The sequence below is a fragment of the Streptomyces sp. NPDC091387 genome, from assembly GCF_044756945.1.
Lineage (GTDB): Bacteria > Actinomycetota > Actinomycetes > Streptomycetales > Streptomycetaceae > Streptomyces.
On record NZ_JBIVTZ010000024.1, the window covers coordinates 1 to 95,320 of the forward strand.

At 70.8% G+C, this 95,320-nt stretch carries 86 protein-coding genes, 4 tRNA genes and 4 pseudogenes; 34 read left to right on the top strand and 60 right to left on the bottom strand.

Annotation, left to right across the window (positions count from 1 at the left end):
• Positions 1–132: 132 nt before the first annotated feature.
• The 4 genes and pseudogenes from ACIQM0_RS34575 to ACIQM0_RS34590 form a co-directional block, all read right to left on the bottom strand.
• Positions 133–947 (bottom strand): annotated as a pseudogene (locus ACIQM0_RS34575) (IS5 family transposase); the annotation flags it as partial.
• A 281-nt stretch (positions 948–1,228) separates the two neighbouring features.
• Complete coding sequence (locus ACIQM0_RS34580) at positions 1,229–2,104, bottom strand: CPBP family intramembrane glutamic endopeptidase (RefSeq protein ID WP_401294466.1); 876 nt, start codon at positions 2,102–2,104, stop codon at positions 1,229–1,231.
• A gap of 148 nt (positions 2,105–2,252) precedes the next feature.
• A complete protein-coding gene (locus ACIQM0_RS34585) occupies positions 2,253–2,912 on the bottom strand; it encodes a DNA-binding response regulator (protein WP_401294468.1) in 660 nt (219 codons plus the stop codon).
• A 65-nt stretch (positions 2,913–2,977) separates the two neighbouring features.
• Positions 2,978–4,267 (bottom strand): sensor histidine kinase, encoded by a 1,290-nt coding sequence (locus ACIQM0_RS34590; RefSeq protein WP_401294470.1) that lies wholly within the window; start codon positions 4,265–4,267, stop codon positions 2,978–2,980.
• 189 nt (positions 4,268–4,456) lie between these two features.
• Between ACIQM0_RS34590 and ACIQM0_RS34595 the strand changes: the two genes are divergently transcribed.
• From ACIQM0_RS34595 to ACIQM0_RS34605, 3 genes are all read left to right on the top strand, one after another.
• Positions 4,457–4,702, top strand: a complete 246-nt coding sequence (locus tag ACIQM0_RS34595; protein ID WP_401294472.1) for a hypothetical protein — start codon at positions 4,457–4,459, stop codon at positions 4,700–4,702.
• Entirely contained in the window at positions 4,699–5,454 is a 756-nt protein-coding gene (locus tag ACIQM0_RS34600; protein WP_401294474.1) for an ABC transporter ATP-binding protein, read from the top strand. The genes ACIQM0_RS34595 and ACIQM0_RS34600 overlap by 4 nt, the downstream gene beginning before the upstream one ends.
• 104 nt (positions 5,455–5,558) lie before the next feature.
• Complete coding sequence (locus tag ACIQM0_RS34605; protein WP_401294476.1) at positions 5,559–8,060, top strand: FtsX-like permease family protein; 2,502 nt, start codon at positions 5,559–5,561, stop codon at positions 8,058–8,060.
• 87 nt (positions 8,061–8,147) lie between these two features.
• On the opposite strand, the pseudogene ACIQM0_RS34610 reads toward ACIQM0_RS34605, so the two are convergent.
• The 3 genes and pseudogenes from ACIQM0_RS34610 to ACIQM0_RS34620 form a co-directional block, all read right to left on the bottom strand.
• Positions 8,148–8,360 (bottom strand): annotated as a pseudogene (locus ACIQM0_RS34610) (IS5/IS1182 family transposase); the annotation flags it as partial.
• A gap of 130 nt (positions 8,361–8,490) precedes the next feature.
• Positions 8,491–8,565 (bottom strand) — tRNA-Trp (locus ACIQM0_RS34615).
• 187 nt (positions 8,566–8,752) lie between these two features.
• On the bottom strand, positions 8,753–9,619 hold the full coding sequence (locus ACIQM0_RS34620) for a bifunctional DNA primase/polymerase (RefSeq protein WP_401294478.1): 867 nt from the start codon (positions 9,617–9,619) through the stop codon (positions 8,753–8,755).
• Between the two features lie 312 nt (positions 9,620–9,931).
• Between ACIQM0_RS34620 and ACIQM0_RS34625 the strand changes: the two genes are divergently transcribed.
• From ACIQM0_RS34625 to ACIQM0_RS34660, 8 genes are all read left to right on the top strand, one after another.
• Positions 9,932–10,243, top strand: coding sequence for a hypothetical protein (locus ACIQM0_RS34625; RefSeq protein WP_401294480.1), 312 nt, complete (start codon positions 9,932–9,934; stop codon positions 10,241–10,243).
• A 269-nt stretch (positions 10,244–10,512) separates the two neighbouring features.
• The gene (locus ACIQM0_RS34630) at positions 10,513–11,688 is read left to right on the top strand and encodes an acyl-CoA dehydrogenase family protein (RefSeq protein ID WP_401294482.1); all 1,176 of its coding nucleotides are present in this window, start codon (positions 10,513–10,515) and stop codon (positions 11,686–11,688) included.
• Positions 11,685–12,665 carry a bifunctional MaoC family dehydratase N-terminal/OB-fold nucleic acid binding domain-containing protein gene (locus ACIQM0_RS34635; RefSeq protein ID WP_401294484.1) on the top strand — a complete coding sequence of 327 codons (981 nt, stop codon included), beginning with the start codon at positions 11,685–11,687 and terminating at the stop codon, positions 12,663–12,665. The genes ACIQM0_RS34630 and ACIQM0_RS34635 overlap by 4 nt, the downstream gene beginning before the upstream one ends.
• A gap of 1 nt (position 12,666) precedes the next feature.
• Positions 12,667–13,701: an acyl-CoA dehydrogenase family protein gene (locus ACIQM0_RS34640; RefSeq protein WP_401294486.1), complete on the top strand. Its 1,035-nt coding sequence runs from the start codon at positions 12,667–12,669 to the stop codon at positions 13,699–13,701.
• Entirely contained in the window at positions 13,698–14,093 is a 396-nt protein-coding gene (locus ACIQM0_RS34645; protein ID WP_401294488.1) for a MaoC family dehydratase, read from the top strand. The genes ACIQM0_RS34640 and ACIQM0_RS34645 overlap by 4 nt, the downstream gene beginning before the upstream one ends.
• The gene (locus tag ACIQM0_RS34650) at positions 14,090–15,256 is read left to right on the top strand and encodes a lipid-transfer protein (protein ID WP_401294490.1); all 1,167 of its coding nucleotides are present in this window, start codon (positions 14,090–14,092) and stop codon (positions 15,254–15,256) included. The genes ACIQM0_RS34645 and ACIQM0_RS34650 overlap by 4 nt, the downstream gene beginning before the upstream one ends.
• Positions 15,257–15,412: 156 nt before the next feature.
• On the top strand, positions 15,413–16,087 hold the full coding sequence (locus ACIQM0_RS34655) for a SigE family RNA polymerase sigma factor (RefSeq protein ID WP_401294492.1): 675 nt from the start codon (positions 15,413–15,415) through the stop codon (positions 16,085–16,087).
• Between the two features lie 216 nt (positions 16,088–16,303).
• Complete coding sequence (locus ACIQM0_RS34660; protein ID WP_401294494.1) at positions 16,304–17,953, top strand: long-chain fatty acid--CoA ligase; 1,650 nt, start codon at positions 16,304–16,306, stop codon at positions 17,951–17,953.
• A 93-nt stretch (positions 17,954–18,046) separates the two neighbouring features.
• Here ACIQM0_RS34660 and ACIQM0_RS34665 read toward each other — a convergent pair whose 3' ends face one another.
• The gene (locus ACIQM0_RS34665; protein ID WP_401294496.1) at positions 18,047–22,570 is read right to left on the bottom strand and encodes a PAS domain-containing protein; all 4,524 of its coding nucleotides are present in this window, start codon (positions 22,568–22,570) and stop codon (positions 18,047–18,049) included.
• Between the two features lie 212 nt (positions 22,571–22,782).
• Positions 22,783–23,250, bottom strand: coding sequence for an SSI family serine proteinase inhibitor (locus ACIQM0_RS34670; RefSeq protein WP_401294498.1), 468 nt, complete (start codon positions 23,248–23,250; stop codon positions 22,783–22,785).
• Between the two features lie 225 nt (positions 23,251–23,475).
• Here ACIQM0_RS34670 and ACIQM0_RS34675 point away from each other — a divergent pair.
• Positions 23,476–23,566: transfer RNA gene (locus ACIQM0_RS34675), tRNA-Ser, on the top strand.
• 237 nt (positions 23,567–23,803) lie between these two features.
• Positions 23,804–23,876: transfer RNA gene (locus ACIQM0_RS34680), tRNA-Arg, on the top strand.
• 94 nt (positions 23,877–23,970) lie between these two features.
• Here the strand turns inward: ACIQM0_RS34680 and ACIQM0_RS34685 are convergent.
• Both ACIQM0_RS34685 and ACIQM0_RS34690 read right to left on the bottom strand, forming a co-directional pair.
• On the bottom strand, positions 23,971–24,822 hold the full coding sequence (locus tag ACIQM0_RS34685; protein ID WP_401294500.1) for a helix-turn-helix domain-containing protein: 852 nt from the start codon (positions 24,820–24,822) through the stop codon (positions 23,971–23,973).
• Positions 24,823–24,837: 15 nt separating this feature from the next.
• The gene (locus ACIQM0_RS34690; RefSeq protein ID WP_363023002.1) at positions 24,838–25,596 is read right to left on the bottom strand and encodes a DUF6879 family protein; all 759 of its coding nucleotides are present in this window, start codon (positions 25,594–25,596) and stop codon (positions 24,838–24,840) included.
• A gap of 589 nt (positions 25,597–26,185) precedes the next feature.
• Here ACIQM0_RS34690 and ACIQM0_RS34695 point away from each other — a divergent pair.
• From ACIQM0_RS34695 to ACIQM0_RS34705, 3 genes are all read left to right on the top strand, one after another.
• Positions 26,186–26,416, top strand: coding sequence for a hypothetical protein (locus ACIQM0_RS34695; RefSeq protein WP_401294502.1), 231 nt, complete (start codon positions 26,186–26,188; stop codon positions 26,414–26,416).
• A gap of 71 nt (positions 26,417–26,487) precedes the next feature.
• Complete coding sequence (locus ACIQM0_RS34700) at positions 26,488–26,988, top strand: hypothetical protein (protein WP_401294504.1); 501 nt, start codon at positions 26,488–26,490, stop codon at positions 26,986–26,988.
• A gap of 71 nt (positions 26,989–27,059) precedes the next feature.
• On the top strand, positions 27,060–27,716 hold the full coding sequence (locus ACIQM0_RS34705; RefSeq protein WP_401294506.1) for a class I SAM-dependent methyltransferase: 657 nt from the start codon (positions 27,060–27,062) through the stop codon (positions 27,714–27,716).
• Between the two features lie 506 nt (positions 27,717–28,222).
• Here ACIQM0_RS34705 and ACIQM0_RS34710 read toward each other — a convergent pair.
• A complete protein-coding gene (locus ACIQM0_RS34710) occupies positions 28,223–28,552 on the bottom strand; it encodes a hypothetical protein (RefSeq protein WP_401294508.1) in 330 nt (109 codons plus the stop codon).
• Positions 28,553–28,868: 316 nt separating this feature from the next.
• On the opposite strand from ACIQM0_RS34710, the pseudogene ACIQM0_RS34715 reads away from it, so the two are divergent.
• Positions 28,869–30,215 (top strand): annotated as a pseudogene (locus ACIQM0_RS34715) (hypothetical protein).
• Here ACIQM0_RS34715 and ACIQM0_RS34720 read toward each other — a convergent pair.
• Positions 30,193–30,726 carry an NUDIX hydrolase gene (locus tag ACIQM0_RS34720; protein WP_401294510.1) on the bottom strand — a complete coding sequence of 178 codons (534 nt, stop codon included), beginning with the start codon at positions 30,724–30,726 and terminating at the stop codon, positions 30,193–30,195. The pseudogene ACIQM0_RS34715 and the gene ACIQM0_RS34720 sit on opposite strands and share 23 nt — an antisense overlap.
• Before the next feature lie 424 nt (positions 30,727–31,150).
• Here ACIQM0_RS34720 and ACIQM0_RS34725 point away from each other — a divergent pair, with 424 nt between their 5' ends.
• Together ACIQM0_RS34725 and ACIQM0_RS34730 are read left to right on the top strand one after the other, a co-directional pair.
• A complete protein-coding gene (locus ACIQM0_RS34725; protein ID WP_363067929.1) occupies positions 31,151–31,471 on the top strand; it encodes a hypothetical protein in 321 nt (106 codons plus the stop codon).
• A 296-nt stretch (positions 31,472–31,767) separates the two neighbouring features.
• Positions 31,768–32,955: a cell wall protein gene (locus ACIQM0_RS34730; RefSeq protein ID WP_401294512.1), complete on the top strand. Its 1,188-nt coding sequence runs from the start codon at positions 31,768–31,770 to the stop codon at positions 32,953–32,955.
• Between the two features lie 96 nt (positions 32,956–33,051).
• On the opposite strand, the gene ACIQM0_RS34735 is transcribed toward ACIQM0_RS34730, so the two are convergent.
• Together ACIQM0_RS34735 and sigJ are read right to left on the bottom strand one after the other, a co-directional pair.
• Positions 33,052–34,257, bottom strand: coding sequence for an NAD(P)/FAD-dependent oxidoreductase (locus ACIQM0_RS34735; protein ID WP_401294514.1), 1,206 nt, complete (start codon positions 34,255–34,257; stop codon positions 33,052–33,054).
• A gap of 92 nt (positions 34,258–34,349) precedes the next feature.
• On the bottom strand, positions 34,350–35,297 hold the full coding sequence (gene sigJ / locus ACIQM0_RS34740; protein WP_401294516.1) for an RNA polymerase sigma factor SigJ: 948 nt from the start codon (positions 35,295–35,297) through the stop codon (positions 34,350–34,352).
• A gap of 54 nt (positions 35,298–35,351) precedes the next feature.
• Here sigJ and ACIQM0_RS34745 point away from each other — a divergent pair, with 54 nt between their 5' ends.
• From ACIQM0_RS34745 to ACIQM0_RS34770, 6 genes are all read left to right on the top strand, one after another.
• Positions 35,352–36,254 (top strand): DUF2797 domain-containing protein, encoded by a 903-nt coding sequence (locus ACIQM0_RS34745; RefSeq protein WP_401294518.1) that lies wholly within the window; start codon positions 35,352–35,354, stop codon positions 36,252–36,254.
• A gap of 145 nt (positions 36,255–36,399) precedes the next feature.
• Complete coding sequence (locus tag ACIQM0_RS34750) at positions 36,400–37,284, top strand: amidohydrolase family protein (protein ID WP_401294520.1); 885 nt, start codon at positions 36,400–36,402, stop codon at positions 37,282–37,284.
• A 123-nt stretch (positions 37,285–37,407) separates the two neighbouring features.
• A complete protein-coding gene (locus ACIQM0_RS34755; protein WP_363023030.1) occupies positions 37,408–38,148 on the top strand; it encodes a response regulator transcription factor in 741 nt (246 codons plus the stop codon).
• Positions 38,141–39,730, top strand: a complete 1,590-nt coding sequence (locus ACIQM0_RS34760; RefSeq protein ID WP_401294522.1) for an ATP-binding protein — start codon at positions 38,141–38,143, stop codon at positions 39,728–39,730. The genes ACIQM0_RS34755 and ACIQM0_RS34760 overlap by 8 nt, the downstream gene beginning before the upstream one ends.
• Before the next feature lie 26 nt (positions 39,731–39,756).
• Complete coding sequence (locus tag ACIQM0_RS34765; RefSeq protein ID WP_401294524.1) at positions 39,757–41,103, top strand: glycosyltransferase; 1,347 nt, start codon at positions 39,757–39,759, stop codon at positions 41,101–41,103.
• Positions 41,100–43,295: a glycosyltransferase family 39 protein gene (locus ACIQM0_RS34770; RefSeq protein ID WP_401294526.1), complete on the top strand. Its 2,196-nt coding sequence runs from the start codon at positions 41,100–41,102 to the stop codon at positions 43,293–43,295. The genes ACIQM0_RS34765 and ACIQM0_RS34770 overlap by 4 nt, the downstream gene beginning before the upstream one ends.
• A 3-nt stretch (positions 43,296–43,298) precedes the next feature.
• On the opposite strand, the gene ACIQM0_RS34775 is transcribed toward ACIQM0_RS34770, so the two are convergent.
• Positions 43,299–44,174, bottom strand: a complete 876-nt coding sequence (locus tag ACIQM0_RS34775) for an endonuclease/exonuclease/phosphatase family protein (protein ID WP_401294528.1) — start codon at positions 44,172–44,174, stop codon at positions 43,299–43,301.
• 141 nt (positions 44,175–44,315) lie between these two features.
• Here ACIQM0_RS34775 and ACIQM0_RS34780 point away from each other — a divergent pair, with 141 nt between their 5' ends.
• A complete protein-coding gene (locus ACIQM0_RS34780; protein ID WP_401294604.1) occupies positions 44,316–45,839 on the top strand; it encodes an MFS transporter in 1,524 nt (507 codons plus the stop codon).
• Between the two features lie 93 nt (positions 45,840–45,932).
• Entirely contained in the window at positions 45,933–46,694 is a 762-nt protein-coding gene (locus ACIQM0_RS34785) for a TetR/AcrR family transcriptional regulator (protein ID WP_401294530.1), read from the top strand.
• Positions 46,695–46,746: 52 nt separating this feature from the next.
• Here the strand turns inward: ACIQM0_RS34785 and ACIQM0_RS34790 are convergent, their stop codons facing one another.
• From ACIQM0_RS34790 to ACIQM0_RS34810, 5 genes are all read right to left on the bottom strand, one after another.
• Positions 46,747–47,688 carry an NAD(P)-dependent oxidoreductase gene (locus ACIQM0_RS34790; protein ID WP_401294606.1) on the bottom strand — a complete coding sequence of 314 codons (942 nt, stop codon included), beginning with the start codon at positions 47,686–47,688 and terminating at the stop codon, positions 46,747–46,749.
• A 52-nt stretch (positions 47,689–47,740) separates the two neighbouring features.
• Positions 47,741–48,211 (bottom strand): PPOX class F420-dependent oxidoreductase, encoded by a 471-nt coding sequence (locus ACIQM0_RS34795; protein WP_363023038.1) that lies wholly within the window; start codon positions 48,209–48,211, stop codon positions 47,741–47,743.
• Between the two features lie 26 nt (positions 48,212–48,237).
• Complete coding sequence (locus ACIQM0_RS34800; RefSeq protein WP_401294532.1) at positions 48,238–49,056, bottom strand: YceI family protein; 819 nt, start codon at positions 49,054–49,056, stop codon at positions 48,238–48,240.
• Between the two features lie 177 nt (positions 49,057–49,233).
• Positions 49,234–51,729, bottom strand: a complete 2,496-nt coding sequence (locus ACIQM0_RS34805; protein ID WP_401294534.1) for an MFS transporter — start codon at positions 51,727–51,729, stop codon at positions 49,234–49,236.
• Positions 51,730–51,752: 23 nt separating this feature from the next.
• Entirely contained in the window at positions 51,753–52,274 is a 522-nt protein-coding gene (locus ACIQM0_RS34810; protein WP_401294536.1) for a MarR family winged helix-turn-helix transcriptional regulator, read from the bottom strand.
• 563 nt (positions 52,275–52,837) lie between these two features.
• On the opposite strand from ACIQM0_RS34810, the gene ACIQM0_RS34815 reads away from it, so the two are divergent.
• Positions 52,838–53,050, top strand: coding sequence for a hypothetical protein (locus tag ACIQM0_RS34815; protein WP_362961489.1), 213 nt, complete (start codon positions 52,838–52,840; stop codon positions 53,048–53,050).
• A gap of 30 nt (positions 53,051–53,080) precedes the next feature.
• On the opposite strand, the gene ACIQM0_RS34820 is transcribed toward ACIQM0_RS34815, so the two are convergent.
• From ACIQM0_RS34820 to ACIQM0_RS34860, 9 genes are all read right to left on the bottom strand, one after another.
• Entirely contained in the window at positions 53,081–53,941 is an 861-nt protein-coding gene (locus ACIQM0_RS34820; protein WP_401294538.1) for a hypothetical protein, read from the bottom strand.
• Positions 53,942–53,998: 57 nt separating this feature from the next.
• The gene (locus ACIQM0_RS34825; protein WP_363023046.1) at positions 53,999–54,865 is read right to left on the bottom strand and encodes an RNA polymerase sigma factor SigF; all 867 of its coding nucleotides are present in this window, start codon (positions 54,863–54,865) and stop codon (positions 53,999–54,001) included.
• A 234-nt stretch (positions 54,866–55,099) separates the two neighbouring features.
• Positions 55,100–56,092, bottom strand: a complete 993-nt coding sequence (locus ACIQM0_RS34830) for an RNA polymerase sigma factor SigF (protein ID WP_401294540.1) — start codon at positions 56,090–56,092, stop codon at positions 55,100–55,102.
• Positions 56,093–56,271: 179 nt separating this feature from the next.
• Positions 56,272–56,565 carry a Dabb family protein gene (locus tag ACIQM0_RS34835; RefSeq protein ID WP_362961493.1) on the bottom strand — a complete coding sequence of 98 codons (294 nt, stop codon included), beginning with the start codon at positions 56,563–56,565 and terminating at the stop codon, positions 56,272–56,274.
• Between the two features lie 11 nt (positions 56,566–56,576).
• Positions 56,577–56,741 (bottom strand): hypothetical protein, encoded by a 165-nt coding sequence (locus ACIQM0_RS34840; protein WP_185092260.1) that lies wholly within the window; start codon positions 56,739–56,741, stop codon positions 56,577–56,579.
• A 489-nt stretch (positions 56,742–57,230) separates the two neighbouring features.
• A tRNA-Ser gene (locus ACIQM0_RS34845) sits at positions 57,231–57,315 on the bottom strand.
• 78 nt (positions 57,316–57,393) lie between these two features.
• Positions 57,394–57,894, bottom strand: a complete 501-nt coding sequence (gene tadA / locus ACIQM0_RS34850; protein WP_401294543.1) for a tRNA adenosine(34) deaminase TadA — start codon at positions 57,892–57,894, stop codon at positions 57,394–57,396.
• Between the two features lie 9 nt (positions 57,895–57,903).
• Positions 57,904–58,479 (bottom strand): hypothetical protein, encoded by a 576-nt coding sequence (locus ACIQM0_RS34855; protein ID WP_401294545.1) that lies wholly within the window; start codon positions 58,477–58,479, stop codon positions 57,904–57,906.
• Positions 58,480–58,761: 282 nt separating this feature from the next.
• Entirely contained in the window at positions 58,762–59,001 is a 240-nt protein-coding gene (locus tag ACIQM0_RS34860; protein WP_401294547.1) for a hypothetical protein, read from the bottom strand.
• 103 nt (positions 59,002–59,104) lie between these two features.
• Between ACIQM0_RS34860 and upp the strand changes: the two genes are divergently transcribed.
• Complete coding sequence (gene upp / locus ACIQM0_RS34865) at positions 59,105–59,740, top strand: uracil phosphoribosyltransferase (protein WP_219573448.1); 636 nt, start codon at positions 59,105–59,107, stop codon at positions 59,738–59,740.
• A 52-nt stretch (positions 59,741–59,792) separates the two neighbouring features.
• Here upp and ACIQM0_RS34870 read toward each other — a convergent pair whose 3' ends face one another.
• From ACIQM0_RS34870 to ACIQM0_RS34890, 5 genes are all read right to left on the bottom strand, one after another.
• The gene (locus ACIQM0_RS34870; protein ID WP_401294608.1) at positions 59,793–60,389 is read right to left on the bottom strand and encodes a LytR C-terminal domain-containing protein; all 597 of its coding nucleotides are present in this window, start codon (positions 60,387–60,389) and stop codon (positions 59,793–59,795) included.
• A 144-nt stretch (positions 60,390–60,533) separates the two neighbouring features.
• On the bottom strand, positions 60,534–60,830 hold the full coding sequence (locus ACIQM0_RS34875; RefSeq protein ID WP_073736427.1) for a type II toxin-antitoxin system VapB family antitoxin: 297 nt from the start codon (positions 60,828–60,830) through the stop codon (positions 60,534–60,536).
• Between the two features lie 149 nt (positions 60,831–60,979).
• A complete protein-coding gene (locus tag ACIQM0_RS34880) occupies positions 60,980–61,612 on the bottom strand; it encodes an HhH-GPD-type base excision DNA repair protein (RefSeq protein WP_401294550.1) in 633 nt (210 codons plus the stop codon).
• A gap of 119 nt (positions 61,613–61,731) precedes the next feature.
• The gene (locus ACIQM0_RS34885; RefSeq protein WP_401294552.1) at positions 61,732–62,031 is read right to left on the bottom strand and encodes a hypothetical protein; all 300 of its coding nucleotides are present in this window, start codon (positions 62,029–62,031) and stop codon (positions 61,732–61,734) included.
• Between the two features lie 185 nt (positions 62,032–62,216).
• Positions 62,217–62,627, bottom strand: a complete 411-nt coding sequence (locus tag ACIQM0_RS34890; RefSeq protein WP_401294554.1) for a MerR family transcriptional regulator — start codon at positions 62,625–62,627, stop codon at positions 62,217–62,219.
• A gap of 472 nt (positions 62,628–63,099) precedes the next feature.
• Here ACIQM0_RS34890 and ACIQM0_RS34895 point away from each other — a divergent pair, with 472 nt between their 5' ends.
• A complete protein-coding gene (locus ACIQM0_RS34895) occupies positions 63,100–64,605 on the top strand; it encodes a SulP family inorganic anion transporter (RefSeq protein ID WP_401294556.1) in 1,506 nt (501 codons plus the stop codon).
• Between the two features lie 139 nt (positions 64,606–64,744).
• Here ACIQM0_RS34895 and ACIQM0_RS34900 read toward each other — a convergent pair whose 3' ends face one another.
• The 10 genes from ACIQM0_RS34900 to ACIQM0_RS34945 all read right to left on the bottom strand — a co-directional run bounded on the left by ACIQM0_RS34900 (position 64,745) and on the right by ACIQM0_RS34945 (position 75,865).
• Complete coding sequence (locus ACIQM0_RS34900) at positions 64,745–65,650, bottom strand: phosphorothioated DNA-binding restriction endonuclease (protein WP_401294558.1); 906 nt, start codon at positions 65,648–65,650, stop codon at positions 64,745–64,747.
• A gap of 94 nt (positions 65,651–65,744) precedes the next feature.
• On the bottom strand, positions 65,745–68,159 hold the full coding sequence (locus tag ACIQM0_RS34905; protein WP_401294610.1) for a helicase-associated domain-containing protein: 2,415 nt from the start codon (positions 68,157–68,159) through the stop codon (positions 65,745–65,747).
• A gap of 552 nt (positions 68,160–68,711) precedes the next feature.
• The gene (locus tag ACIQM0_RS34910; RefSeq protein WP_401294560.1) at positions 68,712–69,305 is read right to left on the bottom strand and encodes a histidine phosphatase family protein; all 594 of its coding nucleotides are present in this window, start codon (positions 69,303–69,305) and stop codon (positions 68,712–68,714) included.
• The gene (locus tag ACIQM0_RS34915; RefSeq protein WP_401294562.1) at positions 69,298–70,059 is read right to left on the bottom strand and encodes an SDR family NAD(P)-dependent oxidoreductase; all 762 of its coding nucleotides are present in this window, start codon (positions 70,057–70,059) and stop codon (positions 69,298–69,300) included. The genes ACIQM0_RS34910 and ACIQM0_RS34915 overlap by 8 nt, the downstream gene beginning before the upstream one ends.
• Complete coding sequence (locus tag ACIQM0_RS34920; RefSeq protein ID WP_401294564.1) at positions 70,044–71,180, bottom strand: hypothetical protein; 1,137 nt, start codon at positions 71,178–71,180, stop codon at positions 70,044–70,046. The genes ACIQM0_RS34915 and ACIQM0_RS34920 overlap by 16 nt, the downstream gene beginning before the upstream one ends.
• Complete coding sequence (locus ACIQM0_RS34925; protein WP_401294566.1) at positions 71,177–72,334, bottom strand: glycosyltransferase family 9 protein; 1,158 nt, start codon at positions 72,332–72,334, stop codon at positions 71,177–71,179. Before ACIQM0_RS34925 ends, ACIQM0_RS34920 begins: the two co-directional genes overlap by 4 nt.
• Complete coding sequence (locus ACIQM0_RS34930) at positions 72,331–72,906, bottom strand: phosphoribosyltransferase (RefSeq protein ID WP_401294568.1); 576 nt, start codon at positions 72,904–72,906, stop codon at positions 72,331–72,333. The genes ACIQM0_RS34925 and ACIQM0_RS34930 overlap by 4 nt, the downstream gene beginning before the upstream one ends.
• Before the next feature lie 44 nt (positions 72,907–72,950).
• Positions 72,951–74,750, bottom strand: coding sequence for a DUF4254 domain-containing protein (locus tag ACIQM0_RS34935; protein ID WP_401294570.1), 1,800 nt, complete (start codon positions 74,748–74,750; stop codon positions 72,951–72,953).
• Positions 74,747–75,394 carry a hypothetical protein gene (locus ACIQM0_RS34940; protein WP_401294572.1) on the bottom strand — a complete coding sequence of 216 codons (648 nt, stop codon included), beginning with the start codon at positions 75,392–75,394 and terminating at the stop codon, positions 74,747–74,749. The genes ACIQM0_RS34935 and ACIQM0_RS34940 overlap by 4 nt, the downstream gene beginning before the upstream one ends.
• A 3-nt stretch (positions 75,395–75,397) precedes the next feature.
• Positions 75,398–75,865 carry an NUDIX domain-containing protein gene (locus ACIQM0_RS34945; protein ID WP_401294574.1) on the bottom strand — a complete coding sequence of 156 codons (468 nt, stop codon included), beginning with the start codon at positions 75,863–75,865 and terminating at the stop codon, positions 75,398–75,400.
• A gap of 274 nt (positions 75,866–76,139) precedes the next feature.
• Between ACIQM0_RS34945 and ACIQM0_RS34950 the strand changes: the two genes are divergently transcribed.
• From ACIQM0_RS34950 to ACIQM0_RS34960, 3 genes are read left to right on the top strand one after another with little or no spacing between them, the layout of a single operon-like run.
• Positions 76,140–77,213 carry a helix-turn-helix domain-containing protein gene (locus ACIQM0_RS34950; RefSeq protein WP_401294612.1) on the top strand — a complete coding sequence of 358 codons (1,074 nt, stop codon included), beginning with the start codon at positions 76,140–76,142 and terminating at the stop codon, positions 77,211–77,213.
• A gap of 26 nt (positions 77,214–77,239) precedes the next feature.
• A complete protein-coding gene (locus ACIQM0_RS34955; RefSeq protein ID WP_401294576.1) occupies positions 77,240–77,809 on the top strand; it encodes an isochorismatase family cysteine hydrolase in 570 nt (189 codons plus the stop codon).
• A gap of 4 nt (positions 77,810–77,813) precedes the next feature.
• Positions 77,814–78,752 carry an FAD-dependent oxidoreductase gene (locus ACIQM0_RS34960; protein WP_401294578.1) on the top strand — a complete coding sequence of 313 codons (939 nt, stop codon included), beginning with the start codon at positions 77,814–77,816 and terminating at the stop codon, positions 78,750–78,752.
• Positions 78,753–79,447: 695 nt separating this feature from the next.
• On the opposite strand, the gene ACIQM0_RS34965 is transcribed toward ACIQM0_RS34960, so the two are convergent.
• The 14 genes from ACIQM0_RS34965 to ACIQM0_RS35030 all read right to left on the bottom strand — a co-directional run bounded on the left by ACIQM0_RS34965 (position 79,448) and on the right by ACIQM0_RS35030 (position 94,083).
• Entirely contained in the window at positions 79,448–80,359 is a 912-nt protein-coding gene (locus ACIQM0_RS34965) for an SDR family NAD(P)-dependent oxidoreductase (RefSeq protein ID WP_401294580.1), read from the bottom strand.
• 675 nt (positions 80,360–81,034) lie between these two features.
• The gene (locus ACIQM0_RS34970; protein ID WP_401294582.1) at positions 81,035–82,240 is read right to left on the bottom strand and encodes an ABC transporter permease; all 1,206 of its coding nucleotides are present in this window, start codon (positions 82,238–82,240) and stop codon (positions 81,035–81,037) included.
• Between the two features lie 65 nt (positions 82,241–82,305).
• The gene (locus ACIQM0_RS34975) at positions 82,306–83,007 is read right to left on the bottom strand and encodes an ABC transporter ATP-binding protein (protein WP_371777164.1); all 702 of its coding nucleotides are present in this window, start codon (positions 83,005–83,007) and stop codon (positions 82,306–82,308) included.
• Positions 83,004–84,491: a peptidoglycan-binding protein gene (locus ACIQM0_RS34980; RefSeq protein ID WP_401294584.1), complete on the bottom strand. Its 1,488-nt coding sequence runs from the start codon at positions 84,489–84,491 to the stop codon at positions 83,004–83,006. The genes ACIQM0_RS34975 and ACIQM0_RS34980 overlap by 4 nt, the downstream gene beginning before the upstream one ends.
• Complete coding sequence (locus ACIQM0_RS34985) at positions 84,488–85,447, bottom strand: hypothetical protein (protein ID WP_401294586.1); 960 nt, start codon at positions 85,445–85,447, stop codon at positions 84,488–84,490. The genes ACIQM0_RS34980 and ACIQM0_RS34985 overlap by 4 nt, the downstream gene beginning before the upstream one ends.
• Positions 85,448–85,522: 75 nt before the next feature.
• Positions 85,523–86,314, bottom strand: a complete 792-nt coding sequence (locus tag ACIQM0_RS34990; protein WP_401294588.1) for a hypothetical protein — start codon at positions 86,312–86,314, stop codon at positions 85,523–85,525.
• 2 nt (positions 86,315–86,316) lie between these two features.
• On the bottom strand, positions 86,317–86,916 hold the full coding sequence (locus tag ACIQM0_RS34995) for a SigE family RNA polymerase sigma factor (RefSeq protein ID WP_401294614.1): 600 nt from the start codon (positions 86,914–86,916) through the stop codon (positions 86,317–86,319).
• A gap of 419 nt (positions 86,917–87,335) precedes the next feature.
• The gene (locus ACIQM0_RS35000; protein ID WP_401294590.1) at positions 87,336–88,241 is read right to left on the bottom strand and encodes a hypothetical protein; all 906 of its coding nucleotides are present in this window, start codon (positions 88,239–88,241) and stop codon (positions 87,336–87,338) included.
• Between the two features lie 117 nt (positions 88,242–88,358).
• On the bottom strand, positions 88,359–88,865 hold the full coding sequence (locus ACIQM0_RS35005) for a SigE family RNA polymerase sigma factor (RefSeq protein ID WP_401294592.1): 507 nt from the start codon (positions 88,863–88,865) through the stop codon (positions 88,359–88,361).
• Between the two features lie 98 nt (positions 88,866–88,963).
• Positions 88,964–90,211: an ABC transporter permease gene (locus tag ACIQM0_RS35010; protein WP_401294594.1), complete on the bottom strand. Its 1,248-nt coding sequence runs from the start codon at positions 90,209–90,211 to the stop codon at positions 88,964–88,966.
• Entirely contained in the window at positions 90,208–90,939 is a 732-nt protein-coding gene (locus tag ACIQM0_RS35015; protein ID WP_401294596.1) for an ABC transporter ATP-binding protein, read from the bottom strand. The genes ACIQM0_RS35010 and ACIQM0_RS35015 overlap by 4 nt, the downstream gene beginning before the upstream one ends.
• Positions 90,936–92,540: a peptidoglycan-binding protein gene (locus ACIQM0_RS35020; RefSeq protein WP_401294598.1), complete on the bottom strand. Its 1,605-nt coding sequence runs from the start codon at positions 92,538–92,540 to the stop codon at positions 90,936–90,938. The genes ACIQM0_RS35015 and ACIQM0_RS35020 overlap by 4 nt, the downstream gene beginning before the upstream one ends.
• Before the next feature lies 1 nt (position 92,541).
• On the bottom strand, positions 92,542–93,501 hold the full coding sequence (locus ACIQM0_RS35025) for a hypothetical protein (protein ID WP_401294600.1): 960 nt from the start codon (positions 93,499–93,501) through the stop codon (positions 92,542–92,544).
• A 171-nt stretch (positions 93,502–93,672) separates the two neighbouring features.
• Positions 93,673–94,083 carry a hypothetical protein gene (locus tag ACIQM0_RS35030; RefSeq protein WP_401294602.1) on the bottom strand — a complete coding sequence of 137 codons (411 nt, stop codon included), beginning with the start codon at positions 94,081–94,083 and terminating at the stop codon, positions 93,673–93,675.
• Positions 94,084–94,286: 203 nt separating this feature from the next.
• Between ACIQM0_RS35030 and ACIQM0_RS35035 the strand changes: the two are divergent.
• A pseudogene (locus ACIQM0_RS35035) lies at positions 94,287–94,628 on the top strand (helix-turn-helix domain-containing protein); the annotation flags it as partial.
• 24 nt (positions 94,629–94,652) lie between these two features.
• Here ACIQM0_RS35035 and ACIQM0_RS35040 read toward each other — a convergent pair.
• Positions 94,653–94,928, bottom strand: a complete 276-nt coding sequence (locus tag ACIQM0_RS35040) for a hypothetical protein (RefSeq protein WP_401294616.1) — start codon at positions 94,926–94,928, stop codon at positions 94,653–94,655.
• Between the last annotated feature and the right edge of the window lie 392 nt (positions 94,929–95,320).

A 95,320-nucleotide genomic window follows, 5' to 3' on the forward strand; every position in this document is an offset into this window, starting at 1 on the left:
CGACACACCGTCCACGGTCTCGATCAGGTGACCAGTCGTCGTACTCATCAGGCTCACTCCTTCGGGGAGATCCACACCTGATTCATGACACTCCCACACCGCACTCAAGAGCGATAGGACAACGGCTTCTGATGCCAGTTCGAGTGGTCCCTGGCGAAGGTCGGCTCTGCGTTCGTCGCGGGTGCGGAGTCGTTTGAACTGGTGGAGCCAGGTGAAGGCGCGTTCGACGACCCGGCGTGCCTTGCCCGGTCCGGAGCCGTGGGCGACGCCGCGTCGGGCGATCAGTGGTTTGACACCGCGTTGCACAGCAGGTGGCGGTACTTGTCGAAGTGGTAGTTCCGTTCGGTGTGCCGGCGCTGGGGTGTGCTCCGTGGGTGTCCACGCATGTCCCTGACCGGCGTGATGGTGTCGAGCAGTGGCGGGAGTTGGGTGGTGTCGTGGCGGTTGCCGCTGGTGAGGGCGGCGGCGAGGGGTGTGCTGTGCTGGTCGACGATCCGGTGGTGCTTGGAGCCGGGACGGGCGTGGTCGGCAGGCGAGGGGCCGACGTGGTCCCCCTCCCTGTGAGGGCACGGACGTGGGGGCGTCCGCAGCGCGGTCGTCCGGGTCCGGTGAGTCCGGGCGGCGCGGTTCGGCCAGCGGGGCGGCGTGCTGGCGTGGCCGGGCGCCGGCCTCGGTTCTGTCTCGTAGTCGGGGCCAGGCCGTGACTCCGGAGCAGTCCATGGTCTTGGCCGGGACGTCGGGCCAGGCGATGCCGGTCCGTAGGGCGTGCAGGTGTCGGTGGGAGCTGCCCGGTCCGGAACGCGAGGCCGGCCAGTGCGCCGGTGGCGTTGTTCGGGAGCGGGGGGCGGCAGCGGGGCCACCCGCTCCCGCAGGCCGTCAGGGGCAAGACCATCACGCGCCCGTACATCCTGCCGGCCAAGATCGGCACGTGCCGGACCCCCGCTCAACTCATCTTGAACTGATCAGTAAGGGTGGTGGAAGGCCGCTGTGTCGATGTGGTCGGTGCCCAACTCGAGCGCCTGCTTGAGGGGCGTGGGGCGAGTGGTGCCGGTCGCTCGGTGCGCCGAGGTCGAAGGCGGCATCGCCGGTGAGGCGCGGTGCGCGGAGTCCGACGCGGTTGACGGCCGGATCGCCGAAGCGCCGTGTGGATGGAGGTGAGGGCGAGGGCATGGGAGAAGCCTCCTCGTGGTGAGGAGGCTTCAGGGGCTTCGGGCGGCGCGGTATCAGGTCAGCGCAGGCCCAGCCGTCCCCGGGTCTTCAGCAGGATCACCGCCGCCGCTAGCGTCGAGGCGATCAGGAAGGCATAGGTCGTGCTCTCGATCTCCGCCGACGGGAACATGTCCGACCACGCCACGGAGAAGAAGTTGTTCACGCTGGTGTGCAGCAGCATGACCAGCGGCATGCTCTCGCGGGAGCGGTTGAACACCCAGGTCATCACGAAGCTGAACGCGAGCGTCGTCCCCATGAAGGCGAGCGGGCGGGAGAGGTCGACGTCCGGGCCGCCGCCCCACTCGGTGAGGAACAGCGGCAGGTGCCAGGAGCCCCACAGCACACCAACGACCAGGGTGGCGACCAACGGACCGAAGCGGCGCTGCATGTGCGGCATGGCGAACTCGCGCCACCCCGGCTCCTCGGCCAGACCGGTGGTGATCATCTGCATGATCAGGCCGGGGATGTACGCGGCGAGCACGACGGCCGGCGGCATCACCGGGGTCTGGCCGGTCAGGCCGACGGTGGTGATCGTCAGCGCGGTCGGCACCGAGAGCGCCACGACCAGGAACCAGCGCCAGCTCACCCTCAGCTTCGTCATCCGGCCCCGCCACGCCCGCAGTCCGGCGCGTCCCTCCGTGATGGCGATGACCAGCAGCGCCGAACCGATCGGGCCGAGGTAGGCACCAGGCAGGACGCCGAGCAGCTGGCCGCCGACCGCCCCTCCCGGGAAGGTCCAATGCCACAGGCCGACACCGTTCTCGGAGAGGATGTACGGCGTCCAGGCCAGCCAGCTCAGCCCCAGGGCCAGTGCGAAGAACCAGGTGAGCGGCCGGCGGCGGATGGCGGACTGGCGTGGCGCCGAGCCTTGCTGGGGGTGGCTGGTGATCGTCACCGGGAGTGTCCCTTCGGGGTGGCCGAGCGGCGGCTCGGCAGCTGCTGAGCGGCCTTCAAGCGCCGCCCTTGCGATGCCTCAAGCACACCAGCGCCGAGCTCCTCGATCACTGCCGCGCACACCCCGAACCCGGGTACAGCAGGCTGTACTACCCCCGTCGCCTCGCGTCCTCCAGGTAGTGCAGGACCGCCGCCACCCGGCGGTCCACCCGGTCGGCCGGGGCCAGGTCGAGCTTGGCGAAGATGCTGCGGATGTGCTTGTGGACCGCGCCGTCCGTGACCACCATGCGCTCCGCGATCGCGCTGTTGCCGAGACCTTCGGCCATCAGGGCGAGGACGTCCCGTTCGCGCGGGCTGAGCCGTTCGAGCCGGGTGTCCTGGCGGGAGCGGGTGAACAGCTGGGCGACTACCTCGGGGTCGATGGCGGTACCGCCGGACGCCACCCGGTGCAGCGCGTCGAGGAACTCCTCGACCCTGCCGACGCGTTCCTTGAGCAGATAGCCGAGCCCGCCGACCCCGCCGGTGAGCAGCTCGGTGGCGAAGCTCTGCTCGACGTACGCGGAGAGGACGAGCATGGCGAGGTCGGGGCGGCGGCGCCGGGCTTCCACCGCGGCGCGGATGCCCTCGTCGGTGTGCGTGGGCGGCATCCGCACGTCGAGGATCGCGACGTCGGGTGTGTGCTCCTCGATGGCCTCCAGGGCCTCCTCGGCCGTCCCGGTCTTCGCCACCACGTCGAGGCCCTCGGCACCCAGCAGCAGCGCGAGCCCCTCGCGCAGCAACGGGTCGTCCTCAGCCATCACTATGCGCATATCGTCAACCAACTCATCTGTCGTGCTAGGTAGTTCGGTGGACCAGGCCCGCGACTCCTGGAGCGTCACGTGCCGCAGGGCAGGTCTACGTCGAGCACCGTGGGCCCGCCCGCCGGGCTGGTCACTCGGAGCGTACCGTCGTAGGCCGCCACCCTCCGCCGAATGCCGGTCAGCCCGGAGCCCCCCTCCTCGTCGGCCCCGCCCCGCCCGTCGTCCTCGATCCGCAGATGCAGCCGCCCGCCCCGCGCCCGCACGGTGACCGCCGCCCCGCTCGCCCCGCTGTGCTTGGCGATGTTCGTCAGCGCCTCCGCGACCACGAAGTACGCCGTGGCCTCAACGGACGCCGCACACCGCTCCGGTGCCTCCACGTCCGTCCGGCACGGCACCGCGCACTCGGTGGCGAGACCCGACAGCGCCCCCGCCAGCCCCCGCTCGGACAGCACCGGTGGGAGGATCGAGCGGGAGACCGCGCGCAGTTCGGCCAGTGCCTGCTCGGCGGCGCTCTGCGCGCGTTCGAGGACTTCGTCGGCGCGCTCCGGGTCCCGGGCGGCCATCCGCCGGGCGACGCCGAGCAGCACCGTCACCGTGACGATCCGGTTCTGCGTCCCGTCATGCAACGACCGCTCGATGCGCCGCAGTTCGGTGGCATGGGCGTCGAGCGCGGCGGCTCGGGTCGCGGTCAGCTCGGCCACCCGCAAGGACAGGTCAGTGTCCGGGCCGGCCGCCAGCAGCGTCCGTCCGGGACGGCCCTGGAGGCGGGCCATGCCCGGCGTCAGGCCCAGGATGACGGCGATCCAGCCGACGCCGACCAGGCTCACCGACAGCGCCCCCGTCCAGGTGTGCGCCACCCCGAAGCCGAAGGACGTGCTGCTGGTGTCCGGCGGCATGAATGGCCACACCAGCGGGAAGAGGGTGTCCCGGAACGCGGCCAGCGGCAGCCACACCCCGAGCAGCCCCAGCAGCAACCCGAGGCTGCCGTGGCGCAGCGCCCAGCGCAGCTCGCGCCGGGTGGTGTGGTCGGCGAGGGCCGCCCGCAGCGCGGCCGGGGGCGGGTCCGGGGCGACGATCTCAGGTCCCCAGCGGGCCAGCCGCTCCCGCTCCCGGTCGGCCAGCGCGTGCAGGGCCCGGACGACGGCCGGCGCAAGCACCAGGCCCACGCCGACCGGCGCGGTCACCGCGGCGAGGGCCGCCGGCATCAGCACACCCAGCGCCATCGCCGCCGTGCCGAGCCCGCCGACCAGCTGCCCGAGGGCGGCGCCGGAGGCCCGCAGGGTCTGGACGGCGATCTCCCACGGACGCTCGGCGGTTCCGGTGAGGTCTGCTTCGGTGGGGTGGGTGGGGTCGGTGGCCGTCATCTTCACTCCGCTCCTGATGTGCGCCAACGACTTTAGGGGAAGGCCCACTTCACCGTGAAGTACAGCAGGCTGTACTACCGATCCGGCGGTTGGCGGGATCGGCCGAGGAGGGCTCGGTCCGTAGCGTCGCAGACATCAGCCGGGACGCCGGCCGAGACATCAGCCGAGTCCCCGCCGAAGGAGCCCGCGATGGCGACCACCGACCCCTACCGACTGAACCTCCACGACGCCCACCACGACACCCCCGCCCCGGCCGTCACCCGCGGCGAGGTCACCCGCGTCCTGCTCTGGCTGGTCCTGGTGATCAGCGCGGTCGCCAACATGGTCGCCTCCTGGGCCGGAGCCGGTGTCACCGTGAACCTCGTCTGCGGCGCGGTCACCGGACTCGCGGCCACCGCCCTCGTCGTACGCCGCCTGAAGGACGGCCGCCGGTGAACCTCGCGTCGACCGCCGAACGGGCCACCGCCACCGCCCCCGCCATCGCGCTGGAGCACCTCACCAAGACCTACCCGGGCGGAGTGACCGCCCTCGACGAGGTGTCGCTGTCCGTCGAACCCGGCACCTTCCTCGCCGTGATGGGCCCGTCGGGCTCCGGCAAGAGCACGCTGATGCACTGTGCGGCAGGACTCGACTCCCCGACCTCGGGCAGCGTCCGCATCGACGGCCACGAGATCGCCGGCCTGAGCGAGACCCGCCGTACCGAACTGCGGCGCGAACGCGTCGGGTTCGTGTTCCAGGCCTACAACCTGATCCCGTCCCTCACTGTCGAGGACAACATCACGCTGCCGCTGCGGCTCGCCGGCCGGGCACCTGACCGGGAGTGGATCACGGCGCTGGTCGAGCGCGTCGGCCTGGCCGGCCAACTCGGCCGACGCCCCGCCGAGCTCTCCGGCGGCCAGCAGCAACGCGCCGCCCTGGTGCGGGCGTTGGCCGCCCGGCCAACCGTCGTCTTCGCCGACGAGCCGACCGGAGCACTGGATCTGCGCAGCGCGCACGAGGTGCTGGAACTGCTGCGCGCCCTGGTCGACGAACTGGGCCAGACGGTGGTGATGGTGACCCACGACCCCGCCGCCGCGGCCCGCGCCCACAAGGCGCTGGTGATGGCTGACGGCCGGGTCGTCGCGGCCCTCGACCACCCCACCGCGCCCCAACTGGCCGAGCGCCTCGTTGCGTTGGGGGACCGCTGACCATGCCCGAGCGCCTCCGCACTCCTGCCTCCCGCACCACTTCCCCTCGGACCCCGTCCTTCCGTACCCCTTCCCGCCTTCCCCTTCTCCCGATCGCCCTGCGTATGGCCGCCCACCGGATCACCGCGCTGCTCGCCGTGGTGTGCGCGGTACTCGGCGGGGCCGCCCTGATCACCGGCACCGGTGTGCTGGCCGAGTCCGGGCTGCGCTCGCAGTTGCCGCCGGGCCGGCTCGGCGGTGCGGACATCGTCGTCGCGGCCGACCAGGAGTACCACCCGGACGGCACCCTGCCGCTCGCCCTCCCCGAGCGCGCCCGGGTCCCGTCGTCACTGGTCGACCGGCTCTCGGGCCTGCCCGGGGTGACGGCCGTGGTCGGCGACCTCGGCTTCCCGGCCGCGCTGGTCGACGCCCGGGCACGGGTCCTACCGACCGCCGACGACCCCGCGACGGCCGGACACGGCTGGTCCTCCACCAAGCTGCTGGCCCACCCGCGCGTCATCGGCCGCGCGCCGGCCGGGGCGGGCGAGATCGCCGTCCCCGCCGCCACCGGTCTGCGCACCGGGGACCGGGTCCGGGCCGTGCTGAGTGGCCGCCCCGCCGTGCGCTATCGCGTCGCCGCGGTGGTCGACGCACCGGGCGCGGGGGTCTACTTCGCCGACGCCACGGCCGTACGGCTCGCGGGCCGCGACGGCGCGCGCCGATACGACCTGATCGGCCTGCGCACCACGCCCGGAAGCGGCGAGCGGGTCGCCGACGCGGTCCGCGGCCGGGTGGCCGGCACCGGGCTGATTGTCCGCACCGGCGCGGACATCGGCGAGGCCGTGGCGCCGGGCATCGGCACGGCCCGCTCGCTGTTGATCCTGCTGGCCGGTTCGCTCGGCGGGATCGTGCTGCTGATCACCGGGTTCGTCACGGCGGGCGCGCTGGGTGTGTCGATCGCCGGGCAGCGCCGCGACCTGGCGCTGATGCGGGCGGTCGGGGCGACCCCGCGGCAGATCCGCCGGCTGGTCGCCGCGCAGTCTTCCGTGGTAGCCGCCGTGGCCCTGGCCCCCGGAGTGGCCCTGGGCTACCTCCTCGCGGGCCGCTTCCACGACATGCTCGCCGACCGCGGCGTCCTGCCCCACGAACTCCCTCTGACTGTCGGCCCCTTGCCCGGCGTCGCCTCCCTCCTCCTGCTCGCGCTGACCGTTCAGATCTCCGCCCGGGGCGCGGCCTGGCGCACCTCCCGGATGCCCGCGACGGAGGCCGTCGCCGAGTCCCGCAGCGAACCGCGCAAGCCGTCGAAGAGCCGCACCCTCACCGGGGTTCTGCTGATCGCCGCCGCGTGCGCGCTGTCCGTCGCCCCGCTGCTGACCCGCACGGTGATCGGCGCGTCGGCCACCTCCATCGCCGGGATCGGCGCCGCGATCGGCCTGGCCCTGTGCGGCCCGGCCCTGGTCCGCACGGCCGGGGCGGCCGTCGTCCGTCGGCTACGGCCCGAGACACCCGCGCCGACCTGGCTCGCCCTCGCCAACGTACGGGCGTACCCGCTGCGAGTCGCCGCAGTGGTCAGCCCGCTGGCGATGGCAGTCGTGTTCGTGCTGACCTACACCCTCGCGCAGACCACCGTCCTCGCGGCGACCGCGCAGGACACCCGCACCGGCACACTCGCGCAGTACCGGCTGAGCGCACCGGCCCTCGGCGGCCTGCCGGCCGGCACGTGGGACGCCGTACAGAAGCTGCCCGGAGTGCGGTCCGCCGCACCTGTCGGCTCGACCACCGTCGTCTGGCCGTACGAGATGTTCGGCGAACCCGATGTGGAGTCGCTGCCGGCGCTGATCGCCACGCCGGACGCGGCCGGGCTCCTCAACCCCGGGGTGCGGGCGGGCGGGCTGGCCGGCCTGACCGGCGCCACGGTCGCCGTGAGCAGCGAGGTCGCCGGTTCACGGGACGCCGGACTCGGCCGGCGGATCCGGCTGGTCCTCGGCGACGGCACACGGACCGAGGCGCGGGTGGCGGCCGTGTACGACCGGGGCCTCGGCTTCGGCTCGCTGATCGTCTCCGGGGACCTCGCGGCGGGTCATACCACCTCCGGCCTCACCCAGAGCCTCCTCGTCCGCACGGACGGCACGGCGACGGCGACGCGCGCGCTGGCCGATCTGACGGCGTCACACCCGGGCCTGGCGCTGGAGAACACATCCGGAACGGCCTTCGGCGGCACGCAGGACACTCCACCGGAGGTGTGGATCAACCTGGCGACGATCGCCGTACTCCTCGGCTACCTTCTTCTCAGCATCGCCAACAAGCTGGTCGCGGCCACGGCCCAGCGCCGTACGGAGATCGCCGCGCTGCGGCTGGTCGGCACGACGCCGCAGCAGATCAGGGCGATGATGCGCCGCGAGGCGGCCGTGATCGCAGCGGCGGCGCTCGCCTCCGGCCTGCTCCTCTCCGCCCTCCCCCTTGCCCTCCTCGGCCAGGGCTTCCTCGGCCGCCCCTGGCCGGCAGGCCCGGCCTGGCTGCTGCCCGCCATCGCGGCGACGATCGTGACGACGGCCTTCCTCACGATCGAACTCCCCACCCGCCAGGCCCTGCGCACAGCCCCGGCGGACGCGATCCGGGCGGCGTGAGGATCCACCCGGCACCGCCACCCCCGATGAATTCTGCAGGCATCTCCGGTCAGCCCTCCCGGAATGCCGTCGTCGGTGAACCTCTTTTCATCCTGAATAGTCGCAGGTCAGCAGCGTGTGGAAGGCTCGGACGATGGTGCCGAAGCGGCGGATGGAACATCTGGCGTGCCGGAGCATCCGCCAGGACTCCAGCTGGGCGAAGGCGCGTTCACCGGGAGCTCCGAGCCGGGCGTGGCCGCGGCTGAACTACTGGCAGTGCTCGCGTTGTTCGCGGTGGTGGTAGTACGGGGTGCGGAAGGTTGTGAAGTTTCTCCGGTGTGCGGTAGCGGCCCATGCTGGCCATGATCAGAACAGGTCCGGTCGGGGCTGCGAGCCCGTAGGTCAGGGGGAAGCGGTCTTTCACGCGGTGGGTCGGCACACAGCGGGAAGGCGGAACCGGCCGGATTCGAACCGGCGTCCTCGCGGTTTTGGAGACCGCGCGCGACGACCTCTGCGCTACAGCTCCGCACCCGTCCGCCATCGTAAGGACTCCCGCTGCGGCCGAGGCGGTAACTGTGCTCTTGCCGTGCTCGGACGGCCGGGAGCCGACGGGCGCCCGAGGAATACCGGCGCTCACCCCAGCTGCCCTCCCCTCCCCTGCGCTGTCCGCATGTCCGCACACCGGCCGTCCCCCGCCGTCACCTCGGGCGTTCTCAGCGGGTTGTGGTGAGGCGTGCCGCTGAGGCGATGGTTGCGCGGGCCTCGTGTTCGGGGAGGCCGGTGCGGACCGCGGCTTCGGTGAGGGCGTCCGCCAGGGTGTCGCCGAAGCCGTGTTCGTAGGCGCGGCAGGCGGCCCAGAAGAGACGGGTGTTGCGCTGGCCCGCGTCCGCCGCGAGGACGAACCGGATCAGGCCCTGGCCCCGGTCGTCGGGGTGGCCGTGGCGGCGGTGTGTGCGTGGCGGGGGCGTCAGCAGCTGGAGGAGGGCGCGGGGGCAGGGGGCCGGCGGGAGGCTGCCGGTGCCGGGGACGAGCCGGTAGGTGCCGCGGGTGGTGGCCGAGCCGGGGCCGACCAGGTAGCCGCCCGTGCCGCGGATGTCGATGCCGGGGGCGAGCCGGCCCGCGGAGTTCGGTACGGCCGTTCCGGGCGGGCCGGACAGCCAGATGTGGCGGCCGCCGCTGGGGGTGAGCACCGTGACGGTCGGCGGGATGGTGAACAGGTGGTGCAGCGCCAGCTGTTGCAGGGCCGCCGTGGAGTCGTTCCGGCCGGTCGGGTCGATGTCGAGGTCGATACCGATGAGGTGGTGCGGGGCCCGGCCGCAGGCGATGCCGTAGCCGGTGGCCCAGGGGGCGGCGGCGAAGAGGGCGCGTACGGCGGCGGGGTCGGTGGTGGCGTCGTGGACGCCGTGTCCGGGCAGGCCGCAGGCGCCCCGGCAGCTGCTCGGCCGGTCCTGGTCGCGGTGCGGGGAGCGCAGGGCGGGGAGCTTGGTGGCGGACAACGGGATGACGGGGAGCCCGTGTTCGGCCGCGGACAGTGCGTGGGCCAGGGCCAGGGTGAAGGTTCGCCGGTCGGTGATGGCCATGCCTCTATTTTCGTACTAACGTTCGAATAAGGGAAGAGGTGGAGGTTCGGGAGCGGGGGCGCGGGGTGGAGTGGCGGAACGCTTCTTCTCTTGCGGGGCAAGGGCTGTAGGGGTGCGTCCGGCTGACCTGCGAGTCCGTGAGGTCTGGGGGTTTATCAGCTCTTCATCACGCTTGCGAGGGAATCGAAAAGTGTGGGTGGTTCGCCGGGGTGATGGTGGGCAACCTTGATCTCGCGACGTCGTGACCACCACCCGGGCGGTCGGCCAACTGGCCCGGTACCAGCCCTGCTTTCGGTTCCTGGAGGAATAGACATGGCAAGCATCCGTACCGCTCGTGCCCTCGCCGTTGTTGCCGCTCTGCCCCTCACCGCCGCGCTCTTCGCCGGTGTGGCCCAGGCCGACAACGGCTCGTTCGCGAACGACGGATCGAACTCGGCTGTGGCCGCGATCAGTGGCAGTGGCGTCGGCGGGCTCAACCTCGGTAACTCGTCCACCTCGCAGCAGCAGGCCGTCGGGGACGGGGCGTCGAACCACAGCAACTCCGCCCTGGTGAACGGCTCCGCCTTCACGGCGATCGACCAGTCCAGCCACACCGTCGCGGTGAACTTCACCAATCTCTGGTGATCCGGGGCCTGCCGCGGGCCGTTCGGGGGACCGGACCGCGGTCGGGGGGAACGACGGCCTGCGTGACGTCACTTCGGTGGCGGCACGCAGGCCGTTCGTCGTTCCCTGGGGTGACGGTGAGGAGGGGGAGTGCGGGGATGAAGGGGGTGGGAGGGGTGAAAGGGGGAGGGGGCGGTGAGCGTCCGCTGTCGGGTGCCTTGACAGGTGAACGGAATCTGACGGACAGTCAGAAACCCTGATCCGCAGGCCTTTCCCGGGAGGCAGCCGCCGTGCACCTGGCCCCTACGGAGCGCCAGCTACAGCTGCGCGCCGAACTCCGCACGTACTTCCGCGAGGTGATGCCGGAGTCCGGCCACCGGACCGGCCCGGTGGCCGGGAGCCCGGCCGAGCAGCGGCGACTGCTGCGCCGTATCGGCGCGGACGGGATGCTGGGGCTCGGCTGGCCCGTCGAGTACGGCGGGCAGGGGCGAGGCGCGGACGAGCAGTTCGTGTTCTTCGACGAGGCCTACCGGGCGGGTGCCCCCGTCTCGATGGTCACCCTCAACACCGTGGGCCCCACCCTGATGAAGTACGGGACCGAGGCGCAGAAGGAGTACTTCCTGCCGCGGATCCTGGCCGGTGAGATCGTCTTCGCCATCGGCTACAGCGAGCCGGAGGCCGGTACCGACCTGGCGGCGCTGCGGACCAGGGCCGTACGGCAGGGCGACTCGTGGGTCATCGACGGGCAGAAGATCTTCACCAGCAACGCGCAGAACGCGGACTGGATCTGGCTCGCCTGCCGTACGGATCCGGAGGCGCCCAAGCACCGGGGCATCTCGATCATCCTCGTGCCGACGGACGCGCCCGGCTTCTCCTGGACGCCGATCGAGACCGTGGGCGGGCTGACCACGACCGCCACGTATTACGACGGCGTGCAGGTGCCCGTCACCGGGCTGGTCGGTGCGGAGAACGGCGGCTGGGGGCTGATCACCAACCAGTTGAACCATGAGCGGGTGGCCCTGGCCGCGATCGGGATGCAGGCCGAGGACTTCTACGATGCGGCGCTCACCTTCGCCCGTACGCCCGATCCAGTGACGGGGCGGCGTCCGGTTGACGAGCCGTGGATCCGGTCCAGGCTGGCCGAGGCCTATGCCCGGCTGGCCGCGACGCGCTTGCTCAACTGGCGCCTGGTGGGGGACGTCGGGGCCGGTGCGCTGGCCCCCGGCGAGGCGAGCGGCGTGAAGTTCGTGGGAACCGAAAGCGCTGTGGAGGTGTACCGCATGTGCCAGGAGATCACGGGCGATGCCGGAATGATCCGGGGCGGTTCGCCCGGCGCCTTCGGGGACGGGGAGCTGGAGCGGATGAACAGGGCGGCGCAGATCAACACCTTCGGGGGCGGGGTGAGCGAGGTGCAGCGGGAGATCGTCGCGACGATGCGGCTCGGCATGAAGAGGGGGAAGCGGTGACGGCCGGGCAGGGCAGGCAGGGCGTGCGGGACGAGCTGTACGAGCGGCTCAGGGTGTACGAGGGCCGGCCGGCCGCCACCGCCGGCAGTGGCAAGGACCCGGTCAACGAGCCCATGATCAGGCACTGGTGCGAGGCCATGGGGGACACGAACCCCGCGTACGCCGGCCCCGACGCCATCGCCCCTGCGGCCATGCTGCAGGCGTGGACGATGGGCGGGCTGTCGGGGCACACGGACCGGGGCGAGGCCTACGACGAGCTCTTCGGCCTGCTCGACGGGGCCGGGTACGGCTCGGTGGTCGCGACCGACTGCGAGCAGGAGTACCTGCGGCCGCTGCGGCCCGGCGACCGGATCACCTTCGACGCGGTGATCGAGACGGTGTCGGAGCGGAAGACGACGAAGCTGGGCACCGGCTACTTCATCACCACGCGCATGGACGTCCGGGCGCAGGACGAGCCGGCGGGGACGCACCGCTTCCGGATTCTCAAGTACCGCCCGGCGGCGGTGAAGGGAAAGACGGAGGGCAAAGGGGCGGCGCGGTCCGGGCAGCGGCAGGGCGGCGGGAGCCTGCGGCCCAGGCCGGTGATCAACCGGGACAACGCCGGATTCTGGAAGGGCGTCGCCGCGCACCAGCTGCTGATCCAGCGCTGTGACGCGTGCGGCACCCTGCGCTTCCCCTGGCTGCCCGGCTGCAATGCCTGCGGGTCGTCCGCGTGGGAGACGGTCGAGGCATCGGGCGAGGGCACCGTCTTCTCGTACGTCGTGATGCATCACCCGCCCTTCCCCGCGTTCAGCACGTCCGAGGGCGCCGAGCCGTACGCGGTGGCGCTGGTGGAGCTCGCGGAGGGCGTCCGGATGGTCAGCAACGTGGTCGGGGTGCCGTACGACAAGGTGCGGGTGGGAATGCCGGTCCGGCTGGAGTTCCTGCGTACGGACCCCGAGTTGGAACTGCCGGTCTTCCGGGGGAGCGAGGCCTGACATGGATTTCACACCCACTGAGGAGCAGACCGCCGCGCAGGGGCTCGCCGCCCGGATCTTCGGGGACCTGTCGACACACGACCGTCTGGTCGCGGCCGGCACCGGTACGGACGCCGGGCTCTGGAAGGAGCTCTGTGCGGCCGGGCTGCCCGGGGCGGTCGAGGAGATCGGGCTCCTCGGCCTGGTGCTCCTCCTGGAGGAACAGGGCCGGACGACCGCGCAGGTGCCCTTCGCGTCGAGCTGTGTGTACGGGCTCCTCGCCGTCGCCGGACACGGTACGGACGAACAGCGCGAGCGGCTGCTGCCACCGTTCCGGGACGGTACGGCGGTGGCGGCGGGGGCCTTCCCGGCAGGCGGCTCCGTACGGGCGCGGCCGGAGGGAGGGCTGAGCGGCACGGTGCCGCTGGTGCCGTGGCTGAGGGAGGCCACGCACGTCCTGGTCGCGGCCGCGGACCGGTCGCTGTGGATCGTACGGACCGCGGACGCCGGTGTGCTGACCGAGCCCGTGGAGACCACGGCGCCGTGGTCGGCGGGACGGCTCGTGCTCGACGGGGCGCCGGGGGAACGGCTCGGCGGGGCGCGGGCGTACGAGGAGGTGCTCGCCACGGCCCGTACGGCGTTCGCGGGCCTGCAGGCGGGGGTGTGCGCGGGCTCGGTGGCGCGCGCCGTCGAACACACCGGCACACGTGAGCAGTTCGGGCGCCCGCTCTCGACCAAACAGGGGGTGCTGCTGCGAGCAGCCGACGCCCATATGGACACCGAGGCGATCCGCGTCACGGCGTACGAGGCCGCATGGCTGCACGACCGGTCGCTGCCCCGCGCGGCGCAGGCGCTCACCGCCGCGTGGTGGGCGTCCGAGGCGGGAAAGCGGGTCGTGCACGCGGCGCAGCACCTGCACGGAGGTACGGGCGCCGACCTCGACCACCCCGTGCACCGGCACTTCCTCTGGGGACGTCAGCTCGACGCCTATCTCGGGTGCGGCAGCGAAGTGCTCCAGGAACTCGGCGGACTGCTGGTGGAGGAGGGATCGCGGTGAAGGTCGGTGAAGAGCTGGCACCGCTGGAGATCGCGGTGACCCGCACCCTGATCGTGGCGGGCGCGGTCGCCTCCCGCGACTACCAGGACGTGCACCATGACGCGGAACTGGCCCGGGAGAAGGGCTCCCCGGACATCTTCATGAACATCCTGACGACCAACGGCCTGGTCGGGCGGTACGTCACCGACCACTTCGGGCCCTCGGCGGTGCTCAGGAGGATCGCCATCAGGCTCGGTGCCCCGAACTATCCGGGCGACACGATGGTGTTGAGCGGCAGGGTGACCGCGCTCGGCGACGACGGGACGGCCGAGGTGGCGATAGTCGGCGCCAACGGCATCGGCAGGCATGTCACCGGCACGGTGACCATCAGCGTTCCGGAGGGAACCGCATGAGCGTGCGCAGGGCCGATTCGCTCGGCGGACGGGCGGCCGTGGCCGGGATCGGGGCGACCGAGTTCTCCAAGGACTCCGGACGCAGCGAACTCAAGCTGGCCGTCGAGGCCGTGCGGGCGGCGCTCGACGACGCGGGGCTCAGCCCCGCCGACGTCGACGGACTGGTCACCTTCACCATGGACACCAGCCCCGAGATCACCGTCGCCCAGGCGGCCGGCATCGGTGAGCTGTCGTTCTTCTCCCGCATCCACTACGGCGGCGGGGCGGCCTGCGCCACCGTCCAGCAGGCGGCCCTCGCCGTCGCCTGCGGGGTGGCCGACGTGGTCGTCTGCTACCGCGCGTTCAACGAGAGGTCGGGGCGGCGCTTCGGCTCCGGGGTGCAGCAGCGGGAGCCCACCGCGGAGGGCGCGGCGCTGGGCTGGAACCTGCCCTTCGGGCTGCTCACGCCCGCCTCCTGGGTGGCGATGGCGGCCCAGCGGTACCTGCACACCTACGGGCTGACGCCGGAGGCCTTCGGCCACGTCGCGGTCACCGACCGGCGCCATGCCGCGCGCAACCCGGCGGCGTACTTCTACGGGAAGCCGATCACCCTCGCCGAACATGCGGCGTCCCGCTGGATCGTCGAGCCCCTGCGCCTGCTCGACTGCTGCCAGGAGACCGACGGCGGACAGGCGATCGTCGTCACCAGCGCGGAACGGGCCAAGGACCTGCGCCACCCGCCCGCGGTGATCGTCGCCGCCGCGCAGGGAGCGGGGCGGGCACAGGAGCAGATGACCAGCTTCTACCGGGACGGGCTGACGGGTCTGCCGGAGATGGATGTCGTCGCCCGCCAGCTCTGGCGGAACTCGGGCCTCGCCCCCGCCGACATCGACGTGGCGATCCTGTACGACCACTTCACCCCGTTCGTGCTGATGCAGCTGGAGGAGTTCGGATTCTGCGGACCGGGTGAGGCCGCCGACTTCGTGGCCGCCGACGCACTGCCCCTGAACACCCACGGCGGCCAGTTGGGGGAGGCGTACCTGCACGGGATGAACGGCATCGCGGAGGCGGTCCGGCAGATCCGGGGCACCTCGGTGAACCAGATACCCGGGGCGGCCCGGTCCCTGGTCACGGCCGGCACGGGGGTACCCACCTCGGGTCTCGTCCTGGGCCGGGCGGAGTGAACGGCGCGTCCGGTCCGCGGGGCGACCCTGAGTACCGTCGTGCGGCCCCTCCACCTACAGGAGGTGGAAAGGGGCCCGGTCCTACACCCTGAGACGGACCCGGTTTCGGGACCTGGGGGCGATCCCCGGGGCGGCGTCCGCTCCTAGCGTGGAGGCATGACCACGCCAGTCTGCACGGACACCTCCAGGGGAGTCGCCGCCCACACCGGAAGCACGCCGCACGTCCCGCACGCGCCGCTCACCGGACACCCGCCGCACGCGTCGGTCGCTCCGTACGCGGTGCCGCGCACCCCGGCCGCCGCGCGCACCCCGTACGGTGCGCGCGCTCCGTACGTCCCGTACCCGTCGTTCACGTCGTTCGTGAAGGCCCGCGGGCCCGTGCTGCTGCGCGCGGCCCGCTCGCTCACCGCGAATCCCAGCGATGCCGAGGACCTGCTGCAGACCGCTCTCACCAAGACGTATGTCGCCTGGGAGCGGATCGAGGACCACCGGGCCCTCGACGGCTATGTCCGCCGGGCCCTGCTGAACACCCGGACCTCGCAGTGGCGCAAGCGCAAGGTCGACGAGTTCGCCTGCGACGAGGTGCCCGAGCAGGAGACGGCTCCGGGGCCCGACCCCGCGGAGCAGCAGTCGCTGCACGACGCCATGTGGCGGGCCGTGCTCAGGCTCCCCGACCGCCAGCGCGCGATGGTCGTCCTGCGTTATTACGAGGATCTCAGCGAGGCGCAGACGGCCGAGGTGCTGGGAGTGTCCGTCGGCACGGTCAAGAGTGCGGTGTCCAGGGCGCTCGGCAAGCTGCGCCAGGACCCGGAGCTGGCACCGGTCAGGTGAGACGCCGGCCCGGGGGCATGGCGGGGAGGGGCGCGTCCGGGCTGGGCATGGACATGGTCGCGGGTACGGGGGAGGAAGGTTCGGCCCGCGCGCACGGGTGGTGTGATTTTGCCGGACGGCATCGATCCGTACGTCCCGGAGTAGTGACATACCGCTCGGTATGTGCGCAGAATCAGCGGAACCTTACTGCCGCGTAGCGCCTACCGGGAGGACGCCGTGCTCAGCACCATGCAGGACGTACCGCTGACTGTCACCCGCATCCTGAGCCATGGGATGACCATCCACGGGAAGTCGCAGGTCACGACCTGGACCGGAGAGCCCGAGCCGCAGCGGCGCAGTTTCGCCGAGATCGGCCGGCGGGCCACGCAGCTCGCCCACGCCCTGCGGGACGAGCTCGGTATCGACGGGGACCAGCGTGTCGCCACGCTGATGTGGAACAACGCGGAGCACGTGGAGGCGTACCTCGCCATCCCGTCCATGGGCGCGGTGCTCCACACCCTCAACCTCCGGCTCCCCGCCGAACAGCTGGTCTGGATCGTCAAGCACGCCGACGACAAGGTCCTCCTCGTCAACGGCTCCGTGCTGCCCCTCCTCGCGCCGCTGCTCCCCCAGCTGACGTCGCTGGAACACGTGGTCGTCTCGGGACCCGGTGACCGTTCCGTCCTCGACGGCGCCGTGCCCCGGGTGCACGACTACGAGGAGCTGATCGCCGGCCGGGCCACCGACTACGACTGGCCCGAACTGGACGAACGCCAGGCCGCCGCCATGTGCTACACCTCCGGCACCACCGGGGACCCGAAGGGCGTCGTCTACTCCCACCGTTCGATCTACCTGCACTCCATGCAGGTCAACACGTCCGAATCGATGGGCCTGACCGACAAGGACACCACCCTGGTGGTCGTCCCCCAGTTCCACGTCAACGCCTGGGGGCTGCCGCACGCGACGTTCATGTCCGGCGTCAACATGCTGATGCCCGACCGCTTCCTCCAGCCCGCCCCGCTCGCCGACATGATCGAGCGGGAGCGGCCGACGCACGCCGCCGCCGTTCCCACCATCTGGCAGGGGCTGCTGGCCGAGGTCACCGCGCATCCGCGCGACCTCACCTCCATGGCACGCGTCACCATCGGCGGCGCCGCCTGCCCGCCCTCCCTCATGGAGGCGTACGACAAGCTCGGTGTCCGGCTCTGTCACGCCTGGGGCATGACGGAGACCTCGCCGCTCGGCACGATGGCCAACCCGCCCGCCGGACTGACCGAGGAGCAGGAGTGGCCGTACCGCATCACCCAGGGCCGCTTCCCGGCCGGTGTCGAGGCGCGGCTCGTCGGACCCGGCGGCGAACACCTGCCGTGGGACGGCGAGTCGGCCGGTGAGCTGGAGGTGCGCGGTTCCTGGATCGCCGGTGCGTACTACGGCGGTGCGGACGGTGCGGCGCTGCGGCCCGAGGACAAGTTCAGCGAGGACGGCTGGCTGAAGACCGGCGACGTCGGGGTGATCAGCGACGACGGCTTCCTCACGCTCACCGACCGCGCCAAGGACGTCATCAAGTCCGGCGGGGAGTGGATCTCCAGCGTCGAACTCGAGAACGTGCTGATGGGGCACCCGGATGTGGCCGAGGCGGCGGTCGTGGCCGTCCCGGACGACAGGTGGGGCGAGCGTCCGCTGGCGACCGTGGTCCTCAAGGAGGGCGCGAGCGCCGACTACCAGGCGCTGAGGGCCTTTCTCGCGGAGCAGGGCATCGCCAAGTGGCAGCTGCCCGAGCGCTGGTCGGTCATCGCGTCCGTACCGAAGACCAGCGTCGGGAAGTTCGACAAGAAGGTGATCCGCAAGCAGTACGCGGCGGGCGAGCTGGACATCACCCAGCTCTGAGCCGGACGGCCGGGGCCGGAGAACAGGAACAGAACGAGGGCGGTACGGGATCTCTCCCGTATCGCCCTCGTTCTGTTCCTGCTGCCGCCGCGGTCAGTTGGTGCCTATCTTCGCGAGCAGGTCGACGATGCGTGCCTGCACCTCGTCGCTCGTCGAACGCTCGGCGAGGAAGAGCACGGTCTCGCCCGAACTCAGCTTCGGCAGGTCCGACTGGCTCATGTCGGCCGAGGTGTAGACGACCAGCGGGGTGCGGTTCAGCTGACCGTTGGCGCGCAGCCAGTCGACGATCCCGGCCCGGCGGCGGCGTACCTGCATCAGGTCCATCACCACCAGGTTCGGCCGCATCCGGGTGGCGAGCGCGACCGCCTCGCTGTCGGTCGCGGCACAGGCGACCTGCATGCCGCGGCGCTCCAGCGTCTGCGTCAGCGCGTACGCGATGTCCTCGTGCTCGTCGATCAGGAGGACCCGCGGCGGGTGCTGTTCGCTGTCGCGCGGGGCGAGCGCCTTCAGGAGCACGGCCGGGTCGGCACCGTACGCGGCCTCGCGCGAGGCCTGCCCCAGACCGGCCGTCACCAGTACGGGGACCTCGGCCGCCACCGCCGCCTGGCGCAGCGACTGAAGGGCCTTGCGGGTGATGGGACCGGTCAGCGGGTCGACGAAGAGGGCGGCGGGGAACGCCGCGATCTGTGCGTCGACCTCCTCGCGCGAGTGCACGATCACCGGCCGGTAGCCGCGGTCGCTCAACGCCTGCTGGGTGGAGACGTCGGGCGCCGGCCAGACGAGCAGCCGGCGCGGGTTGTCCAGCGGCTCCGGGGGCAGCTCGTCGTCCACGGGCTGCGGGGAGGGGCGGTTGGCGACCTCGACCGCGCCACCGGGGCCGTCCAGCGGCTCCGGCCCCTCCGCGGCCCCCTCGTCGGGTGCCCCGATCGCGTACGCGCGTCCTTCGGCCGCCGGAGCGGGCAGCAGCGGGCCCGAGCCCTGCGCCGTGCCGCCCGTACCGCCGGGGCCGGGACCGCCGGCGCCTGCTCCGGGCTGGGGCTGCGGGTTCACGGGCTGCGGTGGTGACGCGGCCGGCGCCGACAGCGCGGTGGGGTCGGTCGGGTCGATCGGATCGGCCGGGTCGCTCTCGGGCGGCGCGGCGAGCTTGCGACGCCGGCCGGCACCGCCGAGCGTCTGGTTCTGCTGGTGCGCGATGTGCTGGGCGAACGGCACGCCCTGCCCGAGCGTCCGCACGCTGAACGCACGCCCGTGCGTCGAGTCCGACCCCCCGGGCATGGGCGCCTCGGCGGGCAGCGGCTGCCTCCGCGCGTCCGGTCCTGGCACGAGGGTCCGCGGACGGGTCTCGTCGGGCCCGGTGGGACCGTCAGGGCCTCCGGAAGGGCTGTCGGAGGCGTCGGTACGGCCGGGGCCGCGGGCGTTGCCGGCCGGGGACGTGCCGGTGGTGTGCGTGGTGTGGCCTGCGCCGGGCCACTCCGCGTCACTGTCGGGCTGCTCCCCGGGAGACCGGTCGGCCCCGGCCGGGGCTGCTCCGTGGCCGTGGGCCTGGCCCTGGTCCGGTACGTCTTCCGGTTCCCAGCCACCGTTCTGTTCCCAGCCGTTGTCCTGCTCCCAGCCACCGTTCTGCGCGGCGGACGGTGCCGGCGGTGCGGGCGGGGCAGCGGGTGCGGACGCAGGAGCCTGCTCGGGCAGGGCGGAGGGCGCCGCCTCTGGCAACTGCTGCGGCAGGTCCGCCTGCGCGTCGGCGTGCCGGGCCCGGCGGCGTCCGGTCGGGAGCGGGTGGGCCTGTGGCGGGGTGTGGTCGTCGTCCGGCGGACCGGACACGGCGTCGTGACGCCCCGGCAGCGAGGCGTCGGGCTCGGCGGCGACGGGCGGCATCTGGTCGGCGGCGGCGGGCGGCAGGGCGAAGGGGACCCGGGGGCCCTTCGGTTCGGCCTGAGCGGCCCGGTCCTGGGCGGCGGAGAGCGCGCGCCGGGCCCGCCGCCCGGACGGCTGCTGCCGCGCGGGTGCGGATTCCGGAGCGGGCGCCGCCGGACGGGCCTGCTGAGCCGACGCCTGCGTGCTGGCGGCACCGTACGGCTGCGTCCCGGCGGCACCGTCGAGGTCGGAGAAGGCCGCGGGGCCCTCGGACTCCACGGCGTTCCCCGACGGCAGCGCGGCCGGGAGAGCCAGCCGGTTCTCGCCGCCCCGGCGCGCCCGGTGTCCAGCGGCCGGTACGGGCGTCGGCGCCTCGTTCGGAACGCCCTGCGGCGGCACGGTCTGCCCCCGCTGCGGCCGGCCCCCGGCCCCCTGAGCGCCCTCGGCCGCCGTCACCACGGACCCCTCGGACGGGGCCGCGGCAGCGGGCAGCGCCAGGGCCTGACCCGGTCCCTGCTGTCCGTCGGCGGCCTGGGCACCGGTCTCCGCCGGACTGGGCCGGCCGCGCCTGCGCCCGGACCCGCCGCTCTGCTCGGCCGAGGTCGGTTCGTGCGGGTGCGGCCCGTCGTGCTGGACGCCGGCCGCGGACGAGGTCGGGTCCACGGGCCCGTCGACGGTTTCTGCCGCAGGCTTGCGCCGGGCCCGCCGCCGGCCGGTCGGTTCGGCCGCCCCGGTGTCCCCGGGCTCACCCGCGCCCTCGGAACCGCCCACCGGGCTCTCCAGGAAGGCATCCGTGGAGGCCCTGCGCGCCCGGCGCCGCCCCCCGCCGCCCTCATGACCACCCGCGGCCCCGGGAACCCCCTCGACCTGAGGCTCCTGAGCAACCTGGGGCGCCTGGGGGACCTGAGGTGCCTGGGGTACCTGAGGGGCTTCCGGAGCCCCCGGAGCCATCGCAGCTCCCGGGAGCATCGGAGCCCCCAGAACCTCCAGACCTCCCGAGCCCTCCAGACCTCCGGGACCCTCCAGACCTCCAGAGCTCTCCGGAACGTCCGGGGCGATGGGAGGAGGCATCGCTGTTCCCGAGCCCGCGCCCAGCGGTACTTCGAGCACGTACGCGCTGCCGCTCATGCCCGGCATCTCGTGTGTCTGGAGCACGCCGCCGTGCGCCCGCACGATCCCGCGCACGATCGGCTCGTGCACCGGGTCTCCGCCGGCGAACGGTCCGCGCACCTCGATCCGTACGACCTCACCGCGCTGGGCCGCGGCGACGACGACCGTCGAGTCGACGTAGCCACCGCCCGGCATCAGCCGTGCCTTGCCGGTCGAGTCAACGCCGGCGACGTCCGCGACGAGGTGCGCGAGCGCGGTCACCAGCCGTCCCGCGTCGACCTCGGCCTCGATCGGCGGCGCGTGCACCGCGAACTGGGCGCGGCCGGGGCCGATCAGCTCGACGGCGGCGTCGATACCGGCCGTCACGACTGCGTCGAGCATCACGTTCGTCTTGACGAGCGCTTCGGAGCCGCCGTCCAGGCGCTGGTAGCTCAGTACGTTGTCGACGAGCGTCGTCATCCGCGCGTAGCCCGCGGCCAGGTGGTGCAGGATCTGGTTGGCCTCGGGCCACAGCTGGCCCGCGGGGTCGGCGGCGAGCGTGGACAGCTCGCCGCGCAGCTCCTCCAGCGGTCCGCGCAGCGACTCGCCGAGCACGGCCGTCAGCTGGGCGTGCCGGGCGGACAGGTCCGCCAGCCGCTCGGCCTGCTCCTCCATCCGGTCGGTCTGCTTCTCCAGCGCGGAGGCGTGGCGCTCGGTCCGGTCGGCCAGTTCGGCGGCGTGCAGCTCCGTCAGGCCGGTGATCTCGGCCGCGTGGTTCGCGGTCAGCTCGTTGACCGCGGCGGTGTGGCTCTCGGTCAGTTCGGTGATCTCGGCCGCGTGCTGGCCGTCGAGTTCCTCGTACGGCCTGCGGTCGGTGAACGTCATCACCGCACCGACCAGCTGGTCGCCGTCCCGCACGGGTGCCGTGGTCAGGTCGACCGGCACCTGCGCGCCGCTCTTGGACCACAGGACCTGCCCGCGCACCCGGTGCTTGCGCCCCGACTTCAGGGTGTCGGCCAGCGGCGATTCCTCGTACGGGAACGGCTCGCCCTCGGCCCGCGAGTGCAGGATCAGCGGGTGCAGCTCCTGGCCGCCCAGGTCGGTGGCGCGGAACCCGAGGATCTGGGCCGCGGCGGGGTTGACCAGGACGACCCGGCCGTCGGTGTCCGTGCCGACGACGCCCTCGGACGCGGCGCGCAGGATCATCTCGGTCTGGCGCTGCGAGCGGGCCAGTTCGGCTTCGGTGTCGACGGTGCCCGACAGGTCGCGCACGACGAGCATCAGCAGCTCGTCACCCGTATAAGTACCGCTGTAACTCACCTGGACGTCGTTGTACGCGGCCTGCCCGTCCTCCAGGCTGGCGCTCGTCACCTCGACGGGGTACTCGTTGCCGTCGGTCCGCCGCGCGGTCATCCGCGTGGGCTTGGTACGGCCCCGCTCGTCCGCAGCCTCCGGCCTCCGCATCGACCCCGGGATCAGCTTGGAGTCGAACTCCGGCAGCAGATCGAGCAGTCCGCGTCCGACGAGCGCGGTGCCCGGCGTCTCGAACATTTCGAGGGCGATGGTGTTGGCGTTGACGACCGTACCGTTGCAGTTGACGAGCAGAAGCCCGTCCGGAAGGGCGTCGAGTATGGCTGCGAGGCGAGCAGCGCCTCGGGATGGCCTGCTGCTCACGACGACGCTTCCTCCCTGATTACTGCACCTTGCCGACAGCGGCCCCATCTTGCCCCTCGGGCCTCAGGCTGTCACTGGAGGAGTCTAAAGGCAGGGGAGGGGCAAGGGGCGGCGGATGAGGGGGAGCTCTCACCAAGGTTCTGTGCAAACGGTGCACGACCCCAGCCCATTACGCGCCCCTCGCGCCGCCCCGTGACCTGCGGAGCCCCTGCTCAGCGGACGTTCGGGAGCACCGGCCGCAGGCTGTTCCAGCGCCCGATCTCGCACCCGTTTGACCGGTCGAACGTGGCATCGATGCTTCGTCCTCGCCAGCTACCGGTGACCCGGGCGGTGGCCGGCCCGCCGTACTGCTGCGTGCACATCGCGTCCCGGGACACCGGGGTGAACGGGTCCGTGCTCTCGCCGGGCAGCTGCCCCAGCCGGTCGCAGGCCTGCTGCGCCACCGGGTGGCTGCCGCTCGCCGGCTCGCACTCCAGCTCGTAGCTCCCGTCCGCCGCCCGGTCCCCCGACCCCGAGACGACCACCGTCAGATGCGTCCCGCCGTCCTCGCCCTGGAGCACGGGCAGCTGCAGCAGCGGCAACGGCAACGGCAGTGGACCGGCCGTAGCCGTCGCGGCCGGGACGGCGGCGGAGAGTGCGGCGAGGGACACGACAGCGGTGAGGGCGAGGCGACGCAGCATGCGGGCTCCTGTGGTCGTGCACGGCGGCGGCGGTGGCCGGCGACGGAGGGGAACGGCGGGGGCGGCGCCCCCGGCATGACTAACGCTCCGCACGCCACGGCGTTGCGCAACCCAGGCGCTTTGCCCTCGCGGCCGACTGCCTAGTACCGTAGGCAGCGATTGGTGACACGGCGCGCAGCTGTGTCATCATCTGCACGCACCACCCGCGCTTGCGCGGGGTGTGCTGGAGGCGTCGCCTAGTCCGGTCTATGGCGCCGCACTGCTAATGCGGTTTGGGTCTTAAAGCCCATCGAGGGTTCAAATCCCTCCGCCTCCGCGTGATCACCGAAGCCCCGAGCCACTGGCCGGGGCTTCGGTCGTATCCGGGTCCGGCCGGCCGGGGACCGGTGCGCGCGCGCCCTGGACCGGCCCGGGACGGGCCTGGATCCGGGCGTCGCCGAACGGGTGTTTTCACAGCTCAGCGGCGGTGCGGCTAATGGATTTCGCGTGACGCCGCAGGTCATGTAATGTTGTTCTCGCAACGCCGACGGGGCACAAAAGCCCAGGACGCCAAGCACTCGTAGCTTAACGGATAGAGCATCTGACTACGGATCAGAAGGTTGCAGGTTCGAATCCTGCCGAGTGCACACAGGTCAAAGGCCCCTTGGACATCGTCCAAGGGGCCTTTGACGTCAGCTGCCCATGCGAAGGCCGGTCGGCTCGGGCTCGGACGGGGCGGCCTCAACGTGAGCCCAATGCCTGCCGTGCGGCATTGATGAGGTTGTGCGCGTCGACGCCGTACACGGCGGACTCCCGGAGTGTTTGCCAGGTCCGCAGGTAGGTGTCCACGCTGGTCTCGTCGTCGATCCACAATTCCGCGTGCCAGTTCTCGACGATCACCTGACGGTCGTCGTAGATCCAGAAGGCGGTGGCCGGGGGGATCTTGAGGGAGGCGTGCAGAGGAATGATCCCCAGCTCTACCGTGTCCAGGCCGACGGCTCCTGCGAGGCGGTCGAGCTGGGCAGCAAGCACCGACGGCGGGCAGATCAAGGCGTGCAGGGTGGCCTCCCACATGATGAGGTGGAAATGCTTCGAGGAGTCGTACAGCGCCTCTTGTCGCCTTATGCGGGACCGCACTGCCGCCTCGGTGTCGCGCGGCGATCGCTGTAGCTCTGCGTATCTCGTGAAGATCGATCGGGCGTAGTCCGGCGTCTGGAGAATTCCGAAGATCATGGAGGGCTCCCAGCCACGGAACACCGAGGCGTCGGCATGAGCGTTCAGGTGGGTGTCCTGGACCGCCTTGTGTCCCGAGGCCAGCTGTCGCCGCCATGACCGGATGTGTGACTCGAAGCCCCGGAGGCGCGCGAGCAGCTCGTCGTGCACCTCGGGCCGGCCGACTGCCTCCGCCCACTTGCGCAGGTCATCGGGCGTAGGAGTCTGCCTGCCGTTCTCCAGCCTGCTCACCTTGGACTTGTTCCACCCGTACTGCTCAGCGAGCTCCGTACCGGTGAGTCGGCCCCCAGGTGCGGAGAGCCGGAGTTCGCGCAGCCGTGCCCCGAGTACTTCCCGCGCCTGTTGGTAGTCCGTGCTCACCGGTACGCACCTGCCTCAGTCCTCCTTCGCGGTCAACCGTGCCGCGAGCTCTTTGTACGGGATGGCGTGATGCAGCACCGCGTCGCGCACCATTGCGTACCGCAGTACTTCTGCAGGCTCCGTGATCAGTTCGACGTTGAGCAGATCGTCGTTGTCGTCGAAGTTGAGCAGCGCGACCAGCCGGGAGTCGAAGAGCCAGAAGTCTTCGACGGGCAGGCCGAGCTCATCGGCTGTCGCTCGCCAGAGGTTGAGGATCTTCTCTCCGACCGCGCTGTTTCGACGCGCGTTGTCCAGCAGATATAGCTGGGCAGCCGTCGGCGGGTTGTCGACGATGCGGACGCGCTCGAACCGCTTGCCGAGCGCGGTCTGCTCTTGGCGCTCCGCGCACCATTCTGCATCGACTCCCTCCCACTCGACCGGCTCGCCCCGGGTGAACTGGGCGTAAGTGTCCGTGAGCTCGTCGGACGCGTACCGGCGGCGGGTCTCCAGGCGCCACGCTGTGTGCTCGAACTGCGTGAAGAGCCGGTCGAACTCGTCCAGCCCGATGATGTCCGGCACGCGGATGATCTCCTTGGGTGCGAAGTCAACGAGCAGTTCGCGCGGCACCACGATCGGTACCTCACCCTCGTTCAGGTGCCGGAGCTGGGCGACGTCTTCAGGGTCGGTGAGGGCCGGGCCGTGCACGATGACCTCACCCGTGTCGAGGTCTTCGTGAAGAGACGGGCAGCCGTTGACGCCGCTGCCCGTTCCATTGAATCGCAGTCGCCGCGCCATGATCACGTCCTTCCGATGGGGGCTTATCTCCCAAGCTTCCCCGACGTCAGCGTCTTCTGGTGGAGCTCCCATCGACTCGTATCAGCAACTTTGCGCAACCACGTCCGGTAGTCGAGCAACTTCGGGCAACTGCCGTGGCGGCCTTCAACTCCGTCTTTTTAGGCTCTTGTTCATGCCTACGACGGAACTGCGGGACGTCGACCCGCACGCGGCAGTGGAGTCTCTGAGGGCGGCGCTCACCGAAGTCGGGATCGTCTTCCCGTCCCTCAGCGCCGACTTCGCGAGCCCCGACCTGAAACTCGTCGAACTGGCGCGCGTCCGCGCCGATGTAGCCGAACGACTCGCAGAAGTACTCGGCGATGGGGCCACGACGAGTGACGGCAACGGGGGAAGACGACGGGACTCTGGTTATCGACACGAAGACGGACAAGACCGGTTACGTGATGGGGCGCGCCGGCTCCTACGTCCAACTACGGCCCCCCGGTGGCGGACGAGAGTGGGACGCGGACCCCGATGCTGTTCGGCGGGCTACGGACACCGAAGTGCTGCGCGCCCGCGTGACCGAGATGAACCGGGCAGAGCGATTCGGATGACCATGCCGGCTACCGAGACCCTGCATCTGTCGGCGGAGTGCGCGCTCGCCGCCCAGCCCGACTACACCGAGCTTCACCGCGATTGCAGCCAGACCGAGGACATCCCGCTGCCCCACGCCAGCGGCATCTGGCTTGTCCGCCGCTGCGGCTGCCCCCACCACGCCTACAACCACAAGCGGCCCTCGCTGTCCCGTACGTCCGAGTCAGCTCCTCCAGATCCTGGCTGACAGGGCGCCTCGACGTCAGCGCACCTCTCGACTGCCAGCAAGGTACGACACCTCTCAGAAAGGGAACGCCCATGACCGTCATGCTCGACAGCCCTTCCCTCGCCCGCACCAGGGAACCGAAGGAACTGCTCAACGCCGTCCAGCCGCACATCAGGCATCTGACCGTCAATGTCCTGGAGAGCGACATGAGCCTGTGGGAGCGCGAGGTCGCCCTGCTGCTGCGAGACCACACGATGGTTCGCGACATGGCCGAACGCATCCTCGGCAACGCCGTCGTTTACACCATCGGTTGCATGGAACACCCTGAGGTTCACCTCGGGGTCGGGAAACTCGTCGACATCGGTGTCCACCAGCTCATCCTCGACACACCCGTGTGGTGGGCTCTGTGCGACGCGTACAACGAGGGTCGCTACAAGCACCACGCCCCGTTCATCGAGCGCCGTCGCGACGGCCTGTGCCTGCGCACGGCGGATTTCCTGAAGTCCATCGGCTTCGACATCGATGAGGAGCTGTGGGCCATCGACGGCACGGACTGCTCGCCGTGCGACAGCAAGGTCCCCGACAGCCACTGAATCGCCTTACGCCGGCCCCTGTCCTCGGTCTCCCGGAGGACAGGGGCCAGCCCTTGCGAAGAGGAATCGCCTTGCCCGCACAACACGACATCGCCGCCGAGACGGAGCTGTGGGACACCTTCGCCGCCTCCGCCTTCAAGGACGACGCGGAGCCGAGTTTCTGCTGGACCCAGTACGCCGGTCACGGACCCGGCCCCGAACTGCTCGGCAACCCGCGATCCGTGCTGGAGATCGGCTGCGGCACCGGCCGCGCCCTCGCCTACCTCGCTCGCCACGGGATCGCTGCTCGGGGCGTTGACCTGTCTCCCGGCATGGTCAAGAAGACGTCTACGAAGTGGGCCGGCACAGGCGTGGAGTTCGTGTGCTCCGAGGTCCTGGAGTATCTGAGCGGGCACGGGGACGTGTACGACGCTGTCTACTCGATCTTCGGAGCTGCCTGGTTCACCGACCCTGGCCGTCTCTTCCCGCTCGTCCGCCGGCGTCTCAAGCCCGGTGGCGCTTTCGTCTTCTCTCAGCCGCCGGCCATTCCCGGCGCGTACGGGCCGCAGGGCATGTACAAGGGAGGCTTCGCGGGCAAGGCCATGTTCACCTACCGATACAGCTACCGCCCGGCCGTGTGGGAGCGCCTGCTCACCCGGGCCGGGTTCGCCACAGCCGACGCTCAGGTCCTCGACGCGCCTCACCCCGGGCACATCGGGACGCTTCTCGTTCGCGCGGTCGCTCGGTGACGCGCAGGGCTCCCACGGGCTTCACCTGGACCATGTGGAGGGCCAGGAAGCCCTTCATTGAGCTACGGATCAGAAGGTTGCAGGTTCGAATCCTGCCGAGTGCACACCAGGCCAAAGGCCTCTTGGACATCTTGAGTCCAAGAGGCCTTTGACATCAACGCACCAGGGCGATGCTCTGGACGAAGGTGATTGCGGTGTCCAGCAGCCTCTGATGAACGAGATGGTGCGAGAGGCAGAGCGTGTGCCGGGTTTGACGCTGCCTTCGGCTCTGCTTGACCTTCTGCGAGTTGGAAGGAGGCATCGTGGCTGCCAATCACGACGCGTTCCCCACCGGCCGTTGACCTCGTGGAGCGAAGGCACGCCCCAGTCGACCATCCGGTGGGCATCGGGCGAAGCGACGGATGACCTCGTTGCTTGATACTCGGTACTCCGTCCAGGAGCGGGGCACGCACGCCAGCACTACTTGTGTTGCTCTCCGGTGATGGGCACTGCTGGATCGGACTCGGCTACCGCACTTGCGGGCGGGATGGCGAGACGTCTTCCCAGGTGTGCTGCTCGGTGTGGCCGGCAAACAGACAGCAGGCCTCACTGTCGGGACGCGGGGCGACCGCTGGGCAGTCCGGCAGTACGGCCAGGCTCACCTCGATCCTCTCCCGCCAGCGAAGCCACAGCGCGATCCCGTACTCGACGAGGTCGCCAAGGAGGCCGTAGTGCTCATCGCCGCTGTGCGTGGACAGCTGGCACTGCACTGCCCTGTCGACGCACTCGGCGGCCGACCTCTCCCGCGCTTCCCGCGCCATGTCCAGGGGCACCCGGCGCCAGTGTGTGCACTGCATCACGACACCAGCCGCAGAGATTCGACGGAGTTCCGCTCCGCGCAACGACGGCATGCGCAAGGCGGAAAGCTGCCGGGGTTGTCCGGGAGGACCGGATCATCCCCCACGCGTACCTCGGTGAGAGACCCCCACGTTCGGCCGGAGTCGCGCGAGACCCGCAGTGTCATCCGTACGTCGTCCTGTCCGTTCGCCATGGTCAGGAGCATCGCGATCTGCGGACTCGCCCGGAAAGGCCAGGCGGATTACCCAACTTGAGTAGCATCACCCTTGGTTGATTGAGAGTGACGATCCGTAGTTCTCATGCTGGAGCGTGCCGATGCCCGAGCCATCCCACTCGAAGGAACTCCCGGTCAGGCTGCTCACGGACCCGGTGATGATCGAGGCGTGCCGGGCCAGAGACTTCGGCCGCATCTTTCAGCTGGTCAAAGCGCGAGCGGGTATCTACCCGTCGATGATCGCGCGACGTTGCGACCTCACTCCCAGCCGCGTCGGCGAGGTGATCTCGGGGCGACGGCAGCTACTGCACATGGACGTGATCGAGCGAATCTCGGACGGACTGCGCATCCCCGGCCACATGCTCGGTCTGGCCCGGCGCTCGTGGGAGACGCCGCAGAACTTGACCGTCACCCCACGAGAATCCTCGCAGGAACCGGTCTCCGCCGAAGTGCAGTTGGCCGAGGGGCTGCCGGGGGCGGACGTGGACAGCATCCTCGCCCTGGCGGCCGAGAGGCACCTCAGCCCGTCGACGCTGGACGCCTTGCACTCGTCGATCGCGGACTACTGGCGGCGGGACGACGAACACGGCGGCGAGACCTTACGGCCGGCGGTCGTCGGCCAGCTCCGCTAAGTCGTCGGTCTCCTTGGGAAGAAGCGCCCCGCGCCCATGCGGGACGGCTTGCACAGCATCGCGGCTGAGCTGGCCCGGCTCACCGGTTGGACGTACTTCGATGCCCGCCAGTTCAACCAGGCATGCGCCTATTTCACCGAAGCCTTGGGGCTGGCCAGGGCCATCGACGACCGCCAGTTCATGGCCAACGTCCTCGCCTGCATGAGCCTCCAGGCCACCTACGAGGACAAGCCCGGGGACGCCCTCGCTCTCGTCGCGGCAGCGCAGGACCAGACCCGAGTAGCCGTAGAGACGACACCGCGCGTGCTGGCCATGCTCGCGATGCGTGAAGCCTTCGCCCACGCCACCCTGAGGAATCACGGTGCGACCCACACCGCGATCTCGGAGGCCCACACCCACTTCGGCCGGATCAGTACCGGCGATCCGGACCCGGCCTGGGTCGTCTACTTTGACGAGCCGAAACTGATCGTGGACACAGGCATCGCGCACGGCCGCCTGGGCGAAGCCGCCCTTGCCGAACCCCTCATCGCGGACGCTCTCCGCCGAGAACATCAGACGAACCACCGAGGCCGTGCCTTCCACGCCTTCTGGCTCGCTCGCACCCAGCTGCAACGGGGCAAACTCGACGAGGCGTGCCACACGGCGATGGATGCCCTGGTCCCGGCGGCTGCCGTCAGTTCGCAGCGAGTCTCCGGCCACCTGCGGGAGTTCTACGCGCAGTTGGAGCCCTTCCGTCAGGAACCGGCCGCAGTGGCGTTCGAGTCCCGTCTCCGGGAGATACTGCCCAGCCAAGTCAGCGGATCGCCTCGTCCATGAGCACGTAGAGCAGCCCGACCAGGGATCCGCTGCTGACGATTTCGCGCCGGTCGATCATGCCCCGGACGTCGGCCAGCGGGATCCATTCGATCCGGTCCGACTCGTTCTTCTCGGTCGGCGGTCCTTCGTAGGTCGCTCCATCGGACCGGAACACGTGGTGCTGGGAGTCGGTGATGCCGTTGGCCGGCTCGGCGTAGATAAGGGATTTGATCGGGCCGGGCCGCCAGCCGGTCTCCTCCAGCACCTCACGGGCAGCAGCTTCAGCCGGCGTCTCGCCCTCCTCGACCAACCCCATGGGCAGCTCCCACGCCCAAGCGTTCGTGATGAAGCGGTGCCGCCACATCATCAAGACCTCGCGCCGCTCGTTGACGACGGCGGCCACGGCCAGGTGCCGGAGCTTGACGACGTGGTGTTCCCAGCGGTGCCCATCGGGCGTCTCGACGTCGGTGAGCCACAGGTTCACCCAGCTGTTCTCGTAGATCGGACGTTCCCCGTGGATCTTCCACTGCATCGCTGCGGCCCCTCTCGATCGGCCTACAGCATCTCAGAGCAAGTGGGGAGGCAGGCCGTGTTCAGGGCATCACGGCATCGTGGACACGCAGTTGTGGCGCCCGTGTGCAGGGCTGTGCGGCAGAAGACGCAGTGCACGCCCGCTGCTGCTGGGTAGCGAGCCCACCACGACCGGCGGCAGCGTGATGAGTCGCCTGTCGGGCAGGGCGCCCGGGGTGGAAGGATGGCGTGTGGTCGGTCCTCTGGCGATTTCAGGGTTCTGGCTGGCCCCGGCTTTGCGGAGGTGCGAACTCCGTTCCGGGGCCGTTCTGTTGCTACGGGACCGTTGGTCGGCCTCGCGAGGACGAAGCTAAACCCTGGGCTTGAATTTCGTCAACCCTGGGGTTTACAGTCGTGCTGGCCGCGCCGCAGGAGGGAGCGCGGGTATGGCGAATGACCGTGAGCAGACCGAGGAGGTGAAACGTTTGATGGAAGCCATTGCGGCATTCAGGGACATCGAGGACGACGAGGCTTGTGCCTTGGCCGTCTCGCGGGTGTTGGAGGACTGGCCCAGCTATCAGACGAATCTCCGACAACTACGGCAGCAGCGTGTCAACGCCCTGAAGGCACAAGGTAGGACGTGGAAGGAAATAGGCCAGCTCCTTGGAGGCGTTTCCGCAGCCCGCGCCCAGCAGATCGGCAAGGGGCTGAGCGGAGCGCAACGTCGCAGGGCCGACCGCGAAGCGCAAGGGCCTGCCGCCGAATAACAGAACGGCCGAGCGGTGCAGAGACCGCCCGGCCGTAGTGACCAGCGGGTCATCACCCCGCCGATCCGAAATCCGCCCATGTGAAGAGAAGGATTCGCGTTCGATCGTAGGGCCGGCACCCGCGTGGTGACCACTCCCGCGCCCTGAGCCGTCCGCGACGGCCCCCTTTTTCGCGATCCCCGCGGTCCCACCGGCCGCCCCTCACCCCACGGACTGTGATGCGCCACCCCACCGGCGCGGCCTCGTGCTGCGCTTCTCCGTCATGCCCGGATCCGGCATGGGCCCCCGTTCCCCGCATGCTCCAGGAGCTCGACGCGACAGCCTCCCGGCGCGCCCAGCCGCGTGTGTGGCTACCAGCGGTGGTGTGGCTCGTGGAGGCGGGTCTGCATCGCCGGGCAGGGGCGACGACGCTGGCCGTCGCCCGGGATCTGGCGAGGCGGATGGACTACCGACTCGGTTTCGTGCTGTACGACCTGGAGGGCACCGCTGCCCGGTGCGGGGTGTCGGCGGCGACGGTGAAGCGGCACGTCCGGGTGTTACGGGAGCTGGGTGCGCTGGTGTGGCAGCGGCACGGGACGAAGCGGAATCTGCGCCTGCCCGGCCGCCGGTACGCGGGCACGGCGACGATCTATGCCGCGACGATCCCGGCCGTGTACGACTCGGCGATGGGGCACCGCCTGGCGGGCGCCGGATACGGGGCGCGGGTGAGCGGAGTGACGGACGAGGGCCGGACGCGTGCGGTGGAGAGCGCGCAGGCGAAGGCCCGACCTGTGGATAACTCGCGTTCGGGAAGCCGGGGTTCAGACGGGCGTGCGCCCCATTCTTCCGGGCCCCACCACGACCTACGCCAGGCTGATGTGAGCGGGAAGTTGAACTACACCTCGCGCAGGCGCACGTCGTCCGGCCGTGTACCGGCGCGTTCCCCGTTCCGGGTCGCCCGTGACATCGCCATCGCCCGGCAGGTGCGTCCCCTCGTCGCCTGGACGCAGCACGAGGGGCTGCGCCGCCTCGCGTACGCGCTGCGCCCGCTCATCGACCGCGGCCTCGGTGCCCGCGACATCGCTGCCGAGCTGTACGGGATGTCCATCGGCCCGCGCCCGGCCCGTCCGGCGGCCCGCATCATCGCGGCCCTGGCAGCCGACCGCGTGCCGGTGGGGCGCGTGGGCGCGAACCCGACCGAGGCGTTCAGCCGTGCCGTGATCGACGTGCGGGAGTCGTCGGCCGAGTCTCCCGGGAGCGCGGCACCGGTGGGGGCTGACGGCGCGTCGTACGGAATCGGCGGGCTGACCCGTACGGAGGTCGTCCGGTTACGCTCGGCCGCCGCGACCGACCCGGGGCTGGTGCTCGCCGCCCTGGAGAACCTCGGCGAGCGGGACACCCGCCGTCTGTACACGAACCGGCTCGTGGACGAGGTGCTGCTGTACGAGTTCACCGGGGCGCGCCGTGGGCGTATCGGCGCTCGGCACGACCCTGCCCTGACGTGACCGGTGTGGAGGGCGAGAGGTACCGCTCTGCTCAAGCGGTACCGGGCACGGAAGCGCTGAGCCTCTGTGCCCGGCATGGGCCCGGCACGCCGCAGGTCAGGCCTGCGCCTGGACGGCGGAGCCCTCCTGCGCCGGTTCCCGGACGACGCGGCGGCGGCGGCGGGACGGGATGCCGAGGGTCGGGTTCGCGACGGCCCAGGCCGCTCCCCTGCACACCATCTCCTTGTAGACGGCGGCGAGCCGGCCTGTCAGGGCTGCCCGGACGGAGCGGTCGTCGGCGGTGACGTACTGGATCACGCCCTCCTTGCGGCCCAGCGAGATGCACTGGTTGAAGTAGCGGGGCGGCGTGTTCGGTAGCTCGCCGCCGGTCAGGCGTGCCGCGATGCTGTCGGCGGCCCGCCAGGCGGCTGGGGCGGCCGAGGCGCAGGACATCCGGAGGGGTTTGTCGCCGGGGCCCATCGCCATCGCGGCGTCGCCGATGGCGTACACGTCCGGGTGCGAGACCGAGCGCATGGTCGCGTCGACGACGATCTGGCCCGTGTCGCTGACCTCCAGGGCGGTGGCCCTCGCGATCGGGTGGACTGCGAAGCCGGTGGCCCAGACGGTGACCGCGGCCGGGACGGACGTGCCGTCGGCGGTGGTGACGTGGTCGGTCTCGACGCCGGTGACGGCGGTGTTCTCGTGCACCGTGATGCCGAGCTTGTCGCAGACCTTCCGCAGGTGCCCGCGGCCCTTGGGCGAGAGCCAGTCGCCGAGTTCGCCGCGGGCGGCGAGGGTGACGTCGAGGTCCGGGCGGGACTCGGCGATCTCGGTCACGGCCTCCAGTCCGGTGAGTCCGCCGCCGACGACGACCACGGGCTGTCCGGCCTCCAGGCGGGCCAGCCGTTCGCGCAGCCGGAGTGCGCCGGGGCGGCCGGCGATCTCGTGGGCGTGCGCGGCGGTGCCGGGGACGCCGTGGGTGTTCCAGCTGCTGCCGAGGGCGTACACGAGGCTGTCGTACGTCAGCTCCCGCTCCCCGGCGCTGTTCGGCTCCCTGACGGTGACCGTCCTGCGGTCGACGTCGATGCCGGTGACCTTCGCGAGCTTCGGCTCGACCCCGGTCCCCGCGAACATCCTGCTGAGGGGCCGGGGCCTGAGGTTCTGGCCGACCGCCAGCTGGTGCATCCGGACCCGCTCGACGAAGTCGGGCTCGGCGTTGACGAGGGTGATCGTGACGTCTTCGCGTCGCAGGCGCTTGGCGAGGCGTCCGGCGGCGGTGGCTCCGGCGTATCCGGCTCCGAGAACGATGATTCGATGCTGCATTTCCCTGCTCCTGTCTCGCGCGGGTTCGCCCCTTGAACCGGGCGGCCCGTCGTTTCCTGACAGGAGCAGGATGTGATGTGCGTCACGTCGAGCTAGAAGGCGTTGAACAGGGGTTCTCCGTGGTCACCGGCGGCCGCCCAGTGCTGGGTCGCGCGTGCGAGCTTGTCGGGGTTGGCCTGGCTGCGGATCGCGGCTATGCCGTCGGTGGTGATCTCCAGGCACATGATCCCGATGACCCGGCCCTCGAAGACCACCACGACGGCGGGGGCGCCGTTGGCGGTCGAGAGGTGGACCTCGGGTGAGCCGCCGACCAGGGTGCGCTTGGCCTTGCCGGGTTTGAACAGGCCTCGTATGAACGTCGCGACCGCGAGGGCGCCCTCGAACGCCTTGGTACGGGCCGGGACCTTTCCGCCGCCGTCGCCGATGGAGACGGCGTCCTCGGTGAGCAGCCGCACGAGCGGCTCGGTCCTGCCACTGGTGGCGGCCGTGAGGAACTCCTCGACGATCCGCCGGGTGGCGGCCTCGTCGACCTCCGTGCGGGGCTTGCCCTCCGCGATGTGCTTCTTGGCGCGGTGGAAGATCTGCTGGCCGGCGGACTCGGTGATGTCGAGGATCTCGGCGATCTCCCGGTGGGAATGGCCGAACGCCTCCCGCAGTACGTACACCGCCCGCTCGTTGGGGGAGAGCCGCTCCATGACGGCGAGCACCGCGTACGAGACCGATTCGCGCTGTTCGGCGGTGTCGGCGGGCCCGAGCATCGAGTCCCCGCCGAGCAGCGGTTCGGGCAGCCACTGGCCCACATAGGTCTCGCGCCGGGCGCGGGCCGAGGTCAGCTGGTTGAGGCACAGGTTGGTGAGGACCTTCGTCAGCCAGGCCTCGGGGACCTCGATCCGGCCGACGTCGGCGGCCTGCCAGCGCAGGAACGTGTCCTGCACGGCGTCCTCGGCCTCGCTCGCCGAGCCGAGGAGACGGTAGGCGATGGCTTCCAGGCGGGGCCTGGAGGCCTCGAACCGGTCCACGTCCTGCACGGTCAGGTCCATGCGCCGCATCCTAGTCCCGCGCCCGTTGTCAGTCCCCGGTCGTAGGGTTCGCGCATGGAATGGCAGTGCACCGGGCTTCGGTGGCCCGAGGAACGGGGCGGTCCCGTGCTCGGGTGGCGGAAGGGGCGCGAGGTCCGGGGGAGTGCGCTGGCGTACGGGGCCGGGTTCGGGTTCCGCGCCGAGGGCGTGCGGGGCTGCGCCGGGGCCCGGGGGAACGCGTGCCCGGTGGGGGCCGCGGTGGCCGCGCGGAGCACCGGGGGCCGCTGTCCGGAGTGCGGGCGGCTGGACCGGGCCCATTCGGTGGCGGCCGACACGATTCCCGATGACCCGCGTACCTACCGCGTGTACCTGGCCTGGTTCGGGCCCGGGATGGTGAAGGTGGGGATCACGGCCGAGGAGCGCGGTGCGGCCCGGCTGCGGGAGCAGGGGGCGGTGGTCTTCAGCTGGCTGGGGCGGGGGCCGTTGATGGCCGCGCGCCGGGCCGAGGAGTTGCTCCGGGCCGCGCTCGGGGTGCCGGACCGGATTCCGTACGCGCGCAAGCGGGCGGTGCGGGCGGAGCTCCCGGGGGCGGCCGAGCGGGCCGGTGAGGTGGGCGCGCTGTACGGGCGTGCCGCGGCGCTCGACGGGGGCGGCTGGCCGGAGGCGCTGGAGCGGCTGCCCTTCGAGGCCGTCGATCACGCGGGGATCTTCGGGATCGGCGAGTGCACCGGGGTTGGCGGGAGTGGTGGTGGGGTGGTGCGGGCGGTGACCGGGCTGGTGGGCGGGGGTGCGGTCGCGGGGCGGCTGGTCGCGGCGGCCGGGCCCGATCTGCATCTGGAGACCGGTGCGGACGGCATCGTCGTGGTGGACACCCGGCTGATGACCGGCTGGGCGCTGGCGGCGGCCGGTGCGGAGGCCGGGGTGAGTGTGCCGACCGTCGGCGTCGGGGGCGGCGTGTCGCAGGACGGGCTGTTCTGAGATCGTCGGACGGGCGGACGGGCGGACGGGCGGACGGGCGGACGGGCGGACGGGCGGGCGGACGGACGAGCGAGCGATCGTGCGGTCGGGGCCGGGCGGAGACCGCGCCGGCGGGCGATCGGATCATCGGAGAAGAGGGTGCCGGATGAGTGAGGACCTTGCGGGCCGCGACGACGTGGTGCGGTTCCGGGAGCGGCTCGGGCTGCCGGGGCTCATCGACGTCCACACGCACTTCATGCCGGAGCAGGTGCTGCGCAAGGTCTGGGCCTACTTCGACTCCGCCGGTCCGCTGACCGGGATGGAGTGGCCGATCGCCTACCGGCACGACGAGGACGAACGGCTCGCGCTGCTCCGCTCGTTCGGCGTCCTCCGGTTCACCTCCATGCTCTACCCGCACAAGGCGGGCATGGCGGCCTGGCTGAACGGCTGGGCCGCCGGGTTCGCCGACCGGGTGCCCGACTGTCTGCACACCGCCACCTTCTTCCCGGAGGAAGGCGTGGAGCGGTACGTGGCGGAGGCGGTCGGGGCCGGGGCGCGGGTCTTCAAGTCGCACCTCCAGGTCGGGGCGTACGACCCGAACGATCCGCTGCTGGACCCCGTGTGGGGGCTGCTCTCCGAGGCCGGGATCCCGGTCGTGACGCACTGCGGTTCCGGGCCCGCCCCCGGGAAGCACACCGGGCCGGAACCGGTCGGCCGGCTGCTCGCCAGGCATCCCCGGCTGCGGCTGATCGTGGCGCACATGGGGATGCCGGAGTACGCGGAGTTCCTGGCGCTCGCGGAGGCGTACCCGCAGGTGCGGCTCGACACGACCATGGCGTTCACCGACTTCACGGAGAACTTCACCCCCTTCCCGAAGGCGGAGCGGGGGCGGCTCGCGGCGCTCGGGGACCGGATCCTGCTGGGGACGGACTTCCCGAACATCCCGTACCCGTACGCCCATCAGCTGCACGCCCTGGAGCGGCTGGAGCTCGGGGACGACTGGCTGCGCGCGGTCTGCCACGACAACGCGAAGGCGTTGTTCGACTGCTGAGCGGTACTGCCGAGCCGGGCCGGTACGGCCGAGCCGGGCCGCCGCTGCCTTTCCCGGGCTTTCTCAGGGAATTCACAGAATCGGGAAAGAACTCTCTCAGGGGCGTCTCACAGGGTGGGGACCATGACGACGACCACCTCGCCCCAGGGGCGTACCGAACTGCTCAGGCCGGACCGCAGCCCCGTCCGGGTCCTGGTCGTGGACGACGAGGCCCCGCTGGCCGAGCTGCTCTCCATGGCGCTGCGCTACGAGGGCTGGGAGGTGCGCAGCGCCGGGGACGGTGCCGGTGCCGTCCGTACCGCCCGTGACTTCCGGCCCGACGCGGTGGTCCTCGACGTGATGCTGCCCGACATGGACGGGCTCGCGGTCCTGGGCAGGCTGCGCCGGGAGCTCTCCGACGTACCGGTGCTGTTCCTGACCGCGCGGGACTCCGTCGAGGACCGGATCGCCGGGCTCACGGCGGGCGGCGACGACTACGTCACGAAGCCGTTCAGCCTGGAGGAGGTCGTGGCGCGGCTGCGCGGGCTGATCAGGCGGTCGGGTACGGCGGCGGTGCGCAGCGAGTCGACGCTCGCCGTGGGCGACCTGACGCTGGACGAGGACAGTCACGAGGTGAGCCGGGGCGGTGCCAACATCCACCTCACCGCGACCGAGTTCGAGCTGCTGCGCTTCCTGATGCGCAATCCGCGCCGGGTGCTGAGCAAGGCGCAGATCCTGGACCGGGTCTGGAACTACGACTTCGGCGGCCAGGCCAATGTCGTCGAGCTGTACATCTCCTACCTGCGCAAGAAGATCGACGCCGGCCGGACGCCGATGATCCACACCCGGCGCGGGGCGGGATATCTCATCAAGCCCGGTGAGTGACCGCGTGGGGCGGCTGCGGAAGGGGCCGTGGACGCTGCGGACCCGGCTCGTCGTCTCCGCGGTGACGCTGATCGCGGTCGTCGCGGCCGTGATCGGCTCCGTCACCGCCATCGCCTTCCACAGCTACATGTACGGGAAGCTCGACGACCAGCTGCGGGACATCGCGGTCCGGGCCGAGCGGATGCCGGGTGGGCCCGTGCCCAGTGGGCTCAAGAACAAGGAGCCGCTCGGATTCATAGGCGGCGGAGGCCAGCCGTTCAACACGTTCGGCGTCGTTCTCGCGGACGGTGCGGTCACCGACTCGGTGGTCGTGAAGTCCGGCGGGCCCGGCGTGCAGCCGAGCAACGAGCCGCTGACCGGTGCCCAGCAGGATGTCCTGGAGACGGCCGGGGTCCGCGCCGACCGGAAGGCGCACGACGTCGGGCTGCCCGGACTCGGCGGCTACCGGGTGGAGGCCGTCGCCATGACCGACGGCACGACCGTCCTCGTCGGGATTCCCACCGCCGAGGTCAGCACGGCCCTCAGCACCCTGATCCTCGTCGAGGTCTGTGTGACCGGGGCCGGGCTCATCGCCGCCGGGATCGCGGGCGCCGCCATGGTCACGGTCGCCCTGCGGCCGCTGCGCCGGGTGGCCGCCACCGCGACGCGGGTCTCCGAGATACCGCTGCACAGCGGTGAGGTCGCCCTGTTCGAACGGGTCCCGGAGACCGAGGCCGATCCGCGTACCGAGGTCGGCCAGGTCGGCGCGGCCCTCAACCGGATGCTGGGCCATGTCGGTTCGGCCCTGGACGCGCGGCAGAAGAGCGAGATGCGGGTCCGCCAGTTCGTCGCCGACGCCAGCCACGAGCTGCGCACTCCGCTCGCCTCGATCCGCGGATACGCCGAACTGACCCGGCGCGGGCGGGAGGACACCGGCCCCGACACCCGGCACGCGCTCGGACGGATCGAGTCCGAGGCCGAACGCATGACGGGCATGGTGGAGGATCTGCTGCTGCTCGCCCGGCTGGACGCCGGACGGCCGCTCTCGTACGAGAGCACCGATCTGTCACCGCTCGTCGTGGACGCGGTGAGCGACGTCCGCGTCGCGGGCCGGACGGTCTCCCCGGACGGGCCGGGGCCCACGCACCACTGGCGCCTGGAACTGCCCGAGGTGCCCGCGACCGTACGGGCCGATCCGACCAGGATCCAGCAGGTGCTGGTCAACCTGCTGGCCAACGCCCGTGCGCACACCCCGCCCGGGACCACGGTCACGGCCCGGGTGCGCGCCGCGGACGGGCATCCCTGGGTCACCCTGGAGGTCCAGGACAACGGGCCCGGTATCCCGGCGGAACTGCTGCCGCACGTCTTCGAACGGTTCGCCCGCGGGGACGCCTCGCGCTCCCGGCACGCCGGGTCGACGGGGCTCGGCCTCGCGATCGTGCAGGCCGTCACCACCGCGCACGGCGGTTTCGCCGAGGTGCGGTCGGTACCGGGGGACACGGTGTTCGCCGTCCATCTCCCGGCGGATCCCGGGTACCCGGGATCCACGCCCGGCGCCCCCGCGCACTCACAGGCCGGCCACAGGCTCAGCACACGGGTGTGACAGCGCGGTTGGCGAGTGTCGATGTCATGCGAACCGACACTCCTTGGGGCACCCTGCCGGCCCGGGAACACCTCCTGGCCGGCACGGGCGACACGGCAGGTGCCCCCGTACTCGACGTGGTGGTACCCGTCCACAACGAGGAGAAGGACCTCGAACCGTGTGTGCTGCGGCTGCACGACCATCTGGAGCGCACCTTCCCGTACGCCTTCCGGATCACCGTCGCCGACAACGCGAGCACCGACCGGACCCCGCAGGTGGCGCGGCGGCTCGCGGCGGCGCTTCCCCGGGTGCGGTCCTTCCGGCTGGAGGAGAAGGGCCGGGGGCGGGCGCTGCGTACGGTCTGGTCGCACTCGGACGCCCCGGTCCTCGCCTACATGGACGTGGATCTGTCCACCGATCTGAACGCGCTGCTCCCGCTGGTCGCCCCGCTGATCTCCGGCCACTCCGACCTGGCCATCGGCTCGCGCCTCGCCCGCAGTTCGCGGGTGGTGCGCGGGACGAAGCGGGAGTTCATCTCGCGGGCGTACAACATCATCCTGCGCTCGTCGCTGGCCGCCCGGTTCAGCGACGCGCAGTGCGGGTTCAAGGCGATCCGCCGCGATGTCGCGCAGCGGCTGCTGCCGATGGTCGAGGACACCGGCTGGTTCTTCGACACCGAGCTGCTGGTGCTCGCGGAGCGGGCCGGGCTGCGCATCCACGAGGTGCCGGTCGACTGGGTCGACGACCCCGACTCGACGGTCCACATCGTGCGGACCGCGACCGAGGACCTGAAGGGCGTCTGGCGGGTCGGGCGCGCGCTGGCCGTCGGCGCGCTGCCGCTGGACCGGCTGGCCCGGCCCTTCGGCGACGACCCGCGCGACCGGGGGATCGGCGGGGTGCCGCGCGGACTGGCCCGGCAGCTCGTCGGGTTCTGTGTCGTGGGCGTCCTCTCGACCCTCTTCTACCTGGGCCTGTACTCGCTGTTCCGGCTGGGCGTCGGCCCGCAGATCGCCAACGGGGGCGCGCTGCTGGTGTCGGCCGTCGCCAATACGTCGGCCAACCGGAGGCTCACGTTCGGGGTACGCGGCCGGGGCGGGGCCGTACGCCATCAGGCGCAGGGCCTCGTGGTGTTCGCCATCGGGCTCGCGCTGACCAGCGGTTCGCTCGCCGCGCTGGGGGCGGCGACCGGAGCGCCCTCGCACTCCACCGAGCTCGCCGTGCTGATCGCGGCCAACCTCGCGGCAACGGTGCTGCGCTTCCTGCTCTTCCGCGCCTGGGTCTTCCCGGACCGCGACGGCGCTCCGGACCTCCCGGCCCCCGTCCCCGCTCCGGCCGCCTCCCCGGCCCCCGTACCGGCCGACGACACCCGCAACGACCTGAGGAACGTCCGATGACCACGCTCCATCCCGATCATCTCCCGTCCCCGCCGGACGCGCCCCCGCCCGCCGACGCCCCCGTGACCCACGGGCGCCCCGGCCGGTCGCTGCCGCACCGCGTGTGGCGGGGCCGGCCGGAGGACCCCCGCTGGGCGCGTCCGGCCTTCCTCGGCATGCTGCTGGTCATCACGGTGGCCTACCTGTGGAACCTCAGCGCCTCCGGCTACGCCAACTCCTTCTACTCCGCGGCCGCGCAGGCCGGCAGCCAGAGCTGGAAGGCCTTCTTCTTCGGCTCGCTGGACTCGGCCAACGCCATCACCGTCGACAAGCCCCCGGCCACCCTGTGGCCGATGGCCCTGTCGGTGCGCGTCCTCGGCCTCAGCTCCTGGGCGATCCTGCTCCCGCAGGTGCTGATGGGCGTGGCCACGGCCGGGGTGCTGTACGCCGCCGTGCGCCGCCGGTTCAGCGCCGCCGCCGGGCTGATCACCATGGCGGTGTTCGCGCTGACGCCCGTCGCCGCGCTGATGTTCCGCTTCAACAACCCGGACGCGCTGCTCGCGCTGCTGATGACCGTCACGGTCTACTGCGTGCTGCGCGCGATGGAGGACGGCCGCACCAAGTGGCTGGTGTGGGCGGGCGTCGCGGTCGGGCTGGCGTTCCTGTCCAAGACCCTCCAGGCGTTCCTGATCCTGCCGCCGCTGGCGGTGCTGTACGCGGTGTTCGCACCCGTCTCCGTACGGAAGCGGTTCGGCCAGCTGGGGCTGTCGGCCCTGGCGATGGTCGTCGCGGGCGGCTGGTGGGTGGCGATCGTCGAGCTGTGGCCCGCCTCCTCACGTCCGTACATCGGCGGCTCGCAGAACAACTCGTTCCTTGAGCTGACCTTCGGCTACAACGGGCTCGGCCGGATCAACGGCGAGGAGACCGGCAGCGTCGGCGGCGGGGGCGGCCCCGGCGGCGGGGCCGGCGGTCAGTGGGGCGAGACCGGCATCGGCCGGATGTTCAACTCCGAGATCGGCAGCCAGATCTCCTGGCTGCTGCCCGCCGCCCTGATCCTGCTGGTCGCGGGCGTCTGGCTGACCTGGCGGGCCAGGAGGACGGACGCGGTCCGGGCGGCCTTCCTCGCCTGGGGCAGCTCGCTGCTGATGACCGCGGGCGTGTTCAGCTTCATGGCCGGCATCTTCCACCAGTACTACACGGTCGCCCTGGTCCCCTACATCGCGGCGCTGGTCGGCATGGGCGTCACGGTCCTGTGGGAGGAGCGGTCCCGCTGGTGGGCGGGGGCCACGCTCGCGCTCACCGTCGCCGCGACGGCGCTCTGGTCGTACGTGCTGCTGGGGCGGACCCCGGACTATCTGCCGTGGCTGCGGCAGACCGTACTCGTCGCCGGGCTCGTGGGCACGGTGGGCCTGCTGCTCGCGGCCCGGCTGGGGCGCCAACTGGCTCTCGCCGCCGTGGGGCTGGGCTTCGCCGCCTCGCTGGCCGGACCGGTCGCGTACACGCTGAACACGCTGAACACCGGACACCAGGGCTCGATCGTGACGGCCGGTCCGTCCGCCGGCGGGATGGGCGGATTCGGCGGCGGTGGCGGGCGCGGCGGCCCCGGCGGTGGCATGAAGCCCCCGACCGGCGGCCAGGGCGGACAGCCCCCCACCGGCAACCAGCAGGGCCAGGGTCAAGGTCAGGGCCAGGGCCGCCCCGGCACCTCGCAGCCGGGTCAGCAGCCGGGCGGGCAGCCGGGCGGGCAACAAGGACAGCAGCAAGGCCAGCAGCCCGGTGCCATGCCCGGCGCGGGTGAAGGCTTCGGTGGCGGCGGCGGTGGCGGTGGCGGCATGGGCGGGCTGCTCAACGGCGCGTCCGTCGACGCCGCGGCCAAGAAGCTCCTGGTCACGGACGCGGACGACTACACCTGGAGCGCCGCGGCCATCGGCTCGCAGAACGCCGCGAGTTACCAGCTCGCCACCGGTGACCCGGTGATGGCGATCGGCGGCTTCAACGGCAGCGACCCGTCCCCGACGCTCTCCCAGTTCAAGAAGTACGTCGAGGACGGCCGCATCCACTACTTCATCTCCAGCGGAGAAGGCGGCGGCGGTATGGGCGGCGACAGCGGTACCTCGTCGAAGATCTCCACCTGGGTGGAGGCGAACTTCAAGAAGGTCACGGCAGGCAGCGCCACGTTCTACGACCTGACCCAGTCGGCGAAGAACGGCTGAGGCTCAGCGCCGCAGCAACAGGTCCGCGACAACGGGGCGGTGGTCGGAGGCGAGTGTCTCGGCCACCGCCGCGTCGCGTACCCGCACGGTGTCCTTGGACACGGCCACGTAGTCGATCCGCTGCACCGGGTCCTGCGCCGGGAAGGTGGGGGCGCCCGGCTCGATGTCCGTCAGGTTCTCCCACAGCGGCGCCAGCTCCGGGGCGGTCGGGGCCGCGTTGAAGTCGCCGAGCAGGATCTGCCGTACGGGCCCCCGCTCCTCCTTCCGGTCCTCGGCCATGATCCGACGGGTGTCGGCCACCTGGGCGGTCCGTACGGACGGGTCGGCGCGGTAGTCGAGGTGCGTCGCGTACACATGCACGGGCAGCCCCCTCACCCGCAGCACCACCTCGCCGAAGCCGGGCCCGGGGGTCGGCACCGGATTCGGGTCCTGGGTGGAGAGCCGGGTGATGGCGTGGTTCTCGGCGCTCACGATCCGGTACCTGGACAGCACCGCGACCCCGAACTCGCGCCGCGGCGCACCCGCGGTCGCCGGGTCGAAGCTGTAGATCGGGGCGAACGAGACCCTCATGCCGAGCCGCCGGCCCAGCTCGCCCGCCAGGTCCCGCCACTCGCTGCGGGCGTCCCAGTGGACGTCGACCTCCTGGAGCCCGATGACGTCCGCGTCCAGCGAGCGGAGCTCGGCGACCTGCCGGTCGAGATCGAAGACGTTGTCCATGCCCGCACCCGCATGGATGTTGTACGTGGCGACCCGCAGGGGCACCGGCCGGTCCCGCCCATGACCGTGCCCATGCCCTGCGGCCGTCGCGGGAGGCACCAGCACCGTCCCCAACAGGCCCGCGGCAAGCAGGATTTCCACCGTACGACGACGCAGTGACATACCACTCCAGCCCTTGTCGGATCAGCGATCGGCACCGTACCGCGGGAAAGTCGGTTGTACGCCCGACGGGAGCAGCTATACGGTGTACAACCCATTCCCTGTACACCGTATAGGGCCATGACCGAACGTCCGGGAGTCCGTATGACGGCGTCCGCCGCCGAGCAGAACCACCTCTCGCCGACGAGCCATCCGCAGCGCTGGCTGATCCTCGGTGTCATCTGCCTCGCCCAGCTCACCGTGCTGCTCGACAACACCGTCCTCAACGTCGCGATCCCCTCCCTCACCCGTGAACTGGACGCCTCCACCGCCGATGTGCAGTGGATGATCAACGCCTACTCGCTCGTCCAGTCGGGTCTGCTGCTGACCGCCGGCAGCTCGGCCGACCGCTACGGCCGCAAGAAGATGCTGATCACGGGACTCGCGCTGTTCGGCATCGGCTCGCTGGTGGCCGGGCTCGCCCAGTCCTCCGCGCAACTGATCGCCGCACGCGCCGGTATGGGCATCGGCGGCGCGCTGCTGATGACCACGACGCTGGCCGTCGTCGTCCAGATCTTCGACGACGCCGAGCGGGTGAAGGCGATCGGCATCTGGTCGACCGTCAGCTCCCTCGGCTTCGCCGTCGGCCCGCTGATCGGCGGGGTCATGCTCGACCACTTCTGGTGGGGCGCGATCTTCCTGATCAACATCCCGGTCGCCGTGATCGGCCTGGCGGCCGTGGCACGGCTGGTGCCGGAGTCCAAGAGCCGGACCGGGGAGCGCCCCGACCTGCTCGGCGCGCTGCTCTCCACCATCGGCATGGCCGCGGTCGTGTACGCGATCATCTCCGGACCGGGGCACGGCTGGACCTCCGGCCAGGTGCTGCTGACCGCCTTCGTCGGGGTCGCCGTCCTCACCGGATTCGTGCTGTGGGAGCTGCACATCCCGTATCCGATGCTGGACATGCACTTCTTCCGGAACCAGCGGTTCGTCGGCGCGGTCGCGGGCGCGATCCTGGTCGCGTTCGGGATGGGCGGCTCGCTCTTCCTGCTCACCCAGCAGCTGCAGTTCGTCCTCGGCTACGGTCCGCTGGAGGCCGGTCTGCGGACGGCTCCGCTGGCCCTGAGCGTCGTCGCGCTCAACCTCACCGGGCTGGGCGCCCGGCTGGTGCCCAAGCTCGGCACGCCCCTCACCATCGCCTCCGGGATGGGGCTGCTCGCCGCCGGTCTGGCCGCGATCGCCCTGCTCGGCCGGCACGGCTACGGCGGCATGCTGCTCGGCCTGCTCGTGATGGGCGCGGGCATCGCGCTCGCCATGCCCGCCATGGCCAACGCGATCATGAGCGCCATCCCGCCGGAGAAGGCGGGCGTCGGCGCCGGGGTCAACGGCACCCTCGCCGAATGCGGCAACGGTCTCGGGGTCGCGGTCCTCGGCGCCGTGCTGAACTCCCGGTTCGCCGCGCTCGTCCCGACGGCCGTGGGAGCCGCCTCGCTGCCCGCCGCACTGGCCGCGGCGAGCGGTGCGGGGGAGCGGCAGCGCATCACGGACGCCTTCGCCTCGGGTCTGGAGACGAGCCAGCTGGTCGGTGCCGTCGCGGTGCTGGTGGGCGGAGTGCTGGCCGCGGTGCTGCTACGCCGTGCGGAGCGGGGAGAATCGGCTCAGGCTGACCCGGCCGCGGTAGCGGCATAGCATCGGGCGGGACGTTCCGGACCGTACGACTCCGGTTTTTGGGCAGGGAGTACGTACCCGGTTCGTCCCGCCGGCGAGACAAGGGAGTGCGCCATGGTGTCCGCGGCCGATCGCGTGAAGAACCCTGCCAGGACCAGTGTGTGGCTCGACGGCAGGGCACCGACGCGCAGCCGGAAATCCGACCAGCCGGCCGGTCTCGACCGGGAGAGGATCACGGCGGCGTCGGTCCGGCTGCTGGACGCCGAGGGCCTCGCCAAGTTCTCCATGCGCCGCCTCGCCGCCGAACTGAACGTCACGGCGATGTCCCTCTACTGGTACGTCGACACCAAGGACGACCTGCTGGAGCTGGCCCTGGACTCGGTCTTCGCCGAGATCGCGGCCCCGCGCACGGACGCCGACTGGCGCGAACGGCTGCGCGAACTGGCCACCAGCTACCGGAGCTTGCTCGTCCGGCACACCTGGGCGTCGGCGCTGGCCGGCAACTTCCTGAACATCGGCCCACACTCGCTGCTCTTCTCGTACGCCATGCAGGACGTCATCCGGGCCACCGAGCTGCCGCTGCGGCACCAGACGGGCGCGATGTCGGCGGTCTTCCAGTTCGTGTACGGATTCGGCACCATCGAGGGCCACGTCGTGCAGCGCTCCGCGGACGCGGGGCTCAGCCAGGACGACTTCTACCGGCAGGCGCTGGGCACGATCCGCGCCCAGCCGCAGCTGAAGGACCTGATGGCGTCCTCGCAGAGCCTGATGGAGGCGCGCGGCGGGGACACCGTCGAGGAGATGCGCGAGCGGGACTTCACCTTCGCCCTCGACCTGCTGATCGCGGGCATCGAGGCGATGCGCGGACGGGGATAGCCGGGGGCCGCGGCCCTCGGCGGCACCCCGCCCTCCCGGGCCGCGTCCGGCGTCAGTAGCCGCGCGCCGTGTCCACGGCGAGTGCCGGGACCCGGCCCGCGACGAGGTCCCGCAGGCACGCCGCGAAGTCCGTGACGATGTCGTCGTCCGCGGTGATGCCCGCGGAGTGCGAGGTGACCACCGTCCGGGGCAGCCGCCAGCAGCGGTCACCGGGCCCCGCGGGCTCGTCCGCCAGCACGTCGAGCACCGCCCGCCCCACCGTCCCCGCGTGCAGCGCGGCCTCCAGCGCCGCCAGGTCCACGGTCGCGCCCCGGCCCACATTGATGAACGAGGCGCCGCCCATGGCCGCGAACCGCTCCGCCCCGAAGCGGCCCGCCGTCTCCCCGGTCAGCGGAAGCGCGGCGACCACCCAGCGGGCGTCCACCGGCTCGTCCGGACCGGCCACCGCGTCGAAGCCGGGCGGGACCGCGCGCGGGGTGCGCACCACGCCCACCGTCCGGATGCCGCAGGCCCGCAGCAGCCCCGCGACGGCCGAGCCGATCCGGCCGGTGCCGTGGATCAACGCGGTCTGTCCGGAGACGAGTTCGCCGGGGACGCGGCGCCACTCGGCCCGCGCGTGCTGCGCCGTGAACTCCGGGACGAACTGGCAGTCGGCCAGCACCCACGCCAGCACGTACTGCGCGATCCGCTCGCCCATCCGGCCCACCGTCCGGGTGAGCAGCGCCCCGGACGGCCACGGCCCGGCGTCCAGCAGCGCGTCCGTACCGGCGTTCACGCTGTGGAACCAGAGCAGCCCGTCCCCGCGCAGCGCCTCGGGCAGCGTCGCTCCCACGTACACGTAGGGACCGTCCGGGACGGCGGGGTCCTCGCCGGTGCGCTCCACCGGCCGCCCGGCGATCCGCTCCAGCGAGCGGACCACGGGGTCGGTGAGGCCGGGCGCGGCCAGCAGCCGCGCCCGCGCGACATGTGCGGTACCGACCGGCGGGACGGTCATCCGGTCCGTCACCAGGTCTGTCACCAGGTCCGGTGTCCGGCCCGGTATCCGGTCAGTCATCGGAGGCGAGCCGCGCCGGGAAGCCGCCCGTCGCGACGGGGCTCCAGCGCTCGGGCGTGATCCTGATGATCGACTTGCCCTGCTTCACCATCGCCGCCCGGTACTCGTCCCAGTCCGGGTGCTCCCCGGAGATGTTCCGGAAGTACTCGACGAGCGGCTCGACCGAGTCCGGTGAGTCGATCACCTCGGCCGAGCCGTCGATCTGCACCCACGGCCCGTTCCACTCGTCGGACAGGACGATCAGGCTCACCCGCTCGTCCCGCTTGGCGTTGCGGGTCTTGGCGCGTTCGGGGTACGTCGAGACGACGATCCGGCCCGCGTCGTCGACGCCGCAGGTGAGCGGGGAGCCCTGGGGGCGGCCGTCGGACCGGGTGGTCAGCAGGATCGCCCGGTGCCGGGGCCGTACGAACGCCAGCAAGGCGTCGAGTTCCACGGCGGTGTTGGTCGCGATGTTGGATGCCATGGAACAGACCCTACGACCGCGGACGGCTATGCGGCCGGAAGGGAATCGCCCTGCACGGCCTGGATGTCGAGCTCCACCCGGAGCGTCGTGCCGATCGCCGAGATGCCCGCCTGGATCACCTGGTTGTAGTTCATGGCGAAGTCCTCGCGGCGGAGCTCGGCCGTCGCCCGGAACGCCGCGCGCACGCCGCCCCAAGGGTCGGGGCCGGTGCCGAGGTAGCTCAGGTCGAGGTCGATGGGGCGCGCCACCCCGTGCAGCGAGAGCTCGCCGTGCACGGTCCACCGGTCGGGGCCGGCCGGGGTCAGTCCGCTGGAGCGGTACGTGATCTCCGGGAACCGGTCCGTGTCGAGGAAGTCCGGGGACCGCAGGTGCTTGTCCCGCATCCCGTTGCCGGTGTCGATGCTGGTCGCGCTGATGACCGCCTCCACCCGGGAGCGCTGCACGTCCTCGGCGATCTCGATCCGGCCGCCGAACTCGGTGAACCGGCCGTGCACGCTGGAGATGCCCAGGTGCTGGGCGACAGCGCCCACGGAGGAGTGCGCCGGGTCCAGCGACCAGGCGCCCGGCGGCGGCAGTTCCACACCGCCCTGGCGGGCCAGCACCACCGTGCCCGCCTCGACCCGGCCGCTCGCCGTGACGAGGGCGGTCGAGGCGGCGGGCGCGTACCCGACCGCCGTCACGATCACGGTGTACGCGCCGGCGGACAGCTGGGCGTCTGCCCGCACCGCCCCGTCCTCGTCGGCGGCGGCCCGCAGCACCTGCGTACCGGTCATGTCGGTGACCGTCACGACCGCGTGCTGGACGGCCCAGCCGTCCCGCGTCCGTACCTGTGCGCGAAGTCCCATCCCGTTTTCTCTCCTTGCTCAATGACCCCTCCGCTCACGGAACGGGTCACTCAATGAGTCGGGCCCCGGGGCGGGGACGACAGGCCGTCCCCTGCCTGCCCTCCCCGCCACCGGGGCCCATTTCCACCTGTCCGGACAGCCTCTCCGCTCGAAGCGCCGTCCCGCCAGGGGTCTTGACTACTCGCCGGGGTGGGCGAGCTCGATGTCGTGGCCGTCGATTCCTCGGCCGGCCACGGTCAGCGCGCCCGCCACCGGCGGGTATCCGGTCGCGATGACCGAGTACTCGCCCGCGTCCAGGTCGGTGAAGGCGTACGCCCCGTCCTCCCCGGTCGTGGAGTTGGCGATCACGTTGCCCGCCGCGTCGATCAGGGTGACGCGGGCGTCCGGCAGCGGCCGCAGACCGGAACCGGCCCGCACGACACCCTGCACCAGCGCACCGGACCGCAGTGCGGCGTCGACCCGGGTGACACCCTGGCCGCCGACCTCCACGGGCAGCGCCATCGGGCGGAACCCGGCCGCGTTCACCGCGACGGTCACCGAACCGGGGACCAGCTCACCGAAGGTGAACTCGCCCGCCTCACCGGACTTGCCGGTGGCCAGCACGTCGCCGCGCACATCGGTCACGATGATCATGGCGCCCTCGACCGGCGTACCGCCCTCGGCGGCCCGCACGGTTCCGGCCAGCCCGCTCGTACCGGCGAGCAGGATGTCGTACGCGAGCGGCTCCTCGCCGACGACCACGGTGGACGCCTGCGGCTGGAAGCCGTCGGCGGACGCGATCAGTACGTACGAACCGGCGCCCGGGGCGTCCAGACCGTAGCTGCCGTCGGCCCGCGCGGCCGAGAGGCCCAGCTGCCGGCCGCCCAGCGAGATCAGCGTGACGGCGGCGTGCCCGACGGGCGCGCCCTCGGCGCCGCGCACCACACCGTGTACCGCGGTGCCCTGCAGGGTCGCCACCGGAGCGGCCTGAAGGGTGTCGGCCGCGGTGACCCCGGCCGTTCCCCCGGAGACCGGTGCCGCGGAGCCGGACGGGACCTCGGCGAGGACCGCCGTGTCGGCCGGCTCCGCCGCCGCTGCCTCCGGCCGGGCCGGGGCGTCGTTCGCGGCGTTCGTCCTCAGCGCGACCTCCTTGATGAAGATCGTGATCACGAAGGCGAGCAGTGCGGCCGGAGCCGCGTACAGGAAGACGTCACCGACGCCGTGTCCGTAGGCCGCCTCGACGACCGTACGGATCGGTGCGGGCAGCGTGTCCAGGTTGGGGATGCCCCCGCCGCCGGCGTCCATGGCCGCGCCCTGGGGACCGAGGTCCGTGAGGCCGTCCTTGACGTAGTGGGTGACGCGGTTCGCCATGACGGCGCCCAGTGCCGAGACACCGATGGCACCACCGAGCGAACGGAAGAAGGTGACGACGGAGCTGGCAGAACCGAGGTCCTTGGGGTCGACCTGGTTCTGGGTGGCGAGTACCAGGTTCTGCATCATCATGCCGACGCCGAGACCCATCACGAACATGTAGACCGCGATCTGCCAGTACGCGGTGTCGTACCGGATCGTGCCGAGCATGCCGAGCCCGGCCGTGATCAGGAAGCCGCCGCTGACCAGCCAGGCCTTCCAGCGGCCCGTCTTGGTGATGACCTGGCCGGAGATGGTGGAGGAGAGGAACAGACCCGTGATCATCGGGATCGTCATCACACCGGACATCGTCGGCGACTTGCCGCGTGCCAGCTGGAAGTACTGGCTGAAGAAGACGGTGCCCGCGAACATCGCGATACCGACGAACAGCGAGGCCAGCGAGGCCAGCGTGATGGTGCGGTTGCGGAACAGCCGCAGCGGGATGATCGGCTCGTGCGCCCGGGACTCGGTGAAGACGAAGAGCAGGGCGAGGAGCACGGAGCCGGCCAGCATCACGCCGGTCTGCCAGGACATCCAGTCGTACTTGTCGCCGGCGAAGGTCACCCAGAGGAGCAGCAGGGAGACGGCGGAGCTGATGAAGAAGGCTCCGGTCCAGTCGACCTTGACCTCGCGCTTGACGACCGGGAGCTTCAGGGTCTTCTGGAGCACGACGAGGGCGATGGCCGCGAACGGCACGCCGACGTAGAAGCACCAGCGCCAGCCCATCCAGCTGGTGTCGGTGATGACACCGCCGAGCAGCGGACCGCCGACGGTGGCGACGGCGAAGACCGCGCCGAGGTAGCCGCTGTAGCGACCGCGCTCACGCGGGGCGATCATCGCGGCCATCACGATCTGGGCGAGGGCGGAGAGACCGCCGACGCCGATGCCCTGCACCACGCGGCAGGCGATCAGCATGCCGCTGCTGGTCGACATACCGGCGACGACCGAGCCGAGCACGTAGATGACCAGGGCTATCTGGACCAGCAGCTTCTTGCTGAACAGGTCGGAGAGCTTGCCCCACAGGGGGGTGGTCGCCGTCATGGCCAGCAGCGAGGCCGTGACGACCCAGGTGTAGGCGCTCTGACCGCCGCCGAGGTCGGAGATGATCTCCGGCAGGGCGTTGGTGACGACGGTGGACGACAGGATCGCGACGAACATGCCGAGCATCAGCCCGGTGAGTGCTTCCATGATCTGCCGGTGTGTCATCGGCGTGCCGTCGGAGGAATCGTTCCCTCCGTGCTTGGCGTGGCCGCCCCGCACACCGGTTGGTGTGGTCGTAGCCATTTAAATCCTTGTCTTTGCTTCTGTTACACGGGTGTACGGGTGTACGAGCCGTCGTCGCTGTCGGCCGGCCGGGTGCGGCAGTCGCCGCTGTGCCGTCCGGGGGCGCACCCGCCGGAGCTGCGACAGGAGAAACTGTCGCGCAACCGGGCCAGCAGCGTGTTGAGCTGCCCGACCTCTTCGTCGGACCAATCCTCGAGGTGGTGGGCGAACATTTCGGTGGACCGGCGGTTCAGGTCGCCGAGCACGTCCTCGCCCGCGGGGGTCAGCCGCAGGATCCGGGAACGCTTGTCCGCCGGGTCCGGTGATCGTTCGATCCAGCCGCGTTCTGCCACGTGGGCGACGTGCCGGCTGGTCACCGACATGTCGACGTCGAGCAGCTCGGCCAGTCTGCTGATCCGTATTTCGCCGTGCCGGCTCAGCAGAGCCAGTACGGCCGCGGAGCCCGCGGGGCATTCGGCCGGCAGGGTGCGGGCGAGTCCTCGTTTCACTGCGCCGATGGCGCTCAGCTGCCGGGCCAGTTCTTCGTACTGACTCCGTGCGGCCACGGGACCCCCAGACATCTTCACACCGGTCATGTTGTTGCTTAGGGCAACCATAGAAGCCGTTGGTTGCTGCAGGCAAACGAAAAAGGGCTTGCATAAGTAAAGGAACGCAAAAGGCTCCGTAGAGCCGGAGTCAAAGCCCCAGCGTGTGCGGTGCGCGAGTGGTGGATGTGTGTCGTGCCACACAGGGGGCGCGGGTGACGCGGTCCGGAGCCCGCTCTCCGGATGGGCCGGTCCGCCCGAGGGGCGACGCCGCCCCGCCCGCGAGCGGTGCGCGAGCGCCCCTCGCGCGTATATACGGGAGGGCCGGCGGGTGGGAGCACCCGCGATCCCCAAGTGGCCTGTCACGTAACGGTGTTGTGCGGGAGAGGGGGCGCCGGGCATGGCGCGGTGCACGGCGCCGGGGGCCGGCGGGCTCCGCACCGCGTCTTCGCGTCTTCGCCGCCGCGCACCTGGGGCCCGCGCCCCTCACCCACGCCTTCCGCGCCGGATCCCCGGCCGCGGCCTCGCGCCTTCACCGCCCCGGGGGTTGGGCGTCCGGGCCGAGTTCGCTAGGGTCCTGCGACATGGCACACAACCCCCACGCCCCGCAGGGTCCCGAGGGCACAAGCGACCCGGCAGGCAACACGCAGATGTTCCGCGCCTTCGTCGACGAGGGCGAGCCGCAGCGCCGGCAGCAGCCCGCGGCCGTGTCGTCCGGTCCGAGGACCGGACTGATCGCCATCGTCGTCGCGGTGATCGTCGTCCTCGGTGCGGTCGCCTGGCTCGCGCTCGGCTGACCGGCCCTCCGGTCACCCCGTCCCCATCCGTCACTTCCAGACGGCGGTGACGTCCCGGGTCTCGACATGCATGCCCAGGGGCACCCGCCAGGCGTCCACACAGACGGTGTACGTCTTCTTCCGCGCCGCTCCCGCGCCGATCGGTGCGGGCAGCGGCGCTGTCGATTCCCGGGTCGCCCAGTCGATCCCCAGCCCGCCGATGATGTGCGTGGCGAAGGTGACGGTGCCCGAACGCGCCGGTGATCCACCGGTGTTGCGGAACTCCACGGTGACCTTCTCGCACCAGCGCTTGTCCGCCGCCGCCCGCTCGGGCGCGCCCACCATCAGCACGGCCGCCCCCGCGGGGGCGGTGGAGCCCGGCGCGGACGGGGTCGCGGGGCCGGTGGAGCCTGAGCCGGAGCCGCCGGGGCCGGAGCCGCCCGTGGGGCTCGCGCCGCCCGTGCCGCCGCCGCTCGTGCCGTTCGTGGTGCCGGAGCCGTCCGCCGTGCGGCCCGGCGTCCCAGGCCGCCCCGCAGCACCGCCCGAACCACCCGCACCGCCGTCCCCGGCGCCGCCGGCATCCCCGTCGCCGCCCGCATCGCGGGACGCGGCCGAGGAGCCCGGTGCGGGCGAGGCGCCGCCGCGTCCGCCGTCACTGCCCGCGTCTCCCTTGCCGCCACCGCCCCCGCGCCCGTCCCCGTCCAGCGGGACCAGCGTGACCTTCCCCGAGGGCGCCACCGCCCCCGGGGGAGCCTTCGCGGGGGCCGACCGCGCGGCACCGACGGCCGTGTAGCCGTCGCCGCCCGTCCCGTTGCCGCAGCCTGTCAGCGTCGCGCCCAGGCACAGCACGGCCGCCGAGGCGGCGATCACGGTGCCCCGGCGGCCGTGCGGGCCGAATGTCTGACGTCGCATCGCGCCAGTGTGACTGACGGTCCGTCAATTCGGAACCCTTGCGCGGCTGCGCGCGGGTCAGTCGGCGATGAGGCCCTCCCTGAGCTGGGCGAGCGTGCGGGTCAGCAGGCGCGAGACGTGCATCTGCGAGATGCCGACCTCCTCGCCGATCTGCGACTGGGTCATGTTGGCGAAGAACCGCAGCATGATGATCTGCCGCTCCCGGGGCGGGAGTTTGGCCAGCAGCGGCTTGAGGGACTCGCGGTACTCGACGCCCTCCAGCGCCGCGTCCTCGTATCCCAGCCGGTCGGCCAGCGAGCCCTCGCCGCCGTCGTCCTCGGGTGAGGGCGAGTCGAGCGAGGAGGCGGTGTAGGCGTTGCCGACGGCCAGGCCGTCCACGACGTCCTCCTCGGACACCCCGAGCGCCTTGGCCAGCTCCGGCACGGTCGGCGAGCGGTCGAGCTTCTGGGAGAGCTCGTCGCTGGTCTTGGTGAGGGCGAGCCGGAGCTCCTGGAGCCGGCGGGGCACACGTACCGACCACGAGGTGTCGCGGAAGAAGCGCTTGATCTCTCCGACGACGGTGGGCATCGCGAACGTGGGGAACTCCACGCCGCGTTCGCAGTCGAACCGGTCGATCGCCTTGATCAGGCCGATCGTGCCGACCTGGACGATGTCCTCCATGGGTTCGTTACGGCTGCGGAACCGTGCCGCGGCATAACGCACCAGCGGCAGGTTGAGCTCGATGAGTGTGTCCCGCACATAGGCACGCTCGGGGCTGTCCGTTCCATCGGGACCCGGTGCGGGACCCAGTGCGGCGAGCCGCACGAACAGCGAGCGGGACAGCGTGCGGGTGTCGATGGCTTCCGACGAGCTGGTGAGCACAACGGGTGCGGGTGCGCTCTTGGTGAGCGTGAGCACCTTCGAGCTGCCCTGTTCTGCGGACATGCCACCCCCTTGAGGTCGCGGACGGTCGCGGTGGCCGCGACCATCGGAGGAACGCAGCCTCCACCTGAATACCGGAGGGGAGGCGGCGGCAAACGCGGTTCCCGCAGAATGTCACATGTCGGCAACACGCTGTAGTGACTTGTCGACAAGTCTTGGGGGATTCTGTGCAGTTAACAAGGGATTTGCCGCATGTGTTTCGACGGGAACGTCCGAGGAGCGGATTTCCCGATCCGGTTACGCCTCGATCCTGTTTGCGGATCGCAGTCGGGCGAAACTCCTGGCGAGGAGCCTTGACACATGCATCTGGGAGACACCCAGTTCCGCGCTGATCTGGGACTGCGTCAGATTGCTGTAGTAGCGCAGCAGCAGGATCCGCTGCTCCCGCTCGGGCAGCTGGACGAGCAGGTGCCGGACCAGATCGCGGTGTTCGACCCCGGCCAGCGCCGGGTCCTCGTAGCCGAGCCGGTCCAGCAGTCCGGGCAGTCCGTCACCCTCCTGGGCGGCTTCCAGCGAGGTCGCGTGGTACGAGCGCCCCGCCTCGATGCAGGCCAGCACCTCGTCCTCGGAGATCTTCAGCCGCTCGGCGATCTCCCCGGTGGTGGGTGAGCGGCCGTGAGCGGTCGTCAGGTCCTCTGTGGCGCCGGTGACCTGGACCCAGAGCTCGTGCAGCCGGCGCGGCACGTGGACGGTCCGTACGTTGTCCCGGAAGTACCGCTTGATCTCGCCGACCACGGTCGGCATCGCGAAGGTCGGGAACTGGACGCCCCGTTCGGGGTCGAACCGGTCGATGGCGTTGATCAGGCCGATCGTGCCGACCTGGACGACGTCCTCCATCGGCTCGTTACGGCTCCTGAACCGCGCCGCGGCGTACCGCACGAGGGGGAGGTTCGCCTCGATCAGCGCCGTCCGGACCCGGCCGTGCTCCGCCGTCCCCGGCTCCAGCCCCTTGAGCTGCCCGAAGAGGACCTGGGTGAGCGCCCTGGTGTCCGCGCCCCTGGTCCGGGCGGGCGTGACGGTGTCGTCGGGCGTCTCGGTCTCGATCGTCTGCACCGCCGTCTGCGGCTGCTGCGCCGACTGCGCCTGCTGCGGCGGCTGGACGGCCTGCGGCTGCTGGGCGGTCTGCTCCGTCCGGGCGGTCGGTGCCGTCTGGACGGCGGACGCCGTCGGGGTGGTCTGCCCTGTCTGGGCGGTCTGGGGAGGCACTTGAGGCGCTGTACTGGCCGGCACGGTGACGCCACCCCTTTGCGGTCAACTTCGGTCAACTCATCCGTCAAAAGCGGTCATAGCATCACAAGACATGTCCACTATGCGCAAGCACCCTATTGCGCCGTGTTGGCCTCGAATCGGTTTAAACACAAAGAAAAGCCCCTCACCGCTGTGGTGAGGGGCTCGCAGGGCCGAAGGGGTCAGAACGGGTAGTCGGCGATCACCCAGGTGGCGAACTCACGCCACTGACCGGCGGCCGCCTGGTGGGCCGGATGCTCGATGTAGCTCTTCAGCGCGGCCTCGTCGGCGACGGCGGAGTTGATGGCGAAGTCGTACGCGATCGGCCGGTCGGTGATGTTCCAGGCGCACTCCCAGAACTCCAGCCCGGGGACCTTGTCCGCCAGTTCCTGGAAGGCCCTGGCCCCCGCGACGACCCGCGGATCGTCCCGCTCGACGCCGTCGTTCAGCTTGAACAGGACCAGATGGCGGATCATGGGGGTTACTCCTACTTCACGAGCTCGGACATGAAGTCACCGACGCTCTGCGCGGCACTCGAAACGCCCTCGAACCCTACTTGGACGAGATCGGCGGCCCGTGCCGGGGACGTGATGATCGTGTAGAGCACGAAGACGACTATCAAGTAGAGAGCGATCTTCTTCGCTTGCACCATCGGCCCCTGGCTCCCCTTCGATCTCGTGCGCGGTCGGGCGAGTCTATCCGCACGAATGGCCGTATCCGCCTGCTGTTTCCGATCACTCATCCGGACTTTAGGGACCAAGGACCCGGAGATCGGGGCCCTTTGCCCGGCCTCGCGGCTTCTGCGGCCAGGCAGGATGGATGGCGAGCCCGGCGGATGTGGCAGGAAGTCCGCGGGGCGAGGAACAGGACCCGTCTGTGGGGTCCTCGCCGCGGCACCCCCCCGATCGCGGCGAGGGCTGGTAGGGCCTGTTCTCATCGGGGGGAGCGGCTTGTCCCCCCGATGCCGCTTCCCCCGACCTGAGCAGCAGCACAGCACGCAGGCCCCGGCTCCTTCCCGAGCCGGGGCCCGCGTCGTTCCGTGGGACAGGCGGAACGGGCAGGCGGAACGGGCAGGCGGAACGAGGGAGACGGAACGCAGAGAAGGGACCGACCCCAACGGGTCGGTCCCTTCATCCATCTGCGGTAGCGGAGGGATTTGAACCCTCGGTGAGTTTCCCCACACTCGCTTTCGAGGCGAGCTCCTTCGGCCGCTCGGACACGCTACCGAGAGAGAGCTTAGACCATCCCGGCCGTCCTTCGAAATCCGATTCCCGAAGGCACCGCCCGGACGCGGGGATACCAGGTCAGCGGTGGCGGAAGAAGGCGGTGAGACGGGCCGCGCAGTCGGCCTCCAGCACGCCGGGGATCACCTCGGGGCGGTGGTTGAGCCGGCGGTCGCGTACGACGTCCCAGAGCGAGCCGGCCGCTCCTGCCTTCTCGTCCCGGGCTCCGTAGACGACCCGGGCCACCCGGGACTGCACCAGCGCGCCCGCGCACATCGTGCAGGGCTCCAGCGTGACCACCAGGGTGCATCCGGACAGCCGCCATGCGCCGAGCGCGGCGGCGGCCCGGCGGAGGGCGAGGATCTCGGCGTGCGCGGTCGGGTCGCCGGTCGCCTCGCGTTCGTTGTGTCCCGCGGCGAGCGGTGTGCCGTCCGGGGCGAGGACGACGGCGCCGACCGGCACATCGCCGGCCGCCGCCGCCCGGTCGGCCTCGTCCAGGGCGCGGCACATGGCCGCCCGCCACGGGTTCCGTACGGGATCGTGCGGTGGGGGCAGGTCGTGCGGGTGCGGTGCTTCGGTCACCCGCGGACCTTAACGGACGGTCTCCAGGACCTCGGCCGCTCCCAGCGCGTCCGCGATCTCCACCAGGGCGTCCGTCCGCAGCATCAGCAGCTCCGCCTCGGGGAGCCCGAGGTCGGACAGGACCCCGGTGTCACCGAGCGGGCCTGCCGGTACGGCGTCGAGCCCGTCGTCGTCATCGTCGTCGGTGGTGTCGTTGTGGTGGTCGTCGTTGTGGTGGTCGGGGGCGTTGTCCGGCTCGTCGTCCTCAGGACCGTCGAGTCCGACGAGCTCTTCGAGGGCGGCAATCGAGTCCTCGGCCCCGGGTTCGCGGCCGAGCAGTTCATCGGTGAGCAGGATCTCCCCGTACGAGGAGCGGGCGGCGGCGGAGGCGTTGGAGACGTAGATACGCGGGTCCTCCTCACCGTCCACCCGGATGACGCCGAACCAGGCGTCCTCCTGCTCGATGAAAACGAGCACCGTGTCCTCGTCAACCGAGGCTTCACGGGCCAGATCAGTCAGATCGGACAGGGTCTCCACGTCGTCGAGATCCGTGTCGCTCGCTTCCCACCCGTCTTCGGTGCGCGCGAGCAGTGCGGCGAAGTACACCGTGACTCTCCCACTGGTCTAGGGGCCTCTCGTTCCGATCAGGCCGGGCTCGCGGGGTCCGGCACGCGCGTCTGACCCCGCTCCCTGATCCGGCCTGGTCCGAACGTAAGACCCTAGGTGTGTCGGTCCGGCGGGAGGGCAGTCGGTGGTCCGGCTGCCCTGCGTCCCGCCCATTCGGAATCGTGGCAGAAACGAGGGCCCGGCGAGAGCAGTTCGGACGTTGCGTCGGCCATCAGTTCTCGACGACGCCGCCACCAGGGGGTTCTTCCGCAGGCCGGACGGCTACCAGCGAAACGTCCTCATCCGCATGGCCTGGCGCATTCGGGCGGCCTTGACCCGCCGCGGCTGGACCCGGTCGCGCAGCGCCTTGGCCTCGTGAAGCTCGCGGAGGAACTGGGCGCGGCGCCTGCGGCGCTGCGCGTCCGTCTCCTGCGCGTCCGTCTCCTGCGCGTCGGCCTCCTGCGTGTCCCCGGTCCCGGGGCGGTCCGCCCCGTCCCGCTTCCGCTGTGCCCCGTCCGGCATCGGCTCATCACCCCAAGGCTGGGTCCGTATGCCCCCACCTTCCCCCCGAACGTGTGGTTGATGCCAGCGCACGGGTACGGGAGGCGCGGCTACTGTGGGTCCCATGCGGATCCACGTCGTCGACCACCCGCTGGTCGCGCACAAACTCACCACCCTGCGCGACAAGCGCACCGACTCCCCGACCTTCCGGCGCCTCGCCGACGAGCTGGTCACCCTGCTCGCGTACGAGGCCACCCGCGATGTGCGCACCGAGCAGGTCGACATCGAGACCCCGGTGACACCCACCACCGGCGTGAAGCTCTCGTATCCGCGGCCCCTGGTCGTGCCCATCCTGCGGGCCGGCCTCGGCATGCTCGACGGCATGGTGCGGCTGCTGCCGACCGCCGAGGTGGGCTTCCTGGGCATGATCCGCGACGAGGAGACGCTGCAGGCGTCCACGTACGCGACCCGGATGCCGGAGGACCTCTCGGGCCGCCAGGTGTACGTCCTGGACCCGATGCTGGCCACCGGCGGCACGCTGGTCGCGGCCATCCAGGAGCTGATCAAGCGCGGTGCGGACGACGTCACCGCCGTCGTGCTGCTCGCCGCGCCCGAGGGCGTCGAGGTGATGGAGCGCGAGCTGGCGGGGACGCCGGTCACCGTGGTCACCGCCTCGGTCGACGAGCGGCTCAACGAGCACGGCTACATCGTCCCGGGCCTCGGCGACGCGGGTGACCGGATGTACGGCACCGCCGGCTAGGGCCCGTCCCGGCTCCAGGACGCCCGCCCGCCCCGCCCGCCCCGCGCGGTCCTCAGCAGGAGGACGGCGCGGGGGCGGGCTTGGTCAGGGCGGTCAGGGCGGTGGAGGCCGCCTGCGGCGTGCTGAACGCCTTGAACTTCGTACCGATGATCAGATCGATGTCCGCGGACTTGCGGGCGTCGGTCTTGGTCGCGGCCCCCGGCAGCTGCGTGCCGAGCACCGGGAAGGTGCCGTTGACCGCGGTCGGAGCGCCCAGCAGTATGCCGGTCCCGGTGACCTTCTTGTCGTACGCGGCGCTGGCGTTGCCGACCTTGCCGATCGTGAACCCGCGTTTCTTCAGCTCATCGGCCGCCGCCTTCGCGAGCCCGCCGCGCGGGGTCGCGTTGTAGACGTTGACCTTGATCTTCGCGGGCTTCGGCAGTGCCACGGCGGGCGCGGACGGCTTGGCGGACGGGCAGTCCGCCTTGCGGTCGGCGGCGCTGGCCGTCTTGTCGCCGCCCGTGAAGACATCGATGAGCTGCAGCGTGCCCCATCCGGCCACCCCTAGGGCGACCACGGAGGCGGTGGCGGCGAGGACCAGTCTGGTGCGGCGGCGGGGGCGCCGCATGCGCGGGTACTTGTCACCCGTGATGCGGTATTTTCCGCCCATGCCGGGGGGAGTGAGCATGCTCATGGGCGCAGCGTAGTGCGACCCGGTGATGATGCCTACTAAATGATCAATGGATCGCACCCGTCCGAGTGGGAAAACACCCGAACGAACCCCGCGGGGCGTGTTGTGGAGCGGTGTGTGGTCTCAGCCGAGTTCGAGCACGCGGGCGTGCAGTACCTGGCGCTGCTGGAGCGCGGCGCGGACCGCGCGGTGCAGTCCGTCCTCCAGGTAGAGGTCGCCCTGCCACTTCACGACGTGCGCGAACAGATCGCCGTAGAACGTGGAGTCCTCGGCGAGGAGGGTTTCGAGATCCAGCTGGCCCTTGGTGGTCACGAGCTGGTCGAGGCGGACCGGGCGCGGCGCGACATCCGCCCACTGCCGGGTGCTTTCCCGGCCGTGGTCGGGATAGGGCTGCCCATTTCCGATGCGCTTGAAGATCACACGGAAAGCCTACCGGTCAAGAGCCGCCGGGCGCAGCCACGGAGCGGGACTGCGGTGCGGGCTACGACGGCATATAAACGTCCATTCCGGAATTGGGTCCGTGAGGAGGCTGAGGAGATGGCGGCCGGGTACGGCATCGCCGGGCCCGCTCACCTGCCCTTGGCGCCGGTCTTCGCGGCCTTGGCCGCCAGCTTGGCCGCCGCCTTGGTCTCCTGCTTGTACGCGCGGACCTCGGCGAGCGACTCGGGGCCGGTGATGTCGGCGACCGAGCGGTGCGAGCCGTCCTCCCCGTACGGCCCCGCCGCCTCGCGCCAGCCCGGCGGCCGGACGCCGAACTGCTTGCCCAGCAGCGCCAGGAAGATCTGCGACTTCTGGGTGCCGAAACCGGGCAGGGCGTTCAGCCGCTTCCGGAGCTCGGCGCCGGTGGCGGCGTCGCTCCACACTCTGCTCGCCACACCGTCGTACTGAGCCACCAGGTACTGGCACAGCTGCTGCACCCGCTTGGCCATGGAGCCCGGATAGCGGTGCAACGCGGGTTTCGCGGTGAACAGCTCGACGAACGCCTCGGGGTCGTACACGGCGATCTCATGGGCGTCCAGATCGTCCCCGCCCATCCGCTGCGCCAGGGTGTACGGGCCGGAGAAGGCCCACTCCATCGGCACCTGCTGATCCAGCAGCATGCCCACCAGGGCGGCGAGCGGACTGCGTCCGAGGAGTTCGTCCGCCTCCGGCTGCTGGGCGATCCGGAGGGTGATGTCCTGGCCTTTGTCGCTCTTGGTCATGGCCCGATCATCGCGAGCGCGGGGTGCGACGGCCAGCACCATCACCGCCTGCGGAGCTGTTGGCGGCCGATTGAAGCCGTTTGCCGCTCTTTGTAACCTTTTGCAGCCGATTCCGGCCCTCACCGCACCCCGGGCGGCAGCTTGTCGGGGTTGGCGACGTCGTAGATGCCGCTGATCTGTTCGCCGTCCTGTGTCAGGTCGAGGACCATCACGGCGAACGGGGTGTCGCCGCTGAACGGAACCGCCGCGGGGTCGCCGTTGACCTGCCGGTAGACGATCTCGAGGCCCTCGCGGTGCGATGCGCGGGAGATGAGCAGCCGGGCGACGTTGTCGCGGCCGTGCACCAGGAGCGGTCCGGCCGCCGGGGACTTCCCGCCGCCGTCGGCCCAGAGGGTGACGTCGGGGGCGAGCAACCGCATCAGCGCGGCCGGGGCGGGACGAGCGGGGACAGGGATGCTGCGGGGTCCGGGGGAGCCTGGTGCGGCGCCGGGGCCCGGGTGATCATGTCCCGCGGGAGCTGTTGCCACACGGGGGCACATGCTCTTCATGGACGGGAAGTCGGCGTGTTGCCGGGCGCGGGGCGCGTCCAGGGCTGTCGGGTCTGTCAGGGCCGAACGGGCGCGGCCTCGCCGAGCCGCTCGCGCAGGGTGCCGGCGAACTCCTCGGCCCGCCCCAGCTGCTTGCGCAGGTCGGCGACGCGCTCGGCGGCGGCCTGCTCGAAGTGGCGCACGCGCTCCAGGAGTTCCTCGCGCTCGGCGCCCGCCGGGGGCGGGACCGCGTCGAGGCGGTCGGTGGCGTCGAGGAGGTCCCGCATCTGGTCCAGGGTGAAGCCGAGCGGCTTCATGCGGCGGATCACCATCAGGCGGGCGACGTCGGTCTCGGTGTAGAGGCGGAACCCGCCCTGGGAGCGGGCCGAGGGGATGACCAGGCCGGTTTCCTCGTAGTGCCGGATGGTGCGCAGCGACAGCTCGGTCCGCGCGGCGACCTCGCCGATCTGCATGTGGTCGCTGCTCACGCGGGTGCCTTTCCTCGTCTGCCGCCGGGGCCCGGTCCAGGTCTCGGCCCAGCGGCGGTCTGCGTCAATCTCTACCGTTACGTTAGAGTAGAGTCGGCGGCTGTCAGGGTTTGAGCCACCGCCGTTCCGTGTTCATGGTGCGGGACGGGTCGGCCCGTCGCCAAAAGCCGTGCCGGGACCGACGACGCCCCCGGCGAAGCCCGATGCCGCAGGAGAGCGCGTGCGCATGCTCGTACAGCCCGGCGTCGCCGCCTTCCCGCCGTGAGCCCCTGAGCGGCGGCATCCGGACGGTCCGCAGGTCATGCCGCTGCTCCCTGTGACTTCGGCCCGCCGCTCGCGGGCCTCGCGGATGGCCATCCGGGTCTCCGTACGGCCATCCCGGTCGCCGCGTACGGCGACCTCGGCCTTCGTACTGTTCCGTACGCCCCTCGGTGACGCCGGGTGGGCCCGAGCACGACAGGTTCCGCTTCTCTTGACTACCTCCGCACTGTCCCCGGCCGCGCGGCTGCGCGGTCTGCGTCCCGACTGGCTGTCCGACCCGAAGGTCTGGCGCACCGAGGTCCTGGCCGGCCTGGTGGTCGCGCTCGCGCTGATCCCCGAGGCGATCTCGTTCTCGGTCATCGCCGGGGTCGACCCCGCCATCGGCCTGTTCGCGTCCTTCACCATGGCCGTGACCATCTCGGTCGTCGGCGGACGCCGCGCGATGATCTCCGCCGCGACCGGCGCCGTCGCCCTGGTCATCGCCCCGCTCAACCGCGAGCACGGGCTGGGCTACCTGGTCGCGGCGGTGATCCTGGCCGGCTTCTTCCAGATCGTCCTCGGGGCGCTCGGCATCGCGAAGCTGATGCGGTTCGTGCCCCGCAGCGTGATGGTCGGCTTCGTCAACTCCCTCGCCGTCCTCATCTTCATGGCCCAGGTCCCGGAGATGCACGACGTGCCCTGGCCCGTCTACCCGCTGATCGCGGCCGGTCTGGCTCTGATGGTGTTCTTCCCGAAGGTCACCAAGGTGATCCCGGCCCCGCTCGTGTCCATCGTGATCCTCACCGTGATCACCGTCGCCGCGGGGATCGCGGTGCCGACCGTGGGCGACAAGGGCGAACTGCCGTCCGCCCTGCCCGTACCTGGCCTGCCCGACGTGCCCTTCACCCTGGACACGCTGACCACCATCGCCCCCTACGCGCTCGCGATGGCGCTGGTCGGCCTGATGGAATCGCTGATGACGGCCAAGCTGGTCGACGACATCACCGACACCCACTCCTCCAAGACACGTGAGTCCGTCGGCCAGGGCATCGCCAACATCGTCACCGGCTTCCTCGGCGGCATGGGCGGCTGCGCCATGATCGGCCAGACGATGATCAACGTAAAGGTGTCCGGGGCCCGCACCCGCCTGTCCACGTTCCTGGCGGGTGCGTTCCTGATGGTGCTGTGCATCGTCTTCGGCCCGATCGTCTCCGACATCCCCATGGCCGCGCTGGTCGCCGTCATGGTCATGGTGTCCTTCGCGACCTTCGACTGGCACTCCATCGCCCCGAAGACGCTGAGGCGGATGCCCGCCGGCGAGATCGCCGTCATGGCCGTCACCGTGGCCTGCGTCGTCGCCACCCACAACCTCGCGATCGGCGTCGTCGTCGGCACCGTCACCGCGATGGTCGTCTTCGCCAAGCGCGTCGCCCACCTGGCCGACGTCACCGCCGTCGTCGACCCCGACGGCACCCAGGTCGTCTACGCGGTCACCGGTGAGCTCTTCTTCGCCTCCTCCAACGACCTGGTCACCCGGTTCGACTACGCCGGCGACCCCGACAAGGTCGTCATCGACCTGACGGCCACCCACATCTGGGACGCCTCCTCCGTCGCGGCGCTCGACGCGATCGAGACGAAGTACGCCCAGCGCGGCAAGTCCGTCGAGATCATCGGCCTCAACCAGCCCAGCGCCCAGATCCACGACAGGCTCAGCGGCGAACTCACCGGGGGGCACTGAACGGTGTCCACAGGGCGTGCCGCGCATGGGGCGCCGCAGCCCGTCATGCCGCGGGAGGCTCCGCGTGCCCGGTGCGGCCGGGCGTCAGCGTTGGTATCGCGTTCCTCATCAGCGCGTTCTGTGACCGCCAGGTCGGTGGTCAGGCGGTCGTGGCGGGACGCGGGCTGCCGTGGAAGACCTGGCTGCTGTGCCAGGAACGGTGGGCGGCGGCGATGGGGCGGACGCCCGGCTGGGGGCCGAGGAGCGGTCGGCCGGCGAGGGTGATGACATGCTCGCGGGCGGCGGTGCTGTGGCCGACGAAGCTCTGCGAGACCAGGATGCGGTGGCCCTCGCCATGGCCTTCGCCGAGACCGAGTACGCCCTTGTCGAACAGCTTGTGGTGCAGCGAGCACAGGCACAGCCCGTTCTCGACGTCGTCCGGCCCGTCGAACGCCCACCACCGCACGTGGGCGGCCTCAAGCCCGACCGGCACCGCGCCGATCCTGCCGTCGTACCCGCAGAAGGCGCACCGGTACTCGTACGCCGTCAGGACCGTCTCCCGCATCCGCCGGTCCCGCCGCCGGCGTGCGGCAGAGAGCTGCCCGGTCTCGGCCTCCTCCAGCTCCAGGCCGACGGCTTCGCACAGCTCTCCGTGGAGGGAGGGCGGGAAGTTCAGATCGAGCAGCACCCGCGCCATCCGGCCGAGGAGGGACGGCTCCCGCCGCAGCGCCGCCCGTAGCTCCGGCGTCAGCCGCCCGGCGGCGCCGCTTGCGCGCAGCTCCCTGACCCCGGTGCCGGGACTGCCCGGCCCGCGCTCGGTGCGCACCTCCCAGACGCCGTCACTCACCAGATGGTGGAAGGGGTAGGCGGGAGTCGTCCGGTTACCGGGACCGTATTCGGCGAGCAGTCCCCGCAGGTCCTCCTCCACGGCGCTGTACCGCAGCTCGTCATCAGCGTCCTGCTGGAACCGGCTGAGCGCGTACAGGAACAGCAACGGCTTGTGCGCGGCCCGGGTCCCGCCCCTCGTCCACTGCCTCAACTGCGCGGTGCGCTCGACCCAGTTCATAGTCGGCGATCGTAGTGGCGGCTCGTCGCAGCGTTCGGCCGTGGGGCATCGCCCCGGGGGCCGGCCGGGCACCGGCCCACGACGCGGATCCCGGCTACCCGGGCATGACGCCGTGGATACGGGAGAGGGCGAAGACCCGGTCGTCGTCGCGCAGGCGGCACCACGCATACAAGTAGGGCGGGTCGAGCACGAGCTCGCTGAGGGTGCGTACGGTCCGGTTGCCCGAGGCGGCGACGTACTCGACCGTGACGGCTGTGCCGGAGTCGATGGCATGGGCGAGCTGACGGACGTCGCTGTACGCCAGGTTCTTGGCGTATCCGGCGACGATCTCCTCGGTGTCCGTGCCGTAGGGGACCCCGGTGCCGAACGGGTCGGGAGCCGGAAGCGTCGTCGGGGCGGCCCGCAGCCTGGCGGCCAGTGCGCTCAGGCCGACGGTCACCGGAGTCGCCGTCGGCAAGGACTGCCGCCGCTGGCCCGGGACCGGGGCGGCAGGCCGGCGCCGGATCCGTTCGACGCGTACGGTTCCGTCGGCCCTCTCGGCGACGGGGGCGTAACCAGCGGTCCGGAGCGCGGCGAGGGTCTTGTCGAGTGGGGTCCGGCTGACCAGCACGGTCGGTGCCAGCAAGCGCAGGCCGAGGGCGGCGAGCTTTCTGTGCGTGGCGAGTTCGGCGAGGAGAGCGGGTTCTTCGCCGTGGATCACACAGGCAGCGGGGGCGATGCGGACACGGCCGTGAGTGCGCGCGGAGTCGTTGATCAGGTACGACAGCGACTGGGGCAGGGCGCCGACCGCGACGGCGCTCAGGTCGGCCGCGATGGCGTTCGCCGTGCGGCCCGTGTCCAGGGCACGGCGAACGGTTGTGGGGCTGAACCGCCACACCGATGCCGTGCCACTGACTTCCTTGTCCGCGACGCTGTCCAGCAGTGCGGCGAGGCGGGCGGACGGTGTTCCGGTGACGACGGCGGTGAGGTCCGTGCCGAAACGGGCTGCCCCGGTGGCCGTCGGCAGCAGCCGGTCACAGGCGGCGGCCAGCGCTTCTGTGCCGTCGGCCCGCAGAGCGGCACCGATGGGGGACAGGGCGCCGCGGGCGACGACCCCGAGCAGTTCCGCTTCTCGGATCGCCGTGGCGAAAGGCGTGGTGTCCTGGGGGAGCGACTCGGCGAGCGGGCGATGCCAGGCGACCAGTGGCCCGAGTTCCGCGGGGCCGTGCACTCCCCGGTCTGCCGGGAGCTGCGCCGCGGCGGCGAGGAGCCCCTCCCGGGTCTGTAGACAGCCGCCGCAGGGCGGTGTTCCGGCGAGCGCGGGCAGCGCCTTGCCGTCCTCGTCGCGTGCCTGGGTCGGAGTCAGCGGCAGCGTTCGCCAGGCGTGGAGAAGCGTGGTGAGCTGCTCCGCCGGTTCTCGTTCCGCCCAGATGTCGTATGCGTCCGTTGCCGCGACCCGGTCGCTGTCCTGTGCCAGCAGCCCGGCGTCGTACGCCGTCTCAAGAACGAGACGTACGACGGCGGTGTCGCATGGTGCCGACTTGCTGACCCGGGACAACTCACGTGCTCCGATCCCCCCGGACTTCAGCAGGACCGGCGGAGCCGCGGAGCACGCCGCCAGAACCGACGCGGCATGTGCGGCGAACGCGGTGGCGGCGGCCGCCGCCTCCCGGTCCACTTCCGCCGAGGTGACGGACACCGTCCGCGCGACGGGCGGGGCGGGCTCGAAGGGAGCGCGCCAGCCGACTCCGCGCAGGGCGAGCGCCACCTCGGCGGGCATGCGGGTGGATCCGTGTCCGGAGTACCGGCCCTGGACCAGCAGCCCCCGCTCCAGTGCCCAGCGCACACCCGGCTCGGAGTCGGCCGACGGCGTCCTGGACATGAGGAAACGGTCGTGTGATTGGGCCTGTTCGCCCTGGTGGGAGGCTCGCCGCTCCAGCAGCCTCCGGGTGGACGCAGGCGCCGAAGCGATGACGGCAGCCACCCGCTCCGGATCGCCGTGGTGCTCCAGGAGGGCTGTCAGCCGATGCTTCTTGGTGGTGCCGGGCGACGGGATGCCCAGGGCCACCAGCATGCGCCGCAACTCCTCGGAGGTCGTGTCCGCCAGCAGCCGGGTGAGCGGTGCGTCCAGCCCCAGCGGCGACTCCCACGCCTGCCGCAACGGCGCCGCCATGCGCAGCAGCCCTTCGCCGTCCAGCCAGACGAGTGCGCGGTCGCCCAGCACCTCCAGGGCCGCGCACAGCCCGGGAGCGCTCTCCGTTCCGGTCGCATCCAGCAGATCGGCCAGGGCGGCACAGGGAACGGAGCCCAATGCCGCCAGTGCCTCGGCCACTTGCAGGTGTGGCAGCGCAAGCGCGCTCAGCACGGGGGCTACCGACGACGGGCGCTGAAGGCGGTCCGCGAGTTCGCCGAACGATCGTGGTTCGGGCGGGGACACGGCATCCGGTCGAGCTGCCAGGATCCGCTCGAGCCGGTCGTTTTCCAGACCACTCAGCCACGTGGCCAGAGTTGATCCGCTGGGCTTGTCGATGGGGACACCTCACAAAGACGAGTGCCGATGGTCTCCGACCGGAATCGGTCCTGCACAGAACCAGAATGGCGGATCGCGGGCGACGCTTGCCTCCTGAGCCGTCAGGAACCCGCTTCTGAGTGAAGGCGAGCAAGGGCGGAGGATACGAGATTCGAACTCGTGAGGGGTTGCCCCCAACATGCTTTCCACATGGTCGCCTGGGAGCTCGAAGAGGTATGGGGACATTCTGACCTGCGGTGGGGAAGGTGCCGATGGAACGTCTGAAAGGTGCTGTACGGAGGCGAGTCCAACGAGAACTGCAACCGGGCCCTGGCAGCTTCGGTGGCGGTCGCCATTTTCTCGTAGCTGCCTTCACGGAGGCGTCCTGACAGGACTTACCGGGCCGGAGGCCCCTCCGTTGACATCCAACCTAGTCGCCGCAGGTCAGCGCGCTGCACGCGACTAGCTTCGCTGTCAAAGGACATAGGTGGAAGCGACATGCAGAAGAACCTCTGGAGGTGTACGGCGGCCCGCGTCCAACAACTCGTCGGCGGCGGGCGGACCGTAGGCCGTTCATCGTGCAGGTCTTTGAAGGTGCAATGCCGTGGACCGGAAGACGGTGAACAGGCGGCGCTCGGCGAACTGCCACGGCGTCCTCGCGGCGGTCGTGAAGGCAGCGGGGCCTTCCGCAAGGTGCGTCAGAACGCCCAGCAGGAGCGTGTGCGAGACGGCCAGGACTGGGCCGTACCGGTGGGCAGTCTGGTGGAGGAAGGCGGCGCAGAGGCGGGCTCGGGTGTGGAGGTCGGTGAGGCTTTCGCCGTCTTCGCAGCGTAGGGAGGGGTTGGCGAGTCTGCGGGCGCGCCAGGCCCGGTAGGCCGGCGGATAGGTCTCGGCGGCGCGTCCGAGGACGATGCTCGGGGCGCGCCACTCGGCGAGGAGGCCGGAGGTCGCGACGATCGGCAGGCCCGTGAGGTGCGAGATGAGGGACGCGGTCTGGCGGGCGCGGGGGATCGGGCTGGTGACGATCGCGGTGATGCCGTTGGGAAGGGGCAGGGAGCGGCGAACCCCGTCGCGGCCTTCCACGGTGAGGGCGGCTTCGTGCGGGGCGTGATGGCCGGGACGGTGGCCTTCGTAGGCGCCGTGGCGCATGAGCCAGATGTCAGCCAAGGATCCAGCCTCCGTCGACGCGCAGGGTCTGGCCGCTGATGAAGCCGGCGTCCTCCGTGGCGAGGAAGGCGACGGCTGCGGCGACGTCGTCCGGGCGGCCTCGGCGCTGGACGCACTGGCGGGCGAGCTGTCGTGCGGTCATGGCTTCCGGGTCGTCGACGACCGTGTCCTCGGCGGGGACGCGGATGGAGCCGGGGGCGACGCAGTTCGCGGTGATGCCGTCGGGTCCGAGTTCGCGGGCGAGGGCGCGGGTGAGTCCTTCGAGGCCGGCCTTCGCGCTGATGTAGCCGGCGAGGTCGTGGCGGCCTGCGGTGGCGAGGACGGATCCGATCGTGATGATCCGGCCCCAACCGACGGTGGTCATGGCGGGGGTCAGCTCGTGGGCGAGGAGGTAGTGGCTGGTCAGGTTGGTGGCCAGCATGTCGTCCCAGTGGACGGGTGTCGTATCCGTCCATGTTCGGCGCGGGTAGGCGCCCGCCGTGCTGACCAGGATGTCGATCGGGCCGAGCTGGTCGTGTGCCTGGTGGCAGAGGGCGCGTACGGCATCAGGATCTCGGAGGTCAGCTTCCAGAAGAGCGGCAGCGCAGCCGTTTCCGGTGATCTGGGCGGCGAGCTCGGCTGCGGTGTGTTCGTCGCCGAAGTGGGCGAGAGCTACGGCGGCGCCGTCGGCGGCGAGGCGGCGGGCGATGGCTGATCCGATGCCGCCGGTTGCGCCGGTGACCAGGGCAGTGCGGCCGTTCAGGGGGCCGGGCATGGCGACTCCAGTGGGCAGAAGTACGTGGCAGGGGCGAAGGTGGGGCTCATGGCTTCGGTGAGCCGGGCGAGAAGGACAAGCCGGTCCTCGGGGGCCAGGTCGGCCAGGTCGTAAACGCCGAGAATGCGCATGACCAGGTAGGGGCGGAGAAGGTTCGACAGGTCCGCGCCGGGCCAGAGGCGGTCCGTGATCGGTCGTACGAGCCGGTCCCAGTACAGGGTCACGGCGGTGCGCCGAGGAGCCGAGAGGCGCGGGGTGTAGTCGATGTGGATGGTTTTCGTGGCGTGGTCGACGTCCGCCCGTCGGATCTCGGGGGAGTTGGCCGGCACGCGGTTGAAGGTTGCGGGGTGGTCGGCGAAGGCTGCCGGGTTGTACGTGGGCACGAGCCAGCCGCCGAGGGCGGAGGCGTACCAGAGGAAGTTGGCGAACTCGCCCAGGATGCTGTTCATCCCCGCGGTGTCGTAGTCGAACCAGGCGAGCGGGTGGGCGAGGTTGACGTCGGTGGGGTCGCCCTGGGTGAGGGCCGCCCAGACCGGTTCCGTAGAGGCGAAGTGGGCGCGCAGCCAGCGGAGGGTGGCGGCCCAGTCCACTTGCTGTCGGCGGCCGTTGATGCTCAGGGTGTACGTGCCGAGACGGGAGACGGGGATGTCTACGAGGCCGTCGGCGACCAGGAAATCCCTCCCGGCGTAATACGTGTCGAGCCGCCCGCCGGGCGCCGCGCGATCCCCGTACAGCTTCTGGACGACACGGGTCGGATCGGTCGGTCGCGCGGTCGTGAGAATGACGTCGCGGTACGTGCTGGTGAGCCGGTCCATGTAGTCGTGGAGGGCGCTGCTCGGTTCGTCCGTGTTGAGGAGATCGAGCAAAAGTCCTTGATCTGTTCCGCAGGGGAGGCGTTCGTACGCGAGGAGGTGTCCGCCGGGTACGCGGAGATGCGCGTGGAGAGTGGGTACGCGGTAGTGCCGGGCCAGCCGGGCGTGTCCGCGGATCTCCTGGCAGGCTTCGGACGGGTCGCGGGTGTACTTCAGGAGGAGGGTTCGGCCGAGGAGGTCGACAGGGCAGAGCAGGTTGCGGGTGAAGCGTCGTACGGGACCGACCCGCAGAAGAGGCCGGACCGTCATAGCCCCACCCCGTTCAGCAGGTCGATGCAGACCCGGGCCAGCGAGGCGGACGGGAAGGCGTCCATGCGGGCGTCTGTGCCCGGGGCGATGGCGTCGCGGACGGGGCAGAGGTCGCCCTGGTGCATGCGGTGGGACTGGCCGGTGGCGACGGCGTGGTGGTGGGGCAGGCCGGTGCGCCACTTGCTGTGGCTGTGACGCGCGTACAGGCCGACGACCGGCGGGCCACTGCCGTCGCTGCCACGCGCCAGCGCGGCGAGGTGGGTGAGGCCGGTGTCGTTGCCGACGACCAGACGGCAGCGCGGGAAGAGGTCTGCCAGGTCGTTCGCCGGCACCCCGTCGATCCGTAGGACCTGCACGTGGCGTCTCGATGGTTCCGCGGAGATCCTGATACCGCCATCCTGGGCGCCGCCGATGAGCAGGAGCCGGGCCTGCGACTGCTGTGCCTCGGCGATCTGCTCGGCTAGGGCGATGTAACGCTGGGCGGTGTAGTCCTTGCGCTCCGGCCAGCTGGTGGCGGTGACGGCAGCGATGGTGAGGCCGTTCAGCCAGCCCACTGAGCCCAGTTCTTCCACGAGTTCGTTCGGCCCGGTTGCGAGGAAGGGAGCGAACGGTGCGGTGGCGGCCAGCCGGATTCCGAGGCGGCGTTCCAGCGCCAGGTAGTGGCGGGCGGGCAGGTCCGGGTGGGCATAGCCGTCGCTCGACCAGCAGGGCGGGGCGGCCGGGTCGCACACCAGGTTCACTGCCGCCCCCGAGGCCCGTGCCTCGACCCCGGCGCGGTCGCTGATCACGGCGCGCCGGCTACTGGACGTGGTGACCGGTGGCTGTGTGACCAGGCCGGTGCGGGCGATTAGTCCTGCGTACGGGCCCGTCGCCTGAACGGCCACACGAACCGAGCGCACACGCAGCCAGTCGACGAGCGCGCGGACCGCCGAGAGGGCGAGGAGGGTGTCCCCGAGCTTCCCCTCGAAGGCCACCTCGATCTCGCCGCAGCTACTCAGGCGCTCGACGAGCTCGTCCGAGGCGGGAAGAGGAAGTGGTGCACCGAGGGGAACGCCGTCACGGTTGTACCCGAGCGGAGTGGTGTGAACGGCCCCGGCGGGGGTGACCTGCGAGCCGGGATGGAACCGGATCCCCGCCGAGGCGACCGCGGTCACGCCGGACCCTCGATCGTGGTGAGGGCGACCATCGGCAGGCCGAGGCCGGTGAGCAGGTCGCGGGCTCCGCGCGTGGTGTCCTCCACCAGACAGACCGCAGCCAGCGGAACCGCACCGGCCTCGCGGAGACGGCAGGTGAGGTCCGCCAGGGTCCGGCCGGTCGTGATCTCGTCGTCCACCAGGACCATCCGTTGTCCGGGGGTGATGCCGTACGCGAAGACGTCGGTACGCATCGCGTGGGGCTCGCTGAAACGGACCACGCCGTCGAGCGGCAGGTGCAGCTTCCAGGCGATCTTGTACGGCAAGTGGGCGGTGGCAGAGAGGGAGACGGTCGGCAGGATGCCGCCGGCATCCAGACCGAGGAGATAGTCCACGGCACCGAGTCCGTCCGGTACTTGCTCCTGAAGGCGCTGCCACAAGTCGGCCCCGGTGGTGGCCAGGCTCTCCGGGTGAACCGGGTCCTCCAAGCCGTCCAAGGAGTGGATGACGCGTTCGGTGCGGCTGGCCGCACCGACGCTCAGGCGTTCGACGATTCGGGCCGAGAAGGGCTGCACGGCGACGGTTTCGGGCATGACGAAGCTCCTGTCGGATGGAGGGGAAGGAAAAGGGGGGTTGTTCAGGCAGCGAGCTGAGTGGCGTACCAGGCGAGGAGCTGGTCGACAGCCGCGGTGACGGGCTTGAGGGCGAGCTCGGTGTCGCCATCACGCCAGGCGCTGGAGATCTCGGCCAGGGAGGGCACGGGTGCAGCGGTCAGCCCCGGCATCCGGGAAGCCGCGGAAAGAATCCGGTCGGGCCCGACCTCCCACTGGCCGTGCTCGCGGAGGAGGAGACGGCAGGCCAGCACGAGGTGCTTGTAGAGCTGCCGCAGGGTGTCCGGCCCCGCGTCGGCTCGCAGGCGGCGCATGGTGAGGATGACCTGGGGGAGTTCATGGATGGCGGCCAGTGCGAGCTCGTCCCGTGTGATGGTCGGCAGTTCGATGCCGGGTGCGGTGTGCAGGGCGGGTTGGCCCTGCTGGAGCTGATACAGGGCGAAAGCCAGGCGGGGAGTGAGGCGCCGGGCGGTCAGTTCGCCCGGGGTGACGAGGGTGGGGCCGAGCGAGGCCGCACCGTTCAGAGCGCGCCGGTACTCGTGCACGGCCTTGTGGATCCGGCCGGTGATCTTGTGGTCGGCGATCACGAGCAGATCCAGGTCGGACCAGCCGGCGATCCAGGTCCCCTCGCCAGGGCTTCCGGTCAGGGCGGCAAGTTGCACGCCAGTGCCGTATGTCCGTACCGCGTCGGTGAAGTCGGCCGTCGCCGAGGCGACAGCGGCCGGCAGGCCCAGCCCGTACGGGGTGGCTACGTGCAGTGTTATGGGGGCGGGTGGGGTGGCGATGCGTCGGAGTCGGGCGCGCAGGGCGGTGATGCTGCCCGAGTTGTCGATTACGTGGTCGGCCAGCGCGGCGACCTGGTGGGCGCCGCGGCTCATCTTGATCTCGTCCTTCGCAGCGACGGCCGGGGCCTGCATGCCGGACCGTTCCACACGTACGGCGAAGGAAGCGTCCAGGTAGACGACCTGGAGCCTGTCACCCATGAGTTGCTTGAGCTCGGCGATCGAGGCGTCGTCGTGCACGGACTCGATGGTGAACAGCCGCGTGTCGACGTGGTGCTCCGCGAAGCGGTTCAACTCGCCGAGCATCAGCCCTGCCTGCCTTCGCGCCGACAGGGTGTACGGGTCTGCGAGCCCCTCCCGGTGAGCGGCCTGCCGCAGCAGGAAGCCGATCTTGAGGCGCTGGGCCCCGCACATGCGCCGGACGAACTCGGCACTGGTGCTCTTGCCGCACTCGCTCAGCCCGCCGAACGCGAGAACCCGGCGCAGGTGCCGGCTCGGCTTGATCTCAGTGGGGACAACATCGTCCCGGCCGTACAACTTGAACCGGGCCGGCGTGGGGAGCCGCCTGCGCCCGGCGACGACGTCAGAGACCAGCGAGTCGAGAGCGGCACGCAGCTCCTCCTGCTGGCCGAGAAGGGCCGGCACACGACGGCGGGCCAGCTCATCCCTGACAGCGGCCCGCTCGCTGTGCCAGAGGCGCAGCGTCAGCACCGACAGGCGGTCGACGACCGACGCGAGCGTCTCGGTGTGCAGCGACGCGTCGGCACAGCCCGCGTCCGCCAGCGCGCCGAGGACCTCGTCGGCCCGCTCGGCGAGTGTGTTGCGTTCGGCGTTGAGCTGATCGATCTCGCGCTTGCAGTCGGCGACCTGGGCGGTGGACAGTAACGCGCCGCGCACCCGGTCCTCGGTGTCCCACAGGCGTCCGTTGACGGTGTGGAGCCGCGTAACGGTGTCGTCCAGGCGGCGCCGGTCCTTGTCCTGGAGGGCTGCCAGGGCCCGGGCCAGGCCCGAAGGCAGGACCAGAGGAGGGGAGTTCTGGGTCATCGGGGACTCCCGTCGGTGAGGTGGGTGATACCGAGGTGATCGCGTACGTCGTCGTGTACGTCGTCCAGGGAGCGGCCTTCGCAGTCCACGATGGCGCTGTACGCGCCGTGGCCGGCCTGGTGGAGCAGGGCCGCGTGCAGCGTCTTCTGGTACGCCGGGTAGATCCCGGTCCAGGGACGGCCCTCGCGTGCGCTGGTGATGGCGTAGCTGCGCTCGGCATCGCGGGACGGGATCAGGAGGATCGAGGTCTCTGCTGCTCCGGCACGTGAACCAACAAGGCTCATCACGGTTTTGAGCGCCTCTCCCACCTTCAGCCCGTCCTTGACCACGCAGGTCGCGGCGGACACGGCGAGGAGCATGGGCAGGCCGCGGTCGAGCAGACCCGTACGCCCGGTCTCACGGGCAGCGGCCCGCTTGGTGTGGCCGGCCAGCAGCATCTCTGTCAGCTCGACGGTCGTAGATGTCTCGAACCACCATCGGGCGTAGTCGCCGCCCGCCACCCGCGCCCACGGCTCGGGGTCGTGCTCGTGGACGGCGCCAAGCGGCTGGCAGCCGCCCCACCGCTCGGCCAGCCGCACGAGGTGGGTCGTCTTGCCCACGTTGTCGGGGCCGTTGAGGCTGATGAAGTCCGGTGCTCGCCTCATCGCTCACGTCTCGCGGATCGGAGCGTTGAGGACAGAGACGATCGCCTCCGTGTTCGTGGCGATGAAGTCGGCCAGCTCCGGCGGCATCAGGTTCAGCTCACGGGCGGCCTTGGCGGTGAACGGCACCCGGACCACCTCGTACCCGCCCCGCTCCGGCTTGGCGAACTCCGTGCCCGTACGGGCGGACAGGTCCATCGACTCCAGGCGGGCCGCGAAGATGTGCTGAACGCCGATGCCACCCTCCAACTGGTCGGTGATCAGATGGACGAGTTCGGCGTGCTCCAGCTTGCCGCCGAGCTCCTCGAACACCTCGCGGTGCAAGGCTGCTTCGATGGTTGCGTCGTCTTCCTCTACGCCGCCGCCGACCGTCACCCAGTACGGGTCCCTGTCCGGCTTGGTGCGCTTGATCAGGACCAGGTCGTCGCCGTCGAGGAGGATGACGCGGGCGTTGCGCTTGACGATGTCGGTCATACCGTTGGCTCCTTCTGAACGAGGTACAGGAGAGAACGGGCGGAGCACCGCCTGGTGGCGGTTGGTACTCCCCGGCTCGGTGAACTCAGCATGGTGCAGGCCGGGTCCGGGGAGTGAGGTAGGAGCGCTGCAGCAATGCCGCACCGTTGCTGCAGTTGGCTGGCTACGCTGAGTTTTTGGGTGTCCCATCGGGCTGCGGACAGGGGGTACGGCGATGGTCACGGTGCAGCGATGGTCCGGCCGGGAAGCGCGGCTGCTGCGCGACTCCCTGCGCATGAGCCTTCGGGATTTCGCCGCGTACCTGGGCGTCAGCGACCGGACTGTGTCGAACTGGGAAGGCGGCGGGACCGGTTACCTTCCGCGTGCCGAGTCGCAGGCAGTCCTCGATACGGCACTCAGCCGGGCGTCGGACGACGCGAAGGCGCGGTTCGGCGCGGCCCTCGGACCGGAGAGCGGCGTGCCGTCCGTCGTCGGCGTGATCGAAGTGGACTCCCATAAGTTCCTGCCGGTCTTCATCGGCGTTGAGCGCGCCCGCCGACTCCGCGCACACATGACACCGAGTGCGGGCACGGATTGGCTGGAGTCCTCGACGGCACGTGTGGACCACCCCGAAGCGCAGGAATGCTCCCTGTACGTCTTCGCGTGCGGCGTCGCTGTCTTCCACCTCGTCCAGCCCCACGAGCCGGCATCGCTCACCGAACTTGCCGTGTGGCGCTACCGCTCGTACGCCTCCGACCTCCCCTGGGCGCGGGACAAGATCCGCGACCTCCTGGGCGAGGACCAGCCCGGCGTCCCTCATCCCGAGTACGTCCTCTCCCTGTACTGGCTCACCTCCAGCCCCTGGACCGGCAACACCTACGACACCGTCCTGCGCCTGCTCTCCACGCCCTCGGTCCTGGTCGACCGCGGCGCCTTTGGCGGCCCCGCGCCGTTGGACGGTTCGGTCGAGGAGTCGCTCCTCGCCACCGGCTTCGACCACCCGGAGGTCGTGCCCTTCGGCGTACGGGGAGTCTCCACCGGCTACGCGGGATGGTCCGGCGTCGCCTATGCGTCGCACTCCCGCGAGCGCAGCCTCACGATCGACGAGCTGATCACCTGCGAGCTGACCGTCCAGGCCCTGTGGTGCTTCACCCACCAGATCCAACAGATGATCGAGGACGGACAAGACCCCTCCATGCCCGAGCAGTACGGCTGGCGCTTTCTGCGCGCCGCGTACTCCCGGCTCACGACGGCCCGCGCTCAGGAGACCGCTCAACACGTTCTGATGCGGGAAGCCATCATGAAGACCAGCGGGCTGGCCGAACGGCTGCGCGCCGCGCAGGACGCTCTACGCGAGGGCGTTGGCTGAGGGGCAAGAGGCAGGAGAGACGGCGGATGGACATCGGCAGCGCCGCGCTGGTCGTGATCGACATGCAGAACGGCTTCGTGAACCACCACAGCCGCAACGCGGTGCCAGCGGTCTCCGGCCTGATCGCCCAGTGGACGACCACCGGCCGACCAGTGGTCTTTACCCGCTACTTCAACTACCCCGGCAGCTCCTACGAGCGCTTCTTCCAGTGGCACCGGCTCCAAGAGCCGCCCGAGACCGACATCGTGCCCGAACTCGCCGAGGCCGCTGCCCACGCGCACAAGGTCATCGACAAGACCGGGTACACGCTGTTCACTCCCGAGGCTGACGAACTGATCCGCCAGGCCGGCTGGACCGACCTAGTCTTCTGCGGGATCGCCACCGAGAGCTGCGTCCTGAAATCCGCCGCCGATGCCTTCGAGCGGGACTACGCACCCTGGATTGTCACCGACGCCTGCGCCACTGACGCGGGCCCGGATGTCCACGACGCCGGCCTCGTCGTTGCACGTCGCCTGGTCGGATCCAGCCAACTCGTCACCACCGATCATGTGGTGGGGCAACTCACTGCGTACTCTGGGGCGCCGGTGCTGGAATAGCCCCATGGCCGACACCTCGCCCCGCACCGGTTCGCCCGCATCCCAGGACACCGACCTGATCATCATCGGAGGCGGGCCGGCCGGCTGCGCCGCCGCCCGCATGGCCGCCGGCGTCGGTATGCGCTCGGTCTTGGTCGAGCCGGACAGGCTGTGCCGCAACCTCTACCGCATCGGGGCCCTGAACAACGTCCTCGGCGGGCACATCAGCGGCTCCGCGCTTGCCGAAGCCATCACCGCCGAGTTGAAGAGCACGGAGCTGTGCCGCCTGGAACTCGGCCGCCGCGTAGTCGAACTCCGTGCCGAGGACGACAATGTCACCGTCACCCTGAATACCGGTACCCGCCTGGCTGCCCCGTACGCAGTCGTCGCCACCGGCGTCGGTCCCCTCCAGCCCCATGATGTCCCCTGGATCACCGCTCCCAGCGGCCTCATCTTGCCCCCGCTCTGGCAGGCCGACGCGGACGACGCCCAGGGCCGCACTTTCCTCGTCCTTGGTGGTGACCGCCCGATCGGCACTTTCCTCCGTGCCCACCCGGACACGGACACCCGCCTGCTCGTCGCCTACCCGGAGGCGGACGTGTACAAGGTCGAGGAGATCCGCGACGACCCCCACGTCACGCTCTTGCCCGTCGCGCGCCTGACTCTGCACACTTCCGAAAAGAGCTCGGCAACAGCGGACTTGGTGGGCCAGGACGGCGCACGGCGCGTGGTCACCGCAGACGCCACGTACGTGAGCATTGGGAACGCACCGGCGGCCCCGTCCGGTGATCTCGTCCGAAGCGCCGACGGCTACGCCCCGCCCGCCGGCCAGCACCCCCGCATCATCGTGGCCGGAGACCTGCGCTCTGCCCGCTTCCAGCGGATCATGACGGCCTTGGGCTCCGGCAGCGAGGCCGCGCTGCGCGCCTACTACGCTGCCCGAGACCTATCGCTGCCCTCGTGAACCTCGGGCAGCCGACGGATGATCTCCCCCTCGCCCGTGTCCCGGCCCAGCGCAGTCGACGGGCCACGTGGATCACGGCTGTGGAGCGGGCAGCGGCTGCTTCCGTCCTGGGTCGCCCTCCGTGAGAGGTGGGCCCGTGTTTCCCGTGCTCTCAAGTGACGCGCCGCTACGGACGCAACGCGGCGATGGCGTGCGGCAGGTGCCGCTCCCAGGCTGGTTCGAGGCCGGTTCAGTGTCAGAGGGGCAACTGCAACCACCAACGTCGAAGGGTCCCGCAGCAAGCTGCGGGACCCTTCGACGTATTACCCGGTGAGAGCAATGGCGGAGGATACGAGATTCGAACGCGTGAGGGGTTGCCCCCAGCACGCCTTCCACATGTTCGCCCGGGGTGCGGGTACGTACGAGAACGTCCTGACCAGCGGCGCGGCATGGTCGGGTACGCCATTGGACGGTGCTGTACGCCAGTGAACGCAACCATGACTGCAACCACGGGCCCCTGCCTCTGCTCACGCCCTGCGCCAGGCGCTCAGCGGTTCCTCGGTGGCCATGGCCTCTTCGGGCGGTCAGTCACAGGAACAGCGACCCCGATACGGGAAGGGTGGCGATGGATCTGCTGCCGCAGCCTTCGCTTCGAGGCACCCAGAAGCGTCGGCGAGCCGGGGTCGGTATGAGGCCCGGGTCGCCCTCGTACCCGGTTATTCGGGGAATGGGCCGCGGACCGAGACCCCGCCGTCCAGCACGATCTGCTGACCGGTGATGTAGCGCGCCTCGTCCGAGGCCAGGTAGACGGCCGCAGCAGCCATCTCCTCCGACGTCCCGTATCGGCCTGCCGGGATTTCCGGGACCCATGCGTCGGAGGGACCGGCGTTGACAGCAGTGCTGATCGCCCCACCTGCGACGACGTTCATCCGGATGCCGTCGGCCGCGTACTCGGCAGCGACGGTCCGCGCCAGGCTGTACAGGCCGGCCTTGGCAGCGCCGTAACCGGCCTGCTTCGGAGCGGCCATGAATCCGGTGACCGAGCCGATGCTGACGATGTTCCCGCCGGTGCCCTGTTCCAGGAACAGCCGCAACACGCGCCGCACCGCGCGAGCCACGTAGCGCAGGTTTACGTCGTAGACGGTGTCCCAGTCCTCGTCGGTCATCTCGTGCAGCCTGACCGCGGGTACGAACGCGACTTGCCCGCCGACCACCGTGATCAGTATGTCCAGCCCGCCGAGCCGTTCGGCCGCGCCGGCGATCACGTCTTCGAGCTGCTCGCTGGAGCGGACGTCACCGCTCAGCGCATGGGAGACGTGCCCGGCCGCACGCAACTCGTCCGCTGCCTCGGTTGCCCGTGCAGCATCCACGTCGGCCACTGCGACTGTCGCCCCGGCGGCTGCACAGGAACGGACGATGCTTCGGCCGATTCCGGCCCCGCCCCCACCGATCACCAGAGTCCGTTTGCCGTCGAGCCTGCTCAATCCGGCCATGTGCCCTCCACCCTCGTCAAGTTGCCCAAAGTTAGTCGCGACGAGGCCGACGAGGAAACAAGAACGACCTGAAGGAGTCGCGGAAGTGGGTGTCAGAAAGCCCTCGTGCCTGTCGGCTGCGCTGCCGAGGAGCACACCGCCGTCATCCTGATCCGGCCCGGTGGGCAGAAACGCATGTTGAAGTTGAAGGGGACCGGAGCAGGTGGCTGCGGGCTCCGAGCCGGTGCGGCCTCACTGCGATCTGTGGAACCTGCCCGCCGTTGCCGGTCGAGGCCGGAAGCCGGGGCGGTCGGGCTGATCGATGGGATCAGGACCGCCCTTGGCCATCGCCGCCGCACCGCCTGCCGCTCGGGCTTCGTACGCGTTCCCGCGAGGAAGGCCCTGACCAGTCGAAACCGGTCAGGGCCTTCTTCGTATGCCCGGCCGGCGCGGAGCGTATTCGTCCTGACCTGGGGCGGAGGGGACTGGACGCCTCGTGGTGGACGGTGCCGGACGGAGGCGAATGAGACCAAAACTGAGACCAAAACTGAGACCAAGGCGTGTGTGCTCGTCCCGACTCCTTCGTGATCAAGGAGCTTGTCGGGCAAGCGACGGAAACGCCCCTGCTTCCTTCGCACGCTTGGTCAGACGAGGGCCTTCAGAGGGACCTGTCTCCAGCGCACCTGTGATGTCCGACCACAATTCTGCACGAGAGGCCCATACCGGCCCCCGAAATGCCCGTTTGTTTCCCTCAGTCAACAACGTGAACGCGCAGGTGCCCAGGGCGCGGGCATCAGCACATCGCGGGCGTCCCGGGTAGCCGGCAGGGCGCTACGACGGTGCGCGCAGTGCGTCGACCGGTTCCATGCGGGCGGCGCGCAGTGACGGGTAGAGGCCGGCGAGCAGGCCGACAAGGGCTCCGGCGAGCGGGGCGCCGAAGGCCAAGGTCAGGTCGAGTACCGGGGTCCACTGTTTGAAGACGGCGACGCACACCACGACGGCGATCCCCAGGGCCGCGCCGACGATGCCGCCGAGCAGGCCGATGGTTGTCGACTCGAGGAGGAACTGGCCGGCCACCTGTCGCCTCGACGCGCCCAGCGCGCGGCGCAGGCCGATTTCGCCGACCCGTTCCATCACCGTCACCAGGGTGACGTTGGCGATGCCGATCGCGCCGACCACCAGCGAGACCAGGCCGAGGACGAGGAAGAGGCCGTTGACGTCGTTCTGGACGCCGTCGCGGGCCTTGGACAGGTCGGGCGGCGCCACGACGGTGAGCGAGTCCTGGTGCCCGGGGGACAGGGCGATCGGTGCCTGGCGCGCCACCTGCTCGGCCGCCCCGAGCGCGGTGTTGACCAGGACGAGGCTGACGTCGCGCAGGCCGAGGCGGTCCGCGCCGGTGGTGGGCGGGATGATGACGGCGGTGGACAGGCGCTGCTCCCGCTCGATGCCGCCGAGGATGCCGATGACCGTGTACGACTGGCCCTTGAAGAAGACCGCGGGAGCATCCTCCACCCGGCTGATGCCGAGCAGCTGCGCGGCCTGGTCGCCGAGCACCACCACCTGGTCGTGCCGGGCGAGGTTGCCGGCGTCGTAGAACCGTCCCGCGGTCATCGTGCCGCGTACGGCGGCGGGCAGCCCGACCGAGGCGGCGACGACGGCCAGGGTCTGTCCGGAGGTGTCGCCGGGTGCGTTCACGTCGTTGGCCCGGACCTGGACGCTGTTGGTCGTGGCGGAGTCCCCGAGGGCGGCGACCGATTCCACCCCGGCCAGCCGCCGGACCGCTTCGGTCCCCGACCAGTCCACCAGCGGCCCGGTGTCGACCGAGCCGGGCTGCACCCGCGGCACCTTCACGGACACCGAGGTCGCGGTGAGCGCGTCGAACCGGCCGACGATCTGGTTGCCCGCGGTGGAGGCCACACCGATGGTGATGACGAGCGTGGTGATGCCGAGCACCGTGCCCAGTGTGGTCAACGCGGATCGCATCGGGCGGGCGAGGACGCCGGCGAGTGCTTCCGTCCACAGGTCCCGTGGGTCCATCCGGGGGCGTTCGGAACGTGCCCCGGCCGCTGCCCGGAGCGCGGGCGTCGTGTGTTTCCCGCGTGTCATACGGCCTCCGGGGTGAGGCAGCCGTCGGTGATGCGGACGCGCTGGCTCGCCCGGCGGCTGACCGCCTCGTCGTGGGTGATCAGGACCAGGGTCATGCCCTGGGCGCACAGGTCGTCGAAGAGTTCCAGTACGGACAGGGTGTTCTCGCTGTCCAGGTTGCCGGTGGGTTCGTCGCACAGCAGCAGTGCGGGGTCGCCGATCAAGGCCCGTGCGATGGCGACGCGTTGGCGTTCGCCGCCGGACAGCCGGTCCGGCCGGAAGCCCGACCGGTGCCCCACCCCGACCCGCTCCAGGGCCTGGCGGGCACGGTCCAGCCGGGTGCCGCGTTCGTGTCCGGGGCGCGGTTTGCGGTACGCCTCGGCCACCATGACGTTCTCGTCCACCGTCCGGTAGGGCAGGAGGTGGAAGGACTGGAAGACGAACCCGATCCGGCTGCCGCGCAGCGCGGTGCGTTCGAGGTCGCCCAGCCCGGTGGTCTCCACCCCGTCGAGCCGGAACGAGCCTGCGGTTGGCCGGTCGAGCAGGCCGAGCGTGTTGAGCAGGGTCGACTTGCCGGATCCGGAGGGCCCGACGATGGAGAGGTGCTCACCGCGCCGTACAGTCAGATTCACGCCGCGCAGAGCGTGTACGGGCGGTTCGGTGTCGAAGGTCCTCTCCACATCGGTGAGTTCGATGACGACGTCCGGGCCGGGAGTCACTTGCCCACCACCACGTTGTCGCCCTGCTTCAGTGCGCCGCCGACCGGCTTCACCTCGACGAGGCCGGCTGCGGACAGCCCGACGGTGACCTGTACATCGCTGACGCCGGAGTCGCGCTGCACCTGCACCCGGGCCTTTCCGTCGGCCGAGGTCCGTATCGCGGCGAGCGGCACGGTCAGCACCTTCCCGTCCGAGGCGCCGATCTTGATGGTCACCTTCAGCGAGGACCCGGCCTGACCGGCCAGCGGGCCGGGGTCGGGTACGGAGATCCGCAGCGGGACCGGGGCCGAGGGGTCGCCGGCCGCCGGGGCTTCGGTGGTGGTGGCGTCACCGGATTCGGATTCGGTGCCCCCTGACGTCTCCCCCGTGGACTGCTCGCCGTCTCCCTCCGCCGTCGAGGGCGCGGCGTCGGCGCCGAGCGCGGAGACGGTTCCCCGGGCCTTCTCGCCCCCTGTCGTCGTCAGCTCGACGGCCATGCCCTTCTTGAGCAGTTCGCCGTCCGAACCGGGCACGACTGCCTGGACCACCAGCTCGGACCCGGTGACGGTGCCGATCTGGCCGGACGCGGAATCCCCGGTCTTCACCGTCACCTTGTCCAGCCGTACGGGCAGCTTCGGGAAGAAGACGGCCTCACCGGCGGGGACTTTGGTTCCGTAAGTGGTCTGATAGGTGCTGAGGGCGGCGTTCGCCAAGGCCAGCGACTTCTGGGCGGACTCCAGCTGGATCTTCCGGATCGCCCCGTCGTTGCTGTTGCTGTTGCTGTTGCTGTTGCTGTCGCCGTCGGTTTCCGTGTCCGTGTCCTTCTTGGGGGCGGCTTGCGACCCGCCGGTGCTTTCGCTGCCGGTCATCGTGAGGAGCGTCTCCTGGGCGGAGGACACCGACTGCTGCAGCTGGCCGAGCTGCTGCTGTTCGTCCGGGCTCGGCTGCTGCGCCTGGTATCCCTTGTCCGCGTACCACTGGGTGACCGCCGTCGCGGTGCCCTGGCCGTAGTTGCCGCTGATCGCGCCGGGCTCGAAACCGATCCGTCGCAGTGCTTGTTGGAGCTGCTTCACATCGTCGCCGGAGGTGCCGGGGCCCAGCGCGCGGTACATCGGGACCCGGCCGCTCAGCGCGAGTACGGGGCGGCCGTTGACCGCCATCAGAACATCGCCCTCCTTGATCTTGGCACCGGCGACCGGTGCCTTGGTGACCCGCTGCTCCGCACCTTCACCGGCCGCGCCGCCGGATGATCCGGTGCCCACGGGGCCGGCCAGTGAGAGCGGCTGGGGCGAGGCGAACTCGATGGAGCCGTTCGCCACCACCGTCGCGATGAGGGACTGCCGCTGGACACCGACGGTCACCGGGCCGGCTTTCGGCGCGTTGTGCGCGGCGGCGGCATCGGCGGGGGAGTGGACCTGGGTACCGGCGATCCAGCCGCCCGCGCCCACCAGAACCACCGCGCCGACCAGTGCGCCCAGCTGCCTGCGTCCGCTGAGGTGTTTCACGCGCCGGAACCCCAGTACGGGTTGGCCTTCTCCTTGGGGAAGTACGCGGCCCGGAATTCCTTGCCGCACTCCAGGTCCTTCATGGCGATGGCGATGTCCTTGGTGAGCAGAGGCAGCGCCTCCGCCTGGGTCAGCTCCGGACCGGGCTCCGGCATTTCATCGGTGCGGTCGAGCCGCACCATGTTGAACATGCCGGTCGGCTGGGTGGTGGAGACCGGAATGCCCTGCTCCTTCAGGCAGTTGGCGTATTTCTGTGCGAGCTGCACCAGCTCGGGATCGCCGTTGAGCTCCAGCCCGTTCGCACGGTTCTTTTCCTCCTTTTCGGCCTGCTCCTTCATCTGATCCTTGATGCTCAGTTCCGGTCCGTACGCCTTGGCCCTGCCCTTGGCAGAGCACCCGCCGGGCTGCTCCCTCTCCGCCTTCGTTCCCGTCGTGGGCCGGATGCCGTTCAACGCTTCGTCGTAGCTCTTCTGTTGCGCGGCGGTGAATCCCTTCTCGTCCCCGTCGTCGGGGGTGATGACCCTCCCGTGCATTTTTCCCTCGGTTTTGGCGCCGGGGGCGTTCGGGTCGTTGGGGTAGGCGGCGGCCGCGTAGGTGCCGAAGCCGTACTTCTGCCGCTGCTTCTTCTCCAGGGCGTAGTCCTGTCCGTCGCCCCAGACGAGGGAGTCGGCGGCCTCCGGACTCGCCATGTGCGGGGTGTAGGTGAAGCCCTTCTTCTTCATGCAGGCCGCGATGGCGTTCTCCTCGATGTACATCTTCTTGGTCGCGTCGTCCGTGCCGTCCGGGATGGTGAGTTGGGCGGCGCCGTCGACGGTCTTCGTACCGCTGTCGGCTGTGGAACCCGAACCGGCGGCGGGGCCGGCCGTGTCGCTCGAACCTCCGCACGCGCTGAGCAGCGGCAGCGTGGCGACGGCCAGGGCTGCGACCAGGGAGTTACGTAGGGCAAGAGTTGACATGCGCATGCCATATATCCATTCGTGGTGCAGTACGGGTTGTCGTCAGTGGGTCGTCAGTGGGTGGTCAGTGGGTCGTCAACCGTCGGTCTCCTCGACGGCGTCGAAGATCCGAGGGTCGGTGGCCAGGTCGGTCAGCACGGACCAGTCCGAGGTCGTGACCACGTGGCCTTTGCCGCTTTCGTCATGGGGGCCCATGAGCGCCTGCACCGCCCAGCCGCCCGTTGTCACATAGGTGATGCCGAACGTGTACGAACCGCCCTGCTCGTCCTTGCGGGCGGGCAAGGAACGCACATCCGCGAAGTAAGCCAGCACACGGTCCCCCGACTGCGTCGACCTGACGGAGCATTTGAACGAGTGGCCACCCCCCGGGGCGGTGAGCTCGGGACCACGCCCATCCCGGCAACTCGCCGGAAGCAGGGAAGCCCCGGTGGCGGACCGCGCCACCGACACGTACAGGTCGCTCACCAGCCCGGTCCTGGGGTCGGTCAGCCGGAAGTACGTTGCCGGGCGCCGGGAGTGCTGCGGCTGCGCGGCCTCGACCGTGCCGGTCGACGCCGGGATGATCGACCGCAGCAGTTTCAGCGAGGGATGCCAGACCGTCGGCGCCACGGCCGGCAGCGAGCGCCTGGTCTCCGGCGTCGGGGCGAGCACCCCGTACGCGCCGACCGACACCACCGCCGCCATGGCCGCGCTGCCCAGTGCCGCACCGATCCGGCGCCGCCGCCGGATCCGCGTACCCTGCACGATCGCGCCCGGCACCAGATCCGGCATCGGCGGCTCCGGAACGGCGTCCAGCCCGCCCAGCGCCTCGCCCAGCGCCTCGGCCAGGGCGAACCCGTCCTCGCCACCGCCATGCCTGCCCGCCATGCTCACCACCCCGCTTTCAGGTAACCGGTCCCGGATTCCATGCCCGCACCGGCGCGGGCCCCGCTCCCGGGCAGTGCCGCCGACGCCCGGTCGCCCAGGATGCGGCGCAGGGCCGCCAGCCCCCGGGAGGTCTGGCTCTTCACGGTGCCGGTGCTGCATCCCAGGGCCGCCGCGGTCTCCTCCACGCTCTGGTCCTCCCAGAACCGCAGGACCAGCACCGCCCGGCTGCGCGCGGGCACCTGCCGCAGGGCGGCCAGAAGCACCAGCCGCAGATCGGGGTCGTCCGCCGGGGCCGCCACGTCGTACTGGTGGGCACTGGGCCGCTCCCACCAGCGCCGCCGCCGGGTCTCGTCCACGAACGTACGGAACAGCACCTTGCGGGCGTAACTGTCGGGAGAGTCCATCCGTACCTTGCGCCACACCGCGTACAGCTTCGCCAGCGCCGTCTGCGTCAGGTCCTCGGCCAAGTGCCAGTCGCCGCACAGCAGATAGGCGGCACGGCGCAACTGTGCCTGGCGGCTGCGTGCGAACTCGTCGAATTCGATGGCGATGTCGCCGCCGACGCCGACCGCGGAGACGCCCTGGTCGTCCGGTGTCCGGATCACAGACCGCCTCCGCCCGGCACCGCAACGGTGCGCGGTGAGAAGTACTTCATGCCGTACTGACGTGCTGGGCCTTACGGGAGGTTGTCACTGGTTCGAGAAGTTTCGTGGACGTCGCGGCGGGCTCTGTGTCCAAACCGTGGAGGGCTCCGCAGAACCCAAGTGAGACGGACAACGTCGAAGGTCCCCGCTGCAAGCGGCGGGGGCCTTCGACGTATTGCCCGGTGAGAGCAATGGCGGAGGATACGAGATGCGGACTCGGCGGCGTGGGCCCGGCCGCCAGGAAGGTCATCAAGTCCGCGGTGTGGCCGCGGCCGAAGCGGACGGATGAGCTCATGGCTGCCCCCCAACGAACAGAACCGTGGCCCCGCCCTCCGGAATAGGGCGGGGCCACGGGGTCGGTGGGCCCAGCGGTACACCTATGGGGTCTTCCCGGCGGCTTTGTCGTTCACAGCCGGTTCGACCCACTGCTGCCAGCGCGGGCTGGCCGCGATGGTACGCAACTGGGCTTCGGTGAGCGAGGTCCCGGTGGCGGTGACGAGGACCCTGGTGCCGTCGGGGCGCAGCAGGTCGGCGGTACGGGTGCGGACACCGTCGGTGGTGGTGGTGTACGCGAGCAGCATGGCGCCGCCTTCGAGGGTGCTCAGGTGGCAGTCGGTGAGGGGCGTGGTGCTCCGGACGTCGCAGGTGTAGAGGTGCCGCAGCTGGCTCCTGCTGGTGTCGTGGCGCTGTTTGGCGATGCCCGATTCGTGCCTGCGGCGGGCGGCGTCCTTCTTGCCGGCCTCTTTGTCGGGTGCGACGGTGCCGCCGCTGTCCGTCCCCGGCGATGCCTTGTCCGCACCGGGGGCGGTGCCGGGAGCGGCCTCGGCCTCCGCGGGGCTGAAGACGAAGTCGCCCATGAACCGGACGTCGACGACGTTCTTGTCGGGGCGGGTGGTGATGCTTCCCGTGGTCTGGACGGATGTGAAGCGCGGATCGGTGTTCTGCCAGCGGACGGCGGGCTGTGGGCCCGCCCCGTCGGGGAGCAGGTCCCGCAGGATGTCCACGGTCGCGGCTCCGGTCAGGGCCTCCTTGCCCGCGGGCGGGGAGGCCTGCGCCCCGACGGCCGCGAAGTCGGGGATCCTGACGCTGGTCGCGGTGGTGTCGCCGGCGTGGCTGCCCGGCAGCGCGGTGACGACGGCGAAGGCGGTGAGTGCGGAGAGCGCGGTGCCCGCCGTGCTCCAGGCCACCGCCCTCCGGCGGCGCCGGGTGCGGCGGCCCCGGGTCACGGCGCCGCTCACCAGGGTCTCGGTCTGCACCGGAAGGTCGCTGAGCGTCGAGCTCATGGTGCGGGACAGCTCGGGTCCGAAAAGGTCTGCGGCTGGGTCATTGTGTTCGTGCAGCGGCATCGGAGCACCGTCCTTCTCGGTGGCGGGCAGGGTGGTTCGGTTGGACTGCCATGATCAGTGCGGAGAGTACGACGCGTGCTCGCCACCGATGAGCTTGCGCAGCCGGGACAGGCCGCGCACGCTCCGGTTGCGGACGGATCCCTGGCTGAGGCCGAGTTCACGTGCCGTCTCGGCCACGCTCCTGTCCTCCCAGTACCGCAGGATGACCACGGCTCTCTCACGCACCGGGAGCTCCGCGAGCGCGGCAAGGAGCGTGACCCGCAGCGCGGCGTCCGAATCCATGGCCGTGCCTTCGGGCACGGCCGAGACCGGACGCTCGGTGGAGCGGCGCAGCCGGGTGTGCGAGATGAAGCTGCGCATCAGCACGGTCCGTACGTACGCCTCCGGGTTGTCGGCCCGTCGCACCCGGTGCCAGGAGGCGTACGCCTTGCCCAGGGCCGTCTGTACCAGGTCTTCGGCGAGGTGCCAGTCCCCGCAGAGCAGCAGGGCGGTACGGAACAGGCGCGGGCTGCCGGCACGGGCAAACTCCTCGAACTGCCCGAGTTCCTCCGAAGACGCCACTGTGCCCCAGCCCTTCAGCCGATCGGAGTTCTTCCACATCCTTAAGGACGCCGCGGGGTGCGGATCCTGTCACGGCGTCCGGAAAGGAAATACGGATCTCAGCGGCGCAGTGCTTCCGCCGGCTGGATGCGGGATGCCCGCAGCGCCGGATAGAGACCGGCCACCAGGCCGGTGACCAGGCCGATCACCGGGGCGGCCGCGACGGTCGACGGGTGCACCACCGGCGTCCAGTCGCGGGCCGCGGCGACGGCCACCACGGTTACGGTACCGAGACTGGTTCCTATGAGGCCGCCGAGTGCGCCCAGGGCGGCGGACTCGGCGAGGAACTGCACGGTGATGTGGCGGCCGCGAGCGCCCAGCGCCCGGCGCAGACCGATCTCTCCGGTGCGCTCAAGGACGGCGACCAGCGTGGTGTTCGCGATACCGACCGCGCCGATGACCAGACAGATCGAGGCGAGCAGCAGGAAGAGCTGACTGAGGTCGTTGGTCACGTGGGAGCGCAGCGACTTGGGATCCGGCGGTGGCACGGCCTTGAGGTAACCGGGATGGTCCGGGCGTAGGGCGGTCGGCGCCTCGGCGGCGATCTGCTGGGCGGCGCCGAGGCGGGTGGAGATGAGCATCTTCGCCGGGGTGTCCTGCGGCTCGCCGTACAGCCCGAGCGCGGTGGAGCGCGGGATGACGACCGACGAGAGCAGATCGGCCTTGCGCCGGACGTCGTCGATGATGCCGATGACGGTGAACGGCTGCTCGCCGACGAAGATCGCCGGATGCGTCTCCAGGGTGGTGACGCCGAGTCGCTCGGCCAGGCCGGAGCCGATTACGGCCACGTCGTCGGCGTGCTTCTCGTGGTAGGCATCGAAGATCCTTCCCTGGGACAGGTGCGGTACGGCGGCTTCGAGGACCCCGGGGGAGGCCGCCACCAGGGCGGCGTCCTCGCCGGTCCCGTCGGCCGAACCGCCGCCCAGGGAGGCCCGTACCCGCATGTCGGGGCCGGTGTGCACGGTCCAGAACACCCCGGCGTGCTCCACCCCGGCGAGTCCCCCGATCCGCTGGTCGGCGTTGTGGGGAAAGGCCATCGACGCGTACGGGTCCTGCTCCCGTGCCACGTCCTCGACCGTGACCTCGGTGGCGGTGAGTACGGAGAACCGGGCATCGATCTGCGAGGAGGTGGTGGCGGTCAGGCCGAGGATCGCGACGAAGGTGCCGACACCGAGGACGGTACCCAGCGCGGTCAGGGCGGAACGGGCCGGTCTCTGGAGCAGTCCGGCCAGCGATTCGGCGAGCAGGTCACGCACGCTGAAGGAGGACGGTTCGACGGCCCGGTCCGGCCGTTCGGTGTCGCTCACGCGGTGCTCTCCCGGTCCTCGTGCAGCACGCCGTCGCGGATCGCGACGGTACGGGCGCCGCGGCCGGCGACCAGCGGGTCATGGGTGATGACGACCACCGTCATGCCGTCGGCGTGCAGTTCGTCCAGCAGTTCCAGCACCGCTTCGGCGTTACGGGTGTCGAGGTTGCCGGTCGGCTCGTCGCACAGGAGCAGCGAGGGACGGCACGCCACGGCGCGGGCGATGGCGACGCGCTGGCGTTCACCGCCGGACAGCCGGGTGGGCAGCGCGTTGAGCCGGTGGCCGAGCCCGACCCGTACCAGCGCGTCGCGCGCCCGCGCGGAGCGCTCCGCGCGGGCGACGCCGTTGTACGTCATGCCCAGGACCACGTTCTCCTGCGACGAGCGGTGCGGCAGCAGGTGGAAGGACTGGAAAACGAATCCGATACGGCGTCCGCGCAGCGCGGTGCGGTCCGCGTCCCGCAGGGCGCCGGTGTCGATGCCGTCCAGCAGATAGCTGCCGTGGGTCGGCGCGTCGAGCAGCCCCGCGATGTTCAGGAACGTCGACTTGCCGGACCCGGAGGGGCCGACGACGGACACGAACTCACCGCGGCGGATCATCAGGTCGCACGGTCTGAACGCCGGTACCGGCGGCGGTCCCGGATAGGTGAGGCCCGCCTGCCGGAACTCGATGACCGGAGGCGGCACGCCGGCAGCCCGCGGTACGGCGTCCTGCTGGATCAGCGTCACGAGCCGCTCCCCGCGCCCTTTTTGACGCCGGTGATCACCCGATCGCCCTCCTTGAGGGATGCGCCCGCTTCGGGCGTCACGGCCACGAACCCGTCACCGGAGGTGCCGGGCCGCACCGCGACCCTGCGCTGTCTGCCTCCCTGCTGTCCGTCGCCGGCCTCCAGGACGGTGACGACGCTCTTCCCGTCGGCTCCCGACGACAGGGCGGTGACCGGAACAACCAGTGCGGCGCCCGATGTGGAGGCCGCCTCGATGGTCAGCCGTACGTCCTCGCCGGCGGATTTCGACGGCAGTGGCCGGTTCGGGTGGACCACCATCAGATAGCCCTGAGGGACGGAAGCGGCGCTGCCGGCCGTGTCGCTGCCCGCGGTGTCACCCGCGGTGGAGCCGTCGGTGCCGCTCTGCCCGGTCGCCTGTTGGCTGTTGTCCTGGGAGTCGGCCACCGAAGTGACCGTGGCGGGCACGGTGAGGCCGGCCGACTCGATGTCGATCCGCACTTTCTGCCCGGATCTGATCAGTCCCTTCTGCTGTTCCTGCAGATAGCCGTCCACCACCAGTTGACCGGCCGATATCTTCATCGCCGCACCGTCGGCGCCGGAGCCCACCACCGCGGAGACCTGGGTGACCCGGGCGGGGAAGCTGCGGATGAACACCACTTCGCCGGACGGCAGCATCGGCCCGGCCTTCTGCTTGACCTTGCTGAGGGCTTCCCGGGCCGTGGCGAGGTCCTCCGCGGCGCGGTTGACACCCTTCCGCAGCGAACGGGTGTCCGCGCCACCGGACGTGCCGGCTCCGCCACCCGAACCGGCGGAGCCGGGAACCGTCTTGCCGTCGGACAGGTCGGCCGCCGAGAGTGTCGCGGAAGCCGAGGGGCTCGGTGCGGCTGTGGACGCCGGGGCAGTCGAGGGCGCTGTCGCTTCGTGCAGGGTGTCCAGCGCGTCCTCGTGAGCGCGTTCCGCTGCCGTCACCGCGCTCTCCGCTGCCGATATCTGGTCGGCCTCGTCGGAGGACGCGGGCAGCGGGTCGTAACCGATGGAGGCGTAGTAGGCGCTGAGGGCGCTCTTGGTACCCGCTCCGAAGTGTCCTGCGCGGTCGTTCCCGGTGCGGTGTCCGAGTGAGGTCAGCGCCTCCTGGAGCTGCTTGACGTCGTCGCCCTCGGTGCCCGGCTTGAGGTCCCGGTACACCGGCACCGAGCCCTTGAGCGCGAACACCGGGCGCCCGGACACCTCCATCACGACCTGGCCCGCGGAGACGGTCTGCCCCTGGCGCACCGGCAGTTTGGTGACGACCGGGCGGCCGCCGTCCTCTCCGCCCGCGGTGGCCGGGGTCACGTCGACGGACTGTCCGGCGGTGACCGTGCCCCGCAGGATCACCGAGTCCTTCAGTACCCGGTTCTCGACCGGTGAGGTCAGGATGTCCGGAGAGGGGGCCCGCGCGTCGGCGGCGGCCTGCGCCGGGGATTTGATCAGCAGGGAGGCGCCGACGCCGGCCCCGGCCAGCAGCACCGCCCCGGCGGCGACGAGGGCCACCCAGCGCCGCCGCCTGGCGAGTACGGACGCGTTGTCGTCCTCGGCCGTCGTCATGTCACCGGTCGTCGTCATGTCACTCAGCCGTGACCTGCGCGGCCAGCTTGACGTCGTGCTCGATGTCCTTCTTGACGTCGTCCAACTGCTGCGCGTTCTTCTCGATGGCCTGCTTCTGGTAGGCGACGTCGACCGCGTTCCAGATGCCCGCTACGTTGTACTTCCCCATGCAGGTGGCACTGGCCGTCGCCACCTGCTTCTCCTCGGCGCTCACGGTCGTGCCCGCCCACTTCGGGTCACCGTCGGCCTTGATCGGCGTCGGGTAGTCGAAGCCTTCCTTTTTCATGCAGCCGGACCACTTGGCGAAGGCCGCCCTGACCCGTTTGTCCTCCGTCGACTTCTGGAAGCTGTTGATGTTGACGTCGACGGCGACCGGGGCGTCCTGGTAGTTGCCCAGCTTCTTCTTCGCCTCGCCGTAGCAGCCGCCCGCGGGGACCTTCTGGCCGTTGTAGTCCTGGCCGCCAGGACCGGACTTGACCGAGGGATCGGTGGTGCCCCTGAGGACACCGAGCTGGGCCGTCGACAGGTTCGACCGGGAGTCGGTCCCCGCGTTCTTCGCCTTGGCCAGGTCGGACGCGGTGTGCTGGCCGGGCACGTGGAACCCGTACTGGGCGGTGACGGCAGGGTCGAGTTTTCCGTACCGGTACTGCGAGATGACGTACTTCGGGCCCTTCAGCTCCGTCGTGGGCTCGTGGAACTGGATGCCGAACCGCTGCATGCAGCGCTCGCGCAAGGTGTTCTCGGCCTTGCCGAGCGCAGCCGACTGCTCGTCGGTGAGGAGGTAGGCCTCGACCGGAACCGGCGTCTCCACCCGGGTGGTGATCTTGGGGGTCGACGAGACCTCGGGGGCGGCGTCGGAGCCCGCGGCGTCGGATGCCGCGGGCTCCGCCGATGAACCGGAACAACCAGTGGTCAGCGCGGCAGCCAGAACGATCAGAACGGCTGCACCCTGGAGGGAACGGGAGCGGACCTGCTTCACGAGCGGCACTTCCTTGTTGATGAGTGGGCGTCTGGGACCTGAGCAGGAAGAAGGGCACTCCGCCCGATTCCGGCGAGCGGAGTGCCCGTGCACCGTGCGGAGAATCTCGTCCATGTCCTGAGGACGCTTCGGCGCACGGTTCTTGTCACGCGGTTCTGCGGATGTACTTGCTCAGTACCAGTCGCCGGACGCGTTGTTGTTCTTCATCGTGGAGTTCAGGTTCGCGAAGCCGCCCTTGTCGATGCGCTGCGAAGCGAAGCTGTAGTCGTAGTTCGAGTTGTAGTAGATGCGGATACCGAGGTCGAAGTCCCAGTTGTCGACGGACGCGGCGTTGTTCTTGACCGCCTGTCCGGCGCCGTTTCCGCCGTTGGTGCTGGTGCTTGCGGAGAACGTGAGGCCGGCGTAGTCCAGGATCCCGTAGTACTGCTTGTACAGGGCCCCCTCGTTGTTGGAGTTGTAGTGCAGGCAGGCGTAGTCGACGCTGCAGGAGACGGCCGCATTGGCCGGCGAAGCGAGGAAGAGGCTGCCCGCGGTGGTCGCCAGAGCGACCGCGCCGACAGCTGCCAGATGTTTGAGTCTCATAGAACTCCCTCTGTGTGACGTCCAGTTGGACCTGAATGGTCCGTCGATGACCCTAAGCCGGGTACAGAGGTTCGACGAGTGAGCTCTTTCGGCTGGCGCGAAACGACCTTCGCGGACCCATTCGGAGCGGACGGAGAACCTCCGCGGATACCCCCAGGTGACCGTCGGCGGGAATGGAACATTCCGGAACAATTCACGGCACCATGGTTATATTTTTTCACCGCAGAACGTGTCATACCGGGTGTATCGACATCGTCGGCGGGCGCAAAGGATGGCGAAATCTGGTGCATCACATCTCAGTGAATGGGACGAGGCCCTACGGAAACGGGCCGGGACGTCCTGGTCGCAGGACGTGGCCCTCACCGCTGCAGCCGTGTTCCGAGAGCGATCTCGACGCCCTGCTTACCGCCGCCAAGTCCCATGACACCACCGTCGTCGCCCTCACCGTCGAAGAGGCTGCCCGTCGCCTCGGCGTCGGCCGCACCACCATGTACGCGCTGATCGCCTCCGGTGAGGTGCAGCCCGTCCGCATCGGTCGCCTGCGCCGGGTGCCCGCAGGAACTCTTTCTTCAACTCGGCCAGTCGCTGGGAGAAGCTGCGCCGGCTGTCCGAGATCGCTTGTGAGCCGCCAGGTCGGTTGCGAACTTGGTGTCGTCAGCGATGGGGCCGCGGTGGCGGTCGACGCACTTCTTCAGCTCGGACACGGCTTCCTGCGCCTCCGCTATGAGCATGTCGGCGTCCGGCGATCGCCGCAGCTCGGCCAAGCTGGTCATCTCTGAGACCTCGACCATGAGCCGCAGCGCCAGCTCCGTATGGCGCAGCTCATCCGCATGGAGACGGTCCACGAAGTCCTCGGCCGTTCGCCACTTGTATCCGGTGAAGCTGACCCCGACGCTGGGCTGACTGCAACCCAAGGAACGGTGGGGCCCTTCGACGTATTGCCCGGTGAGAGCAATGGCGGAGGACGCGAGATTCGAACGCGTGAGGGGTTGCCCCCAACACGCATTCCAAGTCTTCGCTTGACCGTTCGGGAGCAGTCGCGGGCGTCTGGACCTGTGGCGGAGCCGGCGGTTACAGGCTCGGTGAACGGTGGTGAACACCTGCGAATGAGACCGGAACTGAGACCAGGCGCTCGTTCACTTAGCTTGATCTTTAACCTCGGGCTTCACTCGACCTGCTGATCTGGAGTTCTTCGCGGGACGGCCGAGACGGCCGTTCTCCACGCTTCGAGATGTCG

Bases quoted from the DNA above. Each gene is read 5' to 3' on its own strand.
- ACIQM0_RS34970 (WP_401294582.1), bottom strand. From the start codon at position 82,240: ATGGACCCACGGGACCTGTGGACGGAAGCACTCGCCGGCGTCCTCGCC.
- ACIQM0_RS34785 (WP_401294530.1), top strand. From the start codon at position 45,933: ATGGTGTCCGCGGCCGATCGCGTGAAGAACCCTGCCAGGACCAGTGTG.
- ACIQM0_RS34670 (WP_401294498.1), bottom strand. From the start codon at position 23,250: ATGCTGCGTCGCCTCGCCCTCACCGCTGTCGTGTCCCTCGCCGCACTC.
- ACIQM0_RS34605 (WP_401294476.1), top strand. From the start codon at position 5,559: ATGGCCGCCCACCGGATCACCGCGCTGCTCGCCGTGGTGTGCGCGGTA.
- ACIQM0_RS34820 (WP_401294538.1), bottom strand. From the start codon at position 53,941: ATGCGACGTCAGACATTCGGCCCGCACGGCCGCCGGGGCACCGTGATC.
- ACIQM0_RS34920 (WP_401294564.1), bottom strand. From the start codon at position 71,180: ATGACGGTCCGGCCTCTTCTGCGGGTCGGTCCCGTACGACGCTTCACC.
- ACIQM0_RS34770 (WP_401294526.1), top strand. From the start codon at position 41,100: ATGACCACGCTCCATCCCGATCATCTCCCGTCCCCGCCGGACGCGCCC.
- ACIQM0_RS34590 (WP_401294470.1), bottom strand. From the start codon at position 4,267: ATGACGGCCACCGACCCCACCCACCCCACCGAAGCAGACCTCACCGGA.
- ACIQM0_RS34960 (WP_401294578.1), top strand. From the start codon at position 77,814: ATGGCCGACACCTCGCCCCGCACCGGTTCGCCCGCATCCCAGGACACC.
- ACIQM0_RS34790 (WP_401294606.1), bottom strand. From the start codon at position 47,688: ATGACCGTCCCGCCGGTCGGTACCGCACATGTCGCGCGGGCGCGGCTG.
- ACIQM0_RS34735 (WP_401294514.1), bottom strand. From the start codon at position 34,257: ATGCAGCATCGAATCATCGTTCTCGGAGCCGGATACGCCGGAGCCACC.
- ACIQM0_RS34755 (WP_363023030.1), top strand. From the start codon at position 37,408: ATGACGACGACCACCTCGCCCCAGGGGCGTACCGAACTGCTCAGGCCG.
- ACIQM0_RS34690 (WP_363023002.1), bottom strand. From the start codon at position 25,596: ATGGCGCGGCGACTGCGATTCAATGGAACGGGCAGCGGCGTCAACGGC.
- ACIQM0_RS35030 (WP_401294602.1), bottom strand. From the start codon at position 94,083: ATGAGACTCAAACATCTGGCAGCTGTCGGCGCGGTCGCTCTGGCGACC.
- ACIQM0_RS34840 (WP_185092260.1), bottom strand. From the start codon at position 56,741: ATGGTGCAAGCGAAGAAGATCGCTCTCTACTTGATAGTCGTCTTCGTG.
- ACIQM0_RS34955 (WP_401294576.1), top strand. From the start codon at position 77,240: ATGGACATCGGCAGCGCCGCGCTGGTCGTGATCGACATGCAGAACGGC.
- ACIQM0_RS34710 (WP_401294508.1), bottom strand. From the start codon at position 28,552: ATGCAGTGCACACACTGGCGCCGGGTGCCCCTGGACATGGCGCGGGAA.
- ACIQM0_RS34835 (WP_362961493.1), bottom strand. From the start codon at position 56,565: ATGATCCGCCATCTGGTCCTGTTCAAGCTGAACGACGGCGTCGAGCGG.
- ACIQM0_RS34795 (WP_363023038.1), bottom strand. From the start codon at position 48,211: ATGGCATCCAACATCGCGACCAACACCGCCGTGGAACTCGACGCCTTG.
- ACIQM0_RS34655 (WP_401294492.1), top strand. From the start codon at position 15,413: ATGACCACGCCAGTCTGCACGGACACCTCCAGGGGAGTCGCCGCCCAC.
- ACIQM0_RS35020 (WP_401294598.1), bottom strand. From the start codon at position 92,540: ATGACGACGACCGGTGACATGACGACGGCCGAGGACGACAACGCGTCC.
- ACIQM0_RS34585 (WP_401294468.1), bottom strand. From the start codon at position 2,912: ATGCGCATAGTGATGGCTGAGGACGACCCGTTGCTGCGCGAGGGGCTC.
- ACIQM0_RS34620 (WP_401294478.1), bottom strand. From the start codon at position 9,619: ATGGCCATCACCGACCGGCGAACCTTCACCCTGGCCCTGGCCCACGCA.
- ACIQM0_RS34880 (WP_401294550.1), bottom strand. From the start codon at position 61,612: ATGACCAAGAGCGACAAAGGCCAGGACATCACCCTCCGGATCGCCCAG.
- ACIQM0_RS34650 (WP_401294490.1), top strand. From the start codon at position 14,090: ATGAGCGTGCGCAGGGCCGATTCGCTCGGCGGACGGGCGGCCGTGGCC.
- ACIQM0_RS34990 (WP_401294588.1), bottom strand. From the start codon at position 86,314: ATGGCGGGCAGGCATGGCGGTGGCGAGGACGGGTTCGCCCTGGCCGAG.
- ACIQM0_RS34750 (WP_401294520.1), top strand. From the start codon at position 36,400: ATGAGTGAGGACCTTGCGGGCCGCGACGACGTGGTGCGGTTCCGGGAG.
- upp (WP_219573448.1), top strand. From the start codon at position 59,105: ATGCGGATCCACGTCGTCGACCACCCGCTGGTCGCGCACAAACTCACC.
- ACIQM0_RS34595 (WP_401294472.1), top strand. From the start codon at position 4,457: ATGGCGACCACCGACCCCTACCGACTGAACCTCCACGACGCCCACCAC.
- ACIQM0_RS34915 (WP_401294562.1), bottom strand. From the start codon at position 70,059: ATGCCCGGCCCCCTGAACGGCCGCACTGCCCTGGTCACCGGCGCAACC.
- ACIQM0_RS34775 (WP_401294528.1), bottom strand. From the start codon at position 44,174: ATGTCACTGCGTCGTCGTACGGTGGAAATCCTGCTTGCCGCGGGCCTG.
- ACIQM0_RS34860 (WP_401294547.1), bottom strand. From the start codon at position 59,001: ATGCCGGACGGGGCACAGCGGAAGCGGGACGGGGCGGACCGCCCCGGG.
- ACIQM0_RS34825 (WP_363023046.1), bottom strand. From the start codon at position 54,865: ATGTCCGCAGAACAGGGCAGCTCGAAGGTGCTCACGCTCACCAAGAGC.
- sigJ (WP_401294516.1), bottom strand. From the start codon at position 35,297: ATGGACCTGACCGTGCAGGACGTGGACCGGTTCGAGGCCTCCAGGCCC.
- ACIQM0_RS34815 (WP_362961489.1), top strand. From the start codon at position 52,838: ATGGCACACAACCCCCACGCCCCGCAGGGTCCCGAGGGCACAAGCGAC.
- ACIQM0_RS34640 (WP_401294486.1), top strand. From the start codon at position 12,667: ATGGATTTCACACCCACTGAGGAGCAGACCGCCGCGCAGGGGCTCGCC.
- ACIQM0_RS34940 (WP_401294572.1), bottom strand. From the start codon at position 75,394: ATGAGGCGAGCACCGGACTTCATCAGCCTCAACGGCCCCGACAACGTG.
- ACIQM0_RS34765 (WP_401294524.1), top strand. From the start codon at position 39,757: ATGCGAACCGACACTCCTTGGGGCACCCTGCCGGCCCGGGAACACCTC.
- ACIQM0_RS34805 (WP_401294534.1), bottom strand. From the start codon at position 51,729: ATGGCTACGACCACACCAACCGGTGTGCGGGGCGGCCACGCCAAGCAC.
- ACIQM0_RS34695 (WP_401294502.1), top strand. From the start codon at position 26,186: ATGACCATGCCGGCTACCGAGACCCTGCATCTGTCGGCGGAGTGCGCG.
- ACIQM0_RS35000 (WP_401294590.1), bottom strand. From the start codon at position 88,241: ATGAGCTCGACGCTCAGCGACCTTCCGGTGCAGACCGAGACCCTGGTG.
- ACIQM0_RS34945 (WP_401294574.1), bottom strand. From the start codon at position 75,865: ATGACCGACATCGTCAAGCGCAACGCCCGCGTCATCCTCCTCGACGGC.
- ACIQM0_RS34730 (WP_401294512.1), top strand. From the start codon at position 31,768: ATGCTCCAGGAGCTCGACGCGACAGCCTCCCGGCGCGCCCAGCCGCGT.
- ACIQM0_RS34725 (WP_363067929.1), top strand. From the start codon at position 31,151: ATGGCGAATGACCGTGAGCAGACCGAGGAGGTGAAACGTTTGATGGAA.
- ACIQM0_RS34780 (WP_401294604.1), top strand. From the start codon at position 44,316: ATGACGGCGTCCGCCGCCGAGCAGAACCACCTCTCGCCGACGAGCCAT.
- ACIQM0_RS34700 (WP_401294504.1), top strand. From the start codon at position 26,488: ATGACCGTCATGCTCGACAGCCCTTCCCTCGCCCGCACCAGGGAACCG.
- ACIQM0_RS34745 (WP_401294518.1), top strand. From the start codon at position 35,352: ATGGAATGGCAGTGCACCGGGCTTCGGTGGCCCGAGGAACGGGGCGGT.
- ACIQM0_RS34930 (WP_401294568.1), bottom strand. From the start codon at position 72,906: ATGCCCGAAACCGTCGCCGTGCAGCCCTTCTCGGCCCGAATCGTCGAA.
- ACIQM0_RS34625 (WP_401294480.1), top strand. From the start codon at position 9,932: ATGGCAAGCATCCGTACCGCTCGTGCCCTCGCCGTTGTTGCCGCTCTG.
- ACIQM0_RS34985 (WP_401294586.1), bottom strand. From the start codon at position 85,447: ATGTCAACTCTTGCCCTACGTAACTCCCTGGTCGCAGCCCTGGCCGTC.
- ACIQM0_RS34800 (WP_401294532.1), bottom strand. From the start codon at position 49,056: ATGGGACTTCGCGCACAGGTACGGACGCGGGACGGCTGGGCCGTCCAG.
- ACIQM0_RS34950 (WP_401294612.1), top strand. From the start codon at position 76,140: ATGAGCCTTCGGGATTTCGCCGCGTACCTGGGCGTCAGCGACCGGACT.
- ACIQM0_RS34885 (WP_401294552.1), bottom strand. From the start codon at position 62,031: ATGCGGTTGCTCGCCCCCGACGTCACCCTCTGGGCCGACGGCGGCGGG.
- ACIQM0_RS34870 (WP_401294608.1), bottom strand. From the start codon at position 60,389: ATGGGCGGAAAATACCGCATCACGGGTGACAAGTACCCGCGCATGCGG.
- ACIQM0_RS34935 (WP_401294570.1), bottom strand. From the start codon at position 74,750: ATGACCCAGAACTCCCCTCCTCTGGTCCTGCCTTCGGGCCTGGCCCGG.
- ACIQM0_RS34720 (WP_401294510.1), bottom strand. From the start codon at position 30,726: ATGCAGTGGAAGATCCACGGGGAACGTCCGATCTACGAGAACAGCTGG.
- ACIQM0_RS34900 (WP_401294558.1), bottom strand. From the start codon at position 65,650: ATGAACTGGGTCGAGCGCACCGCGCAGTTGAGGCAGTGGACGAGGGGC.